Source organism: Streptomyces sp. NPDC088252 (assembly GCF_044740965.1).
Lineage (GTDB): Bacteria > Actinomycetota > Actinomycetes > Streptomycetales > Streptomycetaceae > Streptomyces.
On the sequence record NZ_JBIURS010000001.1, the window covers coordinates 195,895 to 310,374 of the forward strand.

A 114,480-nucleotide genomic window follows, 5' to 3' on the forward strand; every position below is an offset into this window, starting at 1 on the left:
GCCTACAACGTGCTGCTCTTCGTGCCGATGCTGCTCGGCATGGCGGCTCTCTTCGTCGTGCCGGGGCTCGTCGGCGCCGAGTCCAACCTGGCGCTCCTCAAGCTCGTCGTGGACTCCCTGCCGGCCTGGGCGGTCGGCATCATCGGTGTGGCCGCCGCGCTCTCGTCGATCGTGCCTATGGCCGTCTTCATGCTGGTCATCGGCACGATGTGGGGGCGCAGTGTGCTCTCGCTCGTGCCGCGGTGGGAGCGGCGGCAGAAGGGCGCCGCACAGACGGTCGTGGTGGTCGCGGGGGTGATCGCGCTCGTGCTCACGTACACCGCGCCGAACACCCTCGTACGGCTCTCCCTCATCTCGTACGAGGGGATGGCGCAGCTGCTCCCCATGGTGCTGCTGGGGCTGATGTGGCGGCGGCTGACCCTGCTCGGGGCGATGAGCGGGCTGGTCGTCGGGGTGGGCCTGGTGTGCGGGTTCGTGTTCACGGAGCACGATCCGTTGTGGGGGGTGAACGCGGGCATCGTGGCGCTCGCCGCCAACCTCGTCGTCGCGCTCGCCGTGACGTACGCCGGGCCGCGCGAACGCGACGACCGGCCGGACGACGACGTGCTCGCGCGCGACGGGATCAGCACCGGGGAGGACGGGCAGGGGGACGGGCAGGAGGTCAGCGGCGCTCGCGCAGGAGCAGGACACTGACCGTCGCCACCAGGGCCAGGGCGACCGACAGCAACAGCGCGCCGTTCGCGCCCGAGCCCGTCGCGGCGATCGCGATCGTCAGGGCCACGCCCGCCGACGAGCCGATGTACCGGGCGGTGTTGTTCGCGCCCGAACCCATCGCCGCCCGCTCGGGCGGCACCGACTCGACCGCCAGACGCGGCAGCGCGGCGTTGAGCAGTCCGCTGCCGATGCCGGATATGACCAGCGCGAGCAGCAGCCGCAGCCACAGCGACGCGCCGATGTGCGTGGTGCCCGCCGTGTCCAGGGTGCCCAGCAGCGACAGCACCGCCACCGCGTGCAGGGCGAAGCCCACGGCCAGCTGGTGCCGGGCCACGACCCGGCCCGCGAGCCGCCGCGCCTGCAACGCCACCGCGAACGACGTACCGGACCAGAGCAGGAACAGCCAGGCCGTCCCCAACGCCGACATTCCCAGGGCCTGCTGGATCAGCGTCGGCAGATAGCTGAACAGACCGATCACCGACAGGCCGGTGAACAGCCCGCCGGCCGACGACGCCAGGAACAGGCGGCTGCGCAGCAGCGACAGATCGATCAGCGGCGCCGCGGCCCGGCGCTCCACCGCGACGAACCCGGCGGTCAGGGCGAGCGCGGCGAGCAGCAACAGCCCGACGGGCGCGCGCAGCCAGCCGTCCCGGCCGAGCGTCAGCGCGGTCAGCAGCGCCGTCATCGCGAGGCCCAGCGCCGCGGCCCCCGCCAGATCGGGGCGGCCACCGCGTGGCGCCCGGGACTCTTCGAGCGTACGGAACGCGAACGCGCCCGTGAGCAGGGCCGCGAGCGCGAGCACGGCGTACGGGAGCCGCCAGTCGACGGAGCCGAGCGAGCCCGCGAGCAGTGGGCCGAGCGCGATGCCCGCGCTGACGAACGCGCCCCAGATCCCGGTCGCCCTGATCCTGGCCGCCCCGGCGGGGAACGCGCCGACCAGCAGGCCGAGGCTGGCCGCGAGGATCGCGGCGCTCGCCGCGCCCTGGGCCACGCGCGCCAGGGTGAAGGCGACGGTGGTGGTCGCGAGGGCGCCGAGGCCGGTGGTGATGCCGAGGGCGAGGGTGCCTATGAGGAAGAGCCGACGGCGGCCGTAGTCGTCGGCGAGGCTGCCGACGATCAGGAGGAAGACCGCGAGACCGAGCGGGGCGCCGTTGAGCAGCCAGGCCCGGCCGGACACGGGGGTGGCGAGGGCGGCGGAGATGTCGGGGACGGTCGTCATCGGCGACGTGTAGTTCATCAGCGCGACGGCGGTGGCGGTCGCGGTGGTCGCGAGCGTGGCGCCGGGGCGGAGGGCGGCACGGCGGCGGGTGAGGGGGTCGGTGGCGACGGTGACCGTCGGGGAGCGGGTCAGGGGCCGGGGCGGGGCATCGCGGCTCCGGTGCGTTTCGGGTGTCTCCTGCGCGGCGGAGGGTTGTGGGGGGCCGGGGCGTACGGGCTGTGCCATGGCTTCGCTCCAGGGACTGTGGGCTGCGGAGGGGGGCTGACGGGCTGTTGTGGAACCGGGATCGGGACCGGGACCGGTCCGGGCGGTCTGTTCGACGGGAAAGAGAAGGTTCGGTCATTGAACTCATGTGTCTGTGCCGACGCTAGCACGGCAGGTTCGTTCATTGAACTGTCGCGGGGTAAAGTGGGCGCCATGGCTCTCGGCAAGGACTACGCGGCGCAGCAGTGCTCGATGGCCCGTGCGCTGGAGGTGGTCGGGGAGCGCTGGACGCTGCTGGTGGTCCGCGACGCCTTCTTCGGCGTACGCCGCTACAACGACTTCCTGGCCCACCTCGGCATGCCCCGCGCCGTGCTGGCCACCCGGCTCCAGTCCCTCATCGAGGCCGGAGTCATGGAAAAACGCCGCTACCAGGAGTCGCCGCCGCGCGACGAGTACGTCCTCACCGACAGCGGCGAAGCCCTCTGGCCGGTCGTCCGTACCCTCGGGGCGTGGGGGCGCGACCACCTCCCCGGCACCCTGCGGATGCGCTTCTTCGTCCACGCGTCCTGCGGTACGGAACTGGGCTCGTACGGCGAATGCCCGGCCTGCGCCCGGCCCGTGCCGCCCCGGGACGTCGAGATGCGGCCGGGCGACGGACTCGATCCGGACCCCGCCGATCCGGTCGGCCGTGCCCTGCTGGTGCCGCACCGGCTGCTGCGACCGCTGGACACCGGACGCCCCTGAGGGCGGACGAGTGTGCCGGAATCATCGTGTATAACAGCTGGAGAGCCGAACGCACACCTGCGCGAAGAGCGTGGCTGTGTGAGCCCGGCCGTCAGGCCGTGAAGGGGAAGGAGGGAGGGGCCGATGAGCGGTGACGTGAACCGTCTGCGCGGTGGCCTCGCCCGGCTGCTCCGCCCCCTGGGGCTGCTGCTCTTCTTCGTCACCGAAGTCCTCCTCGCCGAAGGCGGCAGCCTCTCCGCCGCCGTCGCGCTCGCCGCCACGGCGGCCGTCGGCTCCGCGCTCGTCGCCGCCTCGGTCATCAGCGCCCGCTGCGCCGTCCCCGTGCCCCGCACCCGGGTCCGTACGGCCATCCGCGACCGGGAGAAACGCACCGCGTTCCTGCCGCAGCGAGACCCGGACGCCAAGGGGCGCAGGCGCCCCCGAGCCCCCGGCCGTGCCCTCCCGACGGCCGCGTAGGGGCTCGCACCACCCGTAGGCACCCCTCGCGGTTCGTCATGCCGAGTTCATTCTTCTTCCCGGCACGACGAGACCCCCGGAGGGCTCACCCATGTCCGTCTTCATGTCCGCATTCGCCGCTCTGGTCGGCGCAATGGCCGATGTGATGCATCCGCTCTTCCAGGGCGCGTCCGCCGCTGCTGCGATCGTGCTGTTCACGGCGCTCGTACGGCTCGCCGTGCACCCGCTGTCGCGGGCCGCGGCGCGCGGACAGAAAGCCCGCACCAGACTCCAGCCGCAGATCGCCGAGCTGCGCAGGAAACACGGCAAGAATCCCGAGCGCATGCAGAAGGCGCTCATGGAACTGCACAAGGCGGAGAACGTCTCGCCGCTCTCCGGCTGCCTGCCCAGCCTCCTGCAGATGCCCGCCTTCTTCCTCCTCTACCACCTCTTCTCCAGCCAGACGATCGACGGCCACCCCAACGAGCTGCTCGGCCACCAGCTCTTCGGCGCCCCGCTCGGCGAGCACTGGCACGACGCGCTCGCGCACGGCGGACCGTTCGGGGCCCAGGGCATGGTCTACCTCGGCCTGTACGCGATCGTCGCCGTCGTGGCCACCTTCAACTACCGGCGGACGAAGCAGCAGATGGCCGCCAACCCCGTCACCCCGGCCACCGGCCCCGACGGACAGCCGGTGCCGGGCATGGGCGCGATGACGAAGCTGATGCCGCTGATGTCCTTCGCCACCCTCTTCACCGTCTCCGTCGTGCCGCTCGCCGCCGCGCTGTACGTCGTCACGAGCACCACCTGGACCGCAGTCGAGCGGGCCGTCCTCTACCGCGACATGCCGGCCGCGGGCTCCGCCGTGGCCACCGCGGCGTGATCGGGGCGGCGAGTGCACCGGTCCAGTGTGTGAACAGGGTCTTGCGGAGTGATCGGATGTCTTGGACGATCGGACAAGCCTGCGATGGCCGCCACCCATCCGACGGGCCCGATCTCTACCAAGGGGAGAAAGACCGTTGAAGCTGCTTCGTGTGGGAACGGCAGGTGCGGAACGGCCGGCGCTGCTGGACCGGGACGGAACCCTGCGTGACCTGTCGGGAATCGTCGCCGACATCGACAGTGCGCTGCTCGCCGACGAGTCCGCGCTCGCCCGGGTGCGGGCCGCCGCGGCCGCGCCCGGAGAGCTGCCCGCGCTCGATGCCGGGGGCCTGCGGGTCGGGCCGCCGCTCGCCCGGATCGGCAAGATCGTGTGCATCGGGCTGAACTACCACGACCACGCCGCCGAGACCGGTGCGGAGATTCCCACCGAGCCGATCCTGTTCTTCAAGGCGCCGGACACCGTCGTCGGGCCGCACGACACGGTGCTGGTGCCGCGCGGCAGCGTCAAGACCGACTGGGAGGTCGAGCTCGCCGTCGTCATCGGGCGCACCGCCCGATACCTGGAGTCCGCCGAGGAGGGACTCGCGCATGTCGCCGGATACGCGACGGCGCACGACGTCTCCGAGCGCGAGTTCCAGATCGAGCGCGGCGGCACCTGGGACAAGGGCAAGAACTGCGAGACGTTCAACCCGCTGGGGCCGTGGCTGGTCACGGCGGACGAGATCGCCGACCCGCAGGCGCTGCCGCTGAAGCTCTGGGTCAACGGTGAGCTGAAGCAGGACGGCACGACGGCCGACCAGATCTTCCCGGTGGGCGAAGTGGTCCGCTACCTCAGCCACTTCATGACGCTGTACCCCGGCGATGTGATCAACACCGGGACACCGGCGGGCGTCGCGCTGGGGCAGCCCGAGCCCAAGCCGTATCTGAGGGCCGGGGACGTCGTGGAGCTGGAGGTCACGGGGCTGGGGCGGCAGCGGCAGGAACTGAAGGACGCCTAGCGGGAAGACGCCGCGCCCGGGGCGTCCGGTGGCCGCTTCGTCCTCGATCACCGGACGGGCCGAAAAGTACTGAACTAAGACCGACCGGAGGGGTGGGGTGCCGCGTCGATGGCACCCCACCCCTCCTTCGCGTCATGCGCCGATCGTCGTCGCGAACTGTTCCAGCGCCTCGACCACCAGGGCGTGGTCCTCCGCCTGGGGCAGGCCCGAGACCGTGACCGAGCCGATGACGCCCGCGCCCTCGACCGCGATCGGGAACGAACCGCCGTGCGCGGCGTACGTGCCGGGGTCCAGGCGCGAGGCGTCGTCGAACGTCGTCCCCTTCGCCCGGAAACGGGTTCCCACCAGGTAGGAGCTCTCGCCGAACCGTTCCACGACCTTGCGCTTGCGGTCGATCCAGGCGTCGTTGTCGGCGCTCGATCCCGGCAGCGCGGCGTGGAAGAGCTGCTGTGCGCCGCGGCGGATGTCGATCGCGATCGGGGCGTGCCTCTCCCGGGCCATCGCGACGAGCAGGCCGCCGAGGGCGTACGCGTCGTCGTAGCTGAAGTGCGGCAGCGTCAGTCGGCGCTCCTGGGCGATGAGCTCGGAGATGGTCGGAGCGGTGGGGTTCATACGGGCTGCTCCTCGTTGTCGGCGGAGGCGGACGGGGGTGCGGCTGGCAGGGTCACGGTGACGCCCTCGCGGGCCGAGCGGCGGGCGGCCTCCAGGACGTCCAGGGCCGCGGCGGCCTGCAGAGCGGTCACTGGATTGTCACCCCTTCCGCGCAGCGCGTCGGTGACCGCCGCGTAGTACGCGGGGTAGTCGCCCGGCTGCGTGCGGATCGGGGCGCCGCCGCCCGTCAGCGGGGACTCGCCCGAACCGATCCTGCCCCACAGCGTCTCGGGCTCCTCGCCCCACGGACCGCCCGGCGTCGGACGCGCTCCCGCGCGCAGGGCGGCCTCCTGCGGGTCGAGGCCGTACTTCACGTAGCCGGCGGTCGAACCGAGCACCCGGAAGCGCGGACCGAGCTGGGCCGCGGTGGCGCTGACGTACAGATGCGAGCGGACCCCGTTCGCATGGGTGATCGCGAGAAACGTGTCGTCGTCGGCAGCGGCGCCGGGGCGGCGTACGTCGGACTCCGCGTACACCCGCACCGCCGGTCCGAACAGTACGAGCGCCTGGTCGACGACATGGCTGCCCAGGTCGTACAGCAGTCCGCCGATCTCCTGCGGATCGCCCGACTCGCGCCAGCCGCCCTTCGGCTGCGGGCGCCACCGCTCGAAACGGGACTCGAAGCGCTGGACGTCGCCGAGCTCGCCGTCCGCGATCAGCCGGGCGAGGGTGAGGAAGTCGTTGTCCCAGCGGCGGTTCTGGAAGACCGAGAGCAGCAGCCCGCGCTCTTCGGCGAGGGCCGCGAGCTCCCGCGCCTCGGCGGCCGTACCGGCGACCGGCTTGTCCACGACGACCGGCAGACCCGCCCTGAGCGCGGCGGTCGCGATCGGGACATGGGTCCTGTTCGGCGAGGCGATCACGATGAGATCGAGTGTGTCCGCGCGGTCCCACAGCTCCTGGGGCGACGCGGCGAACCGCACGTCGGGGAATTCGGCGCGCGCCTGCGCCCGCCGCTCCTCGTTCGACGTGACGACCGTGTCGAGGGCGAGGCCCTCGGTCGCGGCGATCAGCGGGGCGTGGAAGACGGAACCTGCCAGGCCGTAGCCGACGAGCCCGACGCGCAGGGGGGTCCCGGGCAGTCCGGGCGTCTCGTGAGTCGCGTTGCCAGTCATGCGTGTCACTTAAGCAACGCTGTTGCCAAAGTGCAAGCGACAGGGACAATGGTGCGGTGAACAGGAGTAATAGCGGCGCGAACCTGCCGACGCTGCGCAGCCACAACGCGGCGCTGCTGCTGGATCTGCTGCGGGTGGCGGGCGAGCCCGGTATCAGCAGGCTCGAACTCGCCGAGCGCACCGGGCTCACACCGCAGGCCGTCAGCAAGATCACCGCCCGGCTGCGGGCCGACGGTCTGGTGGCCGAGGCGGGCCACCGGGCCTCCACCGGCGGCAAGCCGCGCACCGTGCTGCGGCTGGTGCCGGACGCCGGGTACGCGGTCGGCCTGCACCTGGACCGTGACGAGCTGACGGTGGTGCTCGTCGACCTGGCCGGCGCGGTCGCCGCGAGCCGCACCGCCCCACTGGACTTCGGCGCCCCGGCGGACGAGGTACTGGCGACGGCGGCGGACGCGGTCGCGGCGGTGCGCGGCGCGGGCGCGGGGACGGCCGGGCGGGGCAGGGGCGTGTCGACCGCGGGCCGGCCGGTGCTCGGGGTCGGCGTGGCGGTGCCGGGGCCGCTCGACCACCGGGGCGGGGTGCTGCACCGCGTCACCGGGTTCCCGCAGTGGGACGGGTATCCGCTGCGGGACGCTCTCGCCGCGAGGACCGGGCTGCCCGTCGTCGTCGACAAGGACACCAACGCCGCCGCCCTGGGGCTCGCCCTGCGCGCGGCCGGCCCGGGCGATTTCGCCTATCTGCACCTCGGGACGGGGCTCGGCGCCGGGCTGGTCCTCGGCGGGGCGCTGCACCGCGGGGCCCGTACCGGGGCCGGTGAGTTCGGGCACCAGACCGTCCAGCTGGACGGTCCGGTGTGCGGCTGCGGCGGGCGGGGCTGCATCGAGGCGCTCTGTCTCGCCGCCGTCGCCCGCGGCGACGTCGCGGAGGCCGCCCGGGTGCTGGGCACCGGCGCCGCCAATCTCGTCGGGCTGCTCGACATCGACCGGGTGGTGCTCGGCGGCCGCACCGTCGCCGCCGATCCCGAGCCGTACGTAGGGGGCGTCCGCGCCGTGATCGACGAGCGGGCCCGCCGGGGCGGGCTCGACGCGCCGGTGCCGGTCACCGCCGCACGAGGAGGGGACCGGCCGGTCGCGGAGGGAGCCGCGCAACTGGTCCTGGCCCCGCTGTTCGGACGGGTCGGGAGCGCGGACACGGGCGAGCGCGGCGCGCGACTGGGCTGATCGAGCGGTGCCCGGCGGCCGGCCGGCCGACCCACCGGCATGTCGGTGCCGGTCGCCTCGCGCGTGCGTGGCAGCGTCGCCGTCCACGACCGGTGAACTCCGGCACACAAAGGCTGGGCGGGTGCTGAGGATCTTGGCCGGACCCGTGGCGGTCGGCGCGCACAGCTCCGGCGCCTTGTGGTTGTACGCGTCGGCCGCCGCTCCCAGGTCCGGCCAAGGTCTTCAGCGCTCTCCCAGCCGACCGTCCCGCGAGCCGCGAAGGGTGATCCCCGCATGCCCTCCACACCACCCTCGTCCGCCACGCCCTCCCCGGCCGGCTCCGGGGCGGGCCGCGCGGCCGACGCCGTGTCGCCCTTCACGTCCGGCATCGCGTCCCTCCCCACGGCGGGCCCCGTGTCCGTCCCGCTCTCCGGCGGGGCGTCCATCCCCGTGTCCACCGCCTCCGCGCGGCCCCCCTCGCCGCCCCTGCGCGTGTCGCCGCTCCCCGGGCGGACACGGCACGGGCTGGCGCTCGGGCTGGCGGCGGCGAGCGTGGTTCCCGCCGTCCTCGGCGGCGCGTCCGCCGCTCCGGCCGCCGCGGCGTCCTCGTCCGCCCCGGTCTCGAAGCCGGAGGCCGCCACCGCCGACCAGCCGCCCGCCTGCGGTGATCCGGCGGCGAGCGAGTTCCCGATCAGCGCCCGTATCCGCGGCGGCCCGGACACCTACGCGCCCGGCGGCGGCTACGGGACCTGGTACCTGGACCTGACCAACACCACCACCGAGCCGTGCCGGGCCATCCACCCGGTACTGGTCCTCACCGACGAGGACCGCAAGCTGACCTCCGACCAGATCCAGCTGAAGTTCTCCGAGCCGACCCGTCCCGAGGTGGAGCACCGGGTCAGCTGGGAGACCAGCGACCAGGACGAGCAGATCGGCGTCTTCGACGACGGCGACGACGGCGACGACACCTTCGAGGGCTTCACCATCCCCGCGGGCGGAACCGTCACCGTGGAGGTCCGGATGGCGTTCACCTCCGACACCGGCCCGGGACGGATCACCGCCAACGCCGCGATCGTCCAGCGACAGCGCGGGGCGAGCGGCACGTCCGGGAAGGACGACGGGGCCTGGGTCGGTGAGACCGACGACTACCCGTTCACCGTCGTCGACGAGGGCGGCGGGACCGATGAGCCCGATGAGCCCACGGACATCGGCGGAACCGGGGACGTCGACGAGCCCGGAGACATCGGCGGAACCAAGGACACCGTCCATACCCCCCGCGACACCCCGCGTGACGCCGCGCCCGACGGAGCCCGGACCGTCGGTGGCGGCGGGACCCCGCGTCCGGTCCGGCCCGGCCGGGCCCCGGGGGAGAGCGGTCTGCCCGAGCTGGCCGCGACCGGCTCGGACGCCGTTGCGTACGCCGGCATCACCGTCGCCGGGTTCCTGATCGGCGGCGGGGCCATGGTGCTCTGGACCCGTCGCCCGCGCCGCCAGCGCCGCTGAACCGCCCCTTCCCGCCGCCTTCCCGTCATCGGCCGTTCACGCGTGTTCATGTCCGTCTGCCACCATCGGGCGCGTGGACTACCCGCACGACCAGACACCTGGCGCACCCATCCGCTCCGGCATCCCGGAGCACGGCCGCATCCCCAAGTACTACGCGGTCAAGGCTCATGTCTCCCTCCTCATAGAGGAGTTGGGCGAGGGTGGCATGCTGCCCACCGAGCGCGATCTCGCCGAGCGCTACGAGGTCTCACGCGAGACGGTGCGCCAGGCGCTGCGCGAACTGCTGCTGGAGGGGCGGCTCGCCCGCCAGGGCCGCGGCACCGTGGTCGCGGGCCCCAAGCTGGAGCAGCCGCTCTCGCTGGCGAGCTACACGGAGGGTGTGCGCCGCCAGGGCCGTACCCCCGGCCGCCGCCTCATCGGTCTGGAGCGGTTCCCCTGCCCCGAGGCGCTGGCCGCCGACATCGGGGTGGCGCGCGGCGAACCGGTCTGGCACCTGGAGCGGGTGCTGCTCGCCGACGACGACCGGGTCGGCCTGGAGAGCACCTACGTCTCCGTCGCACGCGTACCGGATCTGGACACGGGGTTCGACCCCGACTCGTCCTTCTACGCCCATCTGCGCGACCGGCTCGGGATCTCCTTCGGCGATGCGGACGAGCGGATCGAGACCGTGCTCGCGACGCCGCGCGAGGCGCTGCTCATCGGTACGCCGCCCGCGCTGCCCATGCTGCTGATCCACCGGATCTCGCGCGACACCGACGGCGAGCCGCTGGAGCGCGTACGGACCCTCTTCCGCGGGGACAGGTTCTCCTTCACCGCACACCTGGGCGCGCAGGACGGGCGCTGAACGACTCCGGGGCGGCGGTGGCCGGCCGACCCCTCGTTATCACGAGAATGTAACGGGTCTAGTCCAAGTTTGGGGCCCAGTTCACCGTCCCGTTGCCGTGGCGATCCGTACGGGTCACCGGCCCCGAGGAGCGTGGCCGCCGTGAGAGTCATCGTCGTAGGAGCCGGCGTGGTGGGATCCATGCACGCCTGGCACGGAGTGAACCGCGGCCACGAGGTCGTACAGATCGAGCGAGAGAGCGAGGCGCGCGGGGCATCGCTCCGCAATTTCGGACAGATATGGGTCAGCGGCCGGGCCGGTGGCGAGGAGCTGGAGACCGCGCTGCGCGCCCGTGAGCTGTGGGAGGGCATCGGGGACCGGGTCCCCGATCTCGGCTTCCGGGCCTGCGGCTCGCTCACCCCGCTCCGCACCGGGCTGGAGATCGCCGTCGCCGAGGCGGCCGTCGCCCGCCCCGACGCGGCGGCCCGCGGCTACAAGCTGCTCACCGCCGACGAGGCCCGTGCGATCAACCCCGCGCTGCGCGGCGGATTCACCGCCGCCCTGTGGTGCGAGCGGGACGCCGCGGTCGAGCCGCGCACCGCCCAACTGGCCCTCAAGCGAGAGCTGTTGAAGTCGGGCCGGTATACGTACCTCGGCGGGCGCGAGGTCCGGGAGGTGGTGGGCACCGCCTCCGTCCGCGACGACCACGGCGATGTCCACACCGGTGACGCCGTGATCCTGGCCACCGGAGCCTGGCTCGGCGGACTCGTGCGCGAACTGGCCGGCCCCGATCTGCCGGTGCGCCGCGTCCGGCTCCAGATGATGCAGACCGACCCGCTCGGTGAGCGGCTCACCACCTCCGTCGCCGATGCCGACAGCTTCCGCTACTACCCGGCGTACCGCAGCGAGGCGCTGGACACCCTCGACGCCGAACAGGCGCAGGCGCCCACCGCCGCACAGCACGGGATGCAGCTCCTGATGGTCCAGCGCCGCGACGGCGGGCTGACCATCGGCGACACCCACGAGTACGAGCACCCCTTCTCCTTCGACACCGTCGAGGAGCCGTACGAGCACCTCACCGGAGTCGTCGAGTCCTTCCTCGGCCGCCCGCTGCCGAGGATCCGCCACCGCTGGGCCGGCGTCTACGCCCAGTGCACCGACACCAGCCGTGTCGTCCACCGCCGGCAGGTGCGGGACGGCGTCTGGCTGGTCACCGGTCCGGGCGGGCGCGGCATGACCTGCTCGCCCGCCATCGCCGAAACGACCGCCAACGAGCTGGGCTGGTGAAGAAGTTGAGCAACACCGACACGTCGAACACCACTGACCGGCTGAACCTGATCGTCCTCGACATGGCCGGCACCACCGTCGCCGACGGCGGCCTCGTCGAGCAGGCGTTCTCCGTCGCGGCCGAGCGCCTCGGCGTGGAGCCGGGCTCCGCCGACCACACGAAGAAGCTGGACTACGTGCGCGCCACCATGGGCGAGTCCAAGATCTCCGTCTTCCGTCACCTCTTCGGCGACGAGGACCGGGCCCAGCGGGCCAACACCGCCTTCGAGGAGGCGTACGGGGAGCTGGTGGACGGCGGCCGGATCGCGCCGGTACCGGGCGCCCGCGAGGCCATCGAAAGGCTCAAGGCCGAGGGCCGGACCGTGGTCCTGTCCACCGGATTCGCCCGCACCACCCAGGACGCCATCCTGGCCGCGCTCGGCTGGCAGGACCTGGTCGCCCTGACCCTCTGCCCGGCCGACGCGGGCGGTCGCGGCCGCCCCTGCCCCGACATGGTCCTCGCCGCGTTCCTGCGCACCGGCGCCGTCGACGGTGTCCAGCGGATCGTGGTCGCGGGCGACACCTCGTACGACATGCTCAGCGGTGTGCGCTCCGGGGCCGGGATCGTCGCGGGCGTGCTCACCGGCGCCCACGACAAGGACCGGTTGACCCGTCACGGCGCCACACATGTGCTCGGCTCGGTCGCCGAGCTCCCGGACCTGATCGCGCGGGCAGAGGCATGACGGGCGGGGCCGACACCGTCCGCAGCGGCATCAGGTTCGACCGGGTCAGCGTCGCGTACGGCGGGAACACCGTCCTCGACCGGCTCGATCTGACCGTCGAACCCGGCGAGGTCATGGCACTGCTCGGCCCCTCCGGGTCGGGCAAGACCACCGCCCTGCGCGCCGTCGCCGGATTCGTCCAGCCCGTCTCCGGCCGGGTGTACCTCGGCGACCGCGACGTCACCGGCCTGCCGCCGCACAGGCGCGGCATCGGCATGGTCGTCCAGCAGTACGCCCTCTTCCCGCACATGCGCGTCCGGGACAACGTCGCCTTCGGGCTCAAGGCCCGCAAGGTCGCCAAGGCGGAGATCCCCGAGCGGGTCGCCGAGGCACTCGAACTCGTCGGCATGGCCGGCTACGCCGAGCGCTACCCGCGCGAACTCTCCGGCGGCCAGCAGCAGCGCGTCGCCATCGCCCGCGCGCTGGCCATCCGCCCCGGCGTTCTCCTGCTGGACGAGCCGCTCTCCGCGCTCGACGCCCAGCTGCGCTCCGGAATGCTCGCCGAACTGGCGCGACTGCACCGGGAGCTGCCGGACGTCTCCATCCTGTACGTCACCCACGACCAGGTGGAGGCGCTCACCCTCGCCGACCGGATCGCGGTCATGGACAAGGCGCGGCTGCAGGACTGCGGCACCCCGCAGGAGCTGTACCGCCGTCCGCGTACCGAGTTCACGGCGTCGTTCGTCGGCAACGCCAATCTGCTGCCGGTCACCGTCGCCGACGGCGCCGACACCGTCGACTTCGCGGGGCGCGCACTCGACGTAGCGACCGGCGAAGTGCCCGGCGGTGCCACCGCCACGCTGTGCGTCCGGCCCCACCTGGTCGGGCTCGGCGACGGGCCCAACGCCCTGAGCGGCACCATCGCCGAGGTCCAGTGGCGGGGCTCCACGCACCGGCTGTACGTCGACATCGACGGGCACCGGGTCAAGGCGGACCTCCGCGAACTGCGCGAGACCCCGGCGCTCGGTGACGAGGTCACGCTGCACTTCGCGGCCGAGGACGCGGTACTGCTCCCCGTGGGCGCGGCGCCGGGAGCCGGGGGAGGGGCCGATGGCTAGCACCGCGCACCCCGTCACGCCCGGTATCACGGCGGCGAAGACGCCCCGTCAGCGCACCGGCGGCGGTGGGACCGGCCCGTCCGGGGCGACGCCCCCGGCGGCCGGCCCGCAGGCCCCGGCCCGCGAGGCCCGCCGCATCCCCCGCTTCGTCTGGGCGCTGCCGCCCGTCGCCGTCCTCGCGCTCGTCTTCCTCTACCCGCTGGCCCTCGTCGTCCAGCAGTCCTTCAGCCCGGACGAGGGCGGCACCTCGCTCGCCCCGTACGGCGAGGTGTTCGCCTCCGAGTCGTTCCGCTCCGCGCTGACGACCACCGTCTGGCTGGCGGCCGGCTCGACCGTCGGATGCCTGGTGCTGGGCTTCGTCCTGGCCATGGTCATCGCGTTCGTGCCGTTCCCCGGCGGCAAGGCGGTCGCCAAGTTCATCGACGTCTTCCTCTCCTTCCCGTCGTTCCTGATCACGCTCGCCCTGCTGTTCATCTACGGCAGCGTCGGCATGGCCAACGGCCTCTGGACGGACGTCACCGGGGCGTCGAGCGGCCCCTTCGACTTCGTCACCACTCCGTGGGGTGTCCTGCTCGCCGAGATCACCTACTTCACCCCGTTCGTGATGCGCCCCCTGCTCGCCGCGTTCTCCCAGCTCGACAGCGCGCAGCTGGAGGCGGCTTCCTCGCTGGGCGCGAAGCCGGCCCGGATCGTGCGGCAGGTGATCCTCCCCGAGGCGGTTCCCGCGCTCGCAGCGGGCGGCAGCCTCGTCCTCGTGATGTGTCTCAACGAGTTCGGCATCGTGCTGTTCACCGGCGCGAAAGGGGTCACGACCCTGCCGATGCTCGTCTACAGCAAGGCGATCCTGGAGTCCGACTACCCGGCAGCCTGTGTCGTCGCAGTCGTCAACATCGCGATCTCCGTGGGTCTCTACAGCCTGTATCGGATGGTGAGCCGCCGTGTTGGTGCATAGCCGTACGGGGAAGTGGGCCGCCCGGGCCGTGTTCTTCGTGCTCTTCGTCCCCCTGTTCGCGGTGCCGCTGCTGGTCATCCTCGCCGCGTCGTTCACCACCAACTGGTCCGGCGCCTTCCCCTCGGGGCCGACCACCGGGCATTACGCGGCCGCGACCGGCGGCGACTCCCTGCAGGCCCTGACCACCAGCCTGATCACCGCCGTCAGCGCCAGTCTGCTCGCCCTCACCGTCGGTTCCTGGGCCGCCCTGGCCGCCGCCTCGCTGCGCAGCCGCGGCAGGAGGTTCCTTGACGCGCTGTTCATGCTGCCGGTCGCCGTGCCGTCCGTCGTCGTGGGCCTCGCCGTGCTCGTCGCCTTCAGCAGACCGCCGATGCTGCTGAACGGGACGAGCTGGATCGTGATCCTGGCGCACACGATTCTTGTCACGGCGTTCGCCTATTCGTCGGTTTCGGCGGCGACAGTGCGTCTCGACCCGATGTACGAACAGGCGGCGGCCAGTCTCGGCGCCCGGCCCTCGTACGTCCTGTGGCGCATCAAGCTGCCGCTCCTGCTGCCGTCCCTCACGGCGGCGGCGGGGCTCTGCTTCGCACTGTCCATGGGTGAGCTGAGCGCCACGATGATGCTCTACCCGCCGGACTGGACACCGCTCCCGGTGCGGATCTTCGCGGCCACCGACCGCGGCTCGCTCTTCACCGGAGCGGCCGTCGCCGTGGTCCTGATGGGAACGACGCTGCTCGTGCTGCTCGGCGTCTCCCGGATCCGCACCAGGGCCTCGTTCCGCTGATCCGCCGACACCCCCGTACTGACTCCGGCCGGCTCCCGGCCGACTTCCAGGAGATACGACTGCCATGCGCAAGAACCACCTCAAGCCCATAGCCGCCGTCAGCGGCTGTCTCGCCCTCGCCGCCACCCTCTCCGCCTGCGGCGGCTCCTCGGCCGCTTCCGACGAGAAGGTCGTGACCGTCTACAGCGCCGACGGCCTCAGGGGCGAGAACGGCGACGGCTGGTACGACAAGGTCTTCAAGGACTTCGAGAAGAAGACCGGCATCAAGGTCAAGTACGTGGAGGGCGGCTCCGGCGAGATGGTGCAGCGCGCCGTCCGCGAGAAGTCCAACACCCAGGCCGATGTGCTGGTCACGCTGCCGCCGTTCATCCAGCAGGCCGACAGCAAGGGGCTGCTGGCGGCGTACGCGCCGGCCGGTTCCGACCAGGTCGACGGCGCCGACAAGGCGTCCGACTCCAAGTGGACCTCGGTCGTCAACAACTACTTCGGGTTCATCTACAACAAGAAGGAGCTGAAGTCGGCACCCACCACCTGGGAGGAGCTGCTCGACGGCAGGTTCAAGAACAAGATCCAGTACTCCACCCCCGGAGTCGCCGGTGACGGCACGGCCGTCCTCATCAAGGCCATGCACGACTTCGGCGGCAAGGAGCCGGCGATGGCGTACCTGAACAAGCTCCAGGCCAACAACGTCGGCCCGTCCGCCTCCACCGGCAAGCTCGCCCCCAAGGTCGACAAGGGCGAACTGCTCGCCGCCAACGGCGACGTCCAGATGAACTACGCGCAGTCCAAGGACATGCCCGACCTCGGGATCTGGTTCCCCGCGAAGGAGGGCGGCAAGCCCACCACGTTCGCCCTGCCGTACGCGGCCGGCCTGGTCGACAAGGCCCCGCACAGCGTCAACGGCAGGAAGCTGCTCGACTTCATGCTCTCCGAGCAGGCCCAGAAGGACGTCAGCGCGGTCGGCGGAGGGTTCTCCGCCCGCAAGGACGTCGAGGCCACCGACGCCAACGCCCTCGCACTCGCCGAGCTGATGGACGGCGTCGAGGTCTTCGCGCCCGACTGGTCGGACATCGGCACCAACCTGGACACGTACGTCGGGGCCTGGAAGTCGGCCACCGGCAGCTGACCGCGGCCCGCAGACGCATCGCAGGGAAACCGGGCCCCGGCACATCGTCGCGAAAGGATAACGGGTCTGGTCCGTCCGGTCGGATCGCGCCGGGCCGATCCAACCGGACGGCCGTGGTCCAGGTCCCGGCTCGCACCGAGCGCTCCGGCAGTACCTGTCGGTCGAACGGACGCTCTAAAATCGGGGACGTCGGCGCTGCACAACGCGGTGCCGCCGGCGTCCCCGCACACGGCGTACGGCAGGAGTCCCACATGGCAGAGCGCAAGCCGATCTCATCCTGGCTCACCGACATGGACGGAGTCCTGATCCACGAGGGGACGCCGATCCCCGGGGCGGATGCCTTCATCAAGCGGCTGCGGGACTCGGGGTTGCCCTTCCTGGTCCTCACCAACAACTCGATCTACACCGCGCGTGACCTGCACGCCCGCCTCGACCGCATGGGCCTCGACGTGCCCGTGGAGAACATCTGGACCTCCGCCCTGGCCACCGCCCAGTTCCTGGACGACCAGCGGCCCGGCGGCACGGCGTACGTCATCGGAGAGGCCGGGCTCACCACCGCTCTGCACGACATCGGCTACGTCCTGACCGACCACGACCCCGATTACGTGGTCCTCGGCGAGACCCGTACGTACAGCTTCGAGGCGCTCACCAAGGCGATCCGGCTGATCAACGGCGGCGCCCGCTTCATCTGCACCAACCCGGACGAGACCGGCCCGTCCGCCGAGGGCCCGCTGCCCGCGACCGGGTCCGTCGCCGCCCTCATCACCAAGGCCACCGGCAAGGCCCCGTACTTCGCCGGCAAGCCCAATCCGCTGATGATGCGCACCGGGCTCAACGCGATCGGGGCCCACTCCGAGTCCAGCGCCATGATCGGCGACCGGATGGACACCGACGTGCTGGCCGGCCTGGAGGCGGGGATGCAGACGTTCCTGGTCCTGACCGGTCTCACCACCGTCCCCGATATCGACAAGTACCCCTTCCGGCCGTCCAGGGTCGTCGATTCCATCGCCGACCTGGTCGACCTCATCGACGCGGGCTGAGCCCGGCGGGCGCCGCCGGGAGAGGGGCGGGGACGATCCGGGGCGGTCCCCGCGCGCCCCGTTCCCCCCGCTCCTGCGGATGCGGAATGCCGACGCAGGCGTGAACCTTTCCTGAGGAGGTTTACGATGCGTTCCATACCCCTCACGTTCTGTGCCGTCGCGGTGGTCGCGGCGACCATGGTGCCGGCTTCCGCCGCACTGGCCGACTCCGGCACCGGTTCCGGCCCGGGGACGGGCACCGGCAGTCGTGCCGGCCTCTCTGTGACCCCGCTCTCCGCCGCCCCGGGCGATGGGGTGGACCTGCGGCTGGACAGCTGCGAGGGCAAGGAGGCGAAGGGCGAATCCGACGCCTTCGTCTCCGAGGCACGGTTCTCGCCCGCCACGGACGGGGGCCTCTCCGCCGAGGCCCGGATCAGCTCGGACGCCTCCCCGGGCGACCACGACATCCGGGTCGTCTGCTCGGACGGCCGGGGCACCACGATGTCCGGCAAGGTCACGGTCGCCGACCGGAACAGACCCACGCCGCTGGCCCCGGTCCGCGCCGGAGGGGGCGGCACCGCCCTGCTCAACGAACAGAGCGCCCATCAGAACGGCCCCGGCCTCGTGCACGCGGTGATCGGCCTGGCCCTGGCCGCCGTCGCGGTCGCCGTCGTCGTGTTCCGCAGCGTGCGCCGTCGCCGCCCGGCCAAGGACTGACGTGTCCGCCCCGGACCGCCCCTCGGACCACGGCCGACTGCTCACCGGAGTGGCCTGGGCCGTCCTGCTGATGGGCCTGTGGCTCTGGGGCCGCGACATCACCGACGGCTCCGGCGCCAGTTCCGCCCCGACCACCGGCGACATCGCCGCGGTCGGACGCCCGCTCGGCGTCCCGCTGCCGCCGCCGCACGACCCGGTCGAGGGCTCCGTGCCGAAGCGGGTCGAGATCCCGTCGCTCGGTATCGAGGCGCCCGTGATCGCCCGGGGCCTGGACGGGGACGGTGCGATCGAACCACCGTCGTTCGACATCCCCCGGACCGTCGGCTGGTACGGCGACGGCACCGAGCCCGGCGCGAAGGGCCCCGCCCTCTTCGTCGGCCACGTCGACACCGAGACCGAGCCGGCCGTCTTCTACGGACTGAGCGCGGCCCGCCCCGGCGCCAAGGTCGAGGTGACCCGCGCGGACGGCAGCGTCGCCGAATTCACCGTCGACGACGTCCAGGTCTTCACGCGTGAACGCTTCAACGCCGACAAGGCCTACGGCCCCCGCAAGCAGGGCCGCGCGGAACTCCGCCTGATCACCTGCGGTGGCACCTACGACCGGGCATCGCACTCCTACGACGCGAATGTGGTCGTGTCGGCCTACCTGACCGGAAGGAAGTCCGGCGGGAGCGACGGCACCTGAGGCCGTGGGCGGCGCACGGCCTCGCCGTCGATGTGTCCAACTTCCTTACCGCGGCGAACAGTACGGCAGCCGTACAGCATCATCCCGACCGTCGGGTCGATCTGCGCGCCCGAGACACCCGTCCCCAGGGTCGGAGCACAACTCGGTGCCGCGAGAGTCCAGTTCAGGGCGGACGCCGGGTAGAGGTGATCAACTCGGTGACAGTCGAGGAGCTTGCCCGCGGGGGGCGGGAAGAACTCCTTCCGGTACTGCTCGCGGTCGTCTCGTACGTCCCCGCGGCCGGCGGGGCTGCCGGGTGAAGGGATCCGCCCACGCCGTCGGGCCCTCGCCGAGCTGTGGTTGCCGTCCTCGGTCCGCGCGTGGTGCGGGCCCTCCTGTGGCGGAGGAGACCGAGCCGCTGCGTGACGGGAGGGTGACCGTGTGTCCGCGGCGGGCCGACTGTGCGCGACCGCGCGTCGGCTGCGTGGTGGTTACGTGATACCCGCGAAGGCGGCGATGTGGAGGCCTTCTTCGGAAACGAGCAAGACCCCCTCACACGTAGTGAGGGGGTCTTGACTTTGCGTGCGCCGCCAGGGACTCGAACCCCGGACCCGCTGATTAAGAGTCAGCTGCTCTAACCAACTGAGCTAGCGGCGCCTGCTGACCTGGAGAACTCTACCCGAAGGTGGGGCGTGCTCCTGACCATTTCCAGCCCCTCACGGCCTGTCGGATGGTCGTTTTTTCTCTTCTGTCCGTCAAAATGCATTATGTCAGGAGAGTTGAGACACTGACGCCCGTGCAGATGCGCCCAAAGATCTTGACGAGTGCGGAGGGGAATCGCATGACTGTGCCGGCTTTCGAGGAGTACGTGCCCGACATCGACTGCGTCTGTGCGGGCTGCGCCGCGCAACGGCGAACTGCCGCCGGTGCCTTGCCCGTGCGGTACGGAGGTCATCCGGCCGCACATGGCGCGCGCCGTGCGCTGGTGCTGGTCACCGCGGCCGGCGTGGTGCTGAGCACCGGCGCTGCGGAGGCGGCGAGCGCGCCGGGCGACCGGCCGGTGGAGTCGGCCGGAGCCGCCCGGACGGACGGGACGACGGCGTCGACGGCTCCGGCGGACCCGGCCGACGAGGGCGACCCGCTCGCCCGGGCCGACGGGGATCCGGACAGCCCGCAGGGCAGGCCCGGACCGCTGAAGGGCGCGGGGGCCTCGGGCCCGCCCTCGTCCACGGGCAGCACGCTGCCCAGGACCAGCAGGGCCGCGATCATCAACCGCGCGAAGAAGTGGGTGGCCGCGCAGGTTCCGTACAGTATGAACAAGTACTGGTCCGACGGATACCGGCAGGACTGCTCCGGCTATGTGTCGATGGCCTGGAACCTGCCCGGCAACGAGTGGACCGGCAGCCTCGCCAAGTTCGGGCAACGGATCGCGCGGAAGGATCTGCAGCCGGGCGACATCCTGCTCTTCCACAATCCGGCAGACCCCGCGAAGGGCTCGCACGTCACGATCTTCGGCGGCTGGACCGACTACACGCACACCCACTACACGGCGTACGAGCAGACGAAGCCGCACACCCGCAAACAGACGACGCCCATGGCGTACTGGACCAACTCCGGCAAGTACGTCGCCTACCGGTACAAGGGGCTCAGCAGCGGGAGCGGCAGCGGAGGCAGCGGTCCGTCGTCGTCGACGGAGTTCCCGGGCGCCGGGAAGTTCGGTCCCGGAGCGAGCAACGAGTACGTCACCCGGCTCGGCAAGATGCTCGTGGAGCGGGGCGGCAAACGTTTCTACAAGGTCGGTCCCGGCCCGGTCTGGGGCGACGCCGACCGGCTCGCGACGCGGGCCTTCCAGAAGGCCCAGGGCTGGAAGGGCAAGGAGGCGGACGGGATCCCCGGCCCCGACACCTGGCGGTTGCTGATCGGTGGAACCGGTCGTGACGTCCCCACCGGAAGTGGAGACGCTCAGGGGGGTTCGAACCCTGATTCGACGTTCCCGGGCCGTGGCCACTTTCGGCCCGGCCAGTCCAACAGCCATGTCGACAGGCTCGGCAAGCAGTTGGTGAAGAAGGGATACGGCACGTACTACCGGTCGGGACCGGGGCCCCGCTGGACCGAGGCGGACCGGCGCAATGTCGAGGCATTCCAGCGGGCCCAGGGCTGGCGGGGCGGAGCGGCCGACGGCTACCCCGGTCCGGAGACCTGGCGGCGACTCTTCGCGTGACACGACGGCGGACATGCATGACGGAGGCGGGAATGGGATCCACGGTGTCGGACAGGTCCGGAACCCCGCAGGACGGGAGGGGACGGGAAGAGGAGCAGGGGGTCGACGGGAGGCCGGGCACGGCTCCGGTTCCGGGAGCGGGCGGGGGGCCGGATACGGCTCCGGGGGCGGAGGCGGAGGCGGCTCCCGACCGGGCGGCCGGTGCGGGCCCGGGGCCGGGTTCCGCCCGGGACGTGGAGTCGGGCGCGGATCCGGACTCCGTGGTCGACCTCGTGCTGGACCTGGTGCCGAGGAAGTCCGTGGACTCCGCGACGCTCGGCGCGGCCTCGGCCGCCGTGTCGGTCCCGGCCATGGGTGCCGCACCTGTCCCGGCCGCGGGTGCCGCACCTGTCCCGGCCGTGGGTGCCGCACCTGTCCCGGCCGTGGGTGCCGCACCTGTCCCGGCCGCGGCTTCGGCCGGCGCGGCCGTCGAGGACTCGGTGCCGGGCCCCGCGCCCGTGCCGGCCTTGGCCGGGCACCGCACCGGGCCCGGTTCCGACACCCCGTTCCCGTCCCCCTCCTCCCGGCACCGGGCGGCAGCCGACACCGTCTTCGGCTCCCTCCCCGTCTCCGGGGGCGACGGGGTCGAGCGGTCCGGCGGCAGCCCGTGGGGCGCCGGGCGGCACCACGCCGTCATCGCCGGTGAGCGGACCGCGTCCATTCCCGTGCACCTGCTCTTTCGCGAGGACTCCGCACACACCGACGCCGCCGCGCTCCCCGCCGGTGCGCTGCCCGGGGGAGCCGACGGCGGCGGCCCGGCGGTGCGGGTGCGGCGACCGCCCGCGCCGAGGGGACCGCGGGTGCGGCCGTCGACGAGGCCGGCACCGGCCGGTGACGCCCGGCTGGCCGAGCGGCCGGGGCCCGCGCTGCCCGGCTGGGTCGCGCTGCTCGCCGGACTGGCCGGGATCGGCGCGGGGTTCGCCGTCCTCTGGTGGGTCGGCGCGCTGCCCGCCGTCGTGCCGGACCGGCTCGGGATCGGCTCGCGTCCGTACCAGGGAATCGGCCTCGGGGCCTGGGCGGCGCTCGCCGCGCTGGTCACGGTGGTGCTCTTCGCTCTCGGCGGTCTGAGCCGCGGACGGGTCGGGTACGCCTGGGTGCTGACGCTCTTCGGCGAGTACCGGGGGAGCGTGCGCCGGACCGGACTGATGTGGATCAGCCCCCTGCTGCTGCGCCGCCGCGTCGACGTGCGTCTGCGGCACTGGCGCAGCGAACCGCTCCCCTCGGTGGACGCCAACGGTACGGCGCTGCGCGTCGTCGTCCTCGTCGTGTGGCGGATCAGGGACACCGTACGGGCGACGCTCGGGGTCGCCGACCACGAGACGTATCTGCGCGAACAGGTCGAGGCGGCGATGGCCCGGGTCCTTTCGCAACTGCCCGCCGACGCGTTCCACGAGGACGCGCACACGCTGCGCGACGCGGAGGCGGTCGGTGACGCGCTGACCCGCATGCTCAAGGCCGACTGCGAACCCGTCGGCATCGAGGTGTACTCGGCGCAGCCGACCGGCATCGAGTACGCGCCCGAGGTCGCCGCGGCCATGCAGCGGCGCAGGATCGCCGCCATCGACGCCAAGCACCGTGACAGCGTGCTGACTTCGGTGGTCGACGCGGTCGACGACACTGTCAACCGGCTGACCGCGAGGGGGATCGTGGAGCTGGACGACTACGAACGGAAGTCACTGGTCAGGGACTTGACGGTGGCCTTCTACACCGGACGCAGTGGCGGGGAGGGGGCCTGAGGGCCTCGTGGGGGCGCTCGGGAGGCGAAGCGGAATCCAACTCCCATTGGTCTGGACATGTTCATATCCCGTCAATAATCTAAGGCTTGGTCTAGACCGCAACACGCGCGCAGCAGGGCTCATGGAACCTCCCCCACGTTCTTGAGGAGCGACAGCAATGCGTAAACGGGCAAGCGCGGCCGTAGTCGGCCTGGCGGTGGCGGCCGTCTCGATGTTCGCGACGAGCAGCGCCGGCAGCCACGGCTACACCGACAACCCCATCAGCCGTCAGAAGCTCTGTGCCAACGGCACGGTGACGGGCTGCGGCAACATCCAGTGGGAGCCGCAGAGCGTCGAGGGCCCCAAGGGCTTCCCGGCCGCGGGTCCGGCCGACGGCAAGATCTGCTCCGGCGGTCACTCCGAGTTCGCCCAGCTCGACGACCCGCGCGGTGGCAACTGGCCGGCCACCGCCGTCACGGCCGGGCAGGGCTTCAGCTTCCGCTGGCAGTTCACCGCACGCCACGCCACGACGGACTTCCGCTACTACATCACCAAGGACGGCTGGGACCCCACCAAGCCGCTCACCAGGGCCGACCTGGAGCCGCAGCCCTTCATGACGGTGCCGTACGGCGGCAAGCAGCCCCCGGCGACCCTGACCCAGCAGGGCACCATCCCCACCCAGAAGACCGGGAAGCACATCATCCTGAGCGTCTGGAACATCGCCGACACGGCCAACGCGTTCTACGCCTGCTCCGATGTGCAGTTCTGACGCATAGTCGACGTCCGTGCGGAGCGGGGCGGCCCCACCCGGGCCCGCCCCGCTGCGCCCCACCCGGGGGCTGCCGCTGACCGGGACCGGTGAGGGGCACCGGTTGCCCGGGCGCCGCGCCCCGATCCGGGCCGACCCACCCGATCCACCCGATTCACATGAGAGCCCCTAACTCGTCAGGGCCAGTTCGTCCCGGCTCGCCGGTGCGGTGTTCTGCCGCCGCAGCAGCGTCACGGCCAGCACCGCCCCCACCAGCAGCAGGGCGGCCCCCGCCACCGAGGCGTACTGCATGCTGTGCACGAACGCCTCCCGCCCGACGGAGATCAGCGAATCGTCTCCCGTGGCCACCGCACCCGGCAGCGTCTTGCGGGCGGCCTCCGGTGCCGAGCCCGGCATCTCCGCGGTGTAGACCGCCGTGGCCACCGCACCCAGCAGGGCCATGCCCATCGCGCCGCCGAACTCCTGGCCGGTCTCCAGCAGCGAGGCCGCCGAACTGGCCCTCGCGGGCGGGGCGGTGGACAGCGCCAGATCCGAGACGAGCGCCATCACGGTGACGATGCCGCAGCTCATCACGGCGCAACCGCCCAGCAGCAGCCACAGCGAGTCCGTACCGGTCAGGGCGAGGACGGAGAAACCGGCGGCGGCGATCACGAAACCGGCGCAGATGACACGCGTGCGGTCGGTCCGCTGGGCGATCGCCGTGGCCGTCGGGGCCGCGGCTCCCACCGCCAAGGACGGGGCCAGGCTCCACAGCGCGGCCTCCATCGTGCCCATGCCGAGGACCGACTGCAGATACTGCGTGGTGAAGAACGAGGAGCCCATCATGGCGAACGTGGCCAGTGCGTTCAGCCCGATGCCCGCCGCGAAGCCGCGGTCCCGGAACAGCTCCCGGCCGATCATCGCGTCGCCGCGACCGCGCTGACGGCGGACGAAGAGCCACCCGACGAGGAGCCCGGCGGCGATGAACAGCCCGCGCGGCACGTCGAACCCGTGGGCGGCGCTCTCCTTGACCCCGTAGACGACGGGCAGCACGGCGCCCATCGACAGCGGCACGCTCAGGAAGTCGAACCGGCCGGGGTTCGGGTCCTTGGACTCCGGAACCAGCACCGGCACCAGGACCAGCAGCAGCACCATCGCCGGCACATTGATCAGAAAGACCGAGCCCCACCAGAAGTGCTCCAGCATGACACCGCTGAGCACCGAGCCGAGCGCGATCCCGCCGGCCATGGCACCCGACCAGATGCCGATGGCCCGGCCCCGCTGCCGCTCGTCGCGGAACATGCTCCGCACGAGCCCCATCGTCGACGGCATCAGCGTCGCACCGCCGATCCCGAGCACGGCGCGGGCCGCGATCAGCATCTCGGGACTGGTGGAGTACGCGGCGACGACGGACGCGGCACTGAACGCGAACGCGCCGAGGAGCAGCAGCTTGCGGCGGCCGATCCGGTCGCCGAGCGAGCCCATCGTGATGAGCAGGCCGGCCAGGGCGAAGGCGTACACATCGAAGATCCAGAGCTGTTGAGTGGCGCTGGGTGCGAGGTCCCGGTCGATGGACGGGATCGCGAAGAAGAGGACGGAGACGTCCATCGAGACGAGGAGGAGGGGGAGCAGGAGGACCACGAAGGCGGTCCATTCCCGGCGACCGGCGAGGTCGCCGCGCGCGGCGGTGGTGCTCGTGGCTTTCGTCATGCCTGGGAATATACGGACGTGTAATACGATTGTCTAGCACGATTGTGTAAGACGTTCGTTCATTACCTTGGGCAGCAAAAACGCACTGGGCGGTTCACGTGTGTACGTGAACCGCCCAGTGCGTTGTCTGTGCGCCGCCAGGGACTCGAACCCCGGACCCGCTGATTAAGAGTCAGCTGCTCTAACCAACTGAGCTAGCGGCGCCTGCTGACAGGAAAATAGTACCTGCTCCCGAGGGGTACTGATGACACCGGGAATGAATGAGGGCAGAGCCGGACGAAACCGGATGGGACGGTCCGAACCGGTTCGATCCGGGAAGGCCGAGTCGGCCGGAGCGGCATCGAACCTCTCCGCTCCCTGGGGGCGAGGCCGCCCCGGGATGCCCCGCGCGGCGTCAGAGCGCCAGCGACAGGAGCACGGGCGCCGCCCGACGGTTGAGCGTGTCCGCCGCCGCGCGCAGGCGATGCGCGTCCTCGATCGGCAGCGACAGTGCCAGGCATCCCGCCGACGAGCCGGCCGTGAGCGGCACCGCCGCGCACACCGTGCCGACCGCGTACTCCTGGATGTCGAGCACCGGGACCGTGGCCGGCTGGCTGTCCAGCTTGGAGAAGAGGACCTTCTCGTTGGTGATCGTCCGTGAGGTGAGCCGGGCCGTCTTGTGGCGCGAGAGATGGTCGCGGCGGCCGTTCCGGTCGAGCTGGGCCAGCAGGCACTTGCCGACCGCCGACGCGTGCGCGGAGGAGCGGAAGTCCACCCATTCGTTCACGGCGGGGGTGCGGGGACCGTCGGCGTACTGCGTGACGCGGATCTCGCCGTCGACGTACCGGCTGATGTAGACCGCAGCGCCGACCGAATCGCGCAGCTGTGCCAGCATCCCCTGGAGCTTGGTCTCCAGTGCCTGTCTACGGGCCGCGCCGGAACCCAGGAGCAGCAGCGAGGAGCCGATGACGTAGGCGCCGTCGGTGATCTGCTCGACGTACCCTTCGCGGCGCAGCGTCAGCAGCAGGGAGGTGAGGTGCCCGAGCGGCAGCCCCGTCTCCCGGGAGATCTGGGTGTCCGTCACACCGTTGCCGTGCTTGGAGACCGTTTCGAGAACACGAAGGGCGTACTGCACCGAATGGAACGGTGCGGTCGGTTCGGGCTTCAACGTCACGGTTTCCCCCCACCAGGTTGTGACCGCAAGCTCTGCCCTCACGATAGCCGCCAAGGGCCCTTTCCGGGACGGGTGTTGGTGATGTCACGGTGCGCCCCCGGCTCCAGGAGCTGGGGCGCATCCGTTTGGCATATGTCAGAGTCAATGACGCGGGACGAGTGCCGAGGTCACAGCACCGCGGCCAGGAATTCGCGCGTACGTTCGTGTGCAGGATCGGTGAAGATTTTTTCCGGCGGACCCGACTCGACCACGCGTCCGGCATCGAACATCAGTACCGTCTTTGAGACGTCCCGGGCGAAGTTCATCTCGTGGGTCACACAGAGCATGGTGATGTCGGTGTTCCTCGCGATGTCGCTCAGCAGCTCCAGCACGCCGGCCACCAGCTCCGGGTCGAGCGCGGACGTCACCTCGTCCAGCAGCAGGATCTCCGGCCGCATCGCCAGCGCGCGGGCGATCGCCACCCGCTGCTGCTGTCCGCCGGAGAGCTGGGAGGGGTGCGCGTCGGTCTTTCCCGAGAGTCCGACCAGATCGAGCAGCTCGCGGGCGCGCGCCTCCGCCTCGTCGCGGTCCATGCCCAGCACGCTGACCGGGGCCTCGGTGATGTTCTGCAGCACCTTCATGTTGGGGAAGAGGTTGAACTGCTGGAAGACCATGCCGATCTTCTTCCGGGCCTCGCGCAGATGCTTCTCGGTCGCCGGCCTCAGCGACCCGTCGGGTGCCTCGACGTGGGACAGCGGGGCGCCGTCCACCCAGATGACACCGTCGCTGACCTTCTCCAGCGTCATCAACAGCCGCAGGATGGTGGTCTTTCCCGAGCCGCTGGGCCCGATCAGGGTGACGTGCTCGCCGCGCCGCACCGAGAAGTCCAGGCCGTCGAGTACGACATGGTCCCCGTACCGCTTCACGACGTGGTCGAAGCGGACCAGCGGCTGGCCGGTCCCCGGTGCGGCGGAGACCGGTGCGGAGTCCCCCGGGACCGGGGTCGCCGTCTTGTTCAGAGGGAGGGGTTCAGTGGCCAAGGCGCTTCTCCAGCTTTCTCATCAGCAGCGAGGTGGGGTAGCTCGCGACCAGGAAGACCAGCCCGGCGAGCGTGAATGCCTCGGTGTACGCGAAGTGGTCGGCGCCGTACTTCCGCGCCTCGAAGACCATTTCCTGCACCGTGATCACGGCGAGGAACGGGGTCTCCTTGAACATCGCGATCGCGTAGTTGCCGAGGGCGGGCAGCACATTGCGCACCGCCTGCGGCAGGATCACGGCCTGCCAGGTCCGCCGGGGGCCGAGCGAGAGCGCCCGGCAGGCCTCCCACTGGCCCTTCGGCACGCCGTCGATCCCCGCGCGGTACACCTCGGAGGTGTACGTGGCGTAGTGGACACCCAGCACCACGATGCCGGTCACCAGCGGCTCCACCGAGGTGAACAGGGCCGCCGCGCCGACGAGTTGGACGAGCAGCGGGGTGGACCGTATGAACTCCGTCACGACCCGCACCGGTATCGTCACGAACCGGCTCGGGGCCCGTCCGGCGACCGCGATGGCGAGCCCGAGGACCGCGGCGACGAGCGTGCCGAGCACGGTCGCGAGCAGTGTGACCTCGAAACCTCGCAGGAGCAGGGGCAGGGCGTCCCCGGCGGCGTTCCAGTCGAAGCCGTTCACCGGGCACCTCCGGTCGCCGACGCGACGGCTTCCGTGGCGCTGCGGCTGCGCAGCAGCGAGCCCGCACCGGTCGCCAGACCGAGCCGGCGCTTGGCGCTCCGCTCCAGCAGGTTCATGAACAGGGTCAGCGCGTAGGCCAGGACGAAGTAGACGACCAGCAGGGTCAGGTACGCGGTGAGCGTCTCACCGGTCCGGTCGCGCAGCTGCTGGACCACGGTCATCAGGTCGGCCGCGGAGATCAGCCACAGCAGCGGGGTGCACTTGAGCAACTGGATCAGCAGATTGGTGAAGGACGGGATCATCTGCACCCAGGCCTGCGGAAGGATCACCTTCCGCATCCGGTGCGACGGCGTCATGTTCAGCGCGACGGCCGCCTCGTACTGGGCGCGCGGTACGGAGTTGATCGCCCCCCGCACCACCTCGGCCCCGTACGCGCCGTAGTTGAGACCGAAGGCGACGACACCGCAGAGCAGCGGCGTCAGTTCGTACCCCGTCAGCGTCGGCATCGCGTAGTAGAGCCAGAACAGCTGGATGTAGAGCGAGGTGCCGCGGAAGAACTCCACGACCACGCGGGACACACCGCGCAGCACCAGCAGCCGGCCGACCGACATCAGGCCGAGGACGAACGACAGGAGCAGGGCGGCCAGTGCGCCGAGGACGGTGGCTTCGAGAGTCACCCACAATCCCGAGCGCAACTGCGGCAGATCGTCGAAGAGGGCGGTGAAGAAATCACTCATGCGGTGCGGTCCGTCCCCGTCAGCCCTTGCACAGATCGGCCGTCCTCAACGTGGCCGGCGGGAGCTCGGTGGCCCCGAAGCCGTAGTCCCGGAGCAGGCCCACATAGCGTGAGCCGTCCGAGACGATCTTCTTCAGCTCACGGTTGAAGGCGTCCCGCAGGTCCTCGTTGCCCTTGCGGAAGACGGCGCCGCCGGGGCTGTACTGCTTCTTGCCGTCGAGCTCGGGCAGGAAGGGTTCGGTGACCTCGGTGTCGGGATTCGTCTTCGCCAGCCAGCGCAGCGAGATGCCGGTGAGCAGGAACGCGTCGATCCGGCCGCCCTTGACCGCGTCCGCGCCGTCCTGCGGCTTCTGCAGCGACTTGATCCGGTCCTTGGCGATACCGGCGCCCTCGGCGTACGAGCCCTCGACGGCGCCCGACATCACGCCCACGGTGATCCCGGCGGCCTTCGCCGACGCCAGGTCGGTGACCTTCCCCGGGTTGCCCTTCTTCACCATCAGCGCGGTGGGCGAGATGAACTCGGGCTCGGAGAACAGGGCGTTGGCGCAGCGCTCCGGTGTGATCGCCATGCCGGCGCTGACCACGTCGTACTTGCCCGCCTGCAGTCCCGGGATCAGGCCGTCCCACTCGGAGAGGGTGGGCTTCAGCTCGTCGACGCCGAGGGCCTTGAAGATCTCCCGGTGCAGGGTGGGAGCCTCGCCCTTGAGCTGCTTGCCCTCCAGATAGCCGTACGGGGCCTCATTGGCGTACGCGACCCGGACGAAGCCCTGCTTGCGGAGCTTGTCGAGCGCCCCCGCACCGTCCGCCGAACCGGCGTCCGTCCTGCTGCATGCGGAGAGCAGACCGGGGACGACGAGCAGGCCACCCACGGCTGCGGATCGGTTGAGGAAGCCCCTGCGGGACAGGTCGGGGAAGTCAGCCATGGTTCGTGATCTCCTGGAGCGGGCGAACAGTCCGGACAGGGGGAGCGCCTGCCCGATCCCGAGCGTCTATGCAGGAAGACGCCGCCTGTGATCGAACGGTGGCCGGAAGGTGACCTTCCCGTGTCCGTTCGCGGGCGGAATGCGACGGCCGGTGCGCAGCGCGTACGGCCGTGCCGGGAAAGGCCCATGACCACCCGTCATGGGGAGATGCCCGTCATGGAAGGCTGAAACGGGCGACGGGCCGGACCGGTCGAGCTCACTCGTTCCGGTCCCGCACGGGGACGTACCCGCGCCGCTTGTCCACCACGTTCGGCAACGGCTCACCCGCCGCCCAGAGTTCGTACATCTCCACGAACTGCTCGCCCAGCCGGTCACGCCAGCCCGCCGTGTCGCCGCTCATGTGCGGCGACACGATCAGATCCGGCACGCCCCAGAGCGGGCTGTGCGGCTCCAGCGGCTCCCGCTCGAACACATCGAGCGCCGCGCCCGCGATCCAGCGCTTGCGCAGCGCGGCGGCCAGATCGTCCTCCACGACCAACGGTCCGCGCCCCACGTTGATGAAGCGGGCCGAGGGCTGCATCAGCCCGAAGAACCGCGCGTCGAACATGGAACGGGTCGACTCCGTGAGCGGCGCCGCGCAGATCACCCAGTCGGCCATGGAGGCCAGCCGGTCCAGCTCCGCCACCCCGTGGATGGTGCGCCGCGCGCTGCGTCCCACGAGCGCCACCTGGACCCCGAGGGCGATCAGCATCCTGGTGATCTCCCGTCCGACGGGGCCCGCGCCGACGACCACCGCACGGCTGCCCGCGAGCTGGACGCTCTCCCTGTGGCACCACAGCCGCCGCTGCTGGAGCTCCAGCGTGCGGGGGAGGTCCTTGGCGAACGCCAGCACCAGACCCGTCACGTACTCGGCGATGGGCCGCTCGAAGATGCCCCGCGCGTTGGTCACCACCGTGTCGGACGCGGTCAGCTCTGGGCAGAGCAGCCGGTCCACGCCCGCGCTGGCCGTATGCACCCACGCCGGGCGCGGCCCGTCGCCGGGCCAGGCGGCCCGTACCGCGTCGGAGGTGAAGTCCCACACCAGCAGCACGTCGGCCGCCGGAAGCCGTGCGGCGAGTCCGGCCTCGTCGGTGTACCGGATGTCGGCCCTGCCGGTCAGCCGGCCGAGACGCGGCGACGGGTCGGTGTCCAGGACGAGCAGGGTGGGCTCTGACATGAGGGACGGTCGCTCCGCTGCCTCTGGGATGTGCGGATTGACCACGCTCGCAGCCACGCCCGTCTTCGTCAACAGCTCACCGGGGGAGCGACGACGGATGGGGGAATACTGGGAGGGACGGGCGAAAACGCTCACGCGTGCGTGCGCCGCTCCCGCCCCGTCCAGGCACCCGCAGGAACAGAAAGGGTGGACATGACGACCCTCGGCTTTCTCTACCCGGGCCACTTCGCGGAGGACGACTTCCCGCGGACGGAGATCCTGCTCGACGCCGTCAGGCTGGTCGTGAACCACACCGACGTCGACGAGGACGACTACGGGACGGACACGCTGATGCGGACCGGTACGCCCGAACGGCTGGCCGCCGGGGTGACGGAGCTGCAACGCGCCGGCGTCGAGTCCGTCGTCTGGGTGAGCAGCAGCGGCAGCTTCCTGTACGGCTGGGAGGGCGCCCATGAACAGACGGCCGCCCTGGCCAGGGCGGCCGGGGTACCCGCCTCCAGTACCTCCTTCGCCTTCGTCCACGCGGTACGGGAACTGGACGCCGCCCGGGTGGCGGTCGCCGCGACCTACCCCGAGCCCGTCGCCGCGCTGTTCGCCGCCTTCCTGCACTCCGCGGGCATCGAGGTGACCGCCACCCGCGCCGCCGGTCTCGCCTCCGCCGCCGAGGCCGCCGCCTGGGACCTGGACGAGGTGAAGGACCTCGTCATGGCCGCGGACCGGCCGGAGGCGGACGTGATGCTGCTGCCCGACACCGCCCTGCACACCGTCGCGCACGTGACGGAGCTGGAGAGGCTGCTCGGCAAACCGGTCCTCACCGGGAACCAGGTGTCGGTGCGCGAGGGGCTGCGGCTGGCGGACCGCCGGGCCTGGTCCCCGAGGCTCGGCAGGATCTTCGCCGAGCGCGAGGCACCCCCGGCCCCGGTGGCCCAATGGGGCGCCGGCCGGGAGCGCGCGCACACCGGAAGAAAGGGGTGGTCCGGGAGGCAGACCCACTCCGGCCGGTGAGCCGGGGCGCTCGGCGGTCCGACCGGCGGGGAATAAACGGAGACCACCTCCTGTTGGCCTCTTCCGAACGTACGAGCCGGACGTAGGCGCAACACCGGAGAGGCCAGGACGTGGACGAGATTCGAGGCGACGAGATCCGTGGCAAGACGGAGGGAGCGGCCACCGTTCCGCTCTCCGTGCTGGACCTGGTCACCGTGGGCCAGGGCCGCACCGCCACCCAGGCGCTGCGCACGAGTGTGGACATCGCGCAGCTCGCCGAGCGCCGTGGATTCCACCGCTACTGGGTCGCCGAACACCACTCCATGCCCGGCGTCGCCTCCTCCTCACCGGCCGTGATCCTGGCCCACCTCGCGGCACACACCGAGCGCATCAGGCTCGGCTCCGGCGGCGTGATGCTGCCGAACCACGCACCGCTCGTCATCGCCGAACAGTTCGGCACCCTTGAGGCCCTGGCGCCGGGCCGCATCGACCTCGGTCTCGGGCGCGCCCCCGGCACCGACGGCGCCACGGCAGCCGCCCTGCGCCGGTCGGACCGGCTGGGCGAGGGCGCCGAAGACTTCCCGCAGCAGCTCGCCGAACTGACCCGGTTCCTGGACGACGACTTCCCCGACGGCCACCCCTACTCCCGTATCCACGCGGTCCCCGGACCGGTCCAGGCCACGGCCGAGGGCGGCGTCCAGTCCGCGACCCGTCCGCCGATCTGGCTGCTCGGCTCCTCCGGCTTCAGCGCCCGGCTGGCCGGTGTGCTCGGCCTGCCGTTCGCCTTCGCCCACCACTTCTCGGCCCAGAACACGGTGCCGGCCCTCGATCTGTACCGGGAGTCGTTCCGGCCGTCCGCGGTGCTCGACGCCCCGTACGCGCTGATCGGGGTCTCGGCCCTGGCCGCCGACGACGCGCGCGAGGCCCGCCGCCAGGTGCTCTCCGGCGCCCTGTCCATGGTCCGCCTGCGCACCGGACGCCCCGGCCTGGTCCCGACACCCGAGGAGGCGGAGGCGTACGCCTTCAGCCCCATGGAGCAGGAGTTCGTCGACAGCTGGCTGGTCAACATCGTCCAGGGCACGGCGGACGAGGTCCGCACGGGCCTCGACGACCTGGCCAAGCGCACCGGCGCCGACGAACTGATGATCACCGCCAACGCCCACGGCGGCGAGGCCCGACTGCGCAGCTACGAGCTCATCGCGGACGCGTACGGGCTGCCGGCGGCCTGACCCGGGCAACCGGTGGTCCGGCCCCCCGGGGGAGGTCCGGACCACCGGGGGTTCAGACCTTCAGCCCGCCGCCGATCAGCTCGGCGATCCGTTCCGGGGCCACCGCCCGTGAGTACAGCCAGCCCTGCCCGGTGTCGCAGCCGATCCGGCGCAGCCGTTCGGCCTGGCCCGCCGTCTCCACGCACTCCGCGGTGACGGTCAGGCCGAGGCGGTGCGCCAGGTGCACCATCGCCTCGACGATCGTCTCGTCGGCCGGGCTCGGGTGGGCGCCGTCCTCGTAGCGGAAGCCGCGCACGAACGAACCGTCCAGCTTCAGTACGGAGACCGGCAGCCGGCTCAGATTGGCGAGGTTGGAGTAGCCGGTCCCGAAGTCGTCGATGGCGATGCGCACGCCCATGTCGCTGAGCGACTGGAGGGCCTGGAGCGGGCGGCCCGCCGAGCCCATCACCGCCGACTCGGTCAGCTCCAGCTGCAGCAGTCCGGGATCGAGGCCCGTCTCGGCGAGGATCTCCGCGACATCGGTGACCAGGTCGGAGTCCCAGACCTGCCGCACGGCGACATTGACGCTGATGAACAGCGGGGGCTCGGTGGGGTGATCGAGCTGCCAGCGGCGGGCCTGGCGGCAGGCGGACCGCAGCACCCACCGGCCGAGCTGGACGATCGAGCCGTCCTCCTCGGCGATGGCGACGAACCGATTCGGTGAGAGCATGCCGAACTGCGGGTGGTTCCAGCGGACCAGCGCCTCCACACCGCGTACGACTCCGTCGGCCATCCCGACCAGCGGCTGGTACTCGATGGTGAACTCGCCCCGCTCGACGGCGGGCCGCAGATTGGAGGAGAGCGTCTGCCGGGTCATCCGGTGGGCGTTGCGCTCCGGGTCGAAGACCGTCCAGCGGGACTTGCCGTCCGCCTTCGCCCAGTACAGCGTGGTGTCGGCGGCCTGCATCAGTCCGGTCGCCGAGGTGCCGGCCACGGCCCGTTCCACCACCCCGATCGAGGCGGAGACGGAGAGCCGCTGCCCGGCCAGGTCGAAGGGTTTCTCCAGCGCGGCCAGGACCGTCCGGGCCAGGTCGGTGAGCTGCTGCGTACCGGCCGAGTCCTCGACCAGGACGGCGAACTCGTCGCCGCCCAGGCGCGCCACGAGATGGGCACCGGGGCGGTGCGGGCCGACCTGGGCCACGCAGTCGGTGAGCCGTGCGGCGACGGCGGCGAGCAGCCGGTCGCCGATCCGGTGGCCCATCGTGTCGTTGACGGCCTTGAAACCGTCCAGATCGAGGTAGCAGAGCCCGATCCGGCCGTCCTGGTGCCGGGGGGTCTCCAGGACGGCCGAGAGCCGCTCGAAGAACAGCGTCCGGTTGGGCAGCCGGGTCACCGGATCGTGCAGCTGGAGGTGGCGCAGCCGCTTCTGCAGCTCACGCCGGTCGCTGACGTCCGCGACGGAGAGGAGCACCCGGCCGGAACCGGAGTCACCGGCCCGGCCGGCCTCCGGTTCCGGCATCGGCACGACGGTGATCTCGGCCCACAGCGAGCGCCCGTCGGGATGCTTGAGCCTGCGGGTGACGCGGAACCGCGATCGCCGCCCGTGCAGCACCTCGCGGTACGCGTGCCAGGTGCGGCCGTCCTCGACGAGGTCGAGCAGATCGGCCGCCGACTGCGCGGTCAGTGCCGCGGCGGAGTTGCCGAGGAGGCCGCCGAGAGCGTCATTGGCGGCGACGACGAGGCCCTCGTGGTCGACGACGGCCATCGGGAGCGTGGCGGCCCGGAAGGCGGCGCGGTAGCCGTGCGGCTCGGATCGATGGGCCCCGGCAGGGGGCCACAAAGTGTGACACTCCGTGACCGACGGTCCTGCGGAGTGGGGGTGTGTGCCCGCCGTGGGCCTCGGCCCTTCGGAGGTTCCGCTCACCGTTCGCTCCCGCCGTGCAGTTCTGTCCTGAACAGGTGTGGCCGGACTGGCCCACCGCGCGGAACGCCGCTGTCGGAGGCGGGATCCACGCGGTAAAGCCTGGTGAAGCATAGAGGCTGGCACGTCGGCCGTTCCAGCGCCCGCCCCCTCCACGCCCCGCGTTCGCCCCGCATGGGTCAGTCCCAAGCTGATCTGGTTCGCCCACGACTGGTCGTTCCTGAGTGGTTCCGTTCTTTCGCGATCTTCCAGTGATTGATTGTGACTGTCCGTGAGAGTGAACGTCTTGGCCGGCTGCTGACTCGACTGGGGCAGCTCAACAGGACGGAAGACCCGAACCATCACAGGGTGGGTGCGTGACCGCAGTCCGCACCCGGAGGTAGATGTGCCGCGTCAGCACAGGACCGGGGGAGTGGAGAGGCCGAGCCTGCGCGGCGTGGCCGCGGCCGTGACCTCTCTCCTGGCCCTCGCGGCCACCTCCCTCGTCGCCGGGCCGGCCGTGGCCGCGACCGGCGAAGCGGGCCCGTGCGCACTGCCCCGCACCGAGGCGCACCATTCGCTCGGCCTGGGGGACTGGAACGACGCCTACCCCCGCCCCGTCCGCTCCCTCGACGCGGTCATGGTCTTCCTGTCCTTTCCCGACCACCGCCCCACCGTCACCCCGAAGGAACTCACCGCCGACTACTTCCCCGCCACCACCCAGTTCTTCCAGCGCGCCTCGTACGGGAAGTTCACCCTGCGCCCGCACCCGCTGAAGCAGTGGATCCGGATGCCCGAGGCCTCCGACTGGTACGGCATACAGCGCGACTGGAACAACGAGAGGCGCAGCGCCTATCTGCGCGATGCCATCGCGACGGCCGACCCGAAGGTCGATTTCTCCCGGTACGACATCGTCTATCTGGTCGCCGACCCGGACGCCCCGGGTGTCGACTCCGACGCCACCAAGGTCGTCAACTTCGAGCAGCCGCTGCACGCGGACGGTACGGAGATCCGGCGCCTCGTCACCGTCTTCGAGCAGCACCCGCCGGACCACAACGTGCTGGCCCACGAGACCGGCCACGTCTTCGACCTGCCGGACCTCTACCACAGGCCGTCCGACGGCAAGGGCGACTGGGACACCTATGTCGGTGACTGGGACGTGATGGGCAGCCAGTTCGGTCTCGCACCGGACTTCTTCGGCTGGCACAAGTGGAAGCTGGGCTGGCTGGACCGCAGACAGGTGGTCTGTGTCCAGCGCAGCCGGGACATCACCCTGGAGCCGATCGCCGCCGCGCCCGCGCCCGGCGGCTCCCTCGGCACCCGGCTCGCGGTGATCAGGACCGGTGAGGGCAGCGCCGTGGCCATCGAGGCGCGGGGCGCGACCGGCAATGACCTGACGACGTGCGCCGAAGGCGTCCTGCTCTACCGGGTGCGGAACACGATCCCGTCCGGCGGCGGACCGGTCGAGGTCCTCGACACCCACCCCACCACCGACGCCTGCTGGGACCGGTCCGTCTACGCCCCGCTCGCCGACGCCCCGCTGCGGGTCGGCGAGACGTACAGCATCCCCGGCGCGCACGCCAGGATCGAAGTCGCCGACCGGACGCCGTCGGGTGCCTGGACGGTCCGGATCACCACGGGCACATAGGCTTCTGTGATCACGAAGAAGCCCCCTCGCTTCCGCGAGGGGGCTTCTTCCGTCTGTGCGCCGCCAGGGACTCGAACCCCGGACCCGCTGATTAAGAGTCAGCTGCTCTAACCAACTGAGCTAGCGGCGCCTGCTGACGTCGTAGACATTAGCACCCTGATCGGCAGGAGGAAAAATCGAATTCCGGACCGCCGACGAGGGCGTCGACCTGGTGACTCGTACGCAGGCCCAGAGCAGTACGTCCGGACCCGGCAGCCAGGGCCCGCGAGTGTCGGGGGCGACCACCCAGCGGGGCCCCGGGGTGGCGGCCGTGCAGGTCAGGGGCGGGACGGTCACCGCGTCCCCGGTGCCGTGGCAGAGCAGCGGCGGGACCTTGGCCTCGCCGCCGTCCTGCTCCCGCGCGTCCGAGGCGGCGCGCGGTTCGAGACCGCCGCCCCACTCCTCCCAGTCGAGCAGCGACGGCAGTCGCTGGGCGGTGCCCGGGGAGGCGAAGAGCAGCATCCGTCCGCGATGCGTGGCGACAGGCCCCGAGCCGGGCCCGTCGGACCACAGGTGTTCCAGCATCCGGCGGCCGAAGAGAGTGGGCACGTTCACCACGTCGAAGGCCGATCCGCACGGCAGTACCCCCGGGGAAGTGGGGTGGGCCTCCCACTGGGCCAGCGTGCTGCGCGGATAGGCCGTGGCGCCGGCGAGCCAGGCGGCGCCGGCCGCCGTCACCTGGGCCGTCTGGTCCGAGGTCCGGTCCCGCAGGAGGGCGAGGACGTCAGGGCACTGCTGGGGGGTGTCGCTGGTGTGCAGGGTCGTTTCGTCTGGCAGCCATGCGCTCATGCGAGCATGTCTACCGGGAGTGATCAAGAGGATTCCGAGAGTTGCCGGAAATCGGGACAGGCGAGGGCCCGGAGGAGTATCTTGCCCGCGGGCATATGCCACTGGTGGTACCCGCGGTCAGGTGGTGGTACCCGCGGTCAGGGCCGGTGCCGGGGCCCGGCCCAGGGGCGGAGATCAGGGTGCGGAGCCGCCCAGCAGGCTCCGGCCGAACTCCACCATCTTCTTGGCATAGTCCTCGGTCCACTCCGCGCGCTGCGCGATGTCCGCGGTCGTCAGCCGGTCGAACCGGCGCGGATCGGCGAGCTGGGCGGCCGCGATCGCCTGGAACTCGACCGCCCGGTCGGTCGCGGCGCGGAACGCCAGGGTCAGCTCGGTGGCGCGGGCCAGCAGCTCCTGCGGATCGTCCATCGACTCCAGATCGAAGAAGTGCTCGGGATCGGCGACCGCCGCCGACGGCTCGAAGAGCAGGGGCGCGGGTCGCAGCCGCTGCTGCTCGTTCCGCTCGGGTTGCGCCATGTGGTGTTTCCTCCTTCGGTGGGCCCGATGGCCACCCTCCATTGTCCAACGTCGCGCAAGCGGCCGTCCGGCGTTCCGCGAACGGCCGTCCGTCGTTGCCACGATCACGGGAACCATGGAACGACATGTTGCCCATCCCGAAGCGTTGAAGGAGGAACCTTTTGTGCCCGGCAGACGGGAGGTCACCGGTACGGGACAGACCTACGCTACGAACACCATGGCGGAATGGAAGGAAACGGGGGCTTCCTCCGGAAGGCAGGATCCAGGCCCCTCCGGGGGCACCCGATGATCGCGCACGCCGGAGCGAGGTGAGGACCGGCCCCTCCTCGGGGGGAGAGGCCCCTCCGCGCTATGGCCGCCACGCCACCCGGTGTTCCGCCAGATGCGCCAGTACCGCGTGGTTCGCCTCCCAGCCGTCAGGGAACTTCACCGCGACCCCCAGCTGCACGGGCTCCGTCGACGGGTGCTCGTCCAGGAGCTCCGCGACGCCTGCCCGGCACACCACGACGCAGGCGTGCCGGTGGCGCGAGGCCAGTACGCACAGCCGTCCCGTCTCCAGATGGAACGCCGTGGCGTCCGGGCGGCCGGAGAGCGGGTGCAGGACCACCGTCACATCGAACTCGCGGCCCTGGAGCCGGTTCGCCGTGTCCACCGCCACGCCCGTCACCCCCAGCTCCGCGAGCGCCGCGCGTACCGCAGCCGCCTGGTCGCGATGGGCGGTGCCGACCGCGACCCGGTCCGCCGTCACCGGGACCGGCTCGGAGGAACGCTCGCTCGTCGCCGCGCCGCCCCGGTCCAGCAGCCGGCGGACGACCAGCGCCACCGCCCGCACCGCCTCCGGGTCGGTGCGCGGGGTGTGCCGGGCCGGCAGCTCCAGCAGGCCCCAGCCGGACTCCGCGGCCTCGTCCAGCACCCGGTCCGGTGCCGAGCCGTCGGACGCGACGCCGAACGACAGCCGCCGGTCCCCGTGGTCCGTACCGCTGCGGAACGGGGTGTACGGGTAGAACGCGTCCGAGACCAGCGGCGCGGCGGAGGCGGGCAGCCGCCACGACACCGGCAGCCGGTGCTGCGGCAGCCGGGGATTGTGCGCGAGCAGTGTGGAGACCGCGCTCGCGGACGGGTCGTACGAAAGCCCCGCCCACTGGTCCGCGCCGACGATCGAGAACGGGTCCAACTGGCCCGGGTCGCCGACGAACAGCGCCCGTTCGAAGAGCCCCGCGACGGCCAGGAGAGCGTCCGAACGCATCTGGTACGCCTCGTCGACGATCGCGTGCCCCCACGGCTCGACGTTCTTCACGTGCGCCCACTTGGCGGCCGTCGAGATGACGACGTCGAGCCCGGCGAGGTCCGACGCCTTGGCCGACTTCCGCACCTGGGCCAGGCCGTCCAGCACCTTGTCGTACGGGTCGGTGTCATTGCTGTGCAGCCGGCCGACCGGCAGTCCCGGGTCCTTCTCGGCCAGCCGCACCACCAGGTCGTCGACCTGGGCGTTGGTCTGCGCCACCACCATCAACGGGTGCCCTGCCGAAGCGAGTTCGAGAGCGGCGCGCACCACGAGCGTCGACTTGCCCGCGCCCGGCGGGGAGTCCACCACGATGCCGCGCGACGTACCGCTCAGGGTGTCGGCGAGGATCGCGTCGGTCGCCCGCGCGGCCTGCGCGCCCGGGTCGAATACGGCCGTCACAGGAGGTCCTCCGCGGTCACGGGATCGGGATGCTCGGCGCGCTCCGCGGCCGCACCCGGCGGTCCGCCGTGGGTCCACGGCGTCTGCTCCGGGTCCGGCAGCTTCGGGCCGCCGCGCTGATCGTGCTCGAACAGCGTCCAGGAGATCCGGTCACCCTGCTCGGGCACCGAACCCGGGGCCGGTTCCTTGCTCCTGCCCATCCGGTCGGTGATGCGCAGCACCAGCGGCGGCGGGCCGCCGTCCTCCGGTTCCGCGGCGAATCCCACGAACTCGGCGGTCTGCGGCCTGCCTTCGAGCGAGCGGTAGACCTTGGTGCGCTCGCCGAGATGCGGGCGCTCGTCCGTGCGGACCGTGATCAGTGGACGCGGGGACGGGCGCTTCGACTCGCTGTACGCCATCACCACCTCCGTCACCTCGCCGACGAACGCCTCACCGGCCAGCCGCCGTCCGGCCAGCACCAGCGCATCGTCCAAGGCCTCCTGCGCCTCCAGCTGGGCCTGCGCCGTCTCCCGCGAGGCCAGTTTCTGCGCCGCCGTCACCGCGTCGTCCCGGCGCGGCTGCGGCGGCTCACCGGAACGCACCCGGTCCCGGTGCCCGGTGAACGACCAGCGGTCCCTGGTCCAGCGGTCCTCGGCCCTGGCCCCCTCGGGCAGCTCCCTCAGCAGATCGAGCCCCCGCCACACCGCATCCCACGTCGGCCGCATCACCCCGGCCAGCAGCGCCCGGATCTCCCGCTCGGCGGCGGTCAGTTCGCCGAGCCGGGCATCGGCGGCGAGACCGTCCTCGGCCGCCGCGAGCGAGGTGCGCGCCCGGTCGTACTTCTCGATGGCGGGCGCCAGCAGCCGGTTGTCGAACGCCGGGTCCGTGGCCGGGCCGGCCGGCGGGCACAGCAGCTGGCCTTCGCCGTCGCGGTCCCGTTCCGCACGGAGTGCCGCCCGCGCCCCGGACTCGCCCGCCGGGGCGTCGATCCAGGCCAGCAGCGCGCCCAGATGCTGGTCCTCCAGGCTGCTCTGCCCGGTCGCCCAGTGCCGGTTCAGCAGATCCGTCGTGGCGAGCAGCAGGGAGGAGCCCGGCACCCTGGCCCGCTCCCCGTAATGCGTCAGCCAGCGGCCCAGCAGCGGGACGCGGGCGGGCGCGGGGTAAGGGGCCTCGGGGTCTTCCTCCGCCGTGCGCCGGAACCGCATCGAGCGGCCGAGCAGCCGTACGAAGTCGATGCCCGTCCGGCTCGGCACGATCAACTGCGGTGCGTCCGCGCACAGCTCGACCTCGACCTTGACCTTCTTCCCGGTCTCCGGATCGGTCTCGCTCCGCTCGGCGGGCTCGACGACGTCCTCGTACGCCTCGATGTGCGGCAGCACCGCCTCGGCCAGTTCGGCGAGGAACGCGAACCGCAGATCCCGGTCGCGCGGCTGCGCGACCGTCAGCAGCCGGGGCGCCTCCCGGTCGGTCCCGACGAGGGCGCCCAGCGGGGCGCCGGCCTCACCGGCGGTGGTCAGTGGCACCAGGACGAGCGGCCGGTCGGTGAGATGGCGGTGCAGGACAGTCGTCATCGGCTGTGCCCGGCCGCTCTCCAGGGCCTCCAGCCGGGCCAGGGTGCTGATCAGCGACATGACGGACCGCCCTCCAGGGCCTCGGCGCGCAGCGCCGCCGCCCGCCGCAGGGCCGCGACCGTCGGATCGGCCGGGTCGCCCTCCTTGCCCGCGGCGGCGGCCAGCACCGCACCCACCGTGGTCAGCCCGCCGAGCTCGCCCCGCACACTGCGCCCCAGGGTCTCCACCGCACCGGCCTCGCGGGACTTCGCCCGGCAGTGGAAGGCCAGCTCACAGGCGGACAGACACTCCGGGGCGTATGCCGCGCCGACCGACTCGACCGCCGCGTCCAGCTGCTGCCGGGGGCACTTTGGGTCGAAGGTGGCGCCCTCGGGCAGGGTCGCCGCGATGTCCTCGATCCGGGTCAGCCTGGTCAGCTGGCGCCGGGTGACCGCACGCTGTTTGCGTACGTCGACGACCGAGGCGGTGGGCAGATTGGAGAAGTCCTTCGGGCAGACCAGCAGGACCCGGTGGCCGACCTCGGCGCCCTCGGTCAGCTCCGCGATCCGCTCCAGGGCCAGTACGTAGACGGCGGACTGCCGGGCCGCCGCGCCGACCTTCGCGGCATCGGCGGAACCGTCGATCATGGGGAAGGACTTGATCTCGATGACCGTCCAGGTGCCGTCGGGATGCACCGCCACCGCGTCCGGCTCCAGGTAGGCCGGGGAGCCGGCCACCTCCAGGGCCAGCATCGGGTGGTCCAGCAGCGCCCAGCCGCCCGACTCGGTCGCCTCCCGCAGAGCGAGGGCCGTACGCGCCGCGCGGCCCTCGGGACCGGCCGCGGTCAGATCGGGGACCAGCACCTCGCGCGGGGCCTCGCCGTCGCCGCCGAGACGCTCGTGCAGCAGCCGCATCAGCTCCGTACCACCGTCGGCCTTGACCTTGGCCTCGAAGGCGTTGCCCCGGACGAGAGCGAACTGGGACTGGCCGAAGGGGGCCGGCGAACCGAGCGCGGCGGCCAGCGCGGCCTTGTCGACCCCCGCGCCGTCCAGCAGGGCGCGGCGCCGGCAGCCGGGGTTGGCGGCGAGGGCCGCCAGCGCGCGGGCATCCAGCGGACGGGCCGCGACGGCCGGCCCCCGCAGCTCAGCGAGCCGCTGCCGGAGCGTCGTCCTGTGCTGGTCGAGCGCCTGTGGGGGCTGCGGTGTCGGCCCGGGACGCGCGGCCGTCCGAGGCGTCTGCGTCGGGCGATGCCGGGGCGTCGGTGGAATCTGCGGAGGTGGTCCGCTGGCCAGGGATTCGCTCACCCGCCGAAGTGTTGCATCCGGCACTGACAACTGGGGACTTCGTGGTCGCGACGAGCCTCGGGAAGCGGGCTCCGAGCCGGTCCCTGATCCGGTCCGCGAGACGCATCACCGATCGGGCCAGCAGTGCTCCGACGCCCATCACGGCGGCGCCCGCGACCGCGTCGAGGAAGTAGTGGTTGGCCGTGCCCATCACCACGAACGTGGTGACCAGGGGGTACGCGATGCCCGCGGCCCGTACGAGCGGGTGGCGGCCGTGGCGCCACAGCAGGATTCCGCACCAGAGCGCCCAGCCGACGTGCAGGCTCGGCATCGCCGCGTACTGGTTCGTCATTCCGCTCATGCCGCGCGGGGCACTCGCCCCGTTGCCCCACCAGCCGTACGAGCTGTACTGCGCCATCGTGTCGACGAAGCCGTGCGTGGCGTCGAGCAGCCGGGGCGGGCAGGTCGGCAGCAGGGTGAAGCCGATCAGGCCGAGCAGTGTGGAGGTCATCAGCCAGGTGCGGGCCCTGCGGTACAGGGCCTCGCGGCGGCGGAAGAGCCAGACCAGGACGGCCGGGGTGACCAGATAGTGCAGGGACGCGTACACGAAGTCGGCGGGTATGCCTATCGAGGAGTGCGCGGTGAACAGCCGGTTGAGCGGATGTTCGAAGTTGATGTGGAGCGTCTTCTCCAGGTCCAGGATGCGCAGGCCGTGGTCGACGGCCGTGGAGACGTCGCCGCGCACCACCAGCCGGCCCGCCGAGTAGGCTGCGTACACCAGGGCCAGCAGCGGCAGCTCGGTCCACCAACGGGGCCGGGGGCGCGCCACGGGCGCGGTGCTGGCATGCTGCATCCGGAAGCTCTCCATCATGTGTTAATGCGACCGACGGCGGGCGTTCAACCGTACGGTGCAGGCCTGCCGTGATTCCCCCGGGGGTCCCCGTCGAAGGCCCCGTGCGTGTACGGACTTTTCCGTCGGATTTCTCCGTCGGACTTTTCCGTCGGATGTCTCCGTCGGATGTCTCCGTCGGATGTCTCCGTCGGATGTCTCCGTGCAGAGAGGGACGCCTGTTCGGCCCCGGGGGTTGCCTCTCGTACGCGTGCGCGATGATGGGAAAACCGGACGATCCGTTCTGTCCCGATCTCCGGCCTCAGATCTCAGTTTCAGGGAGAGCCGTCATGGCACCGCGTATCCTGCTCGCCCGGCACGGCCAGACGGAATGGTCCGTCAAGGGCAATCACACCGGCAGGACGGACATTCCGCTGCTCGACACCGGTCGTGCGGGCGCCAAGCTCCTCGGCGAGCGGCTGCACCGCGGGCCGTGGGCGGACCTGCCTGGCCTCGAAGTCCGCACCAGCCCACTGCTGCGGGCCAGGGAGACCTGCGAGATCGCGGGTTTCGCGGACCGGGCCGAGTCGTGGGACACGCTCATGGAGTGGGACTACGGGGCGTACGAGGGGATGACTCCGGCGGAGATCAAGGCGATCCGTCCCGACTGGTTCATCTGGCGCGACGGCGTGCCGGAAGGGGAGACCCTGGCCGAGCTGTCCGCCCGCGCCGACGAGATCGTGGACTGGGCCCGCTCGGCCGACCGTGACGTCCTGGTCTTCGCCCACGGGCACATCCTGCGGGCACTGGGGGCGCGGTGGCTCGGCGAGGACGTGTCGTTCGCGGCGCGCATCCGGCTCGATCCGACATCGCTCTCGGTGCTGGGGTGGGCGTACGGGGCGCCCGCGCTGGAACGCTGGAACGACACCGGCCACCTGGAGCGGTGACCCGGCCGCTGCGGGAGCGGCTCCGCCCGCCGGACGGGGCCCCGCCCGTGCTCCGCGGGCCAGGGGCGGGGACTTCGTGACCGGACGGCCGGCGGGCCCGGTTCGCCGGCCCGACCGGTCCCGGCCTCCGGGACCGCGGCGGGGGCTCGTCCGCCGCCGGACGACGCCACGCGTCCGCCGAAGCCGCTACGCGCCCGGCTCCGCGACCTCCGCGTACCGCTCCAGAAACCCCCGTACCTCCACCGCACCCCGCTGTGGCGCCAGCACCGCCGTCGCTTCCGCCAGCATCGCCCGGATACGGGACGACTGGACGCGGTCCAGCAGGTCCAGCACCTGATGGCCCGCCGTCGCCGCCTCCGCGGCCCGGCCGGCCCGCGCGAGATCCGTGGTCAGTTCGGCCCGGTACAGCGCCAGATTCCGGGTGAAGTGCGGGTCCTGGAGACGCGTCGCCCGCAGTGCGTGGCGGGCCGCCCGCGACCAGTCGCCCAGTGCCGACCAGCATTGGGCCTCCAGCATCTCCAGCTCCGCCTCCCGGAAGAAGGTCATCCACTCCGGATCGGCGTCGCCGGGCCCGTGCCCGAACGCGGTGTGCGCACGGCCGATCGCCCGTTCGCAGCCCGTACGGTCCCCGAGCCCCGCCCGGCCCCCGGCCTCCCGCAGGGCGAGCAGGGCCAGCAGCCGCGGCGAGCCGAGCGACTGTGCCGCCCGCTGCCCGGCCTCGGCCGCGCGTACGGACTCGCGGGGCCGTCCCGTGTCCCTGGCCAGGAACGACGTATTGCAGAACGCATGGGCCTCCAGCGCCGCGTCGCCCGCCACCCGCGCGGTGGCGAGCGCCTCCGCGTAGTGCGAGCGGGCGTCTTCGAACCGGCCCGAGTCATGCGCCAGCCAGCCCACCGAGATGGCGAGTTCGCCCGCTCCGGCATGCAGTCGGTCGGCGGTGGACCGCTTGGTGGCGGTCCCGGAGTCGAGCAGCGCGTACGCCGCCCGCAGCGGCCGGGACGCTCTGCGGTACAGGCCGTCGCCGCCGTGCCGGTCGTCGAGCAGCCGGATCTGCCGTACCGCCTTCTCGACGGCGCTCACCTCGGCCTCGCCCACGCGTCGCGGGTCGGGCAGGGGGGCGGCGGCGGACGGGCCGTCCAGGCCGAGGCCCAGGGTCGCGGCCGCCATCGCGGTGGTGCCGCTCGTCATGAATACGCGACGCAGCACGTCGCTCTCCTCATCGGTGTCGCTGTGGAGCGCAGGGGGCGGTGGGGTTTCGGCAGCGGCCCGCGCAGCCCGGCCGCGTACGGATTCGCGCGGCGAGAAGCCCAGGTCCGCCAGGGTCGTTCCGGGGAACATGTGCAGGAAGACCCGCTCGTACGCGTAGTTGGGGCAGCGGATCTCGCCGGACTCCACGCGTCCGATGTACCGGGCGTCGCACGCGACCTGCTCGCCGATCTCGCGGGCGGACCTGCGTACCGCGGCAGCGAACTCCCCCGCGGAGCGCGGGCCGCGCAGCCGCCGGAAGGCGAGGTTGGGAACGGCCCCTGTCGACACCATGGGATAGGCCCTCTCCTCTGCAGCCGGGGTTCCTGCTTCCGGTGTCCCGGCGGAGCAAGAAGGTACCGGCTGTGACCGGTCACACATTCAGCGTTTGTGTGCAAAAGGGGTATCTCGCCCGCGATCCGCCATGAACTGCCACCCTTTGCGGCGGCGTGGCACCGTAGCCCTTGACGCCGTCGGCGCGTTGGTCCATGCGGAGACGGAATCCGGCTCCGCCCGGCGATGAGAGGAGAGGTCCCTTGTTGCATCTCGGCACGGAGACCGGCTCGCGGACGACCGCGACGACCCCGGCCGCAACGGGTGCCACGGCGCCCGCCGGCCTCACGGAGGACCACGGCGCCGAACCCTGCGACCTGGTGACGGTACCGGCCCGCCAGGGACTGGAGGCCGTGGACATCCTGCGCCGCGGCGCCGACCTGGAGGCCGTCGGCCCGGTCCTGCACGACGGCGCCTGCGACACCCTCGGCTTCCTGGTGCCGCCGGGCACCGCCGAGGCGTGGGACGTACCGGGCAGCGCCTGTACGCAGACCGACGGCCGCGGGCTGCGCGTCCCCGCCGAGCCGCCCGTCACCGGCAGCGGCTGGCTGCTGCCGCCGGGAGAGGACGCCCCGGTCACCGACCCGGCCGCGCTGCGGGCCGCGCTCGACCAGGCGGCCCGGCTGATCGAGGCGGCCGACAGCTGCCGCTGACCACCGCCTTCCTGCCCGCGCGCTCATAATGGGCCGGTGGCCGGATCCCTCCGGCACGGCCGGTTCCGTACCGGCCCGGAGCGATGAGCAGTGAGCAGGCGCGAGCAGCAGTGGCACGTCGAGGAACGCCGGGCAGCGGCGCGGGCGCCCGTAAGCGGTCCGACCGCAAGGCCGACGCCAGGTCCGAACGCGTGGGCGGGCGCAGGGCGGAACCCCTCGCCGAACCCGTGGACGGCGGTCTCGCCGAGCTGGTGCCCGACCGGGAGCGCCCGCACGCCTGGACGCTGACGCTCGACGGCGCCCCCCAGTCCCATGTGGACCTCGACGACCCCACGTATCTGTCCTTCGAGTACCAGCGCAGGATCGGCCACATCGCCGACCTCGTCGCGCCCCCCGGGCAGCCCCTGCACGTCGTGCACCTGGGCGGCGGCGCCTTCACACTCGCCCGCTACGTCGCCGCGACCCGGCCCCGCTCCACCCAGCAGATCGTCGAGGTGGACGCCGCGCTCGTCCAACTGGTCCGACGGGAGCTGCCGCTGGACCCGCAGGCCAGGATCCGGGTGCGGTCCACCGATGCCCGTGCCGGGCTCGGGAAGATCCAGGACGACTGGGCGGACCTCGTCGTCGCGGACGTGTTCAGCGGGGCCCGCACACCCGCGCACCTCACCAGCACCGAGTTCCTCGCCGAGGTGCGCCGGGTCCTGAAGCCCGGCGGGAGCTACGTGGCCAACCTGGCGGACGGGCCGCCGCTGACCCATCTCCGCGGCCAGATCGCCACCGCGGCCACGGTCTTCCCCGAACTGGCGCTCGCCGCCGACCCGACCGTCTGGCGCGGCCGCCGCTTCGGCAACGCCGTGCTGCTCGCCTCGGACCTGCCGCTGAAGGTCGCGGAGCTGACCCGCCGGGTCGCGACCGATCCGCACCCCGGACGCGTCGAACACGGGCGGGCGCTCGCCGACTTCACCGGTGGCGCGGCGGCGGTGAGCGACGCGGACGCTAGGCCTTCACCGGCGCCACCGCCGTCGGTCTTCGGGTAGGAGAGCGCCGAAGGCCTCGGCCGGGATGCCAAGGACCGACAACACCGTTCCGGGCCAATGGACTTCAGGGCTCTTGTGCGTCGGCCGGGCGACCACGCCCCGGTTTCCCGGAAGGCGATCGAGGCGCGGACAGCTGACTCGTCGACGAAGTCTTCGGGCACCGCGACCGTCATCGGCTCGTCGGCGCGCCCGACGCCCACGGACCAACACCCCCTCCGCGCGCCCCGGCCGGCCTCACACCCCCACATCCGGCCGGGGTGGGTGCGCGCCCCTCTTCCTCGGTGCCCGGACGAAGCCCGACGGCAGCGCTAATCCGCCCGGTTCACCGCCGACAGCACGGCCTGGATCGACGCGGTGAGGACGGACGTGTCCTGGCCCGCCCCCCAGCGCCGCTTCCCGCCGGTGCCGACCCGGCACTGCGTGTACGCCATCGCCGGGCTGCCCCGCCCCGTCGACGTCGCGTGCTCGGTGAAGTCGAGGACGTCCACCTCGATGCCCGCCGCGGCCAGCGCATGGGTGAACGCCGACACCGGGCCGTTGCCGGTGCCCTCGTAGTCGCCCTCCCGGTCGCCCACCCGCAGCGTGCAGATGAACCGGTGCTCACCGGCCGGGTTCCGGTCGGTGGACCAGGAGGTCAGGGCCACGTTCCCGTCCCGTCCGGGGGCCAGGTACGCCGCCTCGAAGAGCTCCCACAGATCCTTCGGCGTGGCCTCCAGACCGCTGTCGTCGGTCGCGGTCTGCACCGTGCGGGAGAAATCCGCGCGCAGCCCGGCCGGCAGGTCCACCCCGTAGTTGCTTCGCAGCAGATGGGCGATGCCGCCCTTTCCCGACTGGCTGTTGACCCGGATGACCGCCTCGTACGTACGCCCCACGTCCGCCGGGTCGATCGGCAGGTACGGCACCGACCACAGGTCCGAGCCGCTGCTCGCGTGATGGGCGAAGCCCTTGCTGATGGCGTCCTGGTGGGTGCCGGAGAAAGCGGTGTGGACGAGATCGCCGCCATAGGGGTGGCGGGGCGGCACCGGCAGCCGGTTGCAGTGCTCGACCGTGCGGCGGATCTCGTCGATGTCGGAGAAGTCGATCATCGGGTCGACGCCCTGGGCATGCAGGTTGAGGGCCAGGTTGACCAGGTCGACATTGCCGGTGCGCTCCCCGTTGCCGAACAGGCAGCCCTCCACGCGCTGTGCGCCCGCCAGGACGGCCAGTTCGGCGCACGCGGTGCCGGTGCCGCGGTCGTTGTGCGGATGGACGGAGAGGATCACGGCGTCGCGCCGTTCCAGGTGACGGTGCATGTACTCGATCTGGTCCGCGTACACGTTCGGCGTGGCGATCTCCACCGTGGCGGGCAGGTTGTGGATGACCGGCCGGTCCGGGCAGGCGTCCCACAGCTCGGTGAGGCCGTTGCAGAGCTCCAGGACGAAGTCCGGCTCGGTGAGGACGAAGACCTCGGGGGAGAACTCGAACCGGATGTCCGCCGCGGGCCGCGCCCGCGCCAGGCGCTCCATCCGCGTCGCCGCCTCGCGCACCACGCCGTGCAACTCGGCCCGGCTGCGGCCGAGCACGACATCGCGCCAGACGGGGGCGGTCGGGATGTACAGATGGACCACCGCGCGGTCCATTCCCTCGATGGATGCGAAGGTCCGCTCGATCAGATCCTGCTTGGCCGGGGTGAACACGACCACGGTGACGTCGTCCGGCACGGCGCCGCTCTCGGCCAGATGCCGGACGAAGTCGAAGTCCGTGCGGCTCGCGGACGGATAGCCGACCTCGATCTCCTTGTACCCCATGGCGACGAGCAGATCGAACATCCGGCGCTTGCGCGGGGTGTCCATGGGTTCGGCCAGTGCCTGATTGCCGTCGCGCAGGTCGACGGGTACCCAGAGTGGGGCCTTCTCGATCCGGGCCTCGGGCCAGGTGCGCCCGGTCAGCGGGACCTCGACGCGGTCGAAGGCCGAACGGTAGCGGTGGGACGGCATGGAGCCGGCGCGCTGCGGGTTCCAGCGGGGCGCGTCGGCGGGCACGGGCCCGCGCGGGGTGCAGATGGTGGGGAAGCTGTGCATCGGTGACAGACGGTCGGACATGAAGGCGGTCTCTTCTCGCATCGCCGGATGCGACCGGCACAGCACGGCATCCCGCGGCGGGGTGCCGGTCGCTTCAGGCCCCGCCGCGGCAGCCGAGAAGAAGGAGACCGCTGTGCGTCATGCCCGGTAGGATAGCCAGGAAGCAAGTCCTCAGACAACCTGACAGGTGAAACCCGTGTCCTCGCTCGGTCCGCTCCGCCCCAGCCCCCTGGTCGAACAGGCCACGCACCATCTGCGCGAGCAGATCACGGAGGGGCACTGGCCGGTCGGAACGAAGATTCCCGGCGAGACCACCCTGGCCAAGACCCTCGGAGTGGGCCGCTCCACCGTCCGTGAGGCGGTGCGCACCCTGGCCGCGCTCGGCCTGCTCCAGTCCCGTCAGGGCGCGGGCGTCTTCGTCATCGCCGACCACGTGACGGAGGACTGGCCGACCCGACTGCGCCGGGCCTCGGTCACCGACGTCTACGAGGTGCGCATGCTGATCGAGGTCCAGGCCGCCCGGCTGGCCGCGCGGCGCCGCACGGACGAGGACCTGGTCGCCCTCGACGCGGCACTCACCGCGCGGCGGGCGGCGGGGGCGGGAGGGGACGCCGAGTTCGTCGACGCGGACATCGCCCTGCACCGCGCTGTGGTGGTCGCGGCCCACAATCCCGTACTCACCGACCTCTTCGGCGAGTTCGCCCCCGCGCTGCGGCAAGGGCTCATCGACCTCGTCGAGCTGTTCGGCCTGCGCCGCGAGGATCCGCACCACGGCGATGCGAGCCATGACGCACTGGTGCGGGCCGTCGTGGCCGGTGACGCGGATTCGGCGGGCCGGGCCGCACAGACCGAGCTGGAGGCCACGCTGGCCCGGCTGCGGGCGGCGTAGGGCCGACGGCTCCGACGCGTCGGGGTGGCGCGACCGGCCGCGGGGTGTCGGGGATGAAGCCGCCCCCGGGGATCAATGGAACCGTGGTTGACGCCGAGATCGCTCTCGGCCGCCCGGCGCAGGGCCTGGATGCCGCGCCGGCTTTCTCCGGAAGGTCATGGGGAAGTCGCCGCCCGGCTCTCCCCGCTCAAGCACGCGAATCTCGACGTGCTGGGCCGCTGCGGCTTCCGCGCCTCCACTCCGGCCGGCGACGGCCCGCGCCCGCTGCGCGACCCGGCCGGGGTCGAGCCGGACGACGGCACGGCCGAGCCGGTCGACGTAGGCCCCGCCCCGAAAGAATTGAAGATCACATTAGAAAAATCAAGATTCACGGCTTGGCATCTTAAAAAACTCAATGTACAAATGAATGACGAACGCGTCGCCGAGAGAAGGGGGCCAGCGTGGACTGGCAGGAACTGACGGACCTGACGCAGGGGCGGCCGTTCGTGGTCGAGCGTGTCCGCCTCGCCGGGAGCGGTGTCGTGGTCGAGGGGCAGTTCGAGCCGCCGCAGCTGGCTCAACTCGGCGTCGACGACCAGGTGTTCGTTGCCGCGTTCGTACGGTCGCACGGTTCGATCAAGGAGATGGAGCGGATCTTCGGGGTGAGCTACCCGACGATCAAGTCCCGGCTGAAGCGGATCGGCGAGGCCCTCGATTTCGTCGAAACCGACCCGGCGCCCACCAGTGCCGATGTCGTCGACCGCCTGCAGCGGGGGGAGATCAGCGCCCAGGAGGCGCTGGCCGAGCTGGAGAGGCTCCGATGATGCCGTTTCTGGTGACGGTGGGCTATCGCCGTCCCGACAGCCGCCGGTGGCGGCTGCACGTCCCCTTCCTGCCGGTACTGCTGGTGCTGTCGCCGCTGCTGCTGCTCGCCGTGACGGCCGGACTGGTCGCATGCCGCGCCATCCGGGTGAGCCCGGCGGGCGCGCTGCGCGTCACCGGGCAACTGCTGTGGGCGCTGCCCGGCACCCGGTTCGAGATCGAGCAGGGCCGAACGGCCGTGCTGATATGCGTCAGATGAGTCAGAGGGGAAGAGCAACGATGAACGAGCAACGCCGCCAGATCCTGCAGATGCTGGCCGAGGGCAAGATCACCGCGGACGAGGCCGAGCGGTTGATCGGCGCCCTCGAACGCCAACAGCCCGAGTCCCCGGCGGGAGCCGCGCCCCGCCCGAAAACCCGACCCAAGTACCTGCGCGTGGTGGTGAACGCGGAGGACGAATCCGGTGGCGACGGGCCGAGCAGGGTCAACATCCAGATCCCGCTCCAGCTGCTGCGCGCCGGGGTCCGGCTCGCGAGCCTCGTCCCTCCGCAGGCGCTCACCAAGGTCAACGCGGAGTTGAACAAGTCAGGGGTACCGATCGACCTCACCGAGCTCAAGCCGCAGCACCTCGAGGAGCTCATCGAGCAGCTCGGCGACGTCGTCGTCGACGTCGACGACCCCGACGGAAAGGTGCAGGTGTTCTGCGAGTGACACGGTGCCCACGGCGCCGGACGCCGGCCCGGCCCACGAGTCGGGCGCGGCCGGTCGACGGCCGCGGGCGTTCAGCCCGTCACGCGACGGGGCCGCAATGCGCGGCCTGCTGCTCGGCACCGGGATCGGCAACAACGGGTGGCTCGCGATCGTCTGGTGCGTCGGCCTGATCGCGCTCGGCCACCGCTGGTCGACGGCGCACTTCAACCGCGACCCGGAATGAGTGCGCGGGCCGCCTCCCGCGGCCCGTCCCGTTCCAGGGCGGCGTACTCCGACCACCGCGTCGGTGCACGCCGCCCCGTCGGCGTCCTCGGCCCGCCGGGCCGGCCTGCCTCCGGGCCGGGTCGCCCCGGGCCCGGAACGCCGAGTACCGGCGTCGGGTTCGGAGAAAGAACGCGGATGCGCCCCCGACCACCCCCGCCGCGCGATGCCCCGTTCACCTTCCGGCGGGCGGTCGGCTGTGAATCGGGGATGACGAGAGCCACTTCCGGTGGTGGCCGGAAACGCGGCGCGACGGCGGCTGTTCGGCGCCCCCGGTGCGGCGGCCCTTCTTCGAAAAGTCCTTGGCCTGGGTGTTCTCGGAAACACGCGGACCCGCGGTCGAAGTCGGCGAGTTATGGCAAGACTTGGGCGGGACACGGTCTCGTGACTTGCAGGACACACTCGGGCAACGGAAGCGCCTTCAACTCTTGACACCCGCCCCCTCAAGGCAGGAACCTTCCGACATCGACGCATGGGAGCGCTCCCACATCGTGCGGGGATTCCCGTCCGAACGGCACTGCCCGTGTCCTCCCCCCTGAACCACCAGGCACCCGCGCTCACCGGTGCGTATGCCACGCAGTCAGAACGCCAGTCCCACCCTGGAACAAGGAGTAGTGGAATGCGCATCACCCGCACCGTCGCCGGCCGGAGCCGCAGAGCCGCGGTTCTGGCCACCACGGGGCTGACAGCCTCGGCCCTGTTGCTGACCGGCTGCAGCAGCGACTCGGATTCATCGGGCAGCACGGGCCCCGATGCGAACGGGAAGGTCACGCTGACCGTCGCCGACTTCGGGCAGTTCGGCTACAAGGAGGCCGGGCTCTTCGCCAAGTATCACGAGCTGCACCCGAACATCACGGTCAAGGAAGACGTCACCTCCGACGAGAAGGTCTACTACCCCAAGCTGCTCCAGCAGTTGAACTCGGGCAGTGGTCTCGCCGACGTCCAGGGCATCGAGGTCGGCCGGATCAAGGAGATCGTCGACACCAAGGCGAACGCCTTCGCCGACCTCAGCAAGGTGATCAACGTCGACGACTGGGTCTCCTGGAAGGAGAAGCAGGCCACCACGCCCGACGGCGCGGTGATCGGCGCGGGTACCGACATCGGTCCGATGTCGCTCTGCTACAACACCGACCTCTTCGAGAAGGCCGGCCTGCCGACCGACCGCGAGGAGGTCGCCAAGAAGGTCTCCGGCGGCTGGGAGGACTACCTCAAGCTCGGTGAGGAGTACAAGAAGAAGGCCCCCGCGGGCACCTACTTCATGGACTCCGCGAGCGCCATGTTCAACGCCGTGGTGAGTTCGAACGCGAAGCAGTACTACGACGAGAGCGGCAAGCCGGTCTACAAGGACAGCCCCAGCGTCGAGCAGGGCTGGAACCTGGCCGCCGAGGCGGCGTCCAAGAAGCTGACGCAGGGCCTCGCCCAGTTCAACGACCCGTGGAAGGCCGCCCTGCGCAAGGGCACCGTCGCCACCGTGGCCTGCCCCGCGTGGATGGCCGGTCAGATCTCGGTCAACGCCGGTGACGCCAACAAGGGTAAGTGGAACATCACCACCGCGCCCGGTGCGACCGCCGCCAACTGGGGCGGTTCGTTCCTCGCCGTGCCCAAGTCCGGCAAGAACGTCGACGAGGCCACCAAGCTCGTCAAGTGGCTGACCGCCCCCGAGCAGCAGGCCGCCGTCTTCAAGGCGATCGGCAGTTTCCCGTCCAACAAGGGCGCGTACGACCTGCCCGACGTGAAGGACGCGAAGCTGGAGTACTTCAACGACGCGCCGATCGGGCAGATCTACGCCGACGAGGCCAAGTCGATCCCCGAGACGGTGCTCGGGCCGAAGGACGGCGTCATCAAGGACACCATCTCCACCCAGATCAACAACATGGAGCAGCGCGGTACCGGTCCGGACGACGCGTGGAAGGCGGCGACCAGCGCGATCGACAAGGCGATCGGCTGACCGTCGCCGGCGCGGGCGGCCTCCAGGAGCCGCCCGCTCCGGCACGCGCGCCCCTCATCGGCCCAGCCCCCGGCCCACGCCCGCCCCTCACCCGGGCGACCCCGTTACTCAGGGAAGGACTCCCGCCCGTGGCCACCTCGACTCCCACCCGGGATTCATACGCACCGCCACCCTCCGGCGGCTCCCCGCACGCGTCGGTGCCGTCCCGCCGACAGGCCTGGCGGAGGCGGCTGTGGCGGTTCGACGACAAGGCGTCGCCGTACGCCTACATCGCTCCGTTCTTCCTCGTCTTCGGCGCCTTCGGGCTCTATCCGCTGCTCTACACGGGATGGATCGCCCTGCACCGGGTGGAGATGACCGGTCTCGACCAGATGGAGTGGGTCGGCCGGGACAACTTCGACAAGATCCTGCACGACGCCGAGTTCTGGACGGCGGTCGGCAACACCTTCCTGATCGGGGTCATGTCGACGGTCCCGCAACTGCTGGTCGCGCTCGGCCTGGCCCATCTGCTGAACTACCGGCTGCGTGCGCGCACCTTCTGGCGGACGGTCATCCTCACCCCGTACGCCACCTCCGTGGCCTCCGCGGCCCTCGTCTTCGCCCTGGTCTTCCGGGCCGACGGCGGACTGCTCAACTGGGCGCTGCACTTCGTCGGCCTCGGCGACACCAACTGGGCCAACGGCCACTGGACGTCGAAGATCGCCATCTCCGTCATCGTGATCTGGCGCTGGACGGGCTACAACACCCTGATCTACCTGGCCGCCATGCAGGCCGTACCGAGCGATCTGTACGAGGCCGCGTCGCTGGACGGCGCGTCGCGCTGGCAGCAGTTCCGCAAGGTGACCATCCCCTCGCTGCGGCCCACGATCCTCTTCACGATCGTCATCTCGACCATCGGCTCCATGCAGTTGTTCGGTGAGCCCCTGCTCCTGGAGGGCGGCACGCTCGGAGCCACCGGCGGCAACGAGAATCAGTACGAGACGCTCAGCGTCTACCTCTACAACTACGGCTGGAACCTCGGGCACCTCGGCCCGGCCGCCGCAGTGGCCTGGGCGATGCTCGCCCTCCTGCTGATCATCGCCGCGGTCAACTGGCTCATCGGCCGCTTCGTACGCAAATCCGCGGTCTGACCGGGAGCGATTTTCATGACCATGACCAGCACCACCACAGCCCCGGAACGCGGCACCCCGCAGCCGGTCCACCGGGCGACGCCGCGCCCCACCCGCTTCAGGCCGGGCGCGGGCAAGCAGTTGCAGGGCGGCCCGTTCGCCTACATCGCCCTGGCCGTCGTCGGCATCGGCTCGCTCCTGCCGCTCTACTGGACCCTGGTGGCCGCGTCCCACACGCAGGACGAAGTGCTCGCCACCACACCGCCGTTCCTGCCCGGCGGGCGGCTGCTGCACAACCTCGACACCGCCTGGAACCAGGCACACCTCGGCAAGGCGATCGTCAACAGCGTCATCGTCTCCGGCTGCATCACGGCGGCGACGCTCTTCTTCTGCACGCTGGCCGGCTACGCCTTCGCCAAGATGCGCTTCAAGGGCCGCGGCGCGCTGATGACCGGAGTCATCGCCACGCTCACGATCCCGCCGCAGCTCAGCGTCGTCCCGCTGTTCATGATGATGTCCGACATCGGCTGGGGCGGAAGGCTGGAGTCGGTGATCTTCCCGACCCTGGTCAGCGCGTTCGGCGTGTTCTTCATGCGGCAGTACCTGAGCGAGGCGCTGCCCTACGAACTCATCGAGGCCGCCAAGATCGACGGCGCCAACAACTTCCGCATCGTGCGCAGCGTGGTCCTCCCGGTGGCCCGCCCCGCGATGACGGTGCTGGGGATGCTCACCTTCGTACAGGCCTGGAACGACTTCTTCTGGCCCTACCTCGCCCTCAATCAGCAGAACCCCACGCTCCAGGTGGCCCTCGGTCAGCTGAGCGCCTCCTACACCCCCGACCAGAGCATCGTGATGGCCGGTGCGCTGATCAGCACCCTGCCGTTGCTCGTGGTCTTCGTGATCTTCGGCAAGCAGATCGTCGGAGGGATCATGTCCGGCGCCGTCAAGGGCTGACCGGGCGTCACCCGCCCCACCCCGGACGCTCCGTACGGCGTGTCTCCCGACCGCTGGCCGTAGGGCCCGGAGCTCCACCCCTTACCTGCCCCTGTCCGTCCACCCCTGGGAGCGCTCCCGCATGACTGCTGTACGACCCGACATCGCCCCGAAGCAGGCACCCGAGGCAGCGGACTTCCCGACCGGTTTCGTCTGGGGGGCGGCCACCGCCGCCTACCAGGTCGAGGGCGCCGCGGCCGAGGACGGCCGCACCCCCTCCATCTGGGACACCTTCAGCCGCACTCCGGGCAAGGTCCGCAACGGTGACACCGGAGACATCGCCGCCGACCACTACCACCGCTACCGCGACGACGTGGCGCTGATGAAGCAGCTCGGCCTGAAGGCCTACCGCTTCTCCGTCTCCTGGTCCCGGGTGCAGCCCACCGGCCGCGGCCCCGCCGTCGAACGCGGACTGGACTTCTACCGCAGGCTCGTCGACGAGCTCCTGGAAGCGGGCATCGCGCCCGTCGCCACCCTCTACCACTGGGACCTGCCCCAGGAACTGGAGGACGCCGGCGGCTGGCCCCAGCGGGTGACCACCGAGCGCTTCGCCGACTACGCCGCCATCATGGCCGGCGCCCTCGGCGACCGCGTCACGACCTGGACCACCTTCAACGAGCCGTGGTGCTCGGCCTTCCTCGGTTACGGCTCCGGCGTGCACGCACCCGGCCGCACCGAGCCGGCCGCCGCCCTGCGCGCGGCCCACCATCTCAACCTCGCCCATGGCCGGGCGATCGAGGTTCTGCGCGACCGACTCCCCGCTGCCGCGCAGACCTCGGTCACCCTCAACCTCCACCAGGTCCGCCCGCTGACCGGCAGTGAGGCCGACATGGACGCGGCCCGCCGGATCGACGCGGTGGGCAACCGGGTCTTCACCGGCCCGACGCTGCGCGGCGCGTACCCCGAGGACCTGATCGCCGACACCTCGCACCTGGTGGACTGGTCGACGCTGGTCCGGGACGGCGACCTGGCCGCCATCTCCCGGCCGGTCGACGTCCTCGGCGTCAACTACTACACGCCGACGCTGGTCTCCACGCCCGCCGACGGTTTTGGCGACTCGCGCGACGACGGCCACGGCAACAGCGACCACTCGCCGTGGCCCGGCTCCGAGCACGTCGCCTTCCACCTCTCCGAGGGCAAGAAGCGCACCGCGATGAACTGGGCGATCGACCCCGACGGTCTGTACAACCTGCTCGTCGACGTCTCCCGCGAGAACCCCGGCCTGCCGCTGATGGTCACCGAGAACGGCGCGGCCTTCGACGACTACGTCTCGCCCGAGGGCCGGGTGGAGGACCCCGAGCGGATCGACTACCTGCGCGGCCATCTCGACGCCGTACAGCGGGCCGTGGCCGACGGGGCGGACGTCCGCGGATACTTCCTGTGGTCCCTGATGGACAACTTCGAGTGGGCGTACGGGTACTCCAAGCGCTTCGGCGCCGTCTATGTCGACTACGCCACCCAGCGCCGCATCCCCAAGGCGAGCGCCCACTGGTACGCCGACGTCATCCGACGCCACGCACTGCCCCCCGTCACCGACCTCGGCTGAGCCCGACCGGCACACGCCCCCTCCCGAGACCCGGCCGTCCGCGCCGGGTCTCCGTCATTTCCCGCCGACTCCGGCGGTCGCGGAACCCGATATGCCGCTCCCGTAGAATGGGAGCGCTCCCATAATTGATGCTGCGGAAAGGCCACCGGGCCCGGACGAGTGTCAAGGGAGCCGACACCAGGACTTGGTTCGGTTATCCGACTGTGAGAAATTGACCGCGAACGGGAGGCAGCCATGGCGGCAGCGCGGGTACGGAGCGGCGGGCGGCCCACGCTCGAAGAGGTCGCGGCACGGGCGGGGGTGGGGCGAGGGACGGCCTCACGGGTCATCAACGGCTCCCCGCGGGTCAGCGCGCACACCCGCGAGGCGGTGGAGGCGGCCGTCGCCGAACTGGGCTACGTGCCCAATCGCGCGGCCCGCGCGCTCGCGGGAAACCGTACCGACGCCATCGCCCTCGTCGTGCCCGAGCCGGAGACCCGCTTCTTCGCCGAGCCGTACTTCTCCGACATCGTCCGCGGTGTCGGCGCGGCGCTCGCCGACACCGACATGCAGCTGCTGCTCACCCTCGTCGGCAACGACCGCGAGCGCCGACGGCTGGCCCAGTACCTGACCGCGCACCGTGTCGACGGTGTGCTGCTGGTCTCCGTCCACGCCGACGACCCGCTGCCGGACCTGCTGGAACAGCTCGGCATGCCGGCCGTGATGAGCGGCCGCAGGTCCGCCTCCGAATCGCTCGCCTCGGTCGACTCCGACAACTTCGAGGGTGCCCGCGCCGCCGTCGACCACCTGATCGCCCGGGGCCGCCGCTCCATCGCCACGATCACCGGGCGTCTCGACGTCTACGGTGCCCGGCGCCGCCTCGACGGCTACCGCAAGGCGGTCTCCGAGGCCGGTCTCGGCCCCGACGAGCAGCTGATCGCCCGTGCCGACTTCAGCGAGGAGAGCGGCGCTCGGGCCATGCGCGAGCTGCTCGCCCGCCGCCCCGACGTCGACGCGGTCTTCGCCGCCTCCGACGTCATGGCCGCGGGAGCCCGCCAGGTGCTCCGCGAGGCCGGCCGACGCATCCCGGACGACGTGGCCCTCATCGGCTTCGACGACTCGGCCGTGGCCCGTCACATGGACCCGGCGCTCACCAGCGTGCGCCAGCCGATCGAGGAGATGGGCCGCACGATGGCCCGTGTACTGCTCCAGGAGATCGCGGGCGAGAACCAGGAACGTCCGCAGATCGTGCTCCCCACGGAACTGATCGTCCGCGACTCCTCGTGACTGCCGTCACACGGCCGCCCGGTGAGGGGGGCTCAGACATGGGAAGGGCCCCGGTCATCGACCGGGGCCCTTCCCATCAGGGTGAGTAACGGGACTCGAACCCGCGACATCCTGGACCACAACCAGGTGCTCTACCATCTGAGCTATACCCACCATGCCCGGTCTTTTCTGACCGGCCGAGAAAAAGTGTACAGGGTCCGAGAGGGTGCTCGCGCCCCCATTGTTCAGCCGCCGGTCCCAGCCCCCGAAAGGGCTATGACCAGCGGCTTCACAAGGACCTACGGCGTGGGCGGCGCGACGTGCGCCGCGATCGCCTTGGCGCGCTCCGAGTCCGGACCGGGCTGCGGCACGAAGATCGCCTCGCGGTAGTAGCGCAGCTCCGTGATGGAGTCACGGATGTCCGCGAGCGCCCGGTGGTTGCCGTTCTTCTCCGGACTGTTGAAGTACGCCCTCGGGTACCAGCGGCGCGCCAGCTCCTTGACCGAGGACACATCGACGATCCGGTAGTGGAGGTAGCCCTCCAGGGCCGCCATGTCCCGCGCCAGGAAACCTCGGTCGGTGGAGACCGAGTTTCCGCAGAGCGGGGCCTTGCCGGGCTCCTTCACGTGCTCACGGACGTAGGCCAGCACCTGGGCCTCCGCGTCGGCCAGGGTGGTGCCCCGGGCCAGCTCGTCGAGGAGGCCCGAGGCGGTGTGCATCTGGCGCACCACCTCGGGCATCGTCTCCAGGGCCGTGTCCGGCGGGCGGATCACGATGTCCACCCCTTCGCCGAGCACGTTCAGCTCCGAGTCGGTGACCAGCGCGGCCACCTCGATGAGTGCGTCTTCCGTCAACGAGAGCCCGGTCATCTCGCAGTCGATCCACACCATGCGGTCGTTCATGGCCCCACCCTACGGGGCACTCCGCTGACCCGGCAGGGTCGGGCGTCCGGTGGAGTACGCGTCGGGGCCCGGTTTGCCGTGCTCCGGCTGCCCCGTCCCGACCGCCGCCGACGTCACGACATGCGGCCCCGGAGGGGCGGCCGCGGCCGTGGCACGACGGCCCGCCGAGGAGCCCTGGGCGGGCACGACCGGCTCGATCATCGCGGTGACCGGCTCCGCGCCGCCGCCCTGCGGACGACGGGCCCGGTAGGCGGCCCGGTACGCGGCGGGGGAGGAGCCCAGCTGGCGCCGGAAGTGCCCGCGCAGCGCGACCGGCGAGCGGAAGCCGCAGCGGCCCGCGACCTCGTCGACCGAGTACTCGGACGTCTCCAGCAGGCGCTGCGCCTGCAGCACCCGCTGGGTGATCAGCCACTGGAGCGGTGCGCTGCCGGTGAGCGAGCGGAACCTGCGGTCGAAGGTCCGCCTGCTCATGTAGGCGCGCGCGGCCAGCGTCTCCACGTCGAACTGCTCGTGGAGATGCTCCAGCGCCCAGGCCACGACCTCGGCGAGCGGGTCGGAGCCGATCTCCTCGGGTAAAGACCTGTCGAGGTAGCGCTCCTGCCCGCCACTGCGCCGCGGCGGCACGACGAGTCGGCGGGCCAGTGCCCCGGCGGCCTCCGTGCCGTGGTCCGTGCGGACTATGTGCAGGCAGAGATCGATCCCGGCCGCCGTCCCGGCGGAGGTGAGCACGTCGCCGTCGTCGACGAAGAGCTCGCGCGGGTCGACGTGCACCGACGGATAGCGCTTGGCCAGCGTCGGCGCGTACATCCAGTGCGTGGTCGCCGGGCGGCCGTCCAGCAGGCCGGCGGCGGCGAGCACGAACGCCCCGGTGCACAGCCCGACGATGCGGGCCCCCTCTTCATGCGCGCGGCGCAGCGCGTCCAGCGCCTCCGCGGGCGGCGGCGAGGTGATCGAACGCCAGGCGGGCACCACGACGGTGCCGGCCCTGCTGATCGCCTCCAGCCCGTAGGGCGCGGTGAGTTCGAGTCCCCCGGTGGTCCGCAGAGGCCCCTCTTCCCCGCCGCAGACGAGGAGTCGGTAGCGCGGAACTCCCGCGTCCTGTCGGTCGATTCCGAACACGGAGAGCGGGATCGAGCTCTCGAAGATGGGGCCGCCGCTGAACAGCAGCACGGCGACGACTTCCCGTCGTCGTCGTCCACTGAGCTTCCGTACAGCCTCCGTTGCGGCGGCGGAGTCCTGGCTCATGACGCTAAGCCCCCCTTGGTGTTCGCGTCTTTCTGGTCCTTACGGGCCTGTCGCTCCTGCACTTTTCCCCTCGGTCCTGCACGAGTCCCCAGTCTTCGATACCCAAGATCGAATCTACTGCGTCCCGTGGTGCCGGCGTGACAAGTTCACCAACCGGCGTTATGTCGACAAGGCAACTTGGCGGGAAGCATTCGATCACGAAGGGTTTCACTCGGCGGCCGTGCAGGGAAGTGCGCCTCGCCTTGATGGCCCAACCCCGTCGGGTAGAAGCGTACCGCCCGGTCTCTTCCTGCCTGGTGGCAAGGGGGTTGATCGGCCAATTCGGCAAGGATGCGACAGGGGTATGAAGTTGGCTGAAAATAGATGGTTGTGCGTACGTGATTCAGTCAGTCGACCGGCGCACAACCGTGATGAGCGGTTGCTTCTTTGCGCCTCTCGGCAGGTGGACGGCCGGTCGCGGGGAGTGGCGCGGCGGCCTCGCCGGGCAGCTGAATTCTGCCCGGCGGACCGACATGCGCCCCCCGGCCGGGCGGCGGGCTCCGGGCGGGGCGGGCGGGCCGGGGTGGCGCCGGGGTGACTCCCGGGGTCGGATCGCGGGGTCGGCGGTCGACGGTGGAGCGATGATCCAATCCGGGTGCGCGGCGGCTGCGCGGTGCGGCGGAGGGGGTGGCGGACGGGGTCCCGCCGGTCACCCGGCGGAGCCGTCCGGGCCCGGTGTCGTCGATGTACCGCGCAACCGGCATTGCCATACGGGTCCGCCTCGGGCATGCTCCGTGAAACGTCGCGCGCGCTTTGCGCGGGTCTGGGCAGTGGAGGAGTGGCGCCGTACCCTTGGGGGTAAGGGGTTGGGAAGATGATTCCCGGACACCGCAACACCGCCCGCTGACGCACCTTCCCCAAGTCGCTCTCCTCACGAGGACTCTCTTCGCCGAGACACCGATGGCCGGTCACGAAATCCCCGAACCCGCCGACCGCAAGCAGGTAGCCGACCCCATGTCGGACCCGCAGGCGGTCGAAGAGACACGTCATTCCTGCGATCCCGCCTTCCGGCATGGGGTCGTGGTCGGCTTCGACGGCTCGACCTCCAGTGAGCGCGCCCTCGCATACGCCATCGGCATGGCCCGAAGATCAGGTTCCGGCCTGATCATCGTCCATGTCGCCAATCGGCTGCCGACCACGGTCTGGGCAGGCTGCGAGCCGCCCGTCTTCGTTGATGTGCCCGATCACCGCACCGAGGTGCTCGGCCTGGAGCTCGCCTGCGCGGACTACCTCTCCGAGGTTCCCTGGGTCCTCGTGGAGCGCGGCGGGGACATCTGTCACGAGCTGGAGGAAGTCGGCCGGGAGTACTCGGCGGACGCCATCGTCGTCGGCTCCACGCACGGCATCGCCGGCCGCATCTTCGGCTCGGTGGCGGGGCGGCTCGCGCGTCGCGCGCAGCGGCCGGTCGTCGTCATTCCCTGACTGTTCCGCGTCCCGGCGGTCCCTGTCGCCACCCCTGTCGCAGGGGTGGCTCTTTTCACCGACGTGGCGTCAACTCGCCTGTGGAAACCGGCAATCCACTGTCATGCACAGGTGGATCGTGTGCTTGTGAAGGGTGTATAAGCCTCATCGGGAAGCACGATCACCGCATGTGAAGGGTGCCCGCCGTGGGCAATGACGTCCCTGCGGGAAGCACAGGCACCGCTGCCCCCGGCCATTTCGCCCTGGGGCTCACGCTGTTGGGGTTCGGTATCGGTCACACCGGGGTCGTGGACGGCGTGACGGCGGCCGGGCCGGTGCGCAAGGGGTTCTTGTCCGGACCGGGCCGGACCGGCACGCGGGTCCGGCGGGATCGGGACGACGGGCCCCTGGGGCAGGCGGCGGCCCGCACGGGAGCGGCCCCGTACCCGCGACGGCGGTGGGTACGGGGCCGCTCTGCCGGGCACGGCCCGTGCGGGGCGCTACTCGACGGTGACGGACTTCGCCAGGTTGCGCGGCTTGTCGATGTCACGGCCCATGGCCAGCGCCGTGTGGTACGCGAAGAGCTGGAGCGGGATGCCCATCAGGATCGGGTCCAGCTCGTTCTCGTTCTTCGGCACGACGATGGTGTGGTCGGCCTTCTCCTGCACCTGGTGGGCGACGGCGAGGATGCGGCCGCTGCGGGCCTTGATCTCCTCCATCGCGGCGCGGTTCTTCTCCAGCAGATCGTCGTCCGGCACGATCGCGACGGTCGGCATCGCGGGCTCGATCAGCGCCAGCGGCCCGTGCTTCAGTTCGGAGGCGGGGTACGCCTCCGCGTGGATGTACGAGACCTCCTTGAGCTTCAGCGAGGCCTCACGGGCGACGGGGTAGCCGCGTACCCGGCCGATGAACATCATCGACTTGGCGTCCGCGTACTGGGCCGCCATCTCCTTGATCTCGTCCTCGTTCGCCAGGATCTCGCTGATCTGGGCGGGCAGCCTGCGCAGTCCGTCGATGATCCGCTTGCCGTCGGCGACCGACAGATCCCGGATCCGGCCCAGGTGCAGGGCGAGCAGCGCGAACGCGACGACCGTGTTCGTGAAGCACTTGGTGGAGACGACGCAGACCTCGGGGCCGGCGTGGACGTACGTACCACCGTCGGCCTCCCGGGCGATCGCCGAACCCACCACGTTGACGACACCGAGCACTCGGGCGCCCTTGCGCTTGAGCTCCTGGACGGCGGCCAGCACGTCGTACGTCTCACCGGACTGGGAGACCGCGACGTACAGCGTGTCCGGGTCGACGACCGGGTTGCGGTAACGGAACTCCGAGGCGGGCTCGGCGTCCGCGGGGATACGGGCCAGCTCCTCGATCAGCTGCGCGCCGATCTGGCCCGCGTGGTACGAGGTGCCGCAGCCCAGGATCTTGATCCGGCGGACCCCGCGCGCCTCGCGGGCGTCCAGGTTGAGCCCGCCCAGGTGCACGGTGGCGAAACGGTCGTCGATCCGGCCGCGAAGCACCCGGTCGACGGCGTCGGCCTGCTCGGAGATCTCCTTGTGCATGTACGTGTCGTGGCCGCCCATGTCGTACGACTCGGCCTCCCACTCCACGGTGGTCGGCGTGGCCGTCGTGGACGAACCCTCCGTCGTGTACGTACGGAAGTCGTCGGCCTTGAGGGTGGCCATCTCGCCGTCGTCGAGGGTGACGACCTGACGGGTGTGGGCGACCAGCGCGGCGACGTCGGAGGCGACGAACATCTCCTTCTCGCCGATGCCGAGGACGACCGGGGAGCCGTTGCGGGCGACCACGATGCGGTCGTTGAAGTCGGCGTGCATGACGGCGATGCCGTACGTGCCCTCGACCGAGCGCAGCGCCTCGCGGACCTTCTCCTCCAGGGTGTCCGCCTGGGCGCGGGCGATCATGTGGACCAGCACCTCGGTGTCGGTCTCGGAGAGGAAGACGACGCCGTCGGCGACGAGCTTCGCACGCAGCTCGTCGGCGTTGTCGATGATGCCGTTGTGGACGACGGCGACCCTGTTGTCGGCGTCCAGGTGCGGGTGCGCGTTCTCGTCGCTCGGGGCGCCGTGGGTGGCCCAGCGGGTGTGGGCGATACCGGTGGTGCCGGTGAAACGCTTGGGGACACGGGCCTCCAGCTCGCGGACCCGGCCCTTCGCCTTGACCATCTTCAGGGCGGCGGGCTTCCCGGCCGACGCCTTGCCGGTGATGACGATGCCCGCGGAGTCGTAACCCCGGTACTCCAGCCGCTGCAGCCCTTCCAGCAGCAGCGGGGCCACATCACGCTTCCCGATATACCCGACGATTCCGCACATAGAGTCTCTGCCCCTCCATCGACGTACCTGTGGTGCTCGTTGCTCAGCCGTAGACGATGCGGCGCAGCTGGCGGAGCGAGAGCTCCGGCGGCGCGACCGCCCGGTGCGGCAGCTCGGCCGCGATCCGCTCGAAGATCTCCGCGTTCACCAGGCCGCCGGACTGCAGTTCGCGGTGGCGGCGGCGGACGAAGTCGTCGGTCGTCTCGTCGAAGTACGCCAGCACGTCGAGGACCACCCTGGCGGCCTCGCCGCGCTGGAGCGCGGTGCTACGCACCAGGTGATCGATGAGGTCGTCATGCGACGAGCGGCGTTCGAGCACTCGTTGATATTGCGGTGGGCGGAGCGCTTACGCAACAATTCTGCCCGATATCGGGCAGGCCTGGGTGTGATTGCGCTCTCGGGCGGGCTCGGAGGTGATCCATGAGTGCATCGGGACGCCTGCCATTCACAGACGCTTCAGGACGGCCTGCTTGGCGGCGGTGAACTCGTCGTCGGTGAGGATCCCGGCCTGACGCAGCTCACCGAGTTCCCGCAGCCGGCGCAGGAGCGCATCGTGGTCGTCCGAGGGCGGCGCGGGGGCGGGCGTCGCCGGTCCGGCCGGGGCAGGGGCCGGGATCTCCGCGGGCCGCGCGGCTCCGGCCCCGGCTCCGGCCTCCTTCGTCGTCGCGCCCGGCAGCCGGACCAGTACCGCCGCCGCGACCAGCGCCGCCGTGTACTCCTTCCTGGACAGTCCCCACAGATCCAGCGAGTACGGGTCGAACTCGGCCGCCGGGGCCGGAGCCGTGGCCGTGCCCCGCACGAAGCGCAGATGCCCGTTCTCCAGACCGATGGCGGGCATCCAGTGCACCCCGGTCACCTCCGACACCGGGAAGGCGACCGGGCCGGCCGAGCTCTTGACCTCCTCGGCCTTCCAGTTCCAGGTGAGGCGAACGGTCTCCCCGTCGAACGAGGCCGTGCCGTCCCCACCGCCCCCGGCCACCGGCACGGCGGGTCCCGGCAGCAGGAAGCCGTCCGTCGGACCGGTGGGCACCTGATCGATCAGCAGGGCGTTGCGCACCTCGCCGACGAAGTACTCCGCCACTCCACTGCGGTCCTTCTCCACGGCCAGCTGGTACGGATCCGAGGCGTCCTTGAGCCTGCCCTCCGCGGCGCGCAGGACCGGGCACGCGCCGTCGCGCAGCCGCAGTCGCAGCCGGCCGCCCTTGCGGCCGGGTTCGAAGGAGATGCCCGCCAGGGCCCGGAGCGGGACGACTCGTTCGCCCAGCTCCTGCCGGAGGGGATGGATGCCCTTGCCTCCGCCCGGCACGATCCGCACCGTCTCGCCGTCGAACGTCCATGTCCCGTCGCGCTGGATTATTTCCGCCATGAGCCGGATTCTCTCAGCCGCATAACGGGGAAGTGGTCTACACCTTGACCGTCCGTGGGGCAGGCGATACGCATGGTGATGGTTCGGTCAGGAGATCCACAGGTGTGAACCCGTCGAAAGGGACCCGGCTTGTGAGACTGCACAGGACACAGCGCATCGCTCTTCCCCGTCTTCTCGGCTCGCTGCTGCTCGTCACGGCGGCCGGTATCTCCAGTGTCGGCGCGGCGCCGCAAGGGCACGCGGCGAGCGGTGGCCCGGCCACGGCCGCAACGCCCCGTCCGCTCGGGCAGATAGTGCCCGCCCCCGCCGGGGCGAAGCCCGGCGGCACTCCGTACACCATCACCGCGGACACCAGGATCCGCGTCGAGGGCGACTCCCGCGAGGCCCGGAAGATCGGCGACTACCTGGCGGGCGTGCTCCGCCCGTCCACCGGGTACGCCCTGCCGGTCACCGGCCGGGGCGGCGACGGCATCCGGCTCCGGCTCGACTCCCACGACAAGGGGACGGGTGCCGAGGGCTACACGCTGAAGTCGAACCGCGGCTCGGTCACCATCACCGCGCGCGGCCCGGCAGGGCTCTTCCACGGCGTGCAGACGCTGCGCCAGCTGCTCCCGGCCGACGTGGAGAAGGGCAGCCGCCAGAAGGGCCCGTGGAAGGTCGCGGGCGGCACGGTCGAGGACGCGCCCCGCTACGCGTACCGGAGCGCCATGCTGGACGTCTCGCGGCACTTCTTCTCCGTGGCCGAGGTCAAGCGCTACATCGATCAGCTCGCCCTCTACAAGATGAACAAGCTCCATCTGCATCTCTCCGACGACCAGGGCTGGCGCATCGCCATCGACTCCTGGCCGCGGCTCGCCACGTACGGAGGACAGACCGAGGTCGGCGGGGGAGTCGGCGGCTACTACACGAAGAGCGACTACAAGGAGATCGTCCGATACGCGTCCTCCCGTTATCTGGAGGTCGTGCCGGAGATCGACCTGCCCGGCCACACCAACGCGGCACTCGCCTCGTACGCGGAGCTGAACTGCGACGGTGTCGCGCCGCCGCTCTACACCGGCACCGCTGTCGGTTTCAGCTCGCTCTGCGTCCCCAAGGCCGTCACGTACGAATTCGTGGACGACGTGATCCGTGAGCTGGCCGCGCTCACCCCCGGAAAGTACCTCCACATCGGCGGCGACGAGGCGCACTCCACCAGTCACGCGGACTACGTGGCCTTCATGGACAAGGCGCAGGCCATCGTCGGCAAGTACGGCAAGACCGTGATCGGCTGGCACCAGCTGACCGGGGGCACGCCGGTCAAGGGCGCGGTCGCCCAGTACTGGGGTTACGACCGGACGGGCGCGGCCGAGCGCAAGCAGGTGGCGGACGCCGCCGTGAACGGCACGAAGCTGGTGCTGTCCCCGGCGGACCGGAGCTACCTCGACATGAAGTACGACAAGGACACGAAGCTGGGACTGGCCTGGGCCGGCTACGTCTCCACCCAGCGCTCCTACGACTGGAACCCGGCGACGTACCTCGACGGGGCCCCGGAGGGCTCCGTCCTCGGTGTCGAGGCGCCGCTCTGGTCGGAGACCCTGACCAACAGCGACGAGATCGAACAGATGGCGTTCCCGCGGCTTCCCGGCGTGGCGGAGCTGGGTTGGTCGCCCGCGGCCACGCACGACTGGGAGACGTACAAGGTGCGGTTGGGTGCGCAGGGGCCGAGGTTCTCGGCGCTCGGCATCAACTACTACCGGGCTCCGCAGGTTCCCTGGGCCGCGGAGTGAGGTGACCGGAGCCGTCCGGCGACCGTCACGTGACGGTCGCCGGACGGCCCCGGTCCCACGGCTTCGCCCGCGATTGTCAGCGGCGTCACTGCCAATCGTGGGCGAGGCCGTCAGGCTCGTCCGGCGATCGGGTTCCGCAACGTGCCGACCAGCTGCAGCGCCCCCGACGGATCGGCCAGATCGACCATCTGCCTGTTGTTCCGCAACTGGAGCCGGTTCAGGCAGGACAGCGCGAACTCCTGGGTGAACATGTCGTACTGCTTGAACTTCTCGGCGAGATACGGCACCGACTCCTGGTACCCGCTGACGCATTCCGCGACCGTCCGCCAGAACGTCTCTTCGTCGAGGACGTCCTCGCTCGCCAGCCCCGCGCCCAGGAAGCGCAGGAAGCAGTCGAAGACATCGGTGAGGACCGAGAGCAGCTTCATGCCCTCGGGGACCTCGACCCGGATCCGCTCGACCCGCGGCGGCAGCACCGCGTCCGGGTCCATGACGGCGATCTCCTCGGCGATGTCCTTGAAGACCGTGCGCCGTACGACCCCGTCCTCGACGACGAGAATGACGTTCTCACCGTGCGGCATGAACACCAGGTCGTACGCGTAGAAGCTGTGCAGCACCGGCACCAGGTAGGCGTCCAGGTAATGGCGCAGCCACACCGCGGGCGCCAGCCCCGACTCGGCGATCAGCGCGGCGGCGACGGAGTGGCCCTCGTGGTCGGTGTGGAGCAGCGAGGCCATGGTCGCGACCTGCTCGCCGGGTGCCAGGCCGGGGACGGGGCTCTCCCGCCACAGCGCGGCGAGCATTTTCAGATAGGGCGAGCCCTTGGTGGTGGCCGCCTCGTACGTCCGGTGGTGGTAGCCGACGGCCGCCCGCTCCCGGACGATCGAGAAGCGCGCCCCGCGCAGCAGTTCGTCGCGCTCGATCAGCTCGGCCAGCCAGTCGTTGATCGCGGGGGTGGCCTCCATGTACGCGGCGGAGAGCCCGCGCATGAACCCCATGTTGAGGACGGACAGTGCCGTCTTCACATAATGCCGCTCCGGCGCACTGGTGTTGAAGAAAGTACGGATGGACTGCTGGGCGAGATAGGTGTCCTCGCCCTCGCCCAGGCAGACCAGATGCCGCTGCGCGAGTTCCCCGGCGAAGGTGACGGCCAGCTTGTTCCACCACTGCCAGGGGTGGACGGGGATCAGCAGGTGGTCGTCGAGGTCGAGTCCGAGGCCGGACATCGTGGCCGCGAACCGGGCCAGGGTCTCCTCGCCCAGCTCGCCCGCGATCAGCGTTCCGTAGTCGAGCCCGGCGCCCGCGGTGAAGGTGGCGCGGCTGCGGCGGGCGGCGAGCCAAACCAGACGGATGCCGGACGCGGCCTCGGGGGCGTACGCCCGGTACTCGTCCACACCGAAGCCGAGCCGCCCGTTGTTGGCGACGAAGCAGGGGTGGCCCTCGGTCATGCCGGTCTCGATCGCCTGGAACCCGGCCCGCACCAGTTCGGCGGAGGTGACGGGAGGCTTGGTCAGTTTGTACGCGGTGCCGGCCAGGGTGGAGGAGATCTCCTCCAGATAGACCGGCAGGATCTCCGCCGAGAGGCCGAGTGCGGAGCGCAGCTCGACGAAGAACTCACCCGCGTCCAAAGGTAGTTCGGAGCCGTGCCGGTGACGGGATATGGAGTCCGGTTCGACCTGCCAGTGGTCGAGGGCGAAGAGCCGCGCGGTGAAGCGGTACTCGGTCGCCGCGTCGTCGCTGCGCACCGCGTAGCGGTCGTCGCCGAGCGGCGTGGGGGTCAGCAGCCGCTCGTGGCTGAACTCGGCGAGGGCCTTGCGGATCAGCAGCCGGTTGGCGGTGGCCCAGTGCTCCGGGGTGAGGTGGGCGACGCTGTCGATGACGGCGGACATCAGGCCGGGCCTCCGGTCGCTGCGGCGAACTGTTCCCGTGTGCAGGCGCTGAGCAGGGCGTTCTTCTCCGGCTTGGCCATTTCGCCCAGCACCTCGAAGCCGACCGCCTTGTTGAGCGCGTGCACCGCGCTGTTGCGCACATCGGGTTCGACGACCACCCGGTGTACGGACGGGTCGGCGAACAGCGTCCGCATCACGGCGGTGATCACACCCAGCGTGAAGCCGTGCAGCGGGGTGTCGGCCGGGGCGACCAGGAAGTGCATCCCGATGTCACCGGGCTCGGCCTCGTACAGCCCTTTGAGTTCGACCTCGGCGGGGTCGTACCGCTCCATCAGGAAGGCCGGCTCCCCGTCGTGCAGTCCGATGAAGGCGTCGTGGTGCGGGTGGGCGGCGATCGCCATGTACTCCCGCTCGACATCCTGGAGCTCCGCGTCGCCCATCAGCCAGAAGGCGGCCTTGGGGTGGGTGACCCAGCCGTGCACCAGTTCGGCGTCGGCGAGGGGGTCGAGGGCGCGGACGGAGAAGGCGCCGAGGGCGGTGTGCCCGGCGCCGGCACGGTTCTGCGGGCTCATACGGCGAACTCCTGGAAGGCGATGGACTTCTCGACGGGGTAGTACTCACGGCCGAGCAGCTCGCCGATGATGTACGCGTTGCGGTAGGCGCCCATGCCCAGGTCGGGTGAGGTGATCGAGTGGGTGTGCGTGCCCGCGTTCTGCAGGAAGACGCCGTGGCCGGTGGTGTCGATGGAGTAGTTGCGGGCCACGTCGAAGCGGCCCCGCCCGTCCCGGCGCAACCGGTCGTCGATGCCCTTGAGGAATGCGGGCGGGCGGTAGCGGTAGCCGGTGGCGAGGATCAGGCCCTCGGTGGTGAGGGTGTAGTCCTTGCCCTGTTCCTCCTGGTGCAGGCCCAGCGTGTACGTACCGTTGCTCTCGTCGTGACTCACGGTGTTCAACGAGGAGTTGGTCAGCAGTCGGGTCGGCACCGGACCGGGCAGGTTCTTCTGGTAGAGCAGGTCGAAGATCGCGTCGATCAGCTCGCCGTCGATGCCCTTGAAGAGGCCCTTCTGTCCGGACTCCAGCCGGTAGCGGGTCTCCTCGGGCAGGGCGTGGAAGTAGTCGACGTACTCCGGGGAGGTCATCTCCAGCGTCAGCTTGGTGTACTCCAGCGGGAAGAACCGGGGCGAGCGCGTCACCCAGTTCAGCCGGTAGCCGTGCACATCGATCTCGGAGAGCAGGTCGTAATAGATCTCGGCCGCGCTCTGTCCGCTGCCGACGAGAGTGATGGACTTCTTCGCCTGTAGAGCCGCTTTCCCTTCCAGGTAACGGGAGTTGTGGAGGTGGTCGCCCCCCAGTCCCTGACAGGCGTCCGGGATGTACGGGGAAGTGCCTGTGCCCAGCACGAGCCGCGGGGCGCGGAAGACGCCGCCGGTGGCGGTGCGGACGGTGTAGAGCGCGCCGTCCTCGTCGTAGGTGACCGACTCGACGGTCTCGTCGAAGCGGACGCTGCTCAGTTCGGCGGCGGCCCAGCGGCAGTAGTCGTTGTACTCGGTCCGCAGTGGGTAGAAGTTCTCCCGGATGTAGAAGGAGTACAGCCGCCCGCGCTCCTTCAGATAGTTCAGGAAGGAGTACGGCGACGTCGGGTCGGCCATCGTGACCAGGTCCGACATGAACGGCGTCTGGAGATGGGCGCCTTCGAGGAACATCCCGGAGTGCCATTCGAAGTCCGGCTTGGACTCCAGGAACACCCCGTTCAGTTCGTCGATCGGCTCGGTCAGACAGGCGAGCCCCAGATTGAACGGGCCGAGCCCGATCCCGATGAAGTCGTGGGGGCCGCCGGAATCACGGGGTTCAGCAAGCGCGGTCAAGGGAGTCTCCCAGGTACTGCTCGGCGTGGCCGGAGATCAGGTCGAGTACCGCGGCGATGTCCAGCGCGGTCGTTTCGGGGTTGAGCAGGGTGAACTTCAGGTACTGGCGGCCACCGACCTTCGTGCCGGCGACGACGGCCTCGCCGGAGGCGAAGAGCGCCTTGCGGGCGTGGAGATTGGCCCGGTCGATCTCGATGGGCGCGGTGACGCCGGACGGGATGTAGCGGAACACCAGCGTGGAGAGCCGCGGCTCCACGACGACGTCGAAGCGCGGATCGGCGGCCAGCAGCCGCCAGCCCTCGGCGGCCAGGTCGCAGACCTCGTCGAAGAGCCGGCCGACACCGTCCGCGCCCATCACACGCAGCGTCATCCACAGTTTCAGCGCGTCGAATCTGCGGGTGGTCTGCAGCGACTTGTCCACCTGGTTGGGGATGCGTTCGACGGCCATCCGCTGCGGGTTGAGGTACTCGGCGTGGTACGTGGCATGGCGCAGCGAGGCCCGGTCGCGGACCAGCACGGCGGACGAACTCACCGGCTGGAAGAAGGACTTGTGGTAGTCCACGGTGACGGAGTCGGCGTGCTCGATGCCGTCGAGGAGGTGCCGGCGCGTGGGCGAGGCGAGCAGCCCGCAGCCGTACGCGGCGTCGACGTGCAGCCAGGTGGAGAACTGCCGGCAGAGCGCGGCGATCTCGGGCAGCGGATCGATGGATCCGAAGTCGGTGGTGCCCGCGGTGGCGACGACCGCCATCGGTACGGCACCTTCGGCGACGCACTGTTCCAGGGCGCGGGCCAGCGCCACGGCCTGCATGCGCTTGTTCTGGTCGACGGGGACGGGTACGACCGAGTCCGGTCCGAGACCGAGGAGTTTCGCCGACTTCTGGACGCTGAAGTGGCTGCATTCCGAGGTGAGGACGCGCAGCCGGGTGAAGTGGTGGGGCGGCGTCTTGGCCTCTTCGCGGGCGAGCAGCAGGGCCTGCAGATTGGACTGCGTGCCGCCGCTGGTGAAGATGCCGTCGGCGGCCGGGCCGAGCCCGATCCGGCCCGCGGTCCAGTCGATCAGACGGCGCTCGATCAGGGTGCCTCCGACGCTCTGGTCCCAGGTGTCCAGCGAGGAGTTGACGGCCGAGAGCACGGCCTCGCCGAGTACGGCGGGAATGACAACCGGGCAGTTGAGGTGGCCCAGATAGCGGGGGTGATGGAAGTAGACGGCGTCACGGAGGTAGACGCGGTCGAGCTCGTCGAGGGCGGCGGACGCATCGCCCAGCGGCCGGTCCAGATCGATCGCGTCAACGACGGGAGTGAGCTCGTCGACGGAGATACCGGTGAACGGCCGGTCTGTGGCGGCGAGTTTGGCTGCGACCCGTTCGACTCCTGCGGTCACGGAGCGCCGGTAGTGCTCCGCGGTCGTGTCGTTGAGCAGGTGCGAACGCATGAAGGGGTCCTCCCGGATGCGGGGAAACTTCATCGGCCCTCAGGGCAGAAGGAGGGGGCGAGGGCCCGATGTTGAAGTAAAGTTAGCCTAACCTAACTTTCCATCGGGTTGTTCCCTCGCCCCCGGGTCGCGCGGAGGTTGTCCGATTCGTGCGTAGGGGATGGCCGCTTCCGGCCCGCGCGCGGCGCGGGCTGCGGCTCCGTTCCCGGGTGCGCTGTGGCCCGTGCTCCGAGGCGTACGACGGTCCGCGGCCGTGGCGGCCGGATGTGGGCCTAGTGGTTTGCGGCCGTCGCCGTCTCGCGCAGTTGCTCCTCGCTCATCCCGCGCCGCCAGTACCCGACGAACGTCACGCGCCTGCGGTCGAACCGGCGTTCCTGTACGAGATGGCGGCGCACTGCCCGCACCTGCGACGACTCGCCCGCGATCCAGACGTACGGCGTCCCCTCGGGCAGCTCGGCCGCCCGGACGGCCTCCAGGGCGGAGGGTGCCCCCTCGTCCCGGACGAGCCAGCTGATCCGGGCCGCCGCCGCGGTGTTGAGGGCCTGGCGGTCCTCGGTGTGCTGGACCTCCAGCCAGACCCGGGCCCTCATGCCGGCCGGCAACCACTCCAGGGCGGCGGACGCGGCGGGCAGGGCGGTCTCGTCGGCCCAGATCAACACCCAGTCGGTGTCCTGCGGTGGACGGAAGCGGACGGCGGTGTTGTCCTCGACGGCCGGGCCCAGTGCCTTGAGCGGGGCGCCGGGGGAGGCGGTGGCGGCCCAGCGGCATGCGGGGCCGCCGTCCCCGTGCAGTGCGAAGTCGATGTCGATCTCGGTCGCTCTGTCGGGCGTGTGGCGCTGGGCGCGCACGGTGTACGACCGCATGACGGCCCGTACGTTCTCCGGAAGGGCGCGCCAGGTGGCGAACCAGTTGCCGTCCTCGCCGACCGGAACGATTGGTTCCGCCTGGCCGGGGTGCGGCAGGAACAGCGACAGGCTCTGGTCGCGGCCCCCGGCGGCGAAGCCGTCCAGTCCCGGGCCGCCGAAGGTGACCCGGAGCATGGAGGGTCCGAGCCGCCGGGTCCGCAGGACGGTCAGGTCGAAGAACCGGAAGGGGGCGATGGGGGGTGCGACGGACGTCGTCATGCGGGGGGTCCTCCCGGGAACAGGAAGCGAAGCCGGGATTCGGCCGCCGGTGTGTTCGAAGGAAGGTTAGCCTAACCTCATTGAACATTCGAGGGCTCCCCGACCGCTCACCAGACCAGCACCCCGCCGCCCACCGCCCGTGCCCGCAGGGCGGCGCGGGTGATGTTGGCGAGCCGGGCCACCACGTAGTCTCGTCGGGCGTCGTCGCCTCCGGCGAGCGTCGCGGCGTTTCGGTGCAGCAGTTCGCACTCGGCGAGGAAGTCGACGACGTCCTCCGGCTCCACGTACAGATCTCCGGTGGCCAGCTCCGGGAGGAACCGGGCGCCGAGCGTCCGCGCGGCGTCCGATCCCCACAACGTGGTCCGGCAGATCTCGGTCCCGGCCATGTCGCTGCCGTCCTCCGGGGCGTCCAGAAGACGCGATCGGCCGTGCTCGTCGTAGACGAAGGTGTGCACCGACAGCGTCACGCCCCGAACTCCTTCCGGCAGCCGTCGAGCCCCTCGACGGTGACGTCGACGGCCCGGTGCTCCTCCCAGCGGTCCCGGTCCAGCCGCAGCCGTTGCAGGGTGACGGGCGCACCCCGTACCGCGGCGGCCTCCAGCCCGTCCGGCAGATAGCCCAGTCGCCGCGAGACGCCCAGCGAACGCGGGTTGTCGGTCATCGCGGCCGAGACGGCGGTCCGGGCGCCGAGTCCGGCGAAGGCCAGATGCAGGGCGGCGGCCCGCATCTCGGTGCCGATGCCCCGGCCCTGATGAGCGAGACCCAGCCACGATCCGGTGCTCACCTCACCGGTGACGGCGAAGTCCTTCGCCATCACGTCCTGCCGCCCGACCACCTTCCCCTCGTACAGCACGGCGAGGCTCAACGCCCAGTTCCGCACGGACCAGTCGGCGACGGTGGCCAGCACGTGCTGGAACACGGCCTTCCCGCGCTCGGCCGGCGGCGCGTCGGTCCAGGGGGCGGTGAACGGCATCTCGGCCGGCGGATGCACTCCGTCGACGGCGACCGACGCGAGCTCGTCCAGCAACTCCAGGTCCGGAAGGCGGAGTTCCAGACGCGGCGTGCGGAGGAGGAGCCCGTACAGGGGCCAGTGCTGTGGCTTCATGGACCGACCCTGCCGCCCCGGTCCGGGTGCTGTCGAACGATTACTGCCTGGTGAGGTCGTGGTGACGGCGGGTCGGATCGATGCCCACGGCGCCCCGGCCTGCGCCCCGGGTGCGGCGAAGCGGACCACCGGGGCTTTTCCAGGAGACCGGCTCGGCATCAGGCTCCCGCACCCGGGCCCCGGCGGCAGGGGCCGGCCGCGGCGCCGGGCGCCGCACGGGGGCGGTCCCGGAATCGGGAACCGCCCCCGTGGTCACCCATACGTCAGGCGGGCAGTCCCAGCTCCCGGGCGATCAGCATCCGCTGTACCTCGCTCGTGCCCTCGCCGATCTCCAGGATCTTGGAGTCGCGCCACATCCTGGCCACCGGGTACTCGTTCATGAAGCCGTAGCCGCCGTGGATCTGGGTCGCCTCGCGGGCGTTGTCCACCGCCACCGAGGACGAGTACAGCTTCGCGATGGCCGCCTCCTTCTTGAACGGTTCGCCCACCACCAGGCGCGAGGCCGCGTCACGCCAGCCGACCCGGGCCATGTGCGCCCGCGTCTCCATGTCCGCGATCTTGAACTGGATGGCCTGGTTGGCGCCGATCGGCCTTCCGAAGGCGTGGCGCTCCTTGGCGTACTTCACCGACTCGTCCACACAGCCCTGTGCCAGGCCCGTGGACAGGGCGGCGATGGCGATCCGGCCCTCGTCCAGGATGCGCAGGAACTGGGCGTAGCCGCGTCCCTCCTCGCCCAGCAGGTTCCCCAGGGGCACGCGGACGTCGGAGAAGGACAGCTCGCGGGTGTCCGAGGCGTTCCAGCCGACCTTGGAGTACGGGGCGGCGACCGTGAAGCCGGGGGTGCCGGACGGCACGATGATGCAGGAGATCAGCGGGGCGCCGTTCTCCTTGTGGCCGGTCACCGCCGTGACCGTGACCAGTTCCGTGATGTCCGTGCCGGAGTTGGTGATGAAGCACTTGGAGCCGTTGATCACCCACTCGCCCGTCGCCTCGTCGCGCACCGCCGTCGTGCGGGTGCCGCCCGCGTCCGAACCGGCGTCCGGCTCGGTCAGGCCGAACGCGCCGAGCGCCTCGCCCGCGCAGAGTTTCGGCAGCCACTGCCGCTTCTGATCCTCCGTGCCGTAGTGGTACACGGGCATCGCGCCGAGCGAGACCCCGGCCTCCAGCGTGATCGCCACGGACGAGTCGACGCGGGCCAGTTCCTCCAGGGCGATCCCGAGGGCGAGATAGTCGCCGCCCATGCCGCCGTACTCCTCGGGGAACGGCAGCCCGAACAGGCCCATCCGTCCCATCTCCCGCACGATCTCGTACGGGAACTCATGGCGCTCGTAGAAGTCGCCGATCTTCGGGGCGATCACGTCGTGCGCGAACTCCTCGACGGTGCGGCGCAGTTCCTCGTGCTCGGCGGTCAGCCGGTGGTCCAGGGACATGGCAGTGTCACTCCTTGTGGGACTGGGTCGAACGCACCGAGAGCGCGCGGACGGTACGGGACGGGCTGGGTCGGCCCAGCTGTTCGGCGAGCCACACGCTGGTGGCGGTGAGCGCGTCGAGGTCGACCCCGGTTTCGATGCCGAGGCCGTCGAGCATCCACACGAGGTCTTCGGTGGCGAGGTTCCCGGTCGCGCTCTTCGCGTACGGGCAGCCGCCGAGGCCGCCCGCGGAGGCGTCCACGGTGGTCACACCGTGCTGGAGCGCGGCGAGAGTGTTGGAGAGGGCCTGGCCGTACGTGTCGTGGAAGTGCACGCCGATGGTGTCGGTGGGCACGCCCTCCTCGTTCAACTCGGAGAGGAGGTCCCGCACATGGCCGGGGGTGGCGACGCCGATGGTGTCGCCGAGGGAGAGTTCGTCGCAGCCGAGGTCCATCAGCGCCTTGGCGACCCGGACGACCTGGTGGACGGGGACGGGCCCCTCCCACGGGTCGCCGAAGCACATCGACAGATAGCCGCGGACATGCGCCTTGTCGGCCTTGGCCCGTGCGACGACCGGTTCGAACATGGCGAGCGACTCGTCGACGGTGCGGTTGAGATTGCGGGCGGCGAACGTCTCGGTCGCCGAGCCGAACACGGCGATGCGGCGGGCGCCGAGCGCGAGCGCCCGGTCCAGTCCGCGTTCGTTCGGTACGAGCACGGGCAGGGCGACATCCCCGATGTCTCCCAGACGCGGGAACAGGTCTTCCGCGTCGGCCAGTTGGGGCACCCACTTCGGGTGCACGAAGCTGGTCGCCTCGATGGTGGTCAGGCCCGACGCGGCGAGGCGGTGGATGAACTCCGCCTTCACCTCGGTCGGCACGACCGCCTTCTCGTTCTGCAGCCCGTCGCGGGCGCCGACCTCGTGGACGCGCACCCGTGGGGGAAGGTCCTGGGCGGGCACGGTCATGGGCAGGGTGCGGGGTGTCATGCGTCCTCCCCGGGAGCTCCGGTCGGTGCCACCACGGCCAGGACCTGGTCCATGGCGACCGTGGCACCCGCGATGACATCGAGCTCGGTCACGGTCCCGGCGTGCGGGGCGGAGATGACGTGCTCCATCTTCATCGCCTCGACGACGAGCAGGCTCTGACCGGCCACGACCTCGTCCCCGACCGCCACCTTCACGACGGTGACGGTGCCGGGCATGGGCGCGGCGAGCGTGTCCGCCCCGGAACGGGCGGCACCGGCCAGCGCCGCCTCCACCGGGTCGTGGTACTGGACGTGCCAGGTGTCGCCGTCGCGGCCGAGCCAGGTTCCCTCCGACGAGGCCGCGTGGGCGAACGTGTGGGTGACACCGGCGAGTTCGATGACGATCCGGTGCGCGGTCAGCTCCACCGTCTTCGCCGTCTCCCTGCCGCCGGGCATCGGGGCCAGCGGACCGCAGGCGCCCGTCGCGGGCTCCGGCGGCTGCGCGCCCTCCCCGACATGGCCGAACGTCAGCTCGGTGCCCGCCGGGCAGGTGCGCAGCGAGACCTGGACGGGGTCGTGGCCCGGCAGCCGGAAGTGGCGCACCGTGCGGGCCGGGGTACCGCCCAGCCGCCAGCCGTTCGCCACCGAGAAGGGATCCACCCAGGCCGCGGCGGGCTCGGACGCCGGTACGCCCTGCCGCAGCAGTGCCGCCGCCGCGTAGACCTCCTCGGGCACCCCCTCCGGCACCAGCCCGTCGACCTCGCGCTCCACCAGACCGGTGTCCAGATCGCCGGCCACCACGGCCGGGTGGGCGAGCAGCCGGCGCAGGAAGCCGGCGTTCGTCGGGACGCCGAGGATCACCGTGTCCGCGAGCGCCGCACGCAGCCGACGCAGGGCGGCGGCGCGGTCGGGGCCGTACGCGATGACCTTCGACAGCATCGGGTCGTACAGGCTGCCGACCTCGCCGCCCGCGCCGAGCCCGGAGTCCGTCCGTACGCCGTTGCCCTGCGGCTCGTGCAGCGCGAGCACCGTGCCGCCGGACGGCAGGAATCCGCGGGACGGGTCCTCCGCACAGATCCGGGCCTCGATCGCGTGTCCGGTGAGCCCGATGTCCTGCTGTGCGTAGGGGAGCCGCTCGCCCGCCGCGACCCTGAGCTGCCACTCCACCAGGTCGAGGCCGGTGATCAGCTCGGTGACCGGGTGCTCGACCTGGAGGCGGGTGTTCATCTCCATGAAGTAGTACGAGGCGGGGTCGTTGCCCGGGACGATGAACTCCACCGTGCCCGCGCCCACGTATCCGCAGCTGCGGGCCGCCTGGACGGCCGCCTCGCCCATCGCCGCCCTGGTCTCCTCGTCGAGCAGGACGGACGGCGCCTCCTCGATGATCTTCTGGTGGCGGCGCTGGAGCGAGCACTCGCGCTCACCGAGGTGGACCACGTTGCCGTGGGTGTCCGCCAGGACCTGGATCTCGATGTGCCGGGGCCGGTCGATCCACCGCTCCACGAGCAGCGTGTCGTCGCCGAACGAGGCCCGTGCCTCACGCCGGGCGGCGGCGATCTCGTCCGCGAGCAGCGTCGCGTCGCGTACCAGCCGCATGCCCTTGCCGCCGCCGCCCGCCGAGGGCTTCAGCAGCACCGGTGTCCCGATCTCACGGGCGGCGTCGCCCAGCTGGGCATCGCTGAGCCCGCTCCCCGACGAGCCGGGCACCACCGGCACGCCGGCCGCCGCGACCGTCTCCTTGGCCCGGATCTTGTCGCCCATCAGCGAGATGGCGTCGGCGGGCGGACCGATGAACACCAGCCCCGCCTCCGCGCACGCCCGCGCGAAGCCCGCGTTCTCGGCGAGGAACCCGTACCCGGGATGGACGGCCTGCGCGCCGCTGCGACGGGCCGCGTCCAGCAGCGCGGGCACGCTCAGATAGCTCATCGAGGCGGGCGCGGGCCCGATCCGTACCGCCGTGTCGGCCTCCCGTACATGCCGGGCGTCCGCGTCCGCGTCGCTGAAGACGGCGACCGAGCGGACGCCGAGCTCGCGCAGCGTACGGATGACACGTACCGCGATCTCGCCGCGGTTGGCGACAAGAACGGTGTCGAACATCGTCATCTGTTCCTCACATCCGGAAGACGCCGAAGCCGGGCGCCGCAGGGTCCTTCTGGGGGAGCGGGGCGTTGGCGCACGCGGTCAGGGCGAGCCCCAGCACCTGCCGGGTCTCCATCGGGTCGATCACACCGTCGTCCCAGAGCCGGGCCGTGGCGTAGTACGCGTTGCCCTGGGTCTCGTACTGCTCGCGGATCGGGGCCTTGAAGGCCTCCTCGTCCGCCGAGCTCCAGTCGTCGCCCAGCTGGTCGCGCTTGACCGTCGCGAGGACGGACGCGGCCTGCTCGCCGCCCATGACGGAGATCTTCGCGTTCGGCCACATCCACAGGAAGCGCGGCGAGTAGGCCCGCCCGCACATCGAGTAGTTGCCCGCTCCGTAGGAACCGCCGACCACCACCGTCAGCTTCGGCACACGGGTGCAGGCGACCGCCGTCACCATCTTGGCGCCGTGCTTGGCGATGCCGCCCGCCTCGTAGTCGCGCCCCACCATGAAGCCCGAGATGTTCTGCAGGAAGACCAGCGGAATGCCGCGCTGGTCGCACAGCTCGATGAAGTGGGCGCCCTTCTGGGCGGACTCGGAGAACAGAATGCCGTTGTTGGCGACGATGCCGACGGGGTGGCCGTGGATGTGGGCGAAGCCGGTGATCAGCGTCGTCCCGTACTCCGCCTTGAACTCGGCGAACCGCGAGCCGTCCACCACCCGGGCGATCACCTCCCGTACGTCGTACGGCGTCCGGGAATCGACCGGGACGGCCCCGTACAGCCCGGCGGGATCGACCTTCGGCTCCTCGGCCGGCCGCACCGGCCACGGAAGCGTCCCGCGCTCCGGCAGCGTGGCCACGATGTTCCGCACGATCCGCAGCGCGTGCGCGTCGTCCTCGGCGAGGTGGTCGGTCACCCCCGACGTACGGGAGTGCACCTCGCCGCCGCCCAGCTCCTCGGCCGTCACGACCTCACCGGTCGCGGCCTTCACCAGCGGCGGACCGCCCAGGAAGATCGTGCCCTGGTTCCGTACGATCACGGCCTCGTCGCTCATCGCGGGGACGTACGCCCCGCCGGCCGTGCACGACCCCAGCACCGCCGCGATCTGCGGGATCCCGGCCCCCGACATCCGGGCCTGGTTGTAGAAGATCCGCCCGAAGTGCTCCCGGTCCGGGAAGACCTCGTCCTGCATCGGGAGGAAGGCCCCGCCCGAGTCGACGAGATACAGACAGGGCAGCCGGTTCTCCAGGGCCACCTCCTGGGCGCGGAGGTGCTTCTTCACGGTCATCGGGTAGTACGTGCCGCCCTTGACGGTGGCGTCATTGGCGACGATCACGCACTCCCGCCCGCTGACCCGGCCGATCCCCGCGATCACCCCGGCCGCCGGGGCGGCGCCCCCGTACAGCCCCTCGGCCGCCAGCGGGGCCAGCTCCAGGAACGGCGACCCCGCGTCGAGCAGGGTGTCCACCCGGTCCCTGGGCAGCAGCTTGCCGCGCGCCACATGCCGGGCGCGGGCCCTCTCACCCCCGCCGAGCCTGGCCGTGGCGAGCCGCTTGCGCAGCTCGTCGGCGAGCGCGTGATGCGCCGCCTCGTTGGCCTGCCAGGCCTCGGAGGCGGGATCGGCCGCGCTCGCCAGCACCGGTGCCTGCTGCATCGTGTCGAGCCCCCTTGCCCGTACCGCAGTGGTTAATGAGCGTTAACGTCTTCCTTCAGGTTAACGACCGCTAACCCGCCTGTCTAGAATCGAATCCATGACCACCAGGACCGACGCCCCCACTCGCCGCGAGCAGATCCTCAAGGAGGCCGCCCGCCTCTTCGCCGAGCGCGGCTTCCACGGCGTCGGCGTCGACGAGATAGGTGCCGCCGTCGGGATCAGCGGCCCCGGCCTCTACCGGCACTTCCCCGGCAAGGACGCGATGCTCGCCGAACTGCTGGTCGGCATCAGCGAGCGGCTGCTGGCGGGCGGGCGGCTGCGCGTGTCGGAGGACGCGGCCTGCGGGGACGGCTCCCCGCAGGCCCTGCTCGATGCGCTCATCGAGGGGCACATCGACTTCGCCCTCGACGACCGCCCCCTGATCACCCTCCACGACCGCGAGCTGGACCGCCTCCGGGAGGCCGACCGCAAGCGGGTCCGCCAGCTCCAGCGGCAGTACGTCGAGGTGTGGGTGGAGGTGGTCCGCGAGCTGTATCCGGAGCTGCCCGAGCACGAGGCCCGCGCCGCCGTCCACGCCGTCTTCGGGCTCCTGAACTCGACCCCGCACCTGGGCCGCCCCGGCGCGCAGCCGGACCGCGCGGACACGGCGGCGCTGCTGCACCGGCTGGCGCGCGGGGCCTTCGAGGCGGCCGCACGGGCGTAGGGCCCGGCCGTGGCGCACGGCCGTGGCGCCTCCGGCGGATGTGTCGTCATCCCCGCGCGGCACCGTTTCCGCCGACCCTTTGAACATATGAATTGATGTAAAAGGGAGAAGCGGCTCCTCAAATTCTCCTTCCTTTTCCTCGGCGGGCTCCGCAGGTCGGAGTGTCGCGGTGACCCTCAGGCATATGGTTTGAGCTGTATCGCCCACGCCTGATGGGGAATTCAAATGAAAACATGTCAGGTTTCGGTCGTAGTCCCCTGCTTCAACGAGGACGAGGTGATCGACGCATTTCACCGTGCACTGATCTCCGTCCTCGAACCGACGCGGCGGACCTTCGAGATCTGTTATGTCGACGACGGCAGCAGTGACCGGACCAGGATCCGGATCGGATCGCTCGCCACTGCGGACCGACGAGTCCGCTACACCTCATTCAGCCGCAATTTCGGCAAGGAGGCCGCCATGCTCGCGGGGCTGCGCATGTCCCGCGGCGACGCCGTCGTCCTCATGGACGCCGACCTCCAGCACCCGCCCGAACTGCTGCCCCGCATGCTGGAGCTGCGGCGGCGCGGCTACGACCAGGTCGTCGCGCGGCGGGACCGCACGGGCGAAGGCGCCCTGCGCACCGTTCTCAGCGCCGCCTACTACCGGGCGATGGGCCGGTGCATGGACGTCGAGGTCGTCGACGGCGAGGGCGACTTCAGGCTGCTGTCGCGCAACGCGGTGGACGCCGTGCTCGCGATGCCCGAGACCAACCGGTTCTCCAAGGGGATCTTCTCCTGGATCGGCTTCGACACCGTCAGCTTCACCTACCAGAACACCCAGCGTGCGGCGGGACGCTCGAAGTGGGGCGGCCGACGGCTGCTCAACTACGGGATCGACGGACTGATCTCGTTCAACAGCCGCCCGCTGCGTCTGGCCATCCACGCCGGCCTGGCACTCGCGCTGGCCGCGCTGGGATACGCCCTGTGGATCATCACCGAAGTCGCCCTGCACGGTGTCGGCGTGCCCGGCTACACCACCCTGCTGACGGCCGTCGTGGCGCTCGGCGGAATCCAGCTCGCCACGCTCGGCATCATCGGCGAGTACGTGGGACGCATCTACTACGAGGTGAAACGCCGCCCCCACTACGTGGTGCGCGAAACGGATGAATCCCCGCACGTCCCACCGGTCGACATTCCGGCAGAGGTCCGTTCGGACCCGCCCGCCACCGGGGTCAGGAGGCCGTTCGCGGGGCGCACCGGATCGACCGCGATCGGGGCGTCCAGATTCCGGACCGTACGTCAGTTCATCATTTTCGGGATGATCGGCGTCGTCAATACGGCGGTATACCTGGCGGTGTACGTCTCATTGAACACCTGGATTCCCTATCTTGCCGCGCACGTCATCGGATACGCGGTCAGCATCGTGGGATCGTTCCTGCTCAACTCGTACATCACCTGCCGTACGAAGCCGACCTGGCAGGCCTTCGTCCGGTATCCCCTGTCGAGCGTCGTCAATCTCGTGCTCACCGGCGCTCTGCTCTACCTCGGCGTGAGCGGGCTCGGCATGGACAAGAACATCGCCGCCGTGGCCGCGGGAATCCTCGCCACCCCCTTCTCGTTCCTGCTCGCCCGCTGGGCCATCGACTCGGGCGCCGCCCTGGCCCGGCAGAGCACCGGCCCGGCCGAGAGCCCCGCCCGGCACCCCATCCCCTGAACCCGCACCTCCCGCACCCCCACCCCTGCATCCACACCGCCTGAACCTCTCGGCGCGCAAGACGCGAGCAACGTACGAAGGGCACCAGTGCACATGACCGCCGACACGTCCAAGACCGCTGACGCACAGAAGGAGAACGAGGAGTCCCCCCAGGGGGCCCGTCCGGGCCCCGCGCGGCGGTGGGCGTCGCTCTGGACGGTGGCCCTCACCCTGGTGCCGCTCACCCTGCTCGGCGCGGCCTTCTGGATCGGCCGCCTGGTCCGCCCGGGAGGGGACGACTGGTGCTTCCTCCCGGTCGTACGGGACGACGGCGCCTCCGGGATGATCGCGAAGTTCTTCCTCCACGACAACGGCCGCATCGCCAACGCCTTGCTGGTCATCGCGTACGGATCCTTCGGTGTCGCGGGCCATCGGTGGTTCGCCCTGGTCAGCGGCGTGCTCATGCTGGGCATCCTCTGGGCGCTGACCGCCTCCGCGCTCCGCAGGGCCCGACTGACCGCGCCGCGCGGTCTCGCGCTGCTGGTGGGCGCGATGACGGCGGTGGTCTTCTTCTTCGCGTCGCCCAACCCGTACAAGGCGTTCTACTGGCCCGCCTCCTCCGTCTCGCACACCGTGTCACCGGTGCTGGCCTGCGCGGCCGTGATCCCGATGCTGCGTGCGCGGACCGGGCGGGGACGCGACTTCGCGGTGGGCATCGCCTTCGTCGTCGGCGTCTTCATCGGCACGCTGTCGGAGGAGACGGCGGTCGTCGCGTTCGTCGTGCTCGCCGCCGCGCTGCTGCTCAGCCGCTGGATGGCTCCCGGCACCGGCCGGACCCACGCGCGCTTCTGGTGCGCGTTCGCCTTCGCCGGAGTGGCGGTCGGCTCGGCCATCCTGTACATGTCGCCCGGCGCACGCTCCCGGCGCGCACGGTTCGGCGCCGACAGCTCCTCCATGTTCGGCCCGGAGGCGCTGACCACGGGGCTGCGGGCGTTCGGGCACATCCTGGGGACGATCCTCACGACCTGGCAGTACGTGGGAGCGGTCGCCGTCGGCGTACTGCTGGGCCTGCTGGTGCGAGGCGCCGGACAGGGAACGAACGGGCCGGCCGGATCCCTGCGCCGCAGGCCCTTCCTCCTGGTGCTCACCGGATGCCTCACCTTCCTGGTCTCCGGCTACCTCTGCACCGTCGTCGCCTACCCGGCCTTCGGGGCGAGCGTGGTGGTCGCGTCCCGCGTCTGGGGCGACTTCCTCCTGCTGTACGTGATGCTCCTGGTCGGCATCGGCGCGCTGCTGGGACGGGCCTTGCGGGCCCGCCGATGGGGGATCCGTACGGCGACGGCCGTGGCCGCGGGCGCCGTGTGCGCCCTGGCCTGCGTCGGCCTGGCGGTTCCGCTGCTCCAGCTGGAGCGGAAGATGGACGTGCGCGCCCAGCGCTGGGACCGTCAGGACCACTTCCTGCGGACCCAGGCGGCGCGCGGTGCCCAGGTGCTTCCGTACACACCGGTGTCGGTCAGCGGGATGGGGGAGCCGTTCGGCAACCACGGCAAGAACCAGTGGCCGGCGCAGTGCGTCGCCAAGTACTACCACCTGAAGAAGATCACGTACTCGACCCGCCTTCCCTGAGCGGCCGGTCCGTCCGTCGTACAAGACACCCGGCACACTGCGCACACCTGACGGCACAATGGGTTCATGCCGATACCCAGCCGTGCCGCCCTAGTCGAACACCTCGTCCGTACGCGTATCGCCGGAGACGTCGCCACACCCCGCGACAACAACCTCTCCCACTACCGCAAGCTCGCCAACGGCGACCGCCACTACTGGCTGGGTCTGGAACTGGGCGACCGGTGGCGCGACGAGCAGGACGTGCTGGCCGTGATGGCCGAGCGCTGCGGGGTCAGCGACGACCCGGAGCACCGGTTCGGGCAGGACACCATCGATCCGGAGCTGACGGTCGACGCCCTGGAGCGGATGGCGGCGCGGCTGCGGAAGGCGGCGGCGGGCAGGGAGCGGGTGCTGTTCGCGACGGGGCACCCGGGCGGGCTGCTCGACGTCCACCGGCAGACCGCCCAGGCGCTGCGGGCCGCCGGCTGCGAGATCGTGAGGATTCCCTCGGGGCTGGTGGCCGACGAGGGCATGGTGTTCCAGTTCGCGGACGTCGCGGTGCAGGAGCGCGGCGCGACGCTCTGGCACACCCACTCGCCCGCCCCGATGGCCGCCATCCTGGACGGTCTGGAGCGCGAGGGCCGGCCGCTGCCGGACCTGGTGGTCGCCGACCACGGCTGGGCGGGGTGCGCGGCGCAGCGCGGGCTGGACGCGGTGGGGTACGCGGACTGCAACGACCCGGCGCTGTTCCTCGGCGAGGCGGAGGGGACGCTCCAGGTGGCCGTTCCGCTGGACGACCATGTGCTGGACCCGCGGTTCTACGACCCGCTGACGGACTATCTGCTGGACGCGGCGGGGCTCGTCTGACGCAGGCGGGTTTGACGCCGACCGGTCCGCGGCCGGCGTCGGGGGACGTATCAGCCCCGGGGGACGCGGACCACGCCCTCCTGGATGACGGTGATCGCCAGCCGGCCGTCCTGCGTGTAGATACGGGCCTGGCCGAGCCCGCGCCCGCCGGACGCGGACGGCGACTCCTGGTCGTACAGCAGCCATTCGTCGGCCCGGAACGGCCGGTGGAACCACATCGCGTGGTCCAGGCTCGCCCCGACCACGTCGCCGACCGTCCAGCCCCCGCGCCCATGGGCGAGGAGCACCGAGTCGAGCAGCGTCATGTCGGAGACGTACGTCGCCATGCAGACATGCAGCAACGGGTCGTCCGCGAGCTTGCCGTTGGTGCGGAACCACACCTGGGAGCGGGGTTCGCGCGGTTCGCCGACCGTGCCGAAGGGCGGGGCGTCCACGTACCGCAGGTCGACCGCGGCCCGCGCCTCGATCAGCCGGTCCACGACCCCCGGGTCGCTGAAGCGGTCCGCGTACCGGGGCAGCATCTGCGCGGCCGTGGGCAGGGTCTCCGGGTCCGGGGCGGGCGGCATGGCCGCCTGGTGCTCCAGGCCCTCCTCGTACGTCTGGAACGACGCCGAGAGATGGAAGATCGGCTGGCCGTGCTGGACGGCGACGACCCGGCGGGTGGTGAAGGACCGGCCGTCCCGGATGCGGTCGACGCTGTAGACGATCGGCGCGCCGGGGTCGCCCATCCGCAGGAAGTAGGAGTGCAGGGAGTGGGCCGTGCGATCGGCGGGGACGGTACGGCCCGCGGCCACCAGGGCCTGGGCCGCGACCTGGCCGCCGAAGACGCGGGGTACGACCGCCGAGCGGCTCGTGCCCCGGAAGATGTCCTGCTCGATCCGCTCAAGGTCGAGCAGATCGAGCAGGGAATCGAGTGCTGAGCTCATGGGAAGAACGTAACCGCTCTACAGGCCCATGGACTTGGCGATGATCGACTTCATGACCTCGCTGGTGCCGCCGTAGATGCGGTTGACCCGGTTGTCCGCGTAGAGACGCGCGATCGGGTACTCGTTCATGTAGCCGTAGCCGCCGTGCAGCTGGAGGCAGCGGTCGATCACGCGGTGCGCGACCTCGGTGCAGAACAGCTTCGCGGAGGCGGCCTCGGCGGCGGTCAGCTCACCGGCGTCGTGGGCCTCGATGGCGCGGTCGCAGACGGCCTCGGCGGCGTCCACCTCGGCCTGGCAGGCGGCCAGCTCGAACTTGGTGTTCTGGAACGACGCGACGGTCTTGCCGAAGACGGTGCGCTCCTGCACGTAGCTCTGGGCGAACCGGACGGCGGCCTTGGCCTGGGCGTACGCGCCGACGGCGATGCCGAGGCGCTCCTGCGGGAGGTTCTGGCCGAGGTACGAGAAGCCCTTGTTCTCCTCGCCGAGGAGGTCCTCGACCGGCACCTTGACGTCGACGAACGCCAGCTCGGCGGTGTCGGAGGTGCGCAGCCCCAGCTTGTCGAGCTTGCGGCCGACCGAGTAGCCCTCGGCCTTGGTGTCGACGACGAGGAGGGAGATGCCGTGCCGGCGGTCGTCCGCCTTGGGCGCGTCCGTACGGGCGCAGACGATGACCCGGTCGGCGTGGACGCCACCGGTGATGAACGTCTTGGCGCCGTTGAGGATGTAGTGCGTGCCGTCCTCGGAGAGCTTGGCGGTGGTCTTCATGCCCGCCAGGTCGGAACCCGTGCCCGGCTCGGTCATGGCGATGGCGTACATCGTCCTGCCGCTGACGAAGTCCGGCAGCCAGCGCTTCTTCTGCTCCTCGGTGGCGTACGCCTTGATGTACGGCAGGCAGAGCAGGACGTGCACGCCGGAGCCGCCGAAGTTGACGGCCGCGCGGGCGCACTCCTCGGAGATGATCGCCTCGAACTTGAAGGACTCCACACCGGCGCCGCCGTACTCCTCCGGCACCTCGATGCCGAATATGCCCAGCTCGGCGAGCTTGTAGTAGAAGTCACGGGGCACCTGGCCCGCCGCGAACCACTCGTCGTAGACGGGGGCGACCTCGGCCTCGATGAAGGCGCGGATGGTCTCCCGGAACGCCTCGTGGTCCTCGTTGAATACCGTACGGCGCACGGGGTGCCTCCTTGGTCAGCTTCGATCGGCTTCGGGCGAGCTTCAGGCGAGCTTCGGCCAGGCTGGCTAAGCGCTTGCTCAGTCCTGGTCAAAAGTTACCCGGCGGTCATCGACGCTGTCCAGGGTGATGCTCAGCACGCCCGAGCCGGTCTTCCGGCAGCCGACGCGCGGGAGCCCTTCCCGGCCGCTGGCCGGGAAGGGCTCCCTTGCGTCCCGCCCGCTCCCGCCTACTGGGGCTTGAAGGACCGGATCTGGTAGCTCCCCTGGAGGTTGCCGCCGCTTCCGGCGGGGGTGGATCCGACCCGGGAGTTGTAGTTGGTCTTGGTGTAGTACTGAACGCGGTGTCCGGTCCCGTTCCAGACGGAGCGGACGTTCTGGCCCCGCTGGATGAAGGAGCAGTCGTCGGCGGTATTCGCCCGCTGCTTGTCCGACCACTGGCAGCGGGTGCCACCTCCGTTCCAGTCGCTGTAGATGCAGAAGTGGCCGGGGCTGCAGCTGTAGGACGCCGCGGCGCTCCCGGTGGCGGCGGGCGCGTTCCCGGCGTTCTCGGCGGCTCCGGCCGCGGCGGGCCCGGAGCCGAGCCCCAGGGTCAAGGCGATCGAGGTGACGGCGAGCGCGGCGATGCGGTTCATGGCGAAGTCCCTTCATTCCCTTGTGTGACGAAGTAGGTACTCTCGGTGATCATCACCGTGTCACGGCTGTTACCGCTGAAGCCAGGGCGGAGGGAGGGGCGCCCGAAGCGTGCGTCACGGCTCGGGGCGCCCCTGTGTACACCGGCGCGCACAGTCGCCGTTACGCCGTTCGCCTGCCCGGACCACGGGGTCGTGAGGGCAGGTCTCACGGGGTCACTGAGTCGGGATCACCGAGTGCGGTAGGCGTCGATGACGGTCTGGGTGAGGGTGTTCCCCTCGGTGTCGGTCAGCGCGGCGCGCAAAGAGACGCCGGTGCCCGCGCGCGGGTTGTGGATCTCGACGGCTCCCCGCTCGACCGGGACCCGGGTCCACGAAGTGCCACCGTCCACGGACACCGAGACCGCCACCGAACGTGCGCGTCCGTTCGCGGCGGCACCCAGTACGGTGACCGGGACACGGAGCGTCTCGTTCGCCGGCGCGGTGCCGGTCGGGCTGAGGTCGGGCGAGAACCGCACGGCGCTCACCGGCACGGGGACCTGCCCCCTCGTCGTGTCCGAGGTGAAGGTCCACGACGTGGTCACCCGCGTGGCGACGCCGGGCGCGCCGCCGCGCTTCACCGTGCTGGTGAGCCGGTACGCCGCGCGCCCCGGCGCCACGGTGAACCCGGCCTTCCCGGGGGTGCCGGTCTTCGTCCCGACGCGCACGCCGTTGCGGTGCAGAGTGGTCGACGCCGAGTCGTACGACGGCGCCGACGGCACGTGGCCGTCGCCGTCGGCGAGCAGCGGGACATCGACGGCGAGCCGGTCGCCGTCACGCACGACGCCGGGGCGGCCGGCGAGATCGGGGCCGAAGACGGCGTTGTCGAAGGTGTGGGTGGTCGTACTCCCGGCGCGTACGGCGATGCCGTTGGCGCTGTAGCGGTTCGATGCCGCGCCGGGCGCGGTGGGGGCCCAGTAGGTGATGTCCCAGGTGCCGCGTTCAGGCGTCACGTAGTAGGTGGCGGTCGCGGGGGTCGGCAGGGCCTGGGTGACGCCGAGGGTCGGTCCGGCAGTGGGCTGCAGGTCGACGGTCGCCCGCCCCTCGGTGCCCGGCCGCGCCGCGCCGCGGATCTGCACAGTGGCCAGGTCCTTCGCGGCGGGGTGCCGGACGAGCCCGGTCAGAGCGCGGCTGCCGGTGAAGGTGTGGCCGAGCGCGTAGCCGGCCGTCTTGGTGCTCCAGTAGGAGTCGAACCACTGCTCCACCGATCCGGGTTCGCTGTCGGGGCCCAGGTGCGCGACGCGCAGGTTCGGTGTGCCGTTGACGAGGTTGGCGGTCCGGACCGCGCCGTCGTGCTTGACCTGGACGAACATCACGCTGTGCTGGAAACCCGCGGAGCGGTCGGGCGGAGTCACGTCGACGGGGGCGGTGGTCCGCGCGTCGACGGTGATGGTGGTGTCGTGGTCGAGGTCGAGGCGCGGCTGGACGACCCAGTCCGTGCCGTCCGCCGCCGTGCCGGTGGTCAGGGCACTGTCCAGGAGGTACCGGCCCTTGGGCAGACGCACGGTGGTCGTGCCGGAGGCGTCGTACGGCTGGACGGCCTCGTCGGCACCCGGCCCGGAGACGCCGGTGACGTGGGTGGTGTAGTCCGCCGTCTTGTGGCCGGTGCGGTCGAGGTGATTGATCGTGAGGGTGTACGTCGCCGGCTCCGCGGCGAAGGCGGCGGTGTTCCACGCGGGCGTCGTGCTGCCGACCAGGGCGACGGCGAGAGCGAGTGTCCGGAGCGCGCTCCGGCGGGATACGGAAGAACTGTTCATGACTTGCACTGCGCTGCCGGGCGTCGGCGTTCCCGTGAGCTGAGTCACATGGGATGCGGGGCGTGACCCCGGGGGCAGGCACGCGTGTGGCGCACGTCACCGGAACCGGCGCAACGGGCGCGGCAGTGCAGAGTGTGGAATCACTCATGAGGAATCGCTTCCGCCGCGGAGACCGCGACGCCCTGGGGGAGCTGTACGACGAGCACGCCCAAGCGGTGTACCGCTATGCCCTGCGGGTGACGGGCAACTGGGCGGAGGCCGAGGACGTCGTCTCGTCGACCTTCCTGGAAGCGTGGCGCAGCCGCGAGAAGCTGCGTCCCGACGGGGACGGTCTGCGCCCGTGGCTGCTGGGCATCGCCACCAACATCATGCGCCGCAACGCACGCACACGCCGAAGCCGTGAGATCGCACTCGCCCGCGTTCCGGAACGCGGCTCGATCCCGGACTTCGCCGACGACCTCGTCACGCACCTCGCGGACGCCGAGCAACTGCGTGCCGCGCACGCCGCTCTCGCCCGCCTGCGGCGCCGGGACCGGGAGGTCTTCACGCTCGTGGTGTGGGCCGGCCTGGACTACGCGGCAGCGGCCGAGGCGCTCGGCGTGGCGGTCGGCACCGTCCGGTCGCGCCTGTCCCGCGCCCGTACCCGACTGCGCGAGCTCACCGAGGCCGAAACCCGCGCCACACGCGCGCCGGACACGCGGGCCGGAACCGAACGGCCACCCGCCGCGGGAAGCAGAGCCCCCGCCGCGACCACCACCCCCGACAAACCACTGCCGGGCCGCACCCCTGTGGCCCCGTTGCTGACCCAGGAGAACCACGGATGAACTTCACCTCGCGGCGCCGTACGCACCACCGGTCCGAGGAGACCGAAGGCCCCGGCCTCACCGCACTGCTGCCCCCGCCGTCGGTCCCCGGCCTGGACCCCGACCGTGAACTGCTGCTGAAGGAAGCGCTGCTGCGCGAGGCCGCCGTCGCCGCACCGCGTGGCGGCCTCACCCCCCGGGCCGCGCGCCCGCGCCGACGTCTGGTCCGGGTCATGGTGCCCGCTGTCGCCTGCGCCCTGGCGGTCGGCGGCGTCGTGGTGGTCAACCTCGTGGACGCGCCGGGGCGCGGCACCACCGCGGCCCCGGGCGACCGCACCCCCGGCACGTCCGAAGCGGCACAACTCCTCGACCGCATCGCACTCGCCGCCGCCGGGGAGAAGCAACCGACGGTCCGCGCCGACCAGTTCGTGTACATCGAGAGCAAGGTCGCCTTCGCGGGGCAGAGCGCCGGGGGCGGCAAGGTGATCACGCCTCCCGCGCACACGCGGCAGGTGTGGCTGTCCGCCGACGGCAGCCGCCCCGGCCTGCTGCGCGAGGAGGGCGAGCCCGACTCCTCGCTCGGCGGCGACGCACCGGTCTACGACCTCGACCGCCGAGGGGCGGCACCCCGGCCCCGCACCGCACACAAGGAGGCCGCGTCGATCAGCGACCCGACGCACGAGTACGTCGCGTCGCTGCCCACCGACCCGGACGCCCTGCTGAAGCTGATCCGGGACGAGACCCACGGGCAGGGCCAGGACCCGGACCAGCGAGCATTCACCGCGATCGGCGACCTGCTGGCCGAGACCTGGGCACCCCCGCAGGTCGGCGCCGCGCTCTACAAGGCCGCCGCGAAGATCCCCGGAGTCACGGTGATCGATGCGGCCACCGACGCCGCAGGACGCGAGGGCGTCGCCGTCGCCCGTACGGCACACGGGCAGCAGACGCAGTGGGTCTTCGACCGGACCACGTACGCGTTCCTCGGCGAGCGCACGGTCCTCACCGAATCCGGCGACGCCGGCCCGGCCGGAACCGTTGTCGGCACCTCCGCGGTCCTTACCCGGGCCGCGGTCGACCGTACCGGTGAGACTCCCGCCCCGACGACGGCGTAACACGGCAGCCCCGCACACTCGCGCGGCCTGAACAGCCCCGTCCCCGGTCCGCCTTTGCTGCGGGCCGGGGACGGGCCGTTCAGGCGGGGAAGTTGTCGTCCTTGACCGCGGCGACGAAGGCCGACCAGCCGGCCGCCGGGAAGACGAGGGCGGGGCCGTGCGGGGTCTTGGAGTCGCGGACGGGGACGCCGGAGGGGTGACCGTCCAGCACCTCGACACAGCTGTCGTTCTCGCTTGAGCTGTATGACGACTTGCGCCAGCCACTCAGGGCGGATGTGTCCGGGATGACGCGGTCAGCCATGGTGTCCGTACTCCTTCGCTGTCGCCCTCAGCAGGGCTTGTGATTCCTTCAGCGGCAGGGCGTCGCTCAGGGCCAGATCGTAGCGGCTCTGCAACTTCCGTACTACGGACGGAGAGTCGTGCACCTTACCCATGGACACGCCCTCGCTGTACGCCAGCGGCGGTTGGTCCTCGAACCACATCAGCGTGAGCATGCCGTCCATGAGTGGGTGAAGGCCCAGCGCGAACGGCATCACGTGTACGCGGATGCGCTCGGTCTCGGCCAGGCGGACGATGTGCATGAGCTGTTCCGCCATGACGTCCGGCCCGCCTACTGGGCGATGCAGCACCGCCTCGTCCAACAGCGCCCAGACTACGGGCATCACCGGGTCGTTCAGGATCTTGGCCCGTTCAAGCCGTGTGACGACGTTCTTGTCACGCTCCTCGTTGCTCGTGGGTGGGAACGCCGAGCCGAGCACCGCGCGAGCGTATCGCTCGGTCTGGAGGAGGCCGGGCACGAAGTTATGGGCGAACTCCCTGATCATCGTGGCCTGCGGTTCGAGCTGGCGCGCGGGCTCGAAATGGTCGGCGACGGTGCCGTCATTCCTGCTCGGCAGAAAACTGCTCAACACGTTCCCCGTGTTCAATGCCTTGTCCAGGCGCCGGGCGTCCTCCTCCGACGGGATGCGGCGCCCCGCCTCGATGTGCGAGATGTGTGACCGCGTCATGATCGCCGCTTCGGCCAGTTCCTGCTGCGTCAGTCCGGCCGCTTCCCGCTGCGCCTTCAGCCAATCCCCATAGGTATTACTCATGGTCAACTCCCGTGCGCCAAAGGGCCTGTCACCTGCAACCCCCTGGCGAGCCTAGTCCGCACCGTCTCACTCTGTGAGTGGATCGCTACACAGCGGTGGCTCGCCCGGACGTCGGCCGCCGCCGTCGCACGGTCCGGAAAACGACCCTCTACCTCAACGGAGTTGACGACGTGCTGTGCTGTATCGCCGATGCTTTTGAGCCGCTGCTGCGGTTCCTGTGGCCCGCCCACGGGGGCCACCGGCCCATGGCCTCGTATCGCGCCGCGCCTCCCGCGGGCGTACGCCGCACGCCGGACATCGGCATCGCGCCTCGTCCGATCCATGGTGTCGAGGTGATCGCGTGATCGCCCCGAACGCCCCGGGCTCCGATCCGGTGCGTCTGCTTCCGTGGTCCGGCGTGGACGGCAATCCGTGTTACGTCATCGGTGACGGGACCGGATACGTCTCCCGCGTCGCCGACAACGTCGAGAGCGTGCAGCTCGGCATGGCCGCCGAACTCCTCGACCACGTCGACGACATGCTCGGCGATTCCGAAGTCACGTCGGTGCAGCTCCGCTATGTCGTGGCCCGCATGGCCGAGGCGCTGCGCGATGTGTGCCGCGTCGCCGAGAGTCGGGGCCTTCGTCTCCGGACCTCCGGCCGGGGTCCCGGCGTCCCGGACGCCGGCCCGTGCACTTCGGAGTCCTGAACCACCCTGAATCCACCATGCCCGGCCCGGTGCTGCCCCTCGCGTCCTGGGCCGGAGGCGGACGCGAAGCCATCGTGGAGGATCCGTGGTGACGGAATCGGCGAGCGGGCCCGAGTGCGCATGACGGTCTCACTGGTGGGTGGCCGTGCGCGCCGATCCGTGCGACGGCGCAGTCGACCACGTGTGTTTTCCTCATGGGCGCGCCAAGCGCACCCCTGTTCATAATGTGACTAATTGAAATATCTCTTTCAGTTGGTGGCAAAGCGGGAAATGAGGTGGGTGAAGGGCCTGGGAGGCCCGACACCAGTGAGCAGGAACAGCTTCGGCTCTCCCGCCCCCCGTACGTCCGGTTCGACCGGCGAGCGTTGCTGGTTCCACCGCATCCCGTGAACCCGCGGGCGACACAACGCGAAACCAAGGGGTTCTCCCGATATCCGAATGCGTCCGCGGCAGCACGCCGCGGTCCGTGAGGGGTCCTGCCATGCCGGAACCACGACACACGGAGGTGCCATGCCGAGAGTGGAGCACCCGGAGGCGCGCTGGGTACAGGTGAACCTGGCCCCGCGGTCGAGTGCGTGGCCGCGCCTGTACGCCTGGCTCGCCGACACCGCGCGCGACCTCCTCGGCGCGCACACTGCACGCGCCTTCTTCTTCATGCACAAGCCGCCGGGGTTGTGCGTGCGCTTCCAGGCGTTCGGGGCGGACGACGCCGTAGGGCTGCGGGTCGAACTCCGGGGCCGCTTGACGGAGTTCGACGGGCTCATCGCCCCGCCGGTGTACGCGGTGTACGAGCCGGAGTCCTATCTCTTCGGCGGCCCCGCCTCCATGCCGTGGGTGCACGAGGTGTTCACGGCGGACTCGCTGGCCTGGCTCGACCACCACGCCCGGCGCTGGGACGGCGACGGGCAGGCACCGGCCGACTGGCGGCTCTCCCTCCTGCTGCTCCGCGAGATGTTCGACGGCCTGGGGATCGTCGGTCGGGAGCACCGGGGCGTCTGGGAGGCGGTGCTTGCGGACACTGGACGCGCCACGGCCGGCGGCCCCCGGGACGTCGCGCTCCGCCAGGCCGCCCAGGGCATCCGCATCTACTGGCAACGGCCGCGCGCACAACTACTGGACGGGACGCCGGAGGCCTGGCGCACGTCGCAGGAGCTCCACGGTGAGGCGGTGCGCCGGGCCGCGGATCGCTGGCGCACCGGCTACTTCGAGTCGGGTGGCGCGGTGCGTGGACCACGTCGCGCCGCCGCCCACGCCGTGATCTTCCACTGGAACCGGGGACGGCTGTCGTACGCCCGGCAGAGCCTGGTCGCCGAGGCCCTGGCCGACGTCGGGGTGGTGGACTGACATGGCCGAAGTCCGAATCCGCTCCCGTCATGCCGCGACCGAGGGCAGGCTCCTCGGCCGTACCGCTCCGGTGCGCGCCTCCGGGGCCCCTGTTCGACCACGTCGACGCGGTCGAGCGGCGGACATCAACTGCTGACGGCTCTCCGCCCGGACATCACCTGCCCACCGCTGAGTTGAACCAAGCCACCCGGACCCGATCGGCGTGGCTCCCTCCGACGAGGAGCTCCGATGCACCCAGGCAGCCAGGCCCCGCCGCGTCGCGCGGCTCTCGACGGCGCCGTCCGGATCGCCGTCCGACTTCTCGACGATTTCTCCGAGGGTGAGCATGCGACGCCCGACCCCGGCATTCCCGTACTGGCCTGCCTGGTCGCCGAGACGCGCGGCCCGGCGGCGCGGACACCCGACCCCGCGGCGGCGGCGAGCGCCGGACGCGCGGTGGCCGCTTGGGCGCGGGCCATCGGTCGCGGCGCCTCCCACTGCGGGCTGTACGACGGCGGGTTGGCGGGAACCCTCGTCGGCCTGCGACTCGGCGCCCGCATCCACCCACCACTGCACAGCGGCGCCGACCGGCTGCGCGACCATCTGCTGGACGGGGCGGGGGCGCGCCCCTGGCGGGCGGCGGACGTCGGCCTGTCCGACTACGACCTCATCAGCGGCCCGTCCGGCACCCTGCTGGCCCTCTGCGTCGGCGATCCTCAGCCGAGACGTAGTCAACTACGCCCCTTCACCGCCCACTTGACCGAGCTGTGCGACAGCGGTGACCTGCGCCGACTGCGCGCCGGCCAGTACTCCGGTCACCCGAGCCCGGGCTGGATGCAGGGCCGGGTGAACACCGGCATGGGGCACGGCGTGGCGGGGCTCGTCGCCGCGCTCACCGCCGCCGTCCGCCGCGTCGGCCCGGAGCAGGAGCTGCTGGACGCCCTGCGCGGCGCCACCCGTTGGCTGGTCCGGCAGTCCTTCGACGACGACCGGTCCATCCGGAGCTGGGACCCGGCCGGGCTCGACGGCCTGCCTCCTTCCGGGGTGCGGCCCCGCCAGACGTGGTGTTACGGCACCCCCGGTGTCACCTGGGCGCTGTGGGACGCGGCCGATGCCCTGGGCGACCGGTCGGCGGCCGACTGGGCGGCGACCGCGTTCACCACCCTCGCGGAGGGGTACGACGTGGACTTCCACCTCTTCGGCGATCCCCTGAGGGACCGACTCGGGCTGTGCCACGGCGCCGCGGGCGTGCTCGCCGTGGCGGACGCGTTCCACCGCTGGGCCCGCCTGCCGGCCGCCGGCGCCCTTCGCGACCGCCTGGCCGATCACCTGGGCCGACGACTCCCGGCGGCGCTCACCTCCGGCGAACCCCGAACCACCCGGCCCGGTCGGACCTCGGCAACTCGGACCTCCCTGCTCGACGGGGCCCCGGGCGCACTGACCGTCCTCCTCACCACCGACCACAACGCCTCGCGCGACTGGCTGCCCTGCCTCGGGCTGCGGTAGTCACGGAGTCGGGGCGGGGTGCCAGGGTGCGTCAGGGAGGGTGGGACGGGCGTCCGCGGCCAGCCGGAGCGCGTACGCCGGGCGTTCGCCGGGCGCCGGGCCCAGGTAGTCGTGGCCGACCATGTGGCACCAGGCCGGCAGGTCGAGGGGTGCGGCCGGATCCGTCGCGATCACGTGCACCACGGTGCCCGGTGGCGCTCCCTCGATCCGCCTGCGCAGACGCAGCAGGAGCGTGACGCACAGCAGTCCGGTGCCGTCAACGGTGATGTCCGCCGGGGGCGTCAGGTCGGAGCTCACCGGTCCGGGTGACGCGCCGCGGGCTCGTCCCCGAGGGCGTCGGCCAGGGCTTGGCGCAGTTGGTCGGCCGTCGGCACGCCGGCCAGGCCGTCCGGGGTCCGGTACATGCGGCAGGTCAGTCCGGGGGCCCGGCCGGGCTCGGCGAAGGGGTCGCGTCCGTCGATCAGGATCGTCGGCGAGCCGGTGAAGTGCGCGGCCTCCGCCTCGGCCTGGCTGGTGATGGTGCGGGTCCGCAACGTCACATCGTGCAGGCCCAGCCCGTCGAGCTCCTGCTGGAGACGGTCGGCGGCGGTCCGGGTGTTCGGGCAGTCGGGCACGACCAGTACTTCGATGTTCATGGCGTTGTTGTGCGTGTTGTGCATGTTGTGCTCCCGTGCGGCTCAGGTGCGGCAGTGGCAGGGGGCGGCCTCCGAGGCGGCGGCCGGTGTCGTGGTGCCGGTACGTCAGGAGTGTCGGCGGCTCACCGTTGCCGCAACGCGAACCACAGCTCCGTCCGTACGTCCATGTCGTCCAGGTCCGCGTCCAGCAGCGTCGCGCAGCGGGCGATGCGCTGGCGGACCGTGTTGCGGTGGACCTGGAGGGCCGTCGCCGTGCGGTCCCAGCTGCCGTGCAGGCTCAGCCAGCAGCGCAGGGTCTCGGCCAAGGGCTCGGTGAGCGGGGCGAGGAGGGCGCGGGCGTGGGCCTCCGCCCGGTCGGGAGGGATCAGGGCGGCCAGGCCGGTGCCGGCGCCGGTGTGGTGGTGGGCCAGCGGGGTGCGGGTGGCCACGGCACGGCCCAGGGCGCGGGACGCCTGGCCGTCGGCGAGGTCGAGTGCCGTGATGGGTGCGGGGCAGGAGGCGCCGAGCGTCCAGCCGGGCTGCGGGGTGATCCGGTCACCACCGGGGACCAGCACCCTGACGGCGTCGCGGCCCCGGCCCGCGTCGACCAGGGCCGAGCCGAGGGCGGCGCCCAGCGCACCGGCGGTGAGCGGGTCGACCGGTCCGTCGCCGCTGCGGCGCGCGTGCACCACCGTCCACTGCTCGGCGCCGCCGAGCAGCGGCGCGACGTCCTGCGGGTCCGCGCCCAACAGCATCCGTACGAGGGCGGCCGACCGGCCGGCCGCGTCGGCGCCCTGGTGCGGGGCGGCCAGCAGGGAGAGCAGCACGACCGCGACCCCGGCGATGGTGTGGTCGCCCGCCTCGCGCCGGTCCGTCGCCAGCGCCAGGACGAGGCCCTGGCCGCCGCCCAGCGCGTACGCGGACAGGTGCGCTTCCCGCAAGGTGTCGGTCGCGGACGTCGGGGCGGGGCGCGTCACGGTGGAGACCACCCGGGTGAGCCGGGTCAGCGCCGCCCCGATGTCGGGGGCCGGGCGGCGGCCCGCCGCGTGCAGCTCCTCGCCGTCGGCGGAGAGCAGCACCGCCCGGCCCTCCAACTGGGCCGCCAGCTGGTGCAGCACCGCGGGGATCGGGTCCGGCCTGGCCGCCGCCGTGGCCAGGGCCTGCTGGGCCCGGGTCACCCGGCGCAGCTCGCGGTGCCGGGCCTCGGCCATCAGCCGCCACACCGCCCGCGCGATCGCCGTGAACGGGACCTCGGGCGGCACCTCCACCAGCGGCAGCCCATGCCGGTCGCACGCCTCGATCAGTGCCTGCGGCACCGTGTCGAACACCGGTGTCACCCCGAAACCGAGCGCCGCCGCCCCCGCCTCCACCAGCCGGGCCACATAGGCGTCCGGGTTCTTGAGCAGCACCCCGGCGCTCAGCAGCAGCTCGCCGCCGAGCAGATACGGGTACGGGTCGGCCATCTCCGAGGTGTGCACCCACAACAGATCCGCCTCGGCCGGGCCCGCGATCCGGTGCAGCCCGAGCTCCTCACGGGCGAGCAGTTCCGTGAGGGGGATCGGGGGCGTGGGGGGAGCGGAGAGGGGAGGGGGACTGGGCGGGGCGACCCCGGCCGAGGCTTCCGGCATGGACGGTCCATCCATCGAAGATTTCAATTATGGATGAAACGTACACTTCAGCGTCGCTTGCGGGCCACCTACCGTCTTCACCACATACGACGAGCGCATATGACTGAAACGGAGGAAGCCCATGGCTGTCGACTACGCGGTGATCATCGTCTATCTGGCCGGCATGCTCGCCATGGGCTGGTGGGGCATGCGCCGCGCCAAGTCCAAGAGCGAATTCCTGGTGGCCGGGCGCCGCCTCGGCCCCTGGATGTACTCCGGCACGATGGCCGCCATCGTTCTCGGCGGCGCCTCCACCATCGGCGGCGTCGGCCTCGGCTACCAGTACGGGCTCTCCGGCGCCTGGATGGTCTTCACCATCGGCCTCGGACTGCTGGCCCTCTCCGTCTTCTTCTCGGCGCGCATCGCCCGGCTGAAGGTCTACACCGTCTCCGAGATGCTCGACCTGCGCTACGGCGGCCGGGCCGGGATCATCTCCGGTGTCGTCATGTGGGCGTACACGCTGATGCTCGCGGTCACCTCGACCATCGCGTACGCCACCATCTTCGACGTGCTGTTCGACGTGAACCGGACCGTCGCGATCATCCTCGGCGGCGCCATCGTCGTCGCCTACTCGACGCTCGGCGGCATGTGGTCGATCACGCTCACCGACATGGTGCAGTTCGTCGTCAAGACCATCGGTGTGCTGCTGCTCCTGCTCCCCATCGCGGTGATCAAGGCGGGCGGCTTCAGCGAGATGAAGGCCAAGCTGCCCACCGAGTACTTCGACCCGCTGGGCATCGGCGGCGAGACGATCTTCACGTACGTGCTGATCTACACCTTCGGCATGCTGATCGGCCAGGACATCTGGCAGCGGGTGTTCACCGCGAAGAGCGACCGGACGGCCCGCTGGGGCGGCACCGTCGCCGGTACGTACTGTCTGGTGTACGCGATCGCGGGCGCCGTCATCGGCACCGCCGCCAAGGTCATGTACCCGAACCTGTCCAGTGCGGACGCCGCGTTCGCGACCATCGTCAAGGACGAACTGCCCGTCGGTGTACGGGGACTGGTCCTCGCCGCCGCGCTGGCCGCGGTGATGTCCACCTCCTCCGGTGCGCTGATCGCCTGCGCGACCGTCGCCAACAACGACATCTGGTCCCGGCTGCGGGGCGTGGTCTCGCGGGGCGGCGGCGAGGAGCACGACGAGGTCAAGGGCAACCGGGCCTTCATCCTCATCATGGGCATCGCCGTCATCGCCATCTCCATCGCGCTCAACAACGTGGTCGAGGCCCTGACCGTCGCGTACAACCTCCTCGTCGGCGGACTGCTGGTGCCGATCCTCGGCGGACTGCTGTGGCGCCGAGGTACCGCGGCGGGCGCGCTGGCAGCGGTGTCGGTCGGTGGCGTCGCCGTGATCGGCCTGATGGCGACGTACGGAATCCTCGCCAACGAGCCCGTCTACTACGGGCTGCTGGCCTCGCTCGCGGTGTACGTGATCGTCTCCCTGGCGACGAAGCCCACCGACGCGGCCGTGCTGGCCGTCTGGCGCGACCGGCTGGCGGGGCGGGCGGACCAGGACGGTCCGGCGGCCGAGAAGACCGCCGCCGCCGTGGGGACCCCGCACTCCACCGCATCCTCCACATTCGAATAACGTACGAACGCCCACAAGGCTCGCACCACCTCCGCGTCACCCGCATCGCAACCAGAAAGGCACCCGCCATGAGCAGCAACGAAACGCCGCGCGGTCCCGTCGACTCCTCCCGCGTCCCGCGGTACGCCGGACCCGCGACGTTCGCCCGGCTGCCCCGCCTCGACGAGGTCGGTACCGCCGACGTCGCCGTCGTCGGCGTGCCCTTCGACACGGGTGTCTCCTACCGCCCCGGTGCCCGCTTCGGCGGCAACGCGATCCGTGAGGCGTCGCGCCTCCTGCGTCCGTACAACCCGGCGCAGGACGCCTCGCCGTTCGCCCTCGCGCAGGTCGCCGACGCCGGTGACATCGCCGCGAACCCGTTCAACATCAACGAGGCGGTCGAGACGATCGAGGCCGCGGCCGACGATCTCCTCGCGACCGGCGCCCGTCTGATGACGCTCGGCGGCGACCACACCATCGCGCTGCCGCTGCTGCGTTCCGTCGCGAAGAAGCACGGCCCCGTCGCCCTGCTCCACTTCGACGCCCACCTCGACACCTGGGACACGTACTTCGGCGCCGAGTACACCCACGGCACCCCGTTCCGCCGGGCCGTCGAGGAGGGCATCCTCGACACCTCCGCGCTCTCCCACGTCGGCACCCGCGGACCGCTCTACGGCAAGCAGGACCTGGACGACGACGCGAAGATGGGCTTCGGCATCGTCACCTCCGCCGACGTCATGCGGCGCGGTGTCGACGAGGTCGCCGACCAGCTCCGTGAGCGCATCGGTGACCGGCCGCTCTACATCTCCATCGACATCGACGTCCTGGACCCGGCGCACGCCCCCGGCACCGGCACCCCGGAGGCCGGCGGTCTGACCTCCCGCGAGCTGCTCGAAATCGTCCGCGGCCTGTCCTCCTGCAACCTGGTCTCCGCCGACCTGGTCGAGGTCGCCCCCGCGTACGACCACGCCGAGATCACCTCCGTCGCCGCCTCCCACACGGCGTACGAACTGACGACGGTCATGTCCCGCCAGATCGCAGAGGCCCGCACGAAGTGAGCCACGACCACCACGACGAGCGGCCGTCGCTCACCCCCGAGCAGATCGCGGCCGCTCTGAACCCCCCGGCAGGACGCAACGGCGGAGACCTCGTCGTCGAAACCCTCCAGGGCCTCGGCGCGACCACCGTCTTCGGTCTGCCCGGCCAGCACGCGCTGGGCATGTTCGACGCGCTGCGCCGCTCGTCGCTGAACTACATCGGCCTGCGGGTCGAGAACAACGCGGGCTTCGCCGCCGACGCCTACGGGCGGGTCACCGGCGAGGTCGCCCCGCTGCTGCTCTCCACCGGACCCGGGGCGCTCACCTCCCTCGCCGCTCTCCAGGAGGCGGCGGCGGCCTCCGCCCCCGTGCTGGCCGTCTCCAGCCAGATCCCGACCGCGGGACTGGGCGGCGGACGCCACGGTTACCTGCACGAACTGAGGGACCAGAAGGCGTCGTTCCGCGATGTCGTGAAGTCGGTCCACACCGTCCGTACGGCCTCCCAGATCCCGTCGGCGATCGCGGCCGCCTGGGAGTCCGCGCTGACCGCCCCGCACGGTCCGGTCTGGGTCGAGATCCCGCAGGACGTACTTCTCGCCGAGACCACGCTGCCCGTCGTCACGGCGATGGACGCCACCCCGCGCGAACTGCACGCCCGTCCCGAGCTGACCGCCGTCGCGGCCGACCTGCTGTCGAAGGCGGAACGTCCGGCGATCATCGCGGGCGGCGGAGTCGTGCGTTCCGACGCGTCCGGCAAGCTGCTCGCGCTCGCGGAGAAGATCGACGCACCCGTCGTCACCACCTTCGGCGGCAAGGGCGCCTTCCCGTGGGAGCATCCGCTCTCGCTCCAGTCCTGGCTGGAGGACCGCCACACGACGGACTTCCTGGAATCCGCCGACGTGCTGCTGGTCGTCGGCTCCGGACTCGGTGAACTCTCCTCGAACTACCACACGTTCGCCCCGCGCGGCCGGGTCGTCCAGATCGAGGCCGACGCCGGCAAGCTGGAGTCCAACCACCCCGCGCTCGGCATCCACGCCGACGCCCGCGAGGCCCTGTCCGACCTCCTCGACGCGGTCGAACGCCGCGAGGACCCGTCGGCGCCGGAGCGGGTCCGCACGGTCCTCGCAGCGGTGCGCGACCGGATCGCCGCCCAGGAACTCACCCTGGAGCAGCAGCTCATCGCCTCGGTCCGCCAGGCGCTGCCCGACGCGTCGCCCAGCTTCTGGGACATGACGATCCTGGCCTACTGGGCCTGGTCCGCCTTCGACGCCCGCCACCCGAACACGATGCACTCGGCCCAGGGCGCGGGCGGCCTCGGCTACGGCTTCCCCGCCGCCCTCGGCGCGGCGGCGGCCGACCGTACGAGGCCGGTCCTGGCGGTCTCCGGCGACGGCGGCGCGATGTACTCGATCGCGGAGCTGGCCACGGCCCGCCAGTACGACCTGCCGGTCACCTGGCTGATCGTCGACGACGGCGGCTACGGCATCCTGCGCGAGTACATGACGGGCGCCTTCGGCGAGGCCACGGCGACGGAACTCGCCCGTCCCGACTTCGTCGCCCTCGCCGAGTCCTTCGGCGTCCCGGCGGTCCGCACGACGCCCGAGACGCTCGCCACCGACCTGGCGAAGTCCCTCGCTCAGCCGGGCCCTTCGGTGGTCGTGCTCCCCGCCCTGCTGAGGATGTTCGAGCCGACGCACCTGTAGGAGGCGGCCCGCTCGCTGCCCGCCCGCGCTCCCGGACCCGGATGCGCGGGCGGGCCCGTTCATGCCGCCGACGGGCCGTGCGCCACGGACAGCCGGAACCTGTTTCCCCGTCCAACAGGCCGGTTGCGTAGGGTTGGCGGAGCATTCGATCAAGCGGCCGTCACGGGGGAAGCAATGTCGTTCGACGAGGAATGGGCCGGGCACAAGAACCGGGCGGCGATGCGGCTCAACGGGACCGGCGGCAGCGGCGGGGACGCCGATCTGAAGACGAACCACGCGGGCAAGGCCGCAGCCATCAAGGCCCTGTCGACCGAAATAGAGCCCGACACGGGGACGGCAGGGATCGTCGCCGACGATTCCACCGGGAGCGCGGTGACGGGGTTCAAGGGCTGGGCCACGGCGACCGGCCTCAAGGAGGCGCTGGAAGAGTGGGGCCTGCAGGTGAAGAGCCTCCAGGCACGCCTGGCCAACGACAGGGCCTCCCTCCAGCAGACGAAGCGGAACTACCTCCTCAATGACCACGAAGTCGGCAGCGAGTTGTCGAAGATCGGTGGCACGGGTCCGCTGCTGCAGGGTCCGTATGCGCCGGGCGCGCAAGGCTCCTACCTGGCGGGCGGGCAGCAGTCGCCGCCCGTCTACGGGCCGTACGTACCGAACGCCGACTGACACGCGCACCGCACACCGCAAGGGGGCAACGATGCTCACGTACCAGGATGTCGTCCTGATCAAGCTGGATCCGCTGACTACGGCGGCGGCCAAGTGGGACGAGATGGCAAAGGCGTTCAAGGCTGTCGAGGACCTGTACAAGGGCCAGGTCCAGCCGGTGGCCGAGGACGGCAGCTGGCAAGGGCTCGCGGTCGGCTCGGCCGCCGCGCAGTTCAAGGCGACGCGGGCACAGTTGCAGGGTGCGCAGACCGAGGCGAAGGCCATGGCCTCGCTGCTGCGGGACGCGCACGGGCAGTTCGTGACGTTGTGCAAGGTGGTCACCGACACGGTCGCCCGAGCGGTCGCGGACGACATGTCGGTCAATGACAAGGGCGAGGCGTCGTACGACTTCAGCAAGACCGCGAAGTTCCACAACGACCCCGACTACTCGGACTTCGTACAAAAGCGCAAGGCCGCGGAGCAGACCTGGACCAAGCGGATCAAGGACGCCGTGCAAGCGGTCGACGATGCCGACCAGGGAGCGCAGCTCGCGTTCCGGAAGGCGGCCGGAGTGAAGACGGGCCTGGAGAAGGCCATCCCGGGCATGGCACAGCACGGGTTCAACGCCCGGGCCCTCGGCGACATCGAGCTCTACGAGGCACGTGAGGCCAAGGAGTACGCGGACCGGATCCTTGACGGCGACAAGCTCTCGGCGGCCGAACGCGCAGAATGGGATCGGCTCTACCGGGACAACGCCGATACCAAGGAGTTCAGCCGGACCCTGCTGGATTCGCTCGGCCCGGAGAAGACCATCAAGCTCGGGAACAAGCTCAACGATCTCGCGTACTTCGACGACACCGGCAACAAGAAGGACTACCTGGGCCTGGAGAAGGGGCTCGCGAACACGATCGCGGGAGCCACCCGGGTACCGGAGTTCAAGGACGAGCACGGCAAGCCGATCGCGTACGGAACCAAGGCGTACAGGGAAAAGTTCGACGCCTGGACGAAGTCGGACGATGCCTCGTTCTACAACGACTGGCGCAAGGGACTGCAGAAGGCGGGCGTCGAGCAGTACGACCTCGAAGCCGCAGGCGAGAAGATCGCCATCGGCCGGGGCCACGACCAGCAGATCCGCGGCTACCAGGGCCTGGTCACGCTGATGCAGCAGGGGGACCACTACTCCCCGCAATTCCTGGCCGACGTCACGGACGACATGATCGCGGCCGAGAAGAAGGACAAGAACATCTGGGACCTGTACGGGGAGTTCGAGGGAAAGAACGACGGGTGGTTCGCCAACGACCCGGTCGACGGCTCCCTTCAGATCATGAGCAAGGACCCCGTGGCGTCCACCGGCTACCTGGACCCTGGCGCGGGCGGCGACGACGCCGAACACCGGACCAACGACCGGCTGAAGTACCTGATGGACCGTGACACGGACCTGGTGAACAACACCGGCTGGCGCGGCAACATCGACTACGTCGCGGCCGACACCGAGGACGCCGACGCCAAGTCCGGTCTCGGCGCGGCCATCGAGGCGGCATCGACAGGCTCACCGGCCGGTTCGGACACCGGACGCGACGGCCACCACACGCTCGAACAGACCCGGGTCATGCAGGACACCATCGCGCTCCTCGATCGGCACGACAACGCCGAGAGCGTGCCCGGCAACATGCAGTCGCCGCTGGCCCGGGCGCTGGCCGACTACGCCCCGGACACGCACAACATCTTCGCCCAGGAGGCGGACTACGACTGGGAGTCGGGCGGAGACATCCGCTCCGACAAGGACGGGGCCCATCTCAACGTCGGCCAGGCCTCGCTGACCAGGATGCTCCGCGGGGTGGCGGAGGACCCCAAGGACTTCGCCATGCTGTACGAGGCGGAGCGGTTCCAGGCAGCGGAGGGGCTGGGCAATGCGCCGGACAGCCCCGGCCACGGCACCGAGAACTGGGACGTGCCCGCGCGCCGGACGGCGACCGGCCTCGGCGCGCTCAACGCCATCGGCGCCGACATCATCCTCGACGACCGGGACAACCGGAAGGCGTGGGCCGATGACGTGGCCCGCTACACGTACCACCTGGGCGGCGCCCCGCTGACCATGATCCCGGGGGTCGGCGACACCGCTCAGCGTGTCCTCGACGCAGCCACCTACGAATGGTCGAAGGACATCAAGGCCGAGGCCGACCAGATCGCCAAGGCGGAGACGACCAAGGATCTGATGGCGAAGAACATGGCCTCGCACGACCTGATCAACCAGTGGGCGGACGGCCGCGGCAAGGACTACGTGCACGACAAGGCGGTGCAGAACATGCGGGACGAGGCGTCTCAGACGTACATCACCGCACGGACGACGGCGCTGTCGGTACTGGGCAGGGACTGAAACACATGAGTACACAGGACAACGGCGGGCGCGGCGCGCACGGCATGCGCCGCAAGCTGGTGACCGGTGCGTCGGCCGTGGTGGCTCTCGCACTCATCGGCGCAGGGGTGTTCTATGCGACCGGTGGCTACGACGACTGGCGGGCGGACCGCTCCCTGGACCGGGCCTGCGACGGCCTGCTGGACATCTCGGAGCTGAAGGCGCTGCTCGGTGCGGACCGGCTGCACAGCCAGGGCGCGGACCCGGCGCACTGTTCCGTGTCCGATCCCGGCGACGGACGTGCCGCGCTCCGGGTGGAGATCACCCGGGGCGCGGCCCCCGCCAGGCTGCTGGGCACGCTTCGGCGCAACAACCCGCACCTCGGCGGAACGCTGATGTCCCCGGTCGGCAACGGCCGCCCGGCGATCCTGAAGACAGGGACGAGTACGGCGGCGGCCAGTGGGGCCCTGGCCTGCGGGCCGGGCGAGAGCGACAGCCTGACCGTGGTCATGACCGCGGTCCGCGACGGCTCGGGCAAGGCGTTCGACCGGCCGGAGCAGCGCGCCCGGCTGGCCCGCGCGCTGACCGGCACCCTCGACCGGACCGCGGAGCAGTGGCACTGCACCGGCAAAACGGCCGGAAGCGGCCCGATCACCGCCGTCCCCGGCGACACCACCCGGACCCTGAAGGCCGCCGGCCGGGCCACCGGCACCTGCGCGGGCATCGGGTCGCCCGTGTACGAGGCGGCCGCGGACGGCCCCGCCCCGGTCGAGGACTGTGTACTCGCCGACGCGTCCGGCACCCGGCTCTTCCAGCTGTCCGCCTACTACGGGCCCTTCGCGAAGGCCGCCCGCCTGGAGACCGTGCGCGGCAAGCAGATCCTCACCGAGGCGGGCGGTGCGGACGGGCTGTACTGGACGACCTCGGCCTGCGAGGACGGCGGCGCTGCCCTGTTCAGCGTCGAGCCCCTGTTCGACGAGGAGACGAAGGCCTTCCGCCCGGCGGACCCGAAGCTCCAGCAGGCGGCGCTGCAGACGTTCGCGGAGAACTCCGCGGAACGCCACGGCTGTTCGTCCCCCAGACCGCTCCCGGCCGGCTGAACCGCACGCACGGCACGCACTCCGGGGTCCGCCCCGGCGCCAGGGCGGAGCGTCGGCAGCGCCCCGGGCGTCACAACCCCGTCACATGACCCGTGCCTGGTGCAACTTTTCGTACGCCAGGGAGTCATTCCTTTCGGGCGTGCCGGGGGCGCGCCCGTACAGATGACTCAGGGGACGGAAGCCTCATGACTGGATCCCACATAACCCGCCGTGCGCGTGGCGCGCTGTCCGTCGCGCTCGCCGCGGGCGTGCTCGTACCCGTGGCGCTCGCCGCCGCGCCCGCCGTCGCCGCGACGCCGACGGTGAGCTGCACGTCCGGCAAGGCGGGGCTGGCAGCCAAACTGTCGAAGGACATCACCGCCGCGCTCAAGGGGAGGACGTCGACGACGGCCGTGGCCCTCTACGACCGCACCACCAAGACGAACTGCTCCCTGCGGGCGACGACGAAGTACGACTCGGCCAGTGTCGTGAAGGCGACCGTGCTGGCGACGCTGCTCTGGGACAACAAGAAGCACAACCGCTATCTCACCCAGCGCGAGATAAACCTCACCACCGCCATGATCACCAAGTCCGACAACAACGCGACCACCAGCCTGTGGAAGCAGCTCGGGGTGACCAAGGTCAAGGCGTTCCTGAAGGCCGCCGGGATGACGCACACCGTGCCCGGCTCCGGTGGCTACTGGGGGCTGACCCAGATCACCGCCCAGGACGAGCAGCGGCTGCTGACCCTGCTGACCGCGAAGAACTCCGTGCTGAGCGACAACGCGCGCTCCTACGAGCTCGGCCTGATGCGCAAGGTCGTCTCCTCGCAGCGCTGGGGCACGCCCGCCGGTGCGCCGTCCGGCGTGACCGTCCAGGTCAAGAACGGCTGGCTGCCGCGCGCCACCCACGGCTGGCGGGTCCACAGCATCGGCGCCTTCACGGGCAAGGGGCACGACTACGCGATCACCGTGCTCACCCAGGACAACAAGACGATGAACGACGGCATCAACACCATCCAGGCCGTCGCCCGCGCCGTGCACAAGGACCTCAACCCGGCCGTCGCCACCCAGTCCACCGTCGCCCCGCCTGCCGCGCCGCAGGAGGCGGTGCCCGCGGTACCGGAGGCGCCGGCCGTACGGATGCTCACCGCGACGCCGCAGTCGTAGCCGCGTGCCGGAGGCCGGCCGGTCCGGCCTCCGGCTAGCTGTCGTCGTGCGCCCGCCAGGGGTTACGGGACAGCCCTTTGGGCCCGTCTTTTGTAACAGCGGGATGAAATCCGCTGCCCACCGCGTTGGTGCCTTCCGGTAGAGCAGGTCGAACGGGGAGGTACCGGTGACGGACGCAGGGCACGCGGAGGGCGCGGCGCAGGCCTCGGGCTGGGCTCGGCGGCTGATCGGCTACGCCTGGCGCTACCGGCGGAATGTGCTGCTGGCGCTCGGCTCGTCGCTCGCCGGCATGGCGGTGATGGCGCTCGTCCCGCTGATCACCAAGGTGATCATCGACGATGTCGTCGTCGACCACACGCGTTCCCTCGCCGTCTGGACCGGGCTCCTCGTGGTCGCGGCCGTGCTGGTGTACATATCCACGTACATCCGCCGCTACTACGGCGGCCGGCTCGCCCTCGACGTACAGCACGACCTCCGTACCGAGATGTACGGGACGCTCACCCGCCTCGACGGCAAGCGGCAGGACGAACTGTCCACCGGACAGGTCGTCGGGCGCGCCACCAGCGACCTCCAGCTGATCCAGGGACTTCTGTTCATGCTCCCGATGACCATCGGGAACGTGCTGCTCTTCCTCATCTCCCTGGTGATCATGGCGTGGCTCTCGCCCCTGCTCACCCTGGTCGCGGTCGCCGTCGCCCCCGCCCTCTGGTACATCGCCCGCCGTTCCCGCGCCCGCCTCTTCCCCGCCACGTGGTACGCGCAGGGGCAGGCCGCCGCCGTCGCCGGAGTCGTCGACGGGGCCGTCTCCGGGGTCCGGGTCGTCAAGGGCTTCGGGCAGGAGGACCAGGAGACCGGCAAACTGCGCGAGGTCGGCCGCAAGCTGTTCGCCGGACGGCTGCGGACGATCCGGCTGAACTCCCGGTACACCCCGGCGCTCCAGGCCGTCCCCGCGCTCGGCCAGGTCGCGATGCTGGCCCTCGGCGGCTGGCTCGCCACCCGGGGCGAGATCACCCTCGGCACGTTCGTCGCCTTCTCCAGCTACCTCGCCCAGCTCGTCGGCCCGGTCCGGATGCTCGCCATGGTCCTCACCGTCGGACAGCAGGCCCGCGCCGGCGTCGAACGCGTACTGGAACTGATCGACACCGAGCCGGCCATCAAGGACGGCACCAAGGAACTCCCGGCCGACGCCCCCGCGAGCGTCGAGTTCGACGACGTACGGTTCGGCTACGCGGACGACCGCCCCGTCCTCGACGGGTTCTCGCTGACCATCGAGCCCGGTGAGACCGTCGCCGTCGTCGGCGCGTCCGGCAGCGGCAAGTCCACCGTCTCGCTGCTCCTGCCCCGCTTCTACGACGTGACGCACGGCGCCGTCCTGGTCGGCGGCCACGACGTCCGCGAACTGACCCAGCGGTCCCTGCGCGCCGCCATCGGCCTCGTGCCGGAGGACAGCTTCCTGTTCTCCGACACCGTCCGCGCCAACATCGCCTACGGATTCCCGGACGCCACACAGGAACAGATCGAGCAGGCGGCCCGCGCCGCCCAGGCCGACCGGTTCATCGCGGACCTGCCCGAGGGCTACGACACCAAGGTCGGCGAGCACGGGCTCACCCTCTCCGGCGGCCAGCGCCAGCGCGTCGCGCTCGCCCGCGCCATCCTCACCGACCCCCGGCTGCTCCTCCTCGACGACGCCACCTCCGCCGTCGACGCCCGCGTAGAGCACGAGATCCACGAGGCGCTGCGCCAGGTGATGGCCGGGCGGACGACCCTCCTGATCGCACACCGCCGCTCCACCCTCAATCTCGCCGACCGGATCGCCGTGCTGGACCACGGCAGGCTCGCCGACATCGGTACGCACGAGGAGCTGGAGCGCCGCTGCGCGCTCTACCGGCGGCTGCTCACCGACCCGGACGAGCTCGGCGGCACCTCGCCCGGACACCACCCGCTGACCGCCGCCGTCGACACCACCCCCGAGGACGACCGCGCGCTCCAGGAGGAGCTGGACGCCACGTTCGACACCGAGCGCGGCATCAGTCCCCACCTGTGGGTCCGCAAGGACGAGCCCCGCGATGTCGGGGCGGCCGGCATGCCCGCGACCCCCGAACTGCTCGCCCAGGTCGAGGCCCTGCCACCGGCCACCGACACCCCCGACATCGACGAGGCGAGGGCCGTCCGGCCCGAGGAGTCCTACGGACTGCGCAGGCTGCTGCGGGGCTTCGGGCTGCCCCTCCTGGTGAGCCTGGTACTGGTGGCGGTGGACGCGGGCGCCGGACTCCTGCTGCCCGTACTGATCCGGCACGGCATCGACCAGGGTGTGTCCCGGCTCGCCCTCGGTGCCGTCTGGGCGGCCTCCGCGCTGGCCCTGGTGGTCGTGCTCGCGCAGTGGGCGGCCCAGATCGGCGAGACCCGGATGACGGGCCGCACCGGCGAGCGGGTGCTGTACTCACTGCGGCTGAAGATCTTCGCGCAGCTCCAGCGCCTCGGCCTGGACTACTACGAGCGCGAGCTGACCGGCCGCATCATGACCCGGATGACGACGGACGTGGACGCGCTGTCGACGTTCCTGCAGACCGGTCTGGTCACGGCTTTCGTCTCCGTCGTCACCTTCTTCGGCATCATGGTCGCCCTGCTGGTCCTCGACGTGTCGCTGGCCCTCGTCGTCTTCGCCACGCTGCCCGCGCTGATCGTCGGTACGTTCTTCTTCCGCCGCAAGAGCGTCAAGGCCTACGAGCTGGCCCGCGAACGCATCAGTGTGGTCAACGCCGACCTCCAGGAGTCCGTCTCCGGACTGCGGATCGTGCAGGCGTTCCGCCGCGAGCGCGACGGCGCGGACCGGTTCGCGGAGCGCAGCGACCACTACCGCCGGGCCAGGGTCCGCGGCCAGTGGCTGATATCGGTCTACTTCCCGTTCGTGCAGCTGCTCTCGGCAGTGGCCTCGGCCGCCGTCCTGATCGTCGGCGCGGGCCGGGTCGACAACGGCACGCTCACCACCGGTGCGCTGGTCGCGTACCTCCTCTACATCGATCTGTTCTTCGCCCCGGTGCAGCAGCTCTCCCAGGTCTTCGACGGCTACCAGCAGGCCACCGTCTCCCTCGGCCGCATCCAGGAACTGCTGCGCGAGCCGACCTCCACCGACGAGGCGGACGAACCGCTGGACGTGCTGTCGCTGCGCGGCGAGATCGCCTTCGAGGACGTGTCCTTCGCCTACGGCTCGGGGGACGACGCCGAAGAGGCCCTGATCGGGGTCGACCTGCGGATACCGGCCGGCCAGACGGTCGCGTTCGTCGGCGAGACGGGCGCCGGGAAGTCCACCCTCGTCAAACTCGTCGCCCGGTTCTACGACCCGACGGGCGGCCGGGTCACGGCGGACGGCACCGATCTGCGCCGACTCGACCTCACCGCGTACCGGCACCGGCTCGGAGTCGTGCCGCAGGAGGCCTACCTCTTCGCCGGTACGGTCCGCGACGCCATCGCCTACGGGCGGCCCGAGGCCACCGACGCGCAGGTGGAGGCGGCGGCGCGGGCGGTGGGCGCCCACGACATGATCGCCACGCTGGACGGCGGGTATCTGCACGAGGTCGCCGAGCGGGGCCGCAACCTCTCGGCCGGTCAGCGCCAGCTGATCGCTCTGGCCCGCGCCGAACTCGTCGACCCGGACATCCTGCTGCTCGACGAGGCGACCGCCTCCCTCGACCTGGCCAGCGAGGCCCTGGTCAACCAGGCGACCGACCGGCTCACCGGCCGGCGCACCACCCTGGTCGTCGCCCACCGGCTGACCACGGCGGCCCGCGCCGACCGGGTCGTGGTGATGGACCACGGCCGGGTCGTCGAGGACGGCACGCACGACGAACTCCTCACCCGCGACGGGCACTACGCCGTGCTGTGGCGCACGTTCATCGGGGAGGACGAGCCCGCCGGGGTGTGAGAGCCGGGCCCGTCCATTCGTTCACTTGCCGATGCCGGAGATCCTGCCGGTCCGCAGATCCGACCGCACAGTCAGATACGTGTGCGTGGGGTGCTTGCCGTTGCTCCAGGTGAGCCGCACCTGCGACCAGGTGTGGCCCGCCCCGCTCTCGCCCGGAGCGACCCGGAAGGCGAGCGGAGTGTTCTGGGCGCGGAGCACACCGTCCGCGTGGTTGCGCCTCTCCCAGGTGTTCAGCTGGGTGCGCAGGTGGGGCGTCAGGTAGAACGACCTCAGGGCGGCGGCGAGCTTGCCGCCGCCCTCCGCCCTGACGGCATCGATGTAGGCACCGTAGAAGTGGGCCACCTGCTGGTGGGCCGGGGTGCCGGCGTCGTTGCGCACCGGCGCCGCGGCCGTCGGCGCCTGCGGGGCCGACGCGGCGGCCGGGACCACGGCGACGACGGAGAGGAGTGCGGTGGCGAGCAGCGTCCTTGCGACGGCGCGTCGGCCGAGGGGGCCCTGTGCATTGCGGAGTCGGAGCACGGCAGTTCCTGCCTTTCCTGTGGCTCTGCCTGGTTGGAGCCATGTTGTGGCGATTCGGTTGCCCGGGAGGCGGAGCACGCCGGGTGCAACCTTCGGATGGCCTCCTGCGTCGTACGCATGTGTGCGTATGTACCGAGCAAGGGCGCAAATGTTCGATTAAGTGATGGGGCTGCAGGTGATCAGAAGGACCGGAAGGGCCGGAAGGGCCGGGCAGGCCGGGGCGTCCGATGCGGTCGTCGATGCGGCCGACGCGGTCGGAACGGCCGGCCGGGACCGAAGAAGCATCGGCATCGGACGCCGGATGCTCGCGTACCTGTTCGTCCTGCCGCTGGTGACCGCCGGTCTGCTGCTCACCGGCACCGCTGCGAGCAGCGCCCACGCGGCGACGGTCTGCCCCGGACGCCTCGCGAAGGCGGTCCCGTTCAAGACCGGCGAGCTGCGCGTCTACAAGAGCCGCTCCTACGCCTGCGCCGTCGCGGTCGCCAAGAAGCCGGGCCCGCGCCGCAAGATGTCCGTGACGATCCAGCCGCGCGGCGGCAGCCCCGTCGTCGACAGCGGCAAGTTCACCAAGCAGGCCGGCCC

101 protein-coding genes, 4 tRNA genes and 1 pseudogene (2 of these 106 cut by a window edge) are annotated in these 114,480 nt (G+C 71.2%); 58 read left to right on the forward strand and 48 right to left on the reverse strand.

The window, feature by feature from the left end; translation table 11 throughout:
- A protein-coding gene (locus tag ACIOHC_RS00885) for a sodium:solute symporter family protein (protein WP_351073340.1) crosses the window boundary here: on the forward strand, positions 1-693 show its end. It extends 855 nt beyond the left edge of the window; only the last 693 of its 1,548 coding nucleotides appear in the window; its start codon lies beyond the left edge, outside the window; the stop codon is at positions 691-693.
- Here ACIOHC_RS00885 and ACIOHC_RS00890 read toward each other — a convergent pair.
- Entirely contained in the window at positions 662-2,158 is a 1,497-nt protein-coding gene (locus tag ACIOHC_RS00890; protein WP_401840822.1) for an MFS transporter, read from the reverse strand. The two genes, ACIOHC_RS00885 and ACIOHC_RS00890, sit on opposite strands and share 32 nt — an antisense overlap.
- 192 nt (positions 2,159-2,350) lie before the next feature.
- Here ACIOHC_RS00890 and ACIOHC_RS00895 point away from each other — a divergent pair, with 192 nt between their 5' ends.
- The 4 genes from ACIOHC_RS00895 to ACIOHC_RS00910 all read left to right on the forward strand — a co-directional run bounded on the left by ACIOHC_RS00895 (position 2,351) and on the right by ACIOHC_RS00910 (position 5,196).
- Entirely contained in the window at positions 2,351-2,881 is a 531-nt protein-coding gene (locus ACIOHC_RS00895) for a helix-turn-helix domain-containing protein (RefSeq protein WP_351073336.1), read from the forward strand.
- Between the two features lie 123 nt (positions 2,882-3,004).
- A complete protein-coding gene (locus ACIOHC_RS00900) occupies positions 3,005-3,337 on the forward strand; it encodes a DUF6412 domain-containing protein (RefSeq protein WP_351073334.1) in 333 nt (110 codons plus the stop codon).
- Positions 3,338-3,428: 91 nt separating this feature from the next.
- Positions 3,429-4,199 carry a YidC/Oxa1 family membrane protein insertase gene (locus ACIOHC_RS00905; protein WP_351073332.1) on the forward strand — a complete coding sequence of 257 codons (771 nt, stop codon included), beginning with the start codon at positions 3,429-3,431 and terminating at the stop codon, positions 4,197-4,199.
- 136 nt (positions 4,200-4,335) lie between these two features.
- Complete coding sequence (locus ACIOHC_RS00910) at positions 4,336-5,196, forward strand: fumarylacetoacetate hydrolase family protein (RefSeq protein WP_351073330.1); 861 nt, start codon at positions 4,336-4,338, stop codon at positions 5,194-5,196.
- 132 nt (positions 5,197-5,328) lie between these two features.
- Here ACIOHC_RS00910 and ACIOHC_RS00915 read toward each other — a convergent pair whose 3' ends face one another.
- Both ACIOHC_RS00915 and ACIOHC_RS00920 read right to left on the reverse strand, forming a co-directional pair.
- Positions 5,329-5,808 carry a heme-degrading domain-containing protein gene (locus tag ACIOHC_RS00915; protein WP_351073328.1) on the reverse strand — a complete coding sequence of 160 codons (480 nt, stop codon included), beginning with the start codon at positions 5,806-5,808 and terminating at the stop codon, positions 5,329-5,331.
- Positions 5,805-6,959 (reverse strand): Gfo/Idh/MocA family oxidoreductase, encoded by a 1,155-nt coding sequence (locus ACIOHC_RS00920; protein ID WP_351073326.1) that lies wholly within the window; start codon positions 6,957-6,959, stop codon positions 5,805-5,807. The genes ACIOHC_RS00915 and ACIOHC_RS00920 overlap by 4 nt, the downstream gene beginning before the upstream one ends.
- Before the next feature lie 56 nt (positions 6,960-7,015).
- Here ACIOHC_RS00920 and ACIOHC_RS00925 point away from each other — a divergent pair, with 56 nt between their 5' ends.
- The 12 genes from ACIOHC_RS00925 (at position 7,016) to ACIOHC_RS00980 (ending at position 18,873) form a co-directional block, all read left to right on the forward strand.
- Positions 7,016-8,179, forward strand: a complete 1,164-nt coding sequence (locus ACIOHC_RS00925) for an ROK family transcriptional regulator (protein ID WP_351073324.1) — start codon at positions 7,016-7,018, stop codon at positions 8,177-8,179.
- A 273-nt stretch (positions 8,180-8,452) separates the two neighbouring features.
- Positions 8,453-9,661 carry a hypothetical protein gene (locus tag ACIOHC_RS00930; protein WP_401840827.1) on the forward strand — a complete coding sequence of 403 codons (1,209 nt, stop codon included), beginning with the start codon at positions 8,453-8,455 and terminating at the stop codon, positions 9,659-9,661.
- Between the two features lie 73 nt (positions 9,662-9,734).
- Positions 9,735-10,505, forward strand: coding sequence for a GntR family transcriptional regulator (locus ACIOHC_RS00935; RefSeq protein ID WP_351073320.1), 771 nt, complete (start codon positions 9,735-9,737; stop codon positions 10,503-10,505).
- A gap of 141 nt (positions 10,506-10,646) precedes the next feature.
- Positions 10,647-11,771, forward strand: coding sequence for a TIGR03364 family FAD-dependent oxidoreductase (locus ACIOHC_RS00940; protein ID WP_401840830.1), 1,125 nt, complete (start codon positions 10,647-10,649; stop codon positions 11,769-11,771).
- On the forward strand, positions 11,768-12,493 hold the full coding sequence (locus ACIOHC_RS00945) for a phosphonatase-like hydrolase (protein WP_351073316.1): 726 nt from the start codon (positions 11,768-11,770) through the stop codon (positions 12,491-12,493). Before ACIOHC_RS00940 ends, ACIOHC_RS00945 begins: the two co-directional genes overlap by 4 nt.
- Positions 12,490-13,590, forward strand: a complete 1,101-nt coding sequence (locus tag ACIOHC_RS00950) for an ABC transporter ATP-binding protein (protein WP_389635889.1) — start codon at positions 12,490-12,492, stop codon at positions 13,588-13,590. Before ACIOHC_RS00945 ends, ACIOHC_RS00950 begins: the two co-directional genes overlap by 4 nt.
- Positions 13,583-14,542 carry a 2-aminoethylphosphonate ABC transporter permease subunit gene (locus ACIOHC_RS00955; RefSeq protein WP_389635887.1) on the forward strand — a complete coding sequence of 320 codons (960 nt, stop codon included), beginning with the start codon at positions 13,583-13,585 and terminating at the stop codon, positions 14,540-14,542. The genes ACIOHC_RS00950 and ACIOHC_RS00955 overlap by 8 nt, the downstream gene beginning before the upstream one ends.
- Positions 14,529-15,326, forward strand: coding sequence for an ABC transporter permease subunit (locus ACIOHC_RS00960; RefSeq protein WP_351073310.1), 798 nt, complete (start codon positions 14,529-14,531; stop codon positions 15,324-15,326). The genes ACIOHC_RS00955 and ACIOHC_RS00960 overlap by 14 nt, the downstream gene beginning before the upstream one ends.
- Positions 15,327-15,390: 64 nt before the next feature.
- Positions 15,391-16,452 carry a 2-aminoethylphosphonate ABC transporter substrate-binding protein gene (locus tag ACIOHC_RS00965; protein ID WP_401840835.1) on the forward strand — a complete coding sequence of 354 codons (1,062 nt, stop codon included), beginning with the start codon at positions 15,391-15,393 and terminating at the stop codon, positions 16,450-16,452.
- 251 nt (positions 16,453-16,703) lie between these two features.
- A complete protein-coding gene (locus tag ACIOHC_RS00970) occupies positions 16,704-17,492 on the forward strand; it encodes an HAD-IIA family hydrolase (protein WP_351073306.1) in 789 nt (262 codons plus the stop codon).
- Positions 17,493-17,618: 126 nt separating this feature from the next.
- A complete protein-coding gene (locus ACIOHC_RS00975) occupies positions 17,619-18,188 on the forward strand; it encodes a hypothetical protein (RefSeq protein WP_365692403.1) in 570 nt (189 codons plus the stop codon).
- A gap of 1 nt (position 18,189) precedes the next feature.
- Positions 18,190-18,873 (forward strand): class F sortase, encoded by a 684-nt coding sequence (locus tag ACIOHC_RS00980; protein WP_351073303.1) that lies wholly within the window; start codon positions 18,190-18,192, stop codon positions 18,871-18,873.
- A gap of 562 nt (positions 18,874-19,435) precedes the next feature.
- Here the strand turns inward: ACIOHC_RS00980 and ACIOHC_RS00985 are convergent.
- A tRNA-Lys gene (locus tag ACIOHC_RS00985) sits at positions 19,436-19,509 on the reverse strand.
- A 184-nt stretch (positions 19,510-19,693) separates the two neighbouring features.
- Between ACIOHC_RS00985 and ACIOHC_RS00990 the strand changes: the two genes are divergently transcribed.
- From ACIOHC_RS00990 to ACIOHC_RS01000, 3 genes are all read left to right on the forward strand, one after another.
- On the forward strand, positions 19,694-21,073 hold the full coding sequence (locus ACIOHC_RS00990; RefSeq protein WP_365692401.1) for a peptidoglycan-binding protein: 1,380 nt from the start codon (positions 19,694-19,696) through the stop codon (positions 21,071-21,073).
- Between the two features lie 32 nt (positions 21,074-21,105).
- Complete coding sequence (locus ACIOHC_RS00995) at positions 21,106-22,848, forward strand: SPFH domain-containing protein (RefSeq protein WP_365692400.1); 1,743 nt, start codon at positions 21,106-21,108, stop codon at positions 22,846-22,848.
- Between the two features lie 157 nt (positions 22,849-23,005).
- A complete protein-coding gene (locus ACIOHC_RS01000) occupies positions 23,006-23,596 on the forward strand; it encodes a lytic polysaccharide monooxygenase auxiliary activity family 9 protein (RefSeq protein ID WP_351073298.1) in 591 nt (196 codons plus the stop codon).
- Between the two features lie 168 nt (positions 23,597-23,764).
- On the opposite strand, the gene ACIOHC_RS01005 is transcribed toward ACIOHC_RS01000, so the two are convergent.
- The 8 genes from ACIOHC_RS01005 to ACIOHC_RS01040 form a co-directional block, all read right to left on the reverse strand.
- Positions 23,765-25,285 (reverse strand): MFS transporter, encoded by a 1,521-nt coding sequence (locus ACIOHC_RS01005; protein WP_351073296.1) that lies wholly within the window; start codon positions 25,283-25,285, stop codon positions 23,765-23,767.
- Between the two features lie 130 nt (positions 25,286-25,415).
- A tRNA-Lys gene (locus ACIOHC_RS01010) sits at positions 25,416-25,489 on the reverse strand.
- Between the two features lie 190 nt (positions 25,490-25,679).
- Complete coding sequence (locus ACIOHC_RS01015; protein WP_351073294.1) at positions 25,680-26,438, reverse strand: IclR family transcriptional regulator C-terminal domain-containing protein; 759 nt, start codon at positions 26,436-26,438, stop codon at positions 25,680-25,682.
- 167 nt (positions 26,439-26,605) lie between these two features.
- Positions 26,606-27,457, reverse strand: coding sequence for an ectoine/hydroxyectoine ABC transporter ATP-binding protein EhuA (ehuA, locus tag ACIOHC_RS01020; RefSeq protein WP_365692399.1), 852 nt, complete (start codon positions 27,455-27,457; stop codon positions 26,606-26,608).
- Complete coding sequence (gene ehuD, locus ACIOHC_RS01025) at positions 27,447-28,088, reverse strand: ectoine/hydroxyectoine ABC transporter permease subunit EhuD (protein ID WP_351073290.1); 642 nt, start codon at positions 28,086-28,088, stop codon at positions 27,447-27,449. The genes ehuA and ehuD overlap by 11 nt, the downstream gene beginning before the upstream one ends.
- Entirely contained in the window at positions 28,085-28,825 is a 741-nt protein-coding gene (gene ehuC, locus ACIOHC_RS01030) for an ectoine/hydroxyectoine ABC transporter permease subunit EhuC (protein WP_351073288.1), read from the reverse strand. Before ehuC ends, ehuD begins: the two co-directional genes overlap by 4 nt.
- Positions 28,826-28,844: 19 nt before the next feature.
- Complete coding sequence (gene ehuB / locus ACIOHC_RS01035; RefSeq protein WP_351073286.1) at positions 28,845-29,747, reverse strand: ectoine/hydroxyectoine ABC transporter substrate-binding protein EhuB; 903 nt, start codon at positions 29,745-29,747, stop codon at positions 28,845-28,847.
- 256 nt (positions 29,748-30,003) lie between these two features.
- On the reverse strand, positions 30,004-30,963 hold the full coding sequence (locus ACIOHC_RS01040; protein WP_365692397.1) for a D-2-hydroxyacid dehydrogenase: 960 nt from the start codon (positions 30,961-30,963) through the stop codon (positions 30,004-30,006).
- A gap of 192 nt (positions 30,964-31,155) precedes the next feature.
- Here ACIOHC_RS01040 and ACIOHC_RS01045 point away from each other — a divergent pair, with 192 nt between their 5' ends.
- Positions 31,156-31,968, forward strand: a complete 813-nt coding sequence (locus tag ACIOHC_RS01045) for a decarboxylase (protein WP_365692437.1) — start codon at positions 31,156-31,158, stop codon at positions 31,966-31,968.
- Between the two features lie 110 nt (positions 31,969-32,078).
- On the forward strand, positions 32,079-33,176 hold the full coding sequence (locus tag ACIOHC_RS01050; protein WP_365692395.1) for an LLM class flavin-dependent oxidoreductase: 1,098 nt from the start codon (positions 32,079-32,081) through the stop codon (positions 33,174-33,176).
- 52 nt (positions 33,177-33,228) lie between these two features.
- On the opposite strand, the gene ACIOHC_RS01055 is transcribed toward ACIOHC_RS01050, so the two are convergent.
- Positions 33,229-35,079: an EAL domain-containing protein gene (locus ACIOHC_RS01055; protein ID WP_365692394.1), complete on the reverse strand. Its 1,851-nt coding sequence runs from the start codon at positions 35,077-35,079 to the stop codon at positions 33,229-33,231.
- A gap of 409 nt (positions 35,080-35,488) precedes the next feature.
- Between ACIOHC_RS01055 and ACIOHC_RS01060 the strand changes: the two genes are divergently transcribed.
- Positions 35,489-36,703, forward strand: a complete 1,215-nt coding sequence (locus tag ACIOHC_RS01060) for a M6 family metalloprotease domain-containing protein (protein ID WP_351073283.1) — start codon at positions 35,489-35,491, stop codon at positions 36,701-36,703.
- A gap of 56 nt (positions 36,704-36,759) precedes the next feature.
- Here the strand turns inward: ACIOHC_RS01060 and ACIOHC_RS01065 are convergent.
- From ACIOHC_RS01065 to ACIOHC_RS01090, 6 genes are all read right to left on the reverse strand, one after another.
- Positions 36,760-36,833 (reverse strand) — tRNA-Lys (locus ACIOHC_RS01065).
- Complete coding sequence (locus tag ACIOHC_RS01070; RefSeq protein WP_351073281.1) at positions 36,824-37,531, reverse strand: bifunctional DNA primase/polymerase; 708 nt, start codon at positions 37,529-37,531, stop codon at positions 36,824-36,826. Before ACIOHC_RS01070 ends, ACIOHC_RS01065 begins: the two co-directional genes overlap by 10 nt.
- 174 nt (positions 37,532-37,705) lie before the next feature.
- Positions 37,706-38,047 (reverse strand): hypothetical protein, encoded by a 342-nt coding sequence (locus tag ACIOHC_RS01075; RefSeq protein WP_351073279.1) that lies wholly within the window; start codon positions 38,045-38,047, stop codon positions 37,706-37,708.
- 349 nt (positions 38,048-38,396) lie between these two features.
- Positions 38,397-39,731, reverse strand: coding sequence for an AAA domain-containing protein (locus ACIOHC_RS01080; RefSeq protein WP_365692393.1), 1,335 nt, complete (start codon positions 39,729-39,731; stop codon positions 38,397-38,399).
- Positions 39,728-41,341, reverse strand: a complete 1,614-nt coding sequence (locus ACIOHC_RS01085) for a hypothetical protein (protein ID WP_365692392.1) — start codon at positions 41,339-41,341, stop codon at positions 39,728-39,730. Before ACIOHC_RS01085 ends, ACIOHC_RS01080 begins: the two co-directional genes overlap by 4 nt.
- Before the next feature lie 1,062 nt (positions 41,342-42,403).
- Positions 42,404-43,396: a phosphatase PAP2 family protein gene (locus tag ACIOHC_RS01090; RefSeq protein ID WP_365692391.1), complete on the reverse strand. Its 993-nt coding sequence runs from the start codon at positions 43,394-43,396 to the stop codon at positions 42,404-42,406.
- Between the two features lie 326 nt (positions 43,397-43,722).
- Here ACIOHC_RS01090 and ACIOHC_RS01095 point away from each other — a divergent pair, with 326 nt between their 5' ends.
- Positions 43,723-44,319: a histidine phosphatase family protein gene (locus ACIOHC_RS01095; RefSeq protein WP_351073272.1), complete on the forward strand. Its 597-nt coding sequence runs from the start codon at positions 43,723-43,725 to the stop codon at positions 44,317-44,319.
- Positions 44,320-44,505: 186 nt separating this feature from the next.
- On the opposite strand, the gene ACIOHC_RS01100 is transcribed toward ACIOHC_RS01095, so the two are convergent.
- On the reverse strand, positions 44,506-45,858 hold the full coding sequence (locus ACIOHC_RS01100; RefSeq protein ID WP_351073270.1) for a tetratricopeptide repeat protein: 1,353 nt from the start codon (positions 45,856-45,858) through the stop codon (positions 44,506-44,508).
- A 242-nt stretch (positions 45,859-46,100) separates the two neighbouring features.
- On the opposite strand from ACIOHC_RS01100, the gene ACIOHC_RS01105 reads away from it, so the two are divergent.
- Together ACIOHC_RS01105 and ACIOHC_RS01110 are read left to right on the forward strand one after the other, a co-directional pair.
- A complete protein-coding gene (locus tag ACIOHC_RS01105) occupies positions 46,101-46,550 on the forward strand; it encodes a hypothetical protein (protein ID WP_351073268.1) in 450 nt (149 codons plus the stop codon).
- 110 nt (positions 46,551-46,660) lie between these two features.
- Complete coding sequence (locus ACIOHC_RS01110; RefSeq protein ID WP_351073588.1) at positions 46,661-47,587, forward strand: fused MFS/spermidine synthase; 927 nt, start codon at positions 46,661-46,663, stop codon at positions 47,585-47,587.
- Between the two features lie 308 nt (positions 47,588-47,895).
- On the opposite strand, the gene leuA is transcribed toward ACIOHC_RS01110, so the two are convergent.
- Positions 47,896-49,668: a 2-isopropylmalate synthase gene (gene leuA, locus ACIOHC_RS01115; protein WP_401840845.1), complete on the reverse strand. Its 1,773-nt coding sequence runs from the start codon at positions 49,666-49,668 to the stop codon at positions 47,896-47,898.
- 175 nt (positions 49,669-49,843) lie between these two features.
- Here leuA and ACIOHC_RS01120 point away from each other — a divergent pair, with 175 nt between their 5' ends.
- The 11 genes and pseudogenes from ACIOHC_RS01120 (at position 49,844) to ACIOHC_RS01170 (ending at position 59,171) form a co-directional block, all read left to right on the forward strand.
- Entirely contained in the window at positions 49,844-50,536 is a 693-nt protein-coding gene (locus tag ACIOHC_RS01120; protein WP_351073264.1) for an FCD domain-containing protein, read from the forward strand.
- A gap of 87 nt (positions 50,537-50,623) precedes the next feature.
- Positions 50,624-50,995, forward strand: a complete 372-nt coding sequence (locus ACIOHC_RS01125) for a hypothetical protein (RefSeq protein ID WP_351073615.1) — start codon at positions 50,624-50,626, stop codon at positions 50,993-50,995.
- Entirely contained in the window at positions 50,977-51,339 is a 363-nt protein-coding gene (locus ACIOHC_RS01130; RefSeq protein ID WP_351073262.1) for a DUF2089 domain-containing protein, read from the forward strand. The genes ACIOHC_RS01125 and ACIOHC_RS01130 overlap by 19 nt, the downstream gene beginning before the upstream one ends.
- Positions 51,336-51,596, forward strand: coding sequence for a hypothetical protein (locus ACIOHC_RS01135; RefSeq protein WP_351073260.1), 261 nt, complete (start codon positions 51,336-51,338; stop codon positions 51,594-51,596). The genes ACIOHC_RS01130 and ACIOHC_RS01135 overlap by 4 nt, the downstream gene beginning before the upstream one ends.
- 20 nt (positions 51,597-51,616) lie before the next feature.
- Entirely contained in the window at positions 51,617-52,048 is a 432-nt protein-coding gene (locus ACIOHC_RS01140; RefSeq protein WP_351073258.1) for an SHOCT-like domain-containing protein, read from the forward strand.
- Between the two features lie 97 nt (positions 52,049-52,145).
- Positions 52,146-52,271, forward strand: a pseudogene (locus ACIOHC_RS01145) (ABC transporter permease); the annotation flags it as partial.
- 657 nt (positions 52,272-52,928) lie between these two features.
- The gene (locus ACIOHC_RS01150; RefSeq protein WP_351073256.1) at positions 52,929-54,257 is read left to right on the forward strand and encodes an extracellular solute-binding protein; all 1,329 of its coding nucleotides are present in this window, start codon (positions 52,929-52,931) and stop codon (positions 54,255-54,257) included.
- A 128-nt stretch (positions 54,258-54,385) separates the two neighbouring features.
- Positions 54,386-55,387 carry a carbohydrate ABC transporter permease gene (locus ACIOHC_RS01155; RefSeq protein ID WP_401840850.1) on the forward strand — a complete coding sequence of 334 codons (1,002 nt, stop codon included), beginning with the start codon at positions 54,386-54,388 and terminating at the stop codon, positions 55,385-55,387.
- 15 nt (positions 55,388-55,402) lie between these two features.
- Complete coding sequence (locus ACIOHC_RS01160; protein ID WP_351073253.1) at positions 55,403-56,320, forward strand: carbohydrate ABC transporter permease; 918 nt, start codon at positions 55,403-55,405, stop codon at positions 56,318-56,320.
- A 121-nt stretch (positions 56,321-56,441) separates the two neighbouring features.
- Positions 56,442-57,905: a GH1 family beta-glucosidase gene (locus ACIOHC_RS01165; RefSeq protein ID WP_401840853.1), complete on the forward strand. Its 1,464-nt coding sequence runs from the start codon at positions 56,442-56,444 to the stop codon at positions 57,903-57,905.
- Between the two features lie 234 nt (positions 57,906-58,139).
- Positions 58,140-59,171 (forward strand): LacI family DNA-binding transcriptional regulator, encoded by a 1,032-nt coding sequence (locus ACIOHC_RS01170; protein WP_351073249.1) that lies wholly within the window; start codon positions 58,140-58,142, stop codon positions 59,169-59,171.
- A gap of 80 nt (positions 59,172-59,251) precedes the next feature.
- Here ACIOHC_RS01170 and ACIOHC_RS01175 read toward each other — a convergent pair.
- The 3 genes from ACIOHC_RS01175 to ACIOHC_RS01185 form a co-directional block, all read right to left on the reverse strand.
- Positions 59,252-59,324: transfer RNA gene (locus ACIOHC_RS01175), tRNA-His, on the reverse strand.
- 125 nt (positions 59,325-59,449) lie between these two features.
- Positions 59,450-60,052 carry an oligoribonuclease gene (gene orn / locus ACIOHC_RS01180; protein ID WP_351073247.1) on the reverse strand — a complete coding sequence of 201 codons (603 nt, stop codon included), beginning with the start codon at positions 60,050-60,052 and terminating at the stop codon, positions 59,450-59,452.
- A 9-nt stretch (positions 60,053-60,061) separates the two neighbouring features.
- On the reverse strand, positions 60,062-61,297 hold the full coding sequence (locus ACIOHC_RS01185) for a helix-turn-helix domain-containing protein (protein ID WP_351073245.1): 1,236 nt from the start codon (positions 61,295-61,297) through the stop codon (positions 60,062-60,064).
- 939 nt (positions 61,298-62,236) lie between these two features.
- On the opposite strand from ACIOHC_RS01185, the gene ACIOHC_RS01190 reads away from it, so the two are divergent.
- Positions 62,237-62,758: a universal stress protein gene (locus ACIOHC_RS01190; RefSeq protein ID WP_266361344.1), complete on the forward strand. Its 522-nt coding sequence runs from the start codon at positions 62,237-62,239 to the stop codon at positions 62,756-62,758.
- Between the two features lie 479 nt (positions 62,759-63,237).
- On the opposite strand, the gene glmS is transcribed toward ACIOHC_RS01190, so the two are convergent.
- The 3 genes from glmS to ACIOHC_RS01205 form a co-directional block, all read right to left on the reverse strand.
- On the reverse strand, positions 63,238-65,067 hold the full coding sequence (gene glmS, locus ACIOHC_RS01195; RefSeq protein ID WP_351073242.1) for a glutamine--fructose-6-phosphate transaminase (isomerizing): 1,830 nt from the start codon (positions 65,065-65,067) through the stop codon (positions 63,238-63,240).
- A gap of 43 nt (positions 65,068-65,110) precedes the next feature.
- The gene (locus ACIOHC_RS01200; protein ID WP_093900391.1) at positions 65,111-65,386 is read right to left on the reverse strand and encodes a hypothetical protein; all 276 of its coding nucleotides are present in this window, start codon (positions 65,384-65,386) and stop codon (positions 65,111-65,113) included.
- 126 nt (positions 65,387-65,512) lie between these two features.
- On the reverse strand, positions 65,513-66,433 hold the full coding sequence (locus tag ACIOHC_RS01205; RefSeq protein ID WP_401840857.1) for a DUF4429 domain-containing protein: 921 nt from the start codon (positions 66,431-66,433) through the stop codon (positions 65,513-65,515).
- 131 nt (positions 66,434-66,564) lie between these two features.
- Here ACIOHC_RS01205 and ACIOHC_RS01210 point away from each other — a divergent pair, with 131 nt between their 5' ends.
- On the forward strand, positions 66,565-68,199 hold the full coding sequence (locus tag ACIOHC_RS01210) for a beta-N-acetylhexosaminidase (protein WP_365692388.1): 1,635 nt from the start codon (positions 66,565-66,567) through the stop codon (positions 68,197-68,199).
- A gap of 110 nt (positions 68,200-68,309) precedes the next feature.
- On the opposite strand, the gene ACIOHC_RS01215 is transcribed toward ACIOHC_RS01210, so the two are convergent.
- The 11 genes from ACIOHC_RS01215 to ACIOHC_RS01265 form a co-directional block, all read right to left on the reverse strand.
- Entirely contained in the window at positions 68,310-70,088 is a 1,779-nt protein-coding gene (locus tag ACIOHC_RS01215) for an IucA/IucC family protein (protein WP_389635848.1), read from the reverse strand.
- Positions 70,088-70,660 (reverse strand): GNAT family N-acetyltransferase, encoded by a 573-nt coding sequence (locus ACIOHC_RS01220; RefSeq protein ID WP_401840859.1) that lies wholly within the window; start codon positions 70,658-70,660, stop codon positions 70,088-70,090. Before ACIOHC_RS01220 ends, ACIOHC_RS01215 begins: the two co-directional genes overlap by 1 nt.
- On the reverse strand, positions 70,657-71,952 hold the full coding sequence (locus ACIOHC_RS01225) for a SidA/IucD/PvdA family monooxygenase (protein ID WP_351082623.1): 1,296 nt from the start codon (positions 71,950-71,952) through the stop codon (positions 70,657-70,659). The genes ACIOHC_RS01220 and ACIOHC_RS01225 overlap by 4 nt, the downstream gene beginning before the upstream one ends.
- Entirely contained in the window at positions 71,936-73,384 is a 1,449-nt protein-coding gene (locus ACIOHC_RS01230; RefSeq protein WP_351082625.1) for an aspartate aminotransferase family protein, read from the reverse strand. Before ACIOHC_RS01230 ends, ACIOHC_RS01225 begins: the two co-directional genes overlap by 17 nt.
- Before the next feature lie 272 nt (positions 73,385-73,656).
- On the reverse strand, positions 73,657-74,508 hold the full coding sequence (locus ACIOHC_RS01235; RefSeq protein WP_401840862.1) for a siderophore-interacting protein: 852 nt from the start codon (positions 74,506-74,508) through the stop codon (positions 73,657-73,659).
- A 107-nt stretch (positions 74,509-74,615) separates the two neighbouring features.
- Positions 74,616-74,975, reverse strand: a complete 360-nt coding sequence (locus tag ACIOHC_RS01240; protein ID WP_351082629.1) for a hypothetical protein — start codon at positions 74,973-74,975, stop codon at positions 74,616-74,618.
- Entirely contained in the window at positions 74,972-75,613 is a 642-nt protein-coding gene (locus tag ACIOHC_RS01245) for a GNAT family protein (RefSeq protein WP_351082631.1), read from the reverse strand. The genes ACIOHC_RS01240 and ACIOHC_RS01245 overlap by 4 nt, the downstream gene beginning before the upstream one ends.
- Positions 75,614-75,876: 263 nt before the next feature.
- Positions 75,877-77,043: an acyl-CoA dehydrogenase family protein gene (locus ACIOHC_RS01250; RefSeq protein ID WP_401840865.1), complete on the reverse strand. Its 1,167-nt coding sequence runs from the start codon at positions 77,041-77,043 to the stop codon at positions 75,877-75,879.
- Between the two features lie 7 nt (positions 77,044-77,050).
- A complete protein-coding gene (locus ACIOHC_RS01255; RefSeq protein ID WP_351082635.1) occupies positions 77,051-78,010 on the reverse strand; it encodes a hydroxymethylglutaryl-CoA lyase in 960 nt (319 codons plus the stop codon).
- Positions 78,007-80,091 (reverse strand): acetyl-CoA carboxylase biotin carboxylase subunit, encoded by a 2,085-nt coding sequence (locus ACIOHC_RS01260; RefSeq protein ID WP_401840868.1) that lies wholly within the window; start codon positions 80,089-80,091, stop codon positions 78,007-78,009. The genes ACIOHC_RS01255 and ACIOHC_RS01260 overlap by 4 nt, the downstream gene beginning before the upstream one ends.
- Positions 80,092-80,098: 7 nt before the next feature.
- Entirely contained in the window at positions 80,099-81,721 is a 1,623-nt protein-coding gene (locus ACIOHC_RS01265) for a carboxyl transferase domain-containing protein (protein WP_351082638.1), read from the reverse strand.
- Between the two features lie 97 nt (positions 81,722-81,818).
- Here ACIOHC_RS01265 and ACIOHC_RS01270 point away from each other — a divergent pair, with 97 nt between their 5' ends.
- The 4 genes from ACIOHC_RS01270 (at position 81,819) to ACIOHC_RS01285 (ending at position 86,570) form a co-directional block, all read left to right on the forward strand.
- Positions 81,819-82,424 carry a TetR/AcrR family transcriptional regulator gene (locus tag ACIOHC_RS01270; protein ID WP_351082640.1) on the forward strand — a complete coding sequence of 202 codons (606 nt, stop codon included), beginning with the start codon at positions 81,819-81,821 and terminating at the stop codon, positions 82,422-82,424.
- Between the two features lie 225 nt (positions 82,425-82,649).
- Entirely contained in the window at positions 82,650-84,119 is a 1,470-nt protein-coding gene (locus tag ACIOHC_RS01275; protein WP_401840870.1) for a glycosyltransferase, read from the forward strand.
- A 93-nt stretch (positions 84,120-84,212) separates the two neighbouring features.
- Positions 84,213-85,724 (forward strand): DUF6056 family protein, encoded by a 1,512-nt coding sequence (locus ACIOHC_RS01280; protein WP_351082644.1) that lies wholly within the window; start codon positions 84,213-84,215, stop codon positions 85,722-85,724.
- Between the two features lie 66 nt (positions 85,725-85,790).
- Entirely contained in the window at positions 85,791-86,570 is a 780-nt protein-coding gene (locus ACIOHC_RS01285) for a phosphatase (RefSeq protein WP_351082646.1), read from the forward strand.
- Between the two features lie 50 nt (positions 86,571-86,620).
- Here ACIOHC_RS01285 and ACIOHC_RS01290 read toward each other — a convergent pair whose 3' ends face one another.
- From ACIOHC_RS01290 to ACIOHC_RS01305, 4 genes are all read right to left on the reverse strand, one after another.
- Positions 86,621-87,496 (reverse strand): acyl-CoA thioesterase II, encoded by an 876-nt coding sequence (locus ACIOHC_RS01290; RefSeq protein ID WP_365693220.1) that lies wholly within the window; start codon positions 87,494-87,496, stop codon positions 86,621-86,623.
- A gap of 18 nt (positions 87,497-87,514) precedes the next feature.
- Positions 87,515-88,672: an acyl-CoA dehydrogenase family protein gene (locus ACIOHC_RS01295; protein ID WP_351082649.1), complete on the reverse strand. Its 1,158-nt coding sequence runs from the start codon at positions 88,670-88,672 to the stop codon at positions 87,515-87,517.
- A gap of 227 nt (positions 88,673-88,899) precedes the next feature.
- Complete coding sequence (locus ACIOHC_RS01300) at positions 88,900-89,304, reverse strand: peptidase inhibitor family I36 protein (RefSeq protein ID WP_389635833.1); 405 nt, start codon at positions 89,302-89,304, stop codon at positions 88,900-88,902.
- 227 nt (positions 89,305-89,531) lie between these two features.
- Positions 89,532-91,097 (reverse strand): serine protease, encoded by a 1,566-nt coding sequence (locus ACIOHC_RS01305; RefSeq protein WP_351082653.1) that lies wholly within the window; start codon positions 91,095-91,097, stop codon positions 89,532-89,534.
- 146 nt (positions 91,098-91,243) lie between these two features.
- Here ACIOHC_RS01305 and ACIOHC_RS01310 point away from each other — a divergent pair, with 146 nt between their 5' ends.
- Both ACIOHC_RS01310 and ACIOHC_RS01315 read left to right on the forward strand, forming a co-directional pair.
- The gene (locus ACIOHC_RS01310; RefSeq protein WP_365693218.1) at positions 91,244-91,921 is read left to right on the forward strand and encodes a sigma-70 family RNA polymerase sigma factor; all 678 of its coding nucleotides are present in this window, start codon (positions 91,244-91,246) and stop codon (positions 91,919-91,921) included.
- On the forward strand, positions 91,918-93,012 hold the full coding sequence (locus tag ACIOHC_RS01315) for a CU044_5270 family protein (RefSeq protein ID WP_401840876.1): 1,095 nt from the start codon (positions 91,918-91,920) through the stop codon (positions 93,010-93,012). Before ACIOHC_RS01310 ends, ACIOHC_RS01315 begins: the two co-directional genes overlap by 4 nt.
- 79 nt (positions 93,013-93,091) lie before the next feature.
- On the opposite strand, the gene ACIOHC_RS01320 is transcribed toward ACIOHC_RS01315, so the two are convergent.
- Both ACIOHC_RS01320 and ACIOHC_RS01325 read right to left on the reverse strand, forming a co-directional pair.
- Positions 93,092-93,313: a DUF397 domain-containing protein gene (locus ACIOHC_RS01320; protein WP_365693214.1), complete on the reverse strand. Its 222-nt coding sequence runs from the start codon at positions 93,311-93,313 to the stop codon at positions 93,092-93,094.
- Complete coding sequence (locus tag ACIOHC_RS01325) at positions 93,306-94,103, reverse strand: helix-turn-helix transcriptional regulator (protein WP_351082659.1); 798 nt, start codon at positions 94,101-94,103, stop codon at positions 93,306-93,308. Before ACIOHC_RS01325 ends, ACIOHC_RS01320 begins: the two co-directional genes overlap by 8 nt.
- A 77-nt stretch (positions 94,104-94,180) precedes the next feature.
- Between ACIOHC_RS01325 and ACIOHC_RS01330 the strand changes: the two genes are divergently transcribed.
- The 4 genes from ACIOHC_RS01330 to ACIOHC_RS01345 all read left to right on the forward strand — a co-directional run bounded on the left by ACIOHC_RS01330 (position 94,181) and on the right by ACIOHC_RS01345 (position 97,620).
- A complete protein-coding gene (locus ACIOHC_RS01330; protein ID WP_401840878.1) occupies positions 94,181-94,447 on the forward strand; it encodes a hypothetical protein in 267 nt (88 codons plus the stop codon).
- Positions 94,444-94,791: a hypothetical protein gene (locus tag ACIOHC_RS01335; protein WP_351082661.1), complete on the forward strand. Its 348-nt coding sequence runs from the start codon at positions 94,444-94,446 to the stop codon at positions 94,789-94,791. Before ACIOHC_RS01330 ends, ACIOHC_RS01335 begins: the two co-directional genes overlap by 4 nt.
- A 510-nt stretch (positions 94,792-95,301) precedes the next feature.
- Positions 95,302-96,135: a thiopeptide-type bacteriocin biosynthesis protein gene (locus ACIOHC_RS01340; protein ID WP_351082663.1), complete on the forward strand. Its 834-nt coding sequence runs from the start codon at positions 95,302-95,304 to the stop codon at positions 96,133-96,135.
- A 228-nt stretch (positions 96,136-96,363) separates the two neighbouring features.
- The gene (locus tag ACIOHC_RS01345) at positions 96,364-97,620 is read left to right on the forward strand and encodes a lanthionine synthetase LanC family protein (protein WP_401840882.1); all 1,257 of its coding nucleotides are present in this window, start codon (positions 96,364-96,366) and stop codon (positions 97,618-97,620) included.
- On the opposite strand, the gene ACIOHC_RS01350 is transcribed toward ACIOHC_RS01345, so the two are convergent.
- From ACIOHC_RS01350 to ACIOHC_RS01360, 3 genes are all read right to left on the reverse strand, one after another.
- Positions 97,621-97,917, reverse strand: a complete 297-nt coding sequence (locus ACIOHC_RS01350) for a sulfurtransferase TusA family protein (protein ID WP_351082667.1) — start codon at positions 97,915-97,917, stop codon at positions 97,621-97,623.
- Positions 97,914-98,279: a hypothetical protein gene (locus tag ACIOHC_RS01355; protein WP_351082670.1), complete on the reverse strand. Its 366-nt coding sequence runs from the start codon at positions 98,277-98,279 to the stop codon at positions 97,914-97,916. The genes ACIOHC_RS01350 and ACIOHC_RS01355 overlap by 4 nt, the downstream gene beginning before the upstream one ends.
- A 98-nt stretch (positions 98,280-98,377) precedes the next feature.
- The gene (locus ACIOHC_RS01360) at positions 98,378-99,862 is read right to left on the reverse strand and encodes a PucR family transcriptional regulator (protein WP_351082672.1); all 1,485 of its coding nucleotides are present in this window, start codon (positions 99,860-99,862) and stop codon (positions 98,378-98,380) included.
- Positions 99,863-99,983: 121 nt separating this feature from the next.
- Here ACIOHC_RS01360 and ACIOHC_RS01365 point away from each other — a divergent pair, with 121 nt between their 5' ends.
- From ACIOHC_RS01365 to ACIOHC_RS01400, 8 genes are all read left to right on the forward strand, one after another.
- Positions 99,984-101,489, forward strand: a complete 1,506-nt coding sequence (locus tag ACIOHC_RS01365; RefSeq protein WP_389635816.1) for a sodium:solute symporter — start codon at positions 99,984-99,986, stop codon at positions 101,487-101,489.
- A gap of 68 nt (positions 101,490-101,557) precedes the next feature.
- Positions 101,558-102,526 (forward strand): agmatinase, encoded by a 969-nt coding sequence (gene speB, locus ACIOHC_RS01370; RefSeq protein WP_351082676.1) that lies wholly within the window; start codon positions 101,558-101,560, stop codon positions 102,524-102,526.
- Positions 102,523-104,208: a thiamine pyrophosphate-binding protein gene (locus ACIOHC_RS01375; protein WP_351082677.1), complete on the forward strand. Its 1,686-nt coding sequence runs from the start codon at positions 102,523-102,525 to the stop codon at positions 104,206-104,208. The genes speB and ACIOHC_RS01375 overlap by 4 nt, the downstream gene beginning before the upstream one ends.
- A 174-nt stretch (positions 104,209-104,382) precedes the next feature.
- Positions 104,383-104,874: a hypothetical protein gene (locus tag ACIOHC_RS01380; protein WP_389635813.1), complete on the forward strand. Its 492-nt coding sequence runs from the start codon at positions 104,383-104,385 to the stop codon at positions 104,872-104,874.
- Positions 104,875-104,905: 31 nt separating this feature from the next.
- Positions 104,906-107,230, forward strand: a complete 2,325-nt coding sequence (locus ACIOHC_RS01385; RefSeq protein WP_351082681.1) for a hypothetical protein — start codon at positions 104,906-104,908, stop codon at positions 107,228-107,230.
- 5 nt (positions 107,231-107,235) lie between these two features.
- The gene (locus ACIOHC_RS01390) at positions 107,236-108,309 is read left to right on the forward strand and encodes a hypothetical protein (RefSeq protein ID WP_351082682.1); all 1,074 of its coding nucleotides are present in this window, start codon (positions 107,236-107,238) and stop codon (positions 108,307-108,309) included.
- Between the two features lie 185 nt (positions 108,310-108,494).
- Positions 108,495-109,457, forward strand: coding sequence for a serine hydrolase (locus ACIOHC_RS01395; protein WP_351082684.1), 963 nt, complete (start codon positions 108,495-108,497; stop codon positions 109,455-109,457).
- Positions 109,458-109,623: 166 nt separating this feature from the next.
- A complete protein-coding gene (locus ACIOHC_RS01400; RefSeq protein WP_351082687.1) occupies positions 109,624-113,379 on the forward strand; it encodes an ABC transporter ATP-binding protein in 3,756 nt (1,251 codons plus the stop codon).
- A 21-nt stretch (positions 113,380-113,400) separates the two neighbouring features.
- On the opposite strand, the gene ACIOHC_RS01405 is transcribed toward ACIOHC_RS01400, so the two are convergent.
- The gene (locus tag ACIOHC_RS01405) at positions 113,401-113,898 is read right to left on the reverse strand and encodes a hypothetical protein (protein WP_365693777.1); all 498 of its coding nucleotides are present in this window, start codon (positions 113,896-113,898) and stop codon (positions 113,401-113,403) included.
- A gap of 301 nt (positions 113,899-114,199) precedes the next feature.
- Here ACIOHC_RS01405 and ACIOHC_RS01410 point away from each other — a divergent pair, with 301 nt between their 5' ends.
- Positions 114,200-114,480, forward strand: the 5' portion of a protein-coding gene (locus tag ACIOHC_RS01410; protein WP_351082696.1) for a hypothetical protein. It continues 88 nt past the right edge of the window; the window shows 281 of its 369 coding nt (coding positions 1-281); it begins with the start codon at positions 114,200-114,202; its stop codon lies beyond the right edge, outside the window.

Bases quoted from the DNA above. Each gene is read 5' to 3' on its own strand.
- ACIOHC_RS01235 (WP_401840862.1), bottom strand. From the start codon at position 74,508: ATGACGACGTCCGTCGCACCCCCCATCGCCCCCTTCCGGTTCTTCGAC.
- ACIOHC_RS01325 (WP_351082659.1), bottom strand. From the start codon at position 94,103: ATGAGTAATACCTATGGGGATTGGCTGAAGGCGCAGCGGGAAGCGGCC.
- ACIOHC_RS01255 (WP_351082635.1), bottom strand. From the start codon at position 78,010: ATGACACCCCGCACCCTGCCCATGACCGTGCCCGCCCAGGACCTTCCC.
- ACIOHC_RS00900 (WP_351073334.1), top strand. From the start codon at position 3,005: ATGAGCGGTGACGTGAACCGTCTGCGCGGTGGCCTCGCCCGGCTGCTC.
- ACIOHC_RS00920 (WP_351073326.1), bottom strand. From the start codon at position 6,959: ATGACTGGCAACGCGACTCACGAGACGCCCGGACTGCCCGGGACCCCC.
- ACIOHC_RS01230 (WP_351082625.1), bottom strand. From the start codon at position 73,384: ATGCGTTCGCACCTGCTCAACGACACGACCGCGGAGCACTACCGGCGC.
- ACIOHC_RS01300 (WP_389635833.1), bottom strand. From the start codon at position 89,304: ATGAACCGCATCGCCGCGCTCGCCGTCACCTCGATCGCCTTGACCCTG.
- ACIOHC_RS00930 (WP_401840827.1), top strand. From the start codon at position 8,453: ATGCCCTCCACACCACCCTCGTCCGCCACGCCCTCCCCGGCCGGCTCC.
- ACIOHC_RS01260 (WP_401840868.1), bottom strand. From the start codon at position 80,091: ATGACGATGTTCGACACCGTTCTTGTCGCCAACCGCGGCGAGATCGCG.
- ACIOHC_RS01390 (WP_351082682.1), top strand. From the start codon at position 107,236: ATGAGTACACAGGACAACGGCGGGCGCGGCGCGCACGGCATGCGCCGC.
- ACIOHC_RS01170 (WP_351073249.1), top strand. From the start codon at position 58,140: ATGGCGGCAGCGCGGGTACGGAGCGGCGGGCGGCCCACGCTCGAAGAG.
- ACIOHC_RS01160 (WP_351073253.1), top strand. From the start codon at position 55,403: ATGACCATGACCAGCACCACCACAGCCCCGGAACGCGGCACCCCGCAG.
- speB (WP_351082676.1), top strand. From the start codon at position 101,558: ATGAGCAGCAACGAAACGCCGCGCGGTCCCGTCGACTCCTCCCGCGTC.
- ACIOHC_RS01245 (WP_351082631.1), bottom strand. From the start codon at position 75,613: ATGAAGCCACAGCACTGGCCCCTGTACGGGCTCCTCCTCCGCACGCCG.
- ACIOHC_RS01250 (WP_401840865.1), bottom strand. From the start codon at position 77,043: ATGTCCCTGGACCACCGGCTGACCGCCGAGCACGAGGAACTGCGCCGC.
- ACIOHC_RS01070 (WP_351073281.1), bottom strand. From the start codon at position 37,531: ATGAGCGCATGGCTGCCAGACGAAACGACCCTGCACACCAGCGACACC.
- ACIOHC_RS01100 (WP_351073270.1), bottom strand. From the start codon at position 45,858: ATGGTGTCGACAGGGGCCGTTCCCAACCTCGCCTTCCGGCGGCTGCGC.
- ACIOHC_RS01320 (WP_365693214.1), bottom strand. From the start codon at position 93,313: ATGGCTGACCGCGTCATCCCGGACACATCCGCCCTGAGTGGCTGGCGC.
- ACIOHC_RS01315 (WP_401840876.1), top strand. From the start codon at position 91,918: ATGAACTTCACCTCGCGGCGCCGTACGCACCACCGGTCCGAGGAGACC.
- ACIOHC_RS00915 (WP_351073328.1), bottom strand. From the start codon at position 5,808: ATGAACCCCACCGCTCCGACCATCTCCGAGCTCATCGCCCAGGAGCGC.
- ACIOHC_RS01140 (WP_351073258.1), top strand. From the start codon at position 51,617: ATGAACGAGCAACGCCGCCAGATCCTGCAGATGCTGGCCGAGGGCAAG.
- ACIOHC_RS01290 (WP_365693220.1), bottom strand. From the start codon at position 87,496: ATGAGCTCAGCACTCGATTCCCTGCTCGATCTGCTCGACCTTGAGCGG.
- ACIOHC_RS01215 (WP_389635848.1), bottom strand. From the start codon at position 70,088: ATGTCCGCCGTCATCGACAGCGTCGCCCACCTCACCCCGGAGCACTGG.
- ACIOHC_RS01075 (WP_351073279.1), bottom strand. From the start codon at position 38,047: ATGGCGCAACCCGAGCGGAACGAGCAGCAGCGGCTGCGACCCGCGCCC.
- leuA (WP_401840845.1), bottom strand. From the start codon at position 49,668: ATGTCCGACCGTCTGTCACCGATGCACAGCTTCCCCACCATCTGCACC.
- ACIOHC_RS00965 (WP_401840835.1), top strand. From the start codon at position 15,391: ATGCGCAAGAACCACCTCAAGCCCATAGCCGCCGTCAGCGGCTGTCTC.
- ACIOHC_RS01275 (WP_401840870.1), top strand. From the start codon at position 82,650: ATGAAAACATGTCAGGTTTCGGTCGTAGTCCCCTGCTTCAACGAGGAC.
- ACIOHC_RS01270 (WP_351082640.1), top strand. From the start codon at position 81,819: ATGACCACCAGGACCGACGCCCCCACTCGCCGCGAGCAGATCCTCAAG.
- ACIOHC_RS00975 (WP_365692403.1), top strand. From the start codon at position 17,619: ATGCGTTCCATACCCCTCACGTTCTGTGCCGTCGCGGTGGTCGCGGCG.
- ACIOHC_RS01000 (WP_351073298.1), top strand. From the start codon at position 23,006: ATGCGTAAACGGGCAAGCGCGGCCGTAGTCGGCCTGGCGGTGGCGGCC.
- ACIOHC_RS01345 (WP_401840882.1), top strand. From the start codon at position 96,364: ATGCACCCAGGCAGCCAGGCCCCGCCGCGTCGCGCGGCTCTCGACGGC.
- ACIOHC_RS00955 (WP_389635887.1), top strand. From the start codon at position 13,583: ATGGCTAGCACCGCGCACCCCGTCACGCCCGGTATCACGGCGGCGAAG.
- ACIOHC_RS01045 (WP_365692437.1), top strand. From the start codon at position 31,156: ATGACGACCCTCGGCTTTCTCTACCCGGGCCACTTCGCGGAGGACGAC.
- ACIOHC_RS01135 (WP_351073260.1), top strand. From the start codon at position 51,336: ATGATGCCGTTTCTGGTGACGGTGGGCTATCGCCGTCCCGACAGCCGC.
- ACIOHC_RS01365 (WP_389635816.1), top strand. From the start codon at position 99,984: ATGGCTGTCGACTACGCGGTGATCATCGTCTATCTGGCCGGCATGCTC.
- ACIOHC_RS01280 (WP_351082644.1), top strand. From the start codon at position 84,213: ATGACCGCCGACACGTCCAAGACCGCTGACGCACAGAAGGAGAACGAG.
- ACIOHC_RS01265 (WP_351082638.1), bottom strand. From the start codon at position 81,721: ATGCAGCAGGCACCGGTGCTGGCGAGCGCGGCCGATCCCGCCTCCGAG.
- ACIOHC_RS01385 (WP_351082681.1), top strand. From the start codon at position 104,906: ATGCTCACGTACCAGGATGTCGTCCTGATCAAGCTGGATCCGCTGACT.
- ACIOHC_RS01310 (WP_365693218.1), top strand. From the start codon at position 91,244: ATGAGGAATCGCTTCCGCCGCGGAGACCGCGACGCCCTGGGGGAGCTG.
- ACIOHC_RS00970 (WP_351073306.1), top strand. From the start codon at position 16,704: ATGGCAGAGCGCAAGCCGATCTCATCCTGGCTCACCGACATGGACGGA.
- ACIOHC_RS01095 (WP_351073272.1), top strand. From the start codon at position 43,723: ATGGCACCGCGTATCCTGCTCGCCCGGCACGGCCAGACGGAATGGTCC.
- ACIOHC_RS01360 (WP_351082672.1), bottom strand. From the start codon at position 99,862: ATGCCGGAAGCCTCGGCCGGGGTCGCCCCGCCCAGTCCCCCTCCCCTC.
- ACIOHC_RS00990 (WP_365692401.1), top strand. From the start codon at position 19,694: ATGACTGTGCCGGCTTTCGAGGAGTACGTGCCCGACATCGACTGCGTC.
- ACIOHC_RS01305 (WP_351082653.1), bottom strand. From the start codon at position 91,097: ATGAACAGTTCTTCCGTATCCCGCCGGAGCGCGCTCCGGACACTCGCT.
- ACIOHC_RS00895 (WP_351073336.1), top strand. From the start codon at position 2,351: ATGGCTCTCGGCAAGGACTACGCGGCGCAGCAGTGCTCGATGGCCCGT.
- ACIOHC_RS01355 (WP_351082670.1), bottom strand. From the start codon at position 98,279: ATGCACAACACGCACAACAACGCCATGAACATCGAAGTACTGGTCGTG.
- ehuB (WP_351073286.1), bottom strand. From the start codon at position 29,747: ATGGCTGACTTCCCCGACCTGTCCCGCAGGGGCTTCCTCAACCGATCC.
- ACIOHC_RS01185 (WP_351073245.1), bottom strand. From the start codon at position 61,297: ATGAGCCAGGACTCCGCCGCCGCAACGGAGGCTGTACGGAAGCTCAGT.
- ACIOHC_RS01340 (WP_351082663.1), top strand. From the start codon at position 95,302: ATGCCGAGAGTGGAGCACCCGGAGGCGCGCTGGGTACAGGTGAACCTG.
- ACIOHC_RS00950 (WP_389635889.1), top strand. From the start codon at position 12,490: ATGACGGGCGGGGCCGACACCGTCCGCAGCGGCATCAGGTTCGACCGG.
- ehuC (WP_351073288.1), bottom strand. From the start codon at position 28,825: ATGAGTGATTTCTTCACCGCCCTCTTCGACGATCTGCCGCAGTTGCGC.
- ACIOHC_RS01085 (WP_365692392.1), bottom strand. From the start codon at position 41,341: ATGTCGCTGATCAGCACCCTGGCCCGGCTGGAGGCCCTGGAGAGCGGC.
- ACIOHC_RS01205 (WP_401840857.1), bottom strand. From the start codon at position 66,433: ATGGCGGAAATAATCCAGCGCGACGGGACATGGACGTTCGACGGCGAG.
- ACIOHC_RS01090 (WP_365692391.1), bottom strand. From the start codon at position 43,396: ATGCAGCATGCCAGCACCGCGCCCGTGGCGCGCCCCCGGCCCCGTTGG.
- ACIOHC_RS01005 (WP_351073296.1), bottom strand. From the start codon at position 25,285: ATGACGAAAGCCACGAGCACCACCGCCGCGCGCGGCGACCTCGCCGGT.
- ACIOHC_RS00995 (WP_365692400.1), top strand. From the start codon at position 21,106: ATGGGATCCACGGTGTCGGACAGGTCCGGAACCCCGCAGGACGGGAGG.
- ACIOHC_RS00890 (WP_401840822.1), bottom strand. From the start codon at position 2,158: ATGGCACAGCCCGTACGCCCCGGCCCCCCACAACCCTCCGCCGCGCAG.
- ACIOHC_RS01150 (WP_351073256.1), top strand. From the start codon at position 52,929: ATGCGCATCACCCGCACCGTCGCCGGCCGGAGCCGCAGAGCCGCGGTT.
- ACIOHC_RS01220 (WP_401840859.1), bottom strand. From the start codon at position 70,660: ATGAGCCCGCAGAACCGTGCCGGCGCCGGGCACACCGCCCTCGGCGCC.
- ACIOHC_RS01285 (WP_351082646.1), top strand. From the start codon at position 85,791: ATGCCGATACCCAGCCGTGCCGCCCTAGTCGAACACCTCGTCCGTACG.
- glmS (WP_351073242.1), bottom strand. From the start codon at position 65,067: ATGTGCGGAATCGTCGGGTATATCGGGAAGCGTGATGTGGCCCCGCTG.
- ACIOHC_RS01190 (WP_266361344.1), top strand. From the start codon at position 62,237: ATGGCCGGTCACGAAATCCCCGAACCCGCCGACCGCAAGCAGGTAGCC.
- ACIOHC_RS01395 (WP_351082684.1), top strand. From the start codon at position 108,495: ATGACTGGATCCCACATAACCCGCCGTGCGCGTGGCGCGCTGTCCGTC.
- orn (WP_351073247.1), bottom strand. From the start codon at position 60,052: ATGAACGACCGCATGGTGTGGATCGACTGCGAGATGACCGGGCTCTCG.
- ACIOHC_RS01040 (WP_365692397.1), bottom strand. From the start codon at position 30,963: ATGTCAGAGCCCACCCTGCTCGTCCTGGACACCGACCCGTCGCCGCGT.
- ACIOHC_RS01165 (WP_401840853.1), top strand. From the start codon at position 56,442: ATGACTGCTGTACGACCCGACATCGCCCCGAAGCAGGCACCCGAGGCA.
- ACIOHC_RS01380 (WP_389635813.1), top strand. From the start codon at position 104,383: ATGTCGTTCGACGAGGAATGGGCCGGGCACAAGAACCGGGCGGCGATG.
- ACIOHC_RS00905 (WP_351073332.1), top strand. From the start codon at position 3,429: ATGTCCGTCTTCATGTCCGCATTCGCCGCTCTGGTCGGCGCAATGGCC.